Source organism: Mucilaginibacter sp. L3T2-6, from assembly GCF_030519355.1.
Lineage (GTDB): Bacteria > Bacteroidota > Bacteroidia > Sphingobacteriales > Sphingobacteriaceae > Mucilaginibacter.
On record NZ_JAUMKC010000024.1, the window covers coordinates 1 to 100967 of the forward strand.

The window sequence follows — 100967 nt, forward strand, 5'->3', positions numbered from 1 at the left end:
AGAGTTCTTCATCCTTTGACTGTTTAAAGTTAAGACTTTTCGTCCTTTACACAGTCCGGTTTTTAGGAGGGGTTACACGACCATCTTTATATTTCCGTAAATACCAGATAATAGCCGTTAAGAAGTTAATAGGTGATTCGACGAAAAAATCACCTTGTTTCTTTATCCAGTCGCGGTTTAAGCCCAGCATAATCGTCCTTGCTGCTTCTGTCGCATCGGTAATATCATCCATACTATAGGGGTCAAGCGGGTTACAGCGGTGCGTCCGGCTCAGATCATCAAAATTAATGACATAGAATTTGGGTGTTATTTTGTAACCGTTCCTGTTCTTTAACAGCGTATTGTAGGCGATCCTGGTAAGGTCATCGTATTTAAAATCATAAAGGAACAGGGTAAAGCCTTTTTTGATATGTTGCGTAATAATGTGCCTGATTACAAAATAAGATTTGCCCGCACCCGGTGTGCCAATAACCAATAGCCCCCTAAACGGATTGATAAAGTTGATCCAGCTACCCCGTATTTTATCTTTCAGGTTATACTTAGCCGGCAGGTTAATGGAGAATTCGTTTTCTAACAAGCGCTCCTCCTGCGGGAAGGTTTCATTTTCGGTGTTGAAGATATCGTTGTTCAGGCTGATTCTGATCAGCCTTGATAAAAGCCCGCCGCCTGTTAAGATTAGTAAATAACCAGTGGCCGTCAACCCCATATAGGTTATAGCGATAAAATCAGCAAAAGCATTCAAGTAGAAACACAAGACGCTGATAAAATAGATGAGCAAGCCTGATAAAAGATAGGCGACAATGGCATTCTTCTGTATCTTTTCATCCTTGCGACCTTTCACACCCAATAACGAAATGACCAGGCAAAGCAACGCGGCCAGTTTGGGCTTGAGGCTATTGTTAAATAAACCTGTTTTGGCGATATTGGTAATAATGCGCGTCGTGATATTCGCTGTCCAGCCCCAGTGCTGGAAAACCAGGTAACAGCTGATATAAAAATGTATCGCTAAAATAAAGATGCTGATGAGTCGTGTAAATTCGGTGATCTTCCGTAATCCCTGTATGTCTTCTCCTGTTTGCATAATTTTTTTGTGGTTTATAAATGCTGTCCTTGTTCCTGCTTTTTCCTTTTCTTGCGGCGAGGTGTGATTGGTGCACTGTCCCCTGTGGTTTTCTCCATCAAATTTTGAAGTAGTTTATCTACACCCGAATCAAACTGCTGTGTGGCAGGTTCAATGGTTTTCAGGTAGGTCGTTTGCGCATCCCGTTTCAGGTACGTTTGTTTTGGCTGCCCCGTTTTTAACCAGGTCTTTGTCGTTGGTTTGACTGGCTGATCCACACGTCCAAACCTCTCGGTTAATGCTTTTGAACCGTAACCTTTGCCTAAGTCGCTGCCTTTAAATACGGCCATATTGGTATTATCAATAAAGGTTACGCCGTAAGTCAATCCTTGTTCATTCTGCCTGAATAAGGTTTGTATATTCTCTTTTTGCAATTCTGCTATAAAGGTGGTTTTAGTAAGCTGATGATATTTTTTAAATACCCTTTCGATCTCACCCTTCAGGTCGTCCCGGTATGCCGCGCGCCTTACCGTGTTTTGGGCGAATTTTTTTTCAAGGTTAAATAAGGTTGGCTTACTGTAAAAGGCACTGGCCTTGATAGGAATGCCGATCGAACTGCCGTTCTTATCGAGCAGGGAATAAATTAATCCTTCCTTTTGGTACATCATGGTACCCTCTCCGCCACGATCCGCTTGCACATTGAATTGCCTTAACACCGCATTGAATTCAGCTAAAGAGGTGAATTTGTATTGGCTCATTACAGCACCCACGACGTTACTGATGGCACGCTTGGTTGGGATATGCCCGTACTGGGCTTTTGTGATATCTGCAGGTTTGATAGCCGCTTGCTGCTTGAACGTCTTGCTTTGGGCCCTGACCAGGTTGAACTCCTGTTCGATCTGCTTGCGGGCAGGCTCTGATTTCAGCATCCCAATTCGGTGTATATCTATCCGTTCACCGCTGGCCTGCATAGTGGTGGTTACAATGTGTACATGGCTGTGTGCCGCGTCCGTATGGCGGTAAACTAAAAATGGCTGGTCGCCAAAACCGATCTTGTCCATATAGTTGGCAGCGATAGCCTGCATCTTCGCATTGTTCAGTTTTTCACTGGCGTCAAAATTCAGGGAGATATGCAGGGCGTTGGTTTTTACTTTATCACTGAGCATGGTTAATTTTTCAAAGCGCTTTATTTTACTATCAAAATTCATCTGGTCGATCTCGCCTGCAAAGCCGCTGGCCATTATGAGCTGTGCCTGTCCCTGGGCAACTTTATTTTCATTGTAATGCAGGATGCCCTTTATCCTTTTACCGCTTATTATTTTTGCAACCATATTGCCGCCAGTTGGGAAACGATCAACAGCAATTCATCAACCCGCTCCTCCACAGGTTTGAATAGTTCGATTACTTTGATGGCATAAAAGGCTTTCCCTTTTTCTTCCCAGGTACTATTATAGCGTTTGGTGATCTGGTTGATATTGACGCCGATAGCTTTGAGCTCTTTCCGGATTAATGCCAGTTGTTCCATAGTTTGATCCAGTGAAGCATCAACATGAAAAATTTTAATTTCATGGCTGGACAATATCTTCCGGGCCACCTCGCCGATGCTGTGGCAATCACTTTTCCCGATCATTTTTTCAAGTCGCTGGAATGTGGCAGCAGTCACCCTCGTCCGTATAGAACACGTGAACAGTTTTTCTGGATTTGCTGATTTTCTACGCGCCATAATCTGCACTTTAGAGGGGTGAGTTCCGAACCCCGGTAAGCCCCGCGCAGGCGGCAAAGATATTTTTGGGGACAAAAATCCATCTTTGCTGAACGCTGGCGCGTGGAACGGCCACCTGACGGGGCCGTTATGGAAACCTCCGGGTGATTGTTTTAATTACTGCTTTGAATTTTTCGTTTCGGTGGTTTTGCGAAATGTTTCCAGCGGCTCGAATGAGCGTAGGAGTTGCCTGATGGGATGGCGGGGTTGTGGTCTTATCCGCTTGATGTTTGGTGTTAGCTTTGAAACTGCGGTTTCTTTATTAGCGGTGTTATTTGTCATGGCTTATAGAATTTAAGCTAAAGGTGGGGGGATAGTTTTGTAAGGTTTGGGAGTCCAATAATTTGGCGAAAGATTTTAATTCCTGATGGCCGTTCGCAGAATATTTACCTTGAATGTTCCTGGCAAGATACTTCACCACTTTTTAAAACTGCCTGTTTCATTAAAAAACCATAAATAAATTTGCTGGTCAAAGGGGATGAACCATGCTACCGGAACAGATCAACAAACAGGATTTGCAAATTGATGAATTGCTTGCGCAAATCGAGCAGGGAGAGATACCGCTCAAATTAATTGTAGGCAGGTTGGTGGAGGTCATTATCAAACTCGATGAAAAGGAGCGACAGTTGGATGGCCTGATCCAGTCACTTCCAATGCTCGCCGATATTACAAAAAAGATCACCGAAATACATACACTACACTTCCCCGCAAAGCATTTAAAAAAGAAGTCCCAAAAGGAAAAGTTTATGGCCGAAATCCTTTTGGGACCGGTGAAAAAACGGAAATAGCTTTATATCGCTGGTATGAGCTTATCGGTTTGTACAAACTTTAATAAATCCTTCAGATAGGTTTCCGTTTCTACCAGACTGCTGTGACGGTTGGCTGAGCATATTTCAGCTATCGTCCAGCCCGCTTTAAACTTCTTCACGTTGGAAAAGTGCTTAAATGAATAAAGGGTATACTTTTTATTCCGGAGTTTAACCATTTTCAAGCATTTGACAAAGCGATCATATGGGGTATTCTCACCGATTCTATCGGCAGAAATAAATGTCACCGTTGATCCCAGCAAATAATAATCTCCGGGAGAGTTGGCGATATCTAGCTTATCCAGTTCTATCCTCAAACTAGGGTCAATATGGACAGGTAACGATTTTTTGTTTTTAGCGATAGACGCCGGGATGGTGATCGTGTTGTTTTCCAAATTAATGTATTTCACTTTTAAATATCGCAGTTCTTTTGGCCGGATACACGTATAGTAAATCATCCTGACGAATAGAAGTGTATACGGGTCATTGGCTTGGAGCCAATCCATGATGGTTTTAAAATCGGCATCCGAAAAGACTTGGTGCGATTCCGTGGCGATCTTCGTCCTGGTTTCGGTATCCGTTACTGGGTTGACCTCAATGTATTTGTTCTTTTTAAGGTATTTGAAATAGTTGTTAAGGGCAATTCTCGAATTGTTGTAGGTAACGCCCAACCACTTTTCAGTTTGTTCCTGGTGATTTAAGAAATGGGTAATCTCATAATCGGTGATCTCGTTTACTCTTTTGTGCGCACCATAGAAATCAATAAAGGGGTTGACCTTTGACAAGTAAGACTGGATGGATTTTTTTCGCGTGCCTTTCGCTTTGTGGTAGGCTTCAAAAAACTCTTTGGCTTTGTCGAGTGTAAGCGATACGACTTCCCGTTTGAGTTTCTCGTTGGATTTTTCGTCAATAGGGCTCCAGCCGCCGTCCAAAGCATCTTTGTAGGTGTCTAAGAGTTCAGTAAAAAGACTAAGTTTTTCCTTCGGCTCCTTGATCCTGTTCAGGTTCTTGCTGAACCTAAACCTCTCCATTTCCCCGAGACCTGGATTATAAAAAAAGAACTCTACATACCAGCTCTGCTTCGCTTCCTCTTTAGCTTTAGTGCTGCCTTTAGGAACGAGATCAATGGTCTTTCCCTTGAATAAACGGGGTGTTGTGTAGGGGATTTCTGCGCTTTCCATGCCGCCGAAATTGGCGGGCTGTGGCAGAGTTTTGGCAGAGTTAGTACCTGGTGTGTTGCTAAATAGCTGAACACCAGGTACATTAAGTGTCTGAGTGGAGAATATCGGAGTCGAACCGATGACCTCTTGCATGCCATGCAAGCGCTCTAGCCAGCTGAGCTAATCCCCCTTTTTGCGGATGGCAAATATATAATTTAATAGTTACAAATCAGCAGCTATTGTTATTTTTTCTCTGGATCGGGTATCCCCCTTAGCGGGTGATAGAAAATAATGGATGAAATGTTAACTTGGTTGAACAATTTCATTTTTAGCCTCTGATCAAATTAAAGAATGACAAAGCAACTTCTCGTGGTCGCGCTTTTAGCAATAAAAGCTGCCAGTGTTCTGGCACAAGCCACTTACCCGGATAACAATTTGCCAGGTAATGCCCCGCAGCTTTTTGCAAAAGATAAATTAACAGATGGACTTAGCAACCGTGATTTTACTATGTCACCCAAAGGCGACGAGATATATTTTACTATTCAGCATTTACGTTTTGCAAGTTTTATTGTCAGGGTGGTAAAGCAAAACGGGGTTTGGGGCAAACCTGAGATGGCGCCATTTTCGGGTATTAACCGGGATTTAGAAGCTTCCTTCTCGCCGGACGGAAACACCCTGTTTTTCGCTTCAGACAGGCCGCTAACGGCCGGGGGCCGACCTAAAGATTTTGACATCTGGAAAGTGACCCGCAATGCCGGTGGCCAGTGGGGACAACCAGTTAACCTGGGGCCAATAGTAAACAGCAACAAAAATGAATATTACCCCAGCGTTGCTAAAAACGGCAATTTGTATTTTACCGTAGAGGCGGCTTACGGTAAAGGGGGCGAGGATATTGTAATGTGCAGGCCAACGGCTAACGGTTATACTGCCCCTGAAAGCCTGCCAGAAGCAATTAATACGAAGGCCGGGGAGTTTAATGCGTTTATAGATCCGGACGAAAAGTTTATTATCTTCTCATCCGAAGGCCGCGCCGACAGTAAGGGGTCGGGTGATTTATACATAGGCAAAAAAGACAAAACAGGTAATTGGATGCCGGCCCGGCAGTTACCTTCACCCGTAAATTCGAGCGGGCTTGATTATTGCCCATATGTTACCGCTGATAAACAATACCTTATTTTTACCAGCAACCGCCTGCGGCAGGAGTGGTACGCCGATAAGGCAATTAGCTACAACACAATGAAAGACCTGGTAGCCGGGCCGGGCAACGGGCTGGATGATATTTACTGGGTGAAATTTAACCCCGGTTGGTAAGCGATCAATTGCTAACGATTACGACAGACCACATTTCCTTATGGTAAGCCTGCAGCTGCTTTAATACCGGGTTAATCTTTGTAGATTTGCCGATGCTTGTTTCAGAATCTGGTCTCCGCAAATTTACACAAACAGTTTTTTCGGCTATGGGCTGCAGCAATGAACATGCTGCCCTCGCTGCCGACGTATTGCTACAAGCAGATTTACGCGGGATAGATTCCCACGGCGTTGCCCGCCTGATCGGCTATGTACGGCTGTGGGAAAACAAGCGGATAAATACCCGTCCCAATATTAGCATCGTTCATGAAACCGCTACTACAGCTACAGTAGACGGTGATGCAGGGCTTGGTCTGGTAGTTGCTCCTTTCGCCATGCGCCTGGCTATTCAGAAAGCCGAAACCTATGGCTCCGGCTGGGTGTCGGTAAGAAACTCCAACCACTTTGGTATAGCCGGCTACCACGCCCTGATGGCCGTCGAAAAAGACATGGTTGGTTTTGCAATGACGAATGCCAGTCCGCTGGTAGCGCCAACTAATTCAAATGAGCGGCTATTGGGTACTAACCCCATGTGCTATGCTTTTCCGGCCGGAAAATATCCTCCCGTTGTTGTGGACATGGCGACCTCTGCGGCAGCAAACGGCAAGCTGGAAATAGCACAACGAGCCGGTAAACCCGTCCCCGAAGGATGGATCCAGGATGCTGCCGGCAATTATACTACTGATCCTTACGCTTTAAAGGCAGGCGGCTCGCTTTTGCCGCTGGGTAGCGATAAAGAACATGGCAGCCACAAAGGTTTTGGGCTAAGCGCAACGGTTGATATTCTTTCAGCAGTGCTTTCGGGTGCTAATTACGGGCCATGGGTGCCACCATTCGTGGCTTTCTTAAATCCCCCTGCCGACCCAGTCGGGCTTGGCATCGGCCATTTTGTCGGCGCTATGCGAATCGATGGCTTTCGGCCGATTGAGGAATTTAAGTTGCACATGGATAATTGGGTCGCACGTTTTAAATCGGCATCAACCATCCATCCTGAACAAAAAGTAGTTATCCCAGGGGAGCCGGAGTTTGAGGCGGAAGCAGACAGAAAAGCAAACGGCATCCCGTTGGTAGATGCCGTTGTTAATGATTTAAATGGGTTATCGGAGAAGTTTGGGTTGTCTCGCCTGTAATTAATAGGAATGTATCCCATTAAACAATCGTCCCCAGCGTATTTTATGAAAAAATGATGCATTTTCATCCCAGCTCATCCATATAAATAGCGCCTTGCCTACGATGTGGTCTTCGGGTACAAACCCCCAAAAGCGCGAGTCGTCAGAGTCGTGGCGGTTATCGCCCATCATCCAGTAATAATTCATTTTAAAGGTGTAGCTGTCCGTTTTTTTTCCATTGATATAAATGTCGCTCCCTTTAACCTCCAGTTTGTTGTTCTCATAAACCGCTATGCAACGCTCATAAATGGGGTAAGTAAGACTATCCAGTTTAACCGTCCACCCCTTTTTGGGGATGATAATCGGGCCATAGTTGTCAACGTTCCACTTGTAATCAGGCTGCTTGCCATTGAGCATCAGACTTGGCGGCCCAACCGGGTGTTGAGGGTTTGTCGGATAAACCGGCGCATCCGGATTGGTTATTCCCTTAAGGGCAATCCGCGGAGTGACTGATTTAACGCCGGATATATTTTTCAATTTATCAGCTGATTCCTTCGTCATAAACAAATGGCTGGATTCATATGTAGAAGCGTTCAATTCTGCTAATGCGTCCGGATTTATAGGGTTACCGTCGGCAGTAGTATAATCATAATCTAACTCAGATTGCGGCGGATTTGGAGCCGCCTTTCCGTTTACAAAAACCTGGGCATTAACTACGCTTAAAGTGTCGCCACCCACACCCTGGCAGCGCTTAATAAAATTCTCACGTTTATCCACCGGCCGGTACAGCGGTGAGTCAGCGTCCATAGGGTAGTTAAATACCACCACATCGCCTTTCTTTACCTCGCTTAAGCCTGGCAGGCGATAATACGGAAGCTTTACCCCATCCCAATAGGCTTTAGTGCCTATCAGCGGCATGGTATGGTGTGCAAAAGGGAACGCAATAGGCGTCATAGGCGTACGCGCACCATAGTTTACCTTACTTACAAACAAAAAGTCGCCAACCAGGAGCGAGCGCTCCATTGAAGGCGTTGGTATTACATAAGCTTCTATAAAAAAAGTACGTATCAGGGTTGCCGCTATTACAGCAAAAACAATAGCGTCAGTCCATTCGCGCAGCGCGCTTTTTTTCTTTTTAGGGGTAGTCCTTTTCTTTTTACTCCAGAATTTCCAGTTCATGGTTACAATATTGGGAATTTTGTTTTAGAATCAAGAATCAGGAGCCAGGAATCAATACAAATAGGCCTGAAGATCGCTCCCGCATCTAAACTCTTTATATTTATATTTTTCTTGATTTTTTGACTCGTGGTTCCTGGTTCTCCCATTTTTCTATTTAAAGTCAAACATCGCATCAACCGAATAAAACCCTTGCTTGCCCTGTATCCATTCGGCGGCCAAAACTGCTCCCAGGGCGAAACCGTTGCGATTATGTGCTGTATGTTTAAACTCGATAGAGTCAACCTCAGAATCATAAATGACAGTATGGGTGCCGGGTACGTTTTCTACGCGGTGCGATTCTATCAGCAATTGGTCGGCTGTTATGGTCGCTTCATCGCTTTCGGCGCCATCAGCGTTAAGCGAATTAACCCATTCTTTTTTTGTGCCGATGTTGTCGATAATGCCTTCGGCTATGGTTATAGCAGTACCGCTCGGCGAATCCAGTTTTTGTGTGTGATGTATCTCCTCAACCTGTACTTCGTAGTAGGGATAATTGCTCATCAGTTTCGCGAGTATTTTATTGACATGGAAAAAGATGTTTACGCCGACGCTGAAGTTAGTAGCATAAAGCATAGCGGTATTACTTTGCTCATATCTTTGTTTTAGAGCAGGCAGACTGCTATACCAACCGGTAGTACCAACGATAACAGGAGTGCCGGCATTTAAGCACTGTTCAATATTGTTTAAAACAGTCCCCGGTGTGCTGAACTCGATAGCCACATCTGCTAATTGCAGGTTTTCGGCGGTCAGGTCTTGCTGGTTATCCTGGTCAATCTTCAATACTATTTCGTGTTTACGGTCATGGGCTATCTTTTCTATTATTTTGCCCATTTTCCCGTAGCCTAACAAAGCAATTTTCATGTTGGGATTTTAAAAGGCACTAAGTTCATGAATTAAAGCGAACTTTTTACTAAATCACACGAATTCTATCGAATTTCACGAACTATTCCTGCTGAAAACCGGGTTTAGCGGAAACAGCAATGGCCCCGCGTCTTATGTAGCTTATAGCGTCATTGTTAGTTTTATACCGGGGATATACGACCTGAGCGCACTTTGCGCATAAAGGGGCTGTTCCATCATAGCAGGCGTAATACGCATCGAAAAGTTATTATCCAGCGTGTAACTGTGAATAAATTTAGCGTCGATATATGCATCGATAGCGTTTACGCCCCAAAACAATAAGGTTCCCAGGATGCAAAGGTCACGGTCACGACGGTAGCCATCTTTAGCGTCGTAAATTTGCTGGTCACCGGCCTTGCTGTATAAATTATATTCGTCATAATAAGGATCAGTTGATTTGGGTACAATCAGACGGTTCCGGTATTTGGATAGGGCCAAAAAAAGCTTATAATTTTGTGAATTAAAAACTATTCCCGCACCTAATGAGCCGAGCACCCCGTAAATGATAGGCACTTTCCAGATGCGGTGGTTGTAAATTTGCCCCCAGCCCGGTATAATAAGCGACCTTATCACCGCCTTATGGGGGCTATGCGTTGTATCGATATGATAAACCTTTTCTTTATGAACTTTTTTGCGCCTAAAGCTTACAAAGTCTGTATCAGCTTTTGTAGCCTTTAGCGTATCCATTTTGCTCTTTAAGATCTCCTTCGACGTAGTATCAGGATTTTGCCCCCTGGCGGTAAAGGCAAAAGCGGCCAGCAGGCATGTAAAAAGCAAATATTTATACATTCTTTATTTTTGGTTACCACTCCATGATCTCGAGGATGCGGGTCAGGTCGCTTTCCGATAAAAATGGAATCTCGATGGTACCCTTGCCCTGGCCGGCTATTTTCAGCTTAACCCTTGTACTGAACTTAGATGCCAGGTCGTCCTGTATTTTTTGAAGCTGGAACGAAATCGGTTCAGGCTGTTTACCCTCTTTTTTTACAGGCGCCCTCTGTATCTCGCGTGCCAGTTCTTCCGTCTTACGAACGGATAAACCATCCCTTATAATATGCTGGTGTAAAAAAATTTGTTTAGTTGAGTCTTCAATGCTAATCAAGGCCTTGGCATGGCCCATTGTGATCTCGTTATCACGAAGCGATTTTTGAATGGCCGGTGGCAGTCTCAGCAACCTCAGGTAGTTGGTAACGGTCGAGCGGTTTTTGCTAACACGCTCGCCAAGCTCGTCCTGTTTTAAATTACATTCTTCAATCATGCGCTGAAAGCTCAGGGCAACTTCGATAGCGTTCAGGTTTTCGCGCTGAATGTTTTCTATCAGGGCCATTTCCAGCATTTGCTGGTCGTTTGCCGAGCGGATATAAGCCGGAACCGTTGTCAAACCGGCAAGCTTCGATGCACGAAAACGGCGTTCACCCGAAATCAACTGGTAACTGTGAGCATTTAAGCGGCGTACGGTAATAGGCTGAATAAGCCCCTGAAGTTTAATTGAGTCGGCTAATTCGGCGAGCGCTTCCTGGTCAAAATCAGTCCGGGGCTGAAAGGGGTTAACCTCAATTTCCGATAGTTTTATCTCGTTTACCGAACCCAGGCTATTCACTTCGGTTTCTGCCGCTGCAGCTGCTTTATTGGTTGCCGTATGCTGACCGTGGTTTACACTTTCAGTGTCTTTTAATAATGCACTTAATCCTCTTCCTAAAGCGTTTCTTTTTTCTGCGCTCATCTTTTATACTATAGCTGAATCTGTAGAAGCCTCTTCTCTAACCAACCCGTTTTTGCGTAATATTTCGCGGGCAAGGTTTAAATAATTTATTGCACCCTTGCTGGTTGCGTCGTGCATAATTACCGATATGCCAAAGCTCGGGGCCTCGCTCAGCCTGGTGTTACGCTGAATGATGGTATCAAAAACCATGTCTTCAAAATGGCTTCTTACCTCCTCAACTACCTGGTTGCTCAAGCGCAGCCTTACATCGTACATGGTCAGCAATATACCTTCAATCTCCAGCGATGGATTTAACCTCGATTGAACGATCTTGATCGTATTTAACAGCTTGCCCAAGCCTTCTAATGCAAAGTATTCGCACTGTACCGGGATGATCACCGAATCGGCGGCAGTTAAAGCATTGATGGTAATTAAACCTAAAGAGGGCGAGCAATCAATTATAATAAAATCATAATCGTCCTTTACCGCGTTCAGCACCGCCTTCATTTTATATTCGCGGTCTGCAAGGTTTATCATTTCAATTTCGGCGCCCACCAGGTCGATGTGTGCCGGCAGAAGGTCGAGATTAGGTGTTTCCGTTTTCTGGATAGCCTCACGCGGGTCTACCTGGTTAATGATACACTCGTAAATACTGTTTTTAATATTACGCGGGTCAAACCCAATACCCGATGTTGAGTTGGCCTGTGGGTCGGCGTCAACCAGTAACGTTTTAAACTCCAGTACGGCTAAACTTGCGGCCAGGTTTATGGATGATGTGGTTTTACCAACACCGCCTTTTTGATTGGCCAAAGCAATAATTTTACTCATCTTATATGCTGAAAAAATTCATAAATGGGTTTTCGCGGCAGCAAAATCCTGAAATTGCAAGTTATGCACTTCCTAAAATTTTTAGCGCGGGTAAAGATACGTAATTTAAACAATTACAAATTCCACAGTTTTTAGCCACTTACAAACAGTCAGGAAGCATTAAGCCGGGAATCTTAAGCCGAAAGTCTTGGCTCTGATCTGTATCCTGCTCAGCGATTACGACTTAAGACTTCTGACTCAATATACTTACCGCATTATAATAATCCCCGGTGTGGTTTTCGCCGGGCCCACTTTGGTTATCTTATAAATCAATTTAGCGTAAAAGTAGCGGCCGAGGGTATTGGTCTGGTCATTTTGAATTACACCGGTGGTGGTAATGTTTCGCTGGATGCCGGAAGCCTGGTTCAGCAGATCATATGCGTTGATGGAAAAGGTAAGGTTTTGTTTTTTAAGAAAGGTGCGCTCCAATCCCGCGTTCCAAATATAAAATGACGTATTAGCGCTGGAAGGCGTTCCCCTGAACAATCTTTGCGTTACATCACTGAAGATGCGCCAATCCTTCATAGGTTTTACGCTTACATTCATATCGTTGTTAAACGTGTAATATGTTTGGTCCGCAAGCGACTGGAACGAATTTTTGGCATTGTTATAAGTGCCATATCCGCTTAGCGATAACTGTAGTTTTTCCGTATCATAACTTCCGCGTAAGCTTAGCCCCGGCGAAAAACGGCGCACAGCATTTTGGTTACCATTAATAATGTTTACAAACCTGCTTATGTTGCCATTCAGGCCGGTGGAAAATCTCAGGCCTTTTATTTTGGTTGGTTTGCCATAGTTAAAGCCGAAGTTACTGCTGTAATTACCATCGGTGTTTATCGGTTTCGAAGTAGTTATACCGTTTTCATCCACCGTGCTTTCTGTAGAAAACCCGTTCCAGGTAGGTGTAAAGTTACCATACAGATTGATGAACGAGTTATTCTTCATGTCGAACAGGTTATAATTCCCGCTGATATTGAGCGAGCGCGACATCACCAGGTTAGGGTTGCCCTGCCGAATGTATAATGGATCGGTATTGTTAAACACTGGCTGCAGGTCGGTGGCCGACGGCAGGCTTACATCGGTACCGATATTCAGATACAGGTTGGGCCCGTTCTTTTTGCGAAGCGATAACGACGCATTCGGAACAAAGGCAAAAGCATCTCTTTTAACGGTGCTGAATTGGTTGTTGGTGGTGAAATCTCCCTGCAGGCCAAGGTCGGCAACGGCCAAGTTCAAGTTAAGGGTAAACGAGTCGTTTGATTTGTTTAAGCCGGCGGTAGTGGTGTAACGCCAATTCCGGTTGTTGAAATTGCCGGTTGTTAGCGGGTCTGTAATTTCATATTTGCCGGTTACGCCATTGTAATCGAGCGTAAGCTGATCGGCAATTTGTTTGCGGTAATCAAAGCTTTGGCTAAGGGTTAAGTCTATTTTATGTTTAGCACTCAACTGCCGCACGTACGACACTGTACTGTTTAAGTAAGTGGCATTGTTATCCTGGTTGGCCTGCTGATTAATATCAGAGTTGGGGACATTGCCCGCAAAATATCTCGAAGCGGAAATATTGGTATAATTATAGTCGGACTTTGAATAGTTCCCGTTCACAAAAAAGTTCAATGATCCTTTACCTCCGCGAAGTTTATGATTTGCCGAAAACAAGCCGCCGAAAGCAGGACTCGTCCGCCGTCCGTCCAAAAATTGGTTTATATTATTAACGCTGTCCATTGCGCCATTAAGGGTGTTTGATAGCAGCGACGAGTTGTTTTTGTTCAGCGTGGTGCTGAAGCTTGGCTTAAATTTAAAGCTGGTTAAACTATCCAATTTATAATCGAAGCTAAAATTCAGCCTGTAGCTATTACTGGTGTTGTTGCCATGCGAGTTCTGTTTTGTAAACAGGTTGTTCGGGTTATCCTGTAAATCCGATAGTTTTATCAATGTATTAGATGATATAGTCGTAATAAAATTTACGTTAAACTTCAGCTGCTCCTTTTTGCCAAAAATATCTGAATAGTTTATTCCACCGCTGTGATTGGTTATTAAGCCATCGTTCACGCCGGAAAAGGCTCCATTTACATTGGCCCTGCCATTGCCGCCAATACTAATGGAAATGTTACCTCCGGGCGAGGCAAAGGCGCCAAATACATCGCCGCCGGTGAAGTTATTTAAGTCCTCGAAGCTAAAACCCGATTCATTTACATTATTACTCAAGGCCAGAAATGACAGCTGCTTTTTGTTATCAAAATGATTGGCATTAAACTGGCCCAGGTAGCGGTCTTTTGTCCCGCCGGAGGCTGTGGCATTGCCAAACCAGCCTTTCTTTTTATCTTCTTTTAAAGTAAGGTTAAGTACCTTATCGCGCTGTCCATCATCTATTCCGGTATTTTTTGCTTTATCTGTTTTATCATCAATTACCTGCACTTTATCGATAGCGTCGGCCGGCAGGTTCTTGGTAGCAGCTTTCGGGTCGTTTCCGAAAAACTCGCGCCCGTCAACCATCACTTTTTTTACGTCTTTACCATTTGCCTTCAGTTTTCCATTCTCGTCAACGTCCATACCGGGTATTTTTTTTAACAACTGTTCCACGTTATCATTGGCCTGGGTTTTAAACGAACCCGCGTTAAACTCAACGGTATCCTTTTTTACTGTTACGGGGGCCTTTATGCCATTTACCGCCACCTCTTTTAGCCCGCGCACTTCTTTCGCCATCGCCAGTGTTCCAAAATCTACGGAGGGTTTGGCGGCGGTAATGCTAAAGGCTTTCACAAAGGTTTTAAGGCCTAACTGTGCTACAATTAATTTATAACTGCCATTTTTTAAATCATTTATTTCGAAGCCGCCGTTTTTGTCAGACACAGTGCTCTTTTCAAGGATGGAGTCTGCAGCGTTGATAATCGATACAGTGGCGTAGTCAACAGGTTTGTTTCCTTCATCGGCAAGCCTGCCTTTTATTTGGCGTTTGGCGGGCTGGGCAATCGCCGTTAAAGCCAGCAATATAAATGTCAGGAAAGAGAGTGTAATGCGTAAGCTTTGTTTCATAATTCAATAGTAGGCAGACTATATATCAAAGCGCTTTGTTGCAGCTGCGCGAAAATTTAGCCTGCTGTGAGCTGTTTGGTTGATTATGAAGCCAAATTACGATTGTTTCGTATATTTACGAATATTTCGTAATAAAATATTGTAGATTTAACAATTTTTAACAAAACGCAGGCGTGAAGAGTGTGCTGGCTAAATAGAGGTTCATTTCAAAACCATATCAGCTTTTACCGGGTAATGGTCCGACAATTTTTTGGTTATGATTTGATAATTGCTGATATCAAATTGCGGACTGGCCATAATGTAATCGATCTGGTAATTCGGGAAATCACCGTTATAGGTACGCCCAAAACCCGTACCATCTTCGCGAAAGGCGTTTTTTAGGCCTTTTGCCATTTGATTAACTGCGTATGACGCGGGAGTGTCGTTAAAATCGCCGGCGATAATATACGGATACGGGCATTGTGCGGCATGCGCTTTAACCTTGGCTACCTGGTCTGCACGTTTAATAAAGGCTGCTTTTAGCTTGCTGCCCAGGCGCCGTGCTGATGAACCTTCGCCTCCTTTTCCATCGTGTTTGGCTATGCCATTCAGATATTTATAATCTTCAGGGTCGAAACGGATAGATTGCAGGTGCACATTGTAAACTCTGAACTGCTTTTCGCCGTTTTTTACGTCGATAAACAAACATGAGTTTTCATTCATTTTATCGGTGAACGGAACAATTCCATGGGCTGTTATCGGGAACCTGGAAAAAATTGCCAGCCCGATGGCTTCCTGGCTGTTGGAAGATACCGGCTCAAAATAGTACCAGTTTGTGCCCATGATTTTCAATATAGAGTCACGCGTATTGTACTGCCCGGAATTACGGGTATAAAATTCCTGGAAGTTGACGATATCAGGCGGGTTATCCGCAATCAGCTGCAATATTTCATGCTTGGTGGATATGTCGTTTTTAGCGCCGTAACGTTTAAAATTATGGACGTTATAGGTCATCATGTGTGCTACCTTAACGTTCGACCCGTAGGAGCCGGACGAAGGGGCATGCAGCTCGAAATTATTAAGTAATACGTTATAGCCGATGAGGATGGTTACTAAGGGCAGGAAAAAATAACGGCTGCGCCGGATAGCCCAAAAAACCAGGAATATCAGTGCGGCTATTAATAAAAATGGATAAGCGAGGCCAAAAAAAGCAATTATCCAAAACGTTTTAGGATTTACAACAGGGGCAAGGTAGCTTAACAAAAGCGCCAAACAAAGCAGGCCGTTCAGCCAAAGGATTATCTTATCGATAAGTGAGAGCTTGTTCAGCTTTTTTTTAGCCTTCATTACTGCTTGCGCGGAATAATACTTCTTTTTCCTGTTTGCTCAGGCTGTCATAGCCCGACTGCGAAATTTTGTCTAATATAAGGTCAATTTCCTCTTGTCGTGGCTTACCGGCAGATTTTCCATAAGAATTTTTCGAGACCACCTTCAATTTTGGTTTTGCCCTAAAAATACCGCTTATCCGGGCAACCCAGTCGTTGCCTTTTTGCAGCTGTTTGATATAGACAAAGCCAATTAATGCACCGCCCAGGTGCGCAATTTCACCGCCGGAATTTGGGCCGATGATCCCCAAAAAGTCTATCAGCACAAAAAATAACGCTATCCATTTAAGTTTTACCGGGCCTATTAAAAATAAGGATAAGGAGTAATCGGGCAGCAAAGTGGCCGTTGCAATAATTATAGCCATAACACCTGCGGAGGCGCCAACAAGCGAGGTATCCTGGTGGGCAAAAATTGGCAGGGTGTTATAGCATAAAAGGAAGAAAAATGCTCCGCACAGCCCTCCCATTAAATACAGGCCCACGGTACGGTTTTTCCCGAGATACTCCTCGAATATCTGGCCGAACCAATACAGCCACAACATATTGAAAAGGATATGCAGCCACCCGGCATGCATAAACATATAGGTAACCGGGGTCCAGAAATGTTTAAGCAAAACAGACAGGTTTGAAGGCAGCTGCAGGTATTCGTTGCTGTAATAACCAATTACGCCTGTGCGAAATAGGAATTGCGCTAAAGTATCGGGAACATTAATCAGTAAAAAAACAATGATGTTGATACCGATAAGCAGGTTAACCTTACTTCCCGAATGCAGCATTTTGTATTGTAAATTTTGCCAGGCTGTCATAAAAAACGCAATATCAATACACTAATTTAACCGCTAAATCTCAAAAATGTTGCAAGCTATTTTCTATTTTACAATAGGCTAACAGTGGCTATAAATCACTGTTTCTATTAATAGCTGCCCGGTCCTCGTAACCGCCATATTCTTACCATTAAAAAGCCCAATAACGCCCCGCCGATATGGGCAAAGTGCGCCACCGAATCCGTTGGATTCTGTCTGAAGCCCAGGTAAATTTCGAGCAAAACATAAAATCCTACCAGGTACTTTGCTTTTATGGGGAAAGGTATAAACAACATCATCAAATCCATATTGGGATATAACATACCGAAAGCAACCAATATGCCGAATATAGCCCCGGAAGCACCAACAAGCGGCGCATGATAAATACCATAAAGCTTAGCTGCGGCATCCTGCGTAAGCTGTAGTGAATCAGGTATAAGGAGTTGGTCGAGCGTATGTTTATCAGCTGCTGTTAAAGTGAAAGACCCGATCAGGCTGTGAACTTCCATCGCCTGAACAAACATTTGCAGTATACCGGCGCCTATGCCGCAGATAAAATAAAAGTTCAAAAATCTTTTTGACCCGATAGAATACTCAAGTATCGGTCCGAAAGAAAATAAGGCGAACATATTAAAAAAGATATGCTCGAACCCGCCATGCATAAACATGTAGGTAATAAATTGCCAGGGCCTGAAGGAGGAAGAATCGAAATAATATTCTCCGAACAGCGTGGTGACAGGGCCGCGCGGTGAGCCGTGGTCCAGCAGCATATAAGCCAGGAAAAATATAACATTTATGATCAGCAGGTTTTTTACAACCGGGGTCAAGTTGGCGAAAGGAGATTGCCTGTATGCGCTCATAGTTTATTTAAGTAGGCCGCTTGCTGCGGTTATTTGTCAAATCGTTCTAAAATTTCGTTCAGGGTAAAAGTAGTAATTACCTGCTTACCATTCAAAGCCACATTTGGCATCTGGCAGGCAAAAAGCTGATCGATTAAAATATTCATCTCTTCCAATGACATTTTAACCCCTGCTTTTGTTGCAGCATTGCGGGCTAAACTGCGCGCCAGGCTATCGCGTTTATCCAGCTTTAACCCCGACTGGTTATTTTTAAAACCCTCCAGCAACTGTTCCAATATCTCCAATTCCGAAGTATTGTTCAAGTCGGCAGGAATTCCATCCACAACCACCGTGTTTTTGCCAAACTCGCGGACATCAAAACCCAGGGCACGGATATCGGGCAAAAGTTCTTTTAACAATTCAAAATCGCCGGCACTTAATGTAACCGTTTGGGGGAACAGGCTCTGCTGGCTTATTCCGGAATGTGTTTCCAGTTGCTGCAGAAAACGTTCGTATAAGATGCGCTCATGTGCTGCCTGCTGGTTGATCAGCATAAAACCCGATTTTATCTGCGACAGTATAAAACGGTTATGCAGTTGAAAAAGCTGGCGCTCGCTGGTTTTGTTCAGTTCCTGCTCATCAACCGATATACTTTTTTCTTCGTGAATACGGTGTTGTGTGCTTTCTTCCCGCCGGGCTATTTCATACAAAGTATCCCAGTTTTTGGGTATCGGCGAATTGCGGTAGTCCGGGCTGCTGCGTGATGTCTCACGGGCGGCAGGCTTGTCGTTATCAGTATCGAAAGGGTTATAGTTAGGATTAAAACTGATAGTTGGCGGCACTATCTCTTCAAACGGCTTCGGGGTAACCAAATGTTCGATACTGTTTTCCTGGTCGAAATCAAGACTGGGGGTGATGTTATACCGGCCCAATGAGCGTTTTACCGCCGAGCGAATGATGGCGTAAATGGTTTGTTCGTCCTGGTATTTTATTTCAGTTTTTGTAGGATGAACGTTGATGTCGATTTTGGCAGGGTCGATGTCGATAAACAGCACGTAAAGCGGAAAGGTATCCTCCGGCAACAGCTCCTTAAAAGCCATCAGCACAGCGTGATTTAAGTAAGCATCCTTTATAAAGCGGTTGTTTACGAAGAAGAACTGTTCGCCGCGGGTACGTTTGGCAAATTCGGGTTTACCCACAAACCCGCGCAGTTTTATTACGATGGTATCTTCCTCAACCGGCACCAGGCGTTCGTTATAGCTGCTTCCCAGCAAATGAATAATGCGCTGTTTCAGGTTGGTGGCAGGCAGATGATAAACTTCCTGGCCATTATGGTGGAGCGTGAAAAATATTTCCGGGTGTGCTAAAGCTACGCGCTGCAGCTCGTCGATAATGTAACGCATTTCCACCGGATTGCTCTTTAAAAAATTACGGCGGGCAGGGGTATTGTAAAAAAGATTTTTAACGCAGATGGAAGTTCCGGGGTTGGCGGAACAGGCCTCCTGGCTAATGACTTCAGAGCCTTCGATAATAATACAAGTGCCCAGTTCATCCTCATGGCGACGGGTTTTCAGTTCAACCTGGGCAATAGCGGCTATAGATGCCATGGCCTCGCCGCGAAAACCCATCGTACGGATAGCGAACAGGTCGTCGGCTTTACGTATCTTGGAAGTGGCGTGGCGCTCAAAGCACATGCGCGCATCAGTAACGCTCATACCACAGCCATTATCTATTACTTGTATCAATGCTTTGCCGGCATCTTTAATAATTAGCTGTATCTTATCGGCTCCCGCATCAATGGCATTCTCTATAAGTTCTTTTACCGCCGAAGCCGGCCTTTGTACCACCTCGCCGGCGGCGATCTGGTTGGCAACGGAATCGGGTAAAAGCTGTATGATGTCTGACATTTTGGTATAATTCCCTTCGCTTCGTTTTCGAGGATGCTAAATTACGCAATTACGGCTATAGTGTAACGCGGTGTGGGAAAGTATGACCCAGGAATATCAAATCGTACCGCGAGTACTAACAATTGATTGTGGGAATATTGGATAAGGGCGTATAGCATACGCCGTAAGCAATTAAGCAGGTTCTGCCGGCATTTTCATATATCCCCCGGCCAGGGTGTGTGCTATACGCCCTGCGATTAAAATGTCTGGGATGTCTCCGCCGCAAGCTTTATCACCTTGTTTCGCTTTTGCAGCAACCGCTCCATATACTTCCCTAAAAAAAGAATATTGGCCATCCTGCCCAACCATCCTAACGGCGATTCAAACATAAAGATATCCTTCATTACCGTTTGATCGTTAATAGCAAAGAACAAATGCTCATGCCTGAAGCTTTTGAAGGCCCCGTTTACCATCTCGTCGGTAAAATAGTCGGGGGATTTGAATTCAGTAATTTTTGAGGTGAGATTTTGCCATACGCCGAAATGTTTTGCGCGCCACGTCACAGTTTCGCCTAATTCTATTAACCCGCTGGTACGGCCTGCAATCGCCTTTTCACCAGTATGCCTGGTCGATTCCATGTGCAGGTCGATACTGCGCGATAAATCAAAACAAACCTCAACCGGCGCATTAATCATGGTCGACAGCTCAATGATCATTTCATTCGTCTTCATTGATTTTGAGATGATTTCGATGATTTTATAAGTTATGCGCCTGATCCGCATATACCGTGCTTTGATTGACATTGAGGATTATTGCAAATTAAGCTGATTCTTTAATTCCGTTTCAGGCAGACGCCACCCCATCACACCCATCACTCTTAAAAACTCATTTTGTAAAGCCGCTTTAATATGAACGGGCATGCCAGTGACCGGGTGATTAAACGACAGTCCGGATGCGTGCAAAAGCATCGTTTCCATTTCCCAGCGTTCTTTAAACAACTTGTTTTGCTTATTGCAGCCATGTGTCCGGTCGCCAATAATGGGATGAAATATATGGGCAAAATGTTTACGCAGCTGGTGCATACGGCCGGTTTCGGGGTTAGCTTCGACCAATGAATACCGCGAGGTTGCATGTGCGCCCAAAGATACATCAAGTTCCGCCCGGGCCAGGGTTTTGTAGCGGGTAAAAGCTTCCTGCAAAGTCCCGTTTTCTTTTCGCAGCGGGTAATCTATCTCCTCCGCATCAGGCGTATAGCCGCGAACGATGGCGAGGTACTTTTTATTTACCTTACCTTCATAAAATTGCTGTTGCATCAGCTTTTCGGTATCCTTATTGAGTGCGAAGAGTAATACACCTGCAGTCTTGCGGTCGAGCCGGTGGACGGGGTAAACATGCCTGCCCAATTGATCCCGCAATAACTGCAGCGCAAATTCTTCCGCATCAGCCGCAATGGGTGAGCGGTGCACCAGCAAACCATGGGGCTTGTTAATAGCTACCAGGTCATCATCCCGGAATATAATATCGAGCAAGGGCATACGCCGCGAAGGTACTTATTCTGACCGAATGCAGCCATCATTCAAAGTCTTTACCGAAAATGGTAACCAAATTATAATTTTTAAAACTCTTAACGCGCTAAATCGGTTGCTTTATAAAGATCAAACCATGGCGAAAAGTGTGGCAGACCAGTTGGTTGAAATGCTGGTTAATGCAGGAATAAAAAGAATATACGCCGTAACCGGCGACAGTTTGAATAACGTGAACGATGCCGTTAGACGGGAAGGCAGCATTGAGTGGATACATGTACGCCACGAAGAGGCGGGCGCCTATGCGGCAGGCGCGGAGGCACAGCTGAACGGCATAGCTTGTTGCGCCGGAAGCAGCGGCCCCGGACATGTGCACCTGATAAACGGTCTTTATGATGCCAACCGCTCCGAAGCTCCGGTTATAGCGATCGCCTCAACTGTTGCAAGCTTTGAGTTTGGCACTGAATATTTCCAGGAAACCAATACCTTTAAGCTTTTTGACGATTGCAGCGTATATAACCAGATAGCCACAACGCCAAAACAGATGCCGCGCATGCTGCAATCGGCTATACAGTCGGCCATACATAAAAAGGGCGTTGCAGTGTTGGGTTTACCCGGTGATTTAACCGGACAGGACGCTGAAGAAATAGCAACCGCCACACAAGTTTTTAAATCTACTGCAGTTGTTACCCCTTCTCCTGACGACTTGCATCAACTGGCCGGCATCCTGGCCAAATACAATAAAATAACTATTTTTTGTGGTATAGGCGCCGCCGACGCACACGATGAAGTTGTTGAACTTTCCAAAAGAATAAACGCCACGGTGGGTTATTCTTTCCGCGCCAAAATGGATATCCAGTACGATAACCCGAACGAGGTAGGCATGACCGGCCTGCTGGGTTTACCCGCTGCTTTTCACAGCATGAACGAAAGCGATCTGCTGCTGCTGCTCGGTACGGACTTTCCCTACACTATGTTTATGCCGCCGGATTGTAAAATCGTGCAGGTGGATACCAAACCCGAGCGTATAGGCCGCCGCGCGAAAGTAGACTGGGGGTTGCATGGCTCGATAAAGGATACTCTCCAAGCGCTACTGCCGCTGGTAAAACAGAAAAAGGATGATACTTTTTTAAAGGCTCAGCTAAAAGTATATGATGAGGTGAAGAAAAAAATGCAGACCTACGTTGATGACCCCGGAAAAAAAGAATTGATACATCCGGAATTTGTGACCAGTATAATTGACGAACTGGCCAAAGATGATGCCATATTTACGGTAGATACCGGCATGTCGTGTGTGTGGGGCGCGCGTTACATTCAGGCCACAGGCAAACGCAAAATGCTCGGCTCATTCAATCACGGTTCTATGGCGAATGCCATGCCGCAGGCTATAGGCGCCGCACTTGCTTGCCCGGGCAGACAGGTGATAGCGTTATGTGGCGATGGCGGCCTTTCTATGCTTTTGGGCGATTTGGCTACCATTACTCAATACAAGTTGCCGGTTAAGATTGTAGTTTTTAATAACCGCTCGCTGGGCATGGTAAAGCTGGAAATGGAAGTGGCCGGCTTGCCCGACTGGCAAACTGATATGCATAACCCGGACTTTGCCATGGTAGCCCAGGCCATGGGCATCAAAGGCTTTACGGTAACAGACCCCGATAATGTAAAGCAAGCCTTGCAGGAGGCATTTATGTATAAAGGCCCGGCGCTGGTAAATATCATGACCGACCCTAATGCACTGGCCATGCCGCCGAAAGTTGAATTTGAACAGGTTAAAGGAATGGCGCTATCCATGACCAAACTCGTCCTGAACGGCCGTATGGATGAAGTACTGGATACAGTGAAAGCAAATTATAAGCACTTGTTGTAGCCGTTTGCAGCAGGCAGTTTACAGTTTGCAAAAAAATACTGCCCACTGCCAACTAAAAACTGTCAAACTGATTAATACTCCAGCCACTTATTCAGTTTCAGGTTGATTTTATCTCCCTCATTGAATTTGCCGAATTGGTCGTTTAACACGCGCATGGTTACGCCATTGTAAACCATAATGAGGTCTTCGTAGCAACCTTTAAAGAGAACCTGCTGAACTTCCCAATCGTTGCTCGTCCATGTTTTGACAGTTTCAATCCACTCGGGATAGATAACTACGTGGTCCGACTTTGTTTTTAACCCACAGACACGGGCTTCATCGCTGGTGAGCACAGTGCAGTTGGTAAGCAATTGTGCAGTGTAAAGGTATTTCGGGTTTTGATAAAGTTCTTTCGGGCTCCCTGATTCCAGAACTTCGCCGTCTTTCAACACAATAAGCTCATCCGCCATCGACAATACTTCGGCTGGGTCATGTGAGACGATGATCACAGTAAGGCCTGTCTCTTTTACTATCTGCCTGATATCCCGCTGAAGGCCTTCGCGGAAAGAAGTATCTACCTGGTTAAATGGCTCATCCAACAGCAATACCTCCGGGCCCGTTACCAGCGCTCTTGCTATGGCCACGCGCTGCTTTTCCCCGCCGCTCAATTCTGCAACTTTCTTTTCGGCGATACGCTTCATTTTCAGCTGCGTGAGCATTTGCTCCGTCTTTAGCTGTTTGGCTTTAAGGTCGGTGCTGGGCAGCATGATGGAGATGTTTTCCTGCACTTTGGCAAACAGGTTGAGATCGTCCGTTTGCTGGGTCACCATCTTCATGGCATCGTGGCCGGGTATCAGCTTTTCTTCCGGCCCCCAGATGCGGTCTCCTTTAAAAGATACCTTACCGCTATCTGGCGATAACAATCCATACAGCAACTTTAGCAGCGTGCTTTTCCCGCTGCCGCTTTCGCCTATTATGGCGGTTATTTTGCCGGGTACAATGCTTAAATCTATTTTCTTTACCCCCGACGCCTGCATGCCCGGATAAACTTTGCTGACTGAATCCGCCTGCAAAAAAGGTGTATTTGCCATTGGAGCAAAGATAGTAGTTTAGTTAGAAAGGTTGTAAACGGCCAACGGTCGCCAGGAGTATTTGGTGTAACATTTGATTAAGTAATGCGTCAGACCGATTCTTAAATACTAGCACATTAATTGAAGAAAATATACTTTATTCTGATCTTTTGCTTACGCTGCATCGGCTTCCTGATGTTTAACCTGTTGACTGGGCCGATATTATAATAGGCAGTACTGATAAGCTTACATAATTGGTGCTAAATCAACCGAAAAACAGCACATTTGTGTTATGCCTTACGGAACGCTTTATTTAATCCCTGTGCCATTGGCCGAACAAGCTGCCGCTAAATCGTTCACACCGTATTTGGTCGCCACCATCAACAGTATAAAAGAGTACATTGTTGAGAATGAAAAAACTGCGCGTAAATTCCTGAAAGAAGCCGGACTAAAAACGCCGCAAAGTGAATTAATTATCCACGATTACGGCAAGCATAACCGTAAAGAAGACACCGCGGAATTTTTTAAAGGTCTGCAGGCAGGAAATAATGTCGGCCTGATGAGCGAGGCGGGTTGCCCCGGCGTTGCCGATCCCGGCGCACAACTGGTTGAGAAAGCCCACCGCATGGGCATAAAAGTTGTTCCCCTGGTTGGGCCAAGCTCCATTTTACTGGCGCTGATGGCCTCCGGCTTTAGCGGACAAAGCTTTGCATTTCATGGTTATCTGCCTATTGATAAAATACAGCGCAGCAAAAAGATAAAGGAGCTGGAAAATCTGTCGGAACGGAACGACCAGACCCAGTTGTTTATAGAAACGCCGTTTCGTAATAACTCCATATTGGAAGAGATTTTAAAAACAGGCAAGCCCGCCACCCGTTTGTGCATTGCCTGCGATCTAACCGCCGAAACGGAATTTATTCAGACCAAAACCATCGCCGAATGGCAAAAGAAGGTGCCTGACTTGCATAAACGCCCTGCAATTTTTTTAATATATCATCGATAAATGTTACCTAGTCAAAACCATACACAAGTATTGATTGTCGGCGCCGGTCCGTCGGGACTGATGATGGCCGCTCAATTGCTGCGAAATGGCGTTCAGCCGCTGATCATCGATATTAAACAAGGCCCTACCGATGAGTCGAAGGCCCTCGCGGTACAGGCGCGCTCATTGGAAATCTACCGGCAGCTGGGCGTGGTTAACCACGCGGTTGAAAACGGCAAACCTGCGGAGGGGGTGATATTTAACGATAATGGAAAGCAGGCAGCTTCGCTGGCCATGCAGAATGTTGGCGAGGGCCTTACCCCATTTCCATATATCCTGCTTTATCAGCAAAGCAAAAACGAGCGCCTCTTGCTTGATTATCTCACCAGGAACGCCTGCCCGGTTTACTGGGAAACAACGCTTACATCGCTTAAACAAACGCCACACCAGGCAGAAGTACAATTGCAGAATGCCGGAGGAACTACCACCATTACCTGCGATTATGTGGTTGGTGCAGATGGCGCACACAGCGCAGTAAGAAAACTTTCTGGCGGGCATTTTAACGGCGAGACCTATGCACATAACTTCTACCTCGCCGATATGGAAGTCGCCAATACAGAAATAAACAGCGACTACGTAAATCTTTTCCTGGCGCGGGGCGGGTTTTCGGCATTTTTCCCTATGGCCGAAGCCGGCCGCTTCCGGGCGCTGGGCAACCTGCCTGTAGAGCTGGAAAATAAGGAGGACCTGGCCATTGAGGACATTCTGCCCGGGCTGGAAAAAACCAGCGGGCTTAATATACATATTAAACATACCTACTGGTTTACCAAATATCGCCTGCATCATCGTATGGCCGATAACTTCCGGATGCAGCGCTGCTTTTTAATTGGCGATGCCGCACATATCCATTCTCCGGTTGGCGGGCAGGGCATGAACACCGGTCTGCAGGATGCTTATAACCTGGCCTGGAAACTGGCCGGCGTGGTAAAGGGCGAAATAAATACAAGGATACTGGAAAGCTACGCTATGGAGCGCATGCCGGTAGCGAAAGCCCTGCTGCGTACCACCGACCGGATGTTTAACCTCATCACCTCCGCCAGCTGGTTCAATACTATTTTTAAGCGCTGGCTAATGCCCTTACTGCTTAAGCTGGCCTGGGGCAGCAAAACCCTGCGCACGGCTTTTTTTAAGCAGGTGTCGCAGATTGCTATCAACTATCGCGACAGCAGGATCAACCTTCACATCAGTCAGTCTTCCAGGATAAAAGCCGGCGACAGGCTGCCGTATCTGGCACTGTACGACGAGAAGCGGCAGGAAGAAACCGACCTGCACGAATGGTGCGCCAAGCCCGGCTTTACGCTGATCACCCTGGGTAAAATGGCGGAAACCGAGCTTTTTGTGCTGGCCAAATGGATTAACAGCAAATACCCCGGCAAGCTCAATTTTTTTCATCTGCCTAAATCAGAAAGGAACCAGCATATCTTCGATGCCTTTGAAGTAAACGAAAAACAAGGCATGTCCGTCATCGTGCGGCCGGATATGTACATCGGCTTTTTAAACGATAAGATAGATACGGTGCTGATGGATAACTATTTGAGGAAGGTGGTGGGGATAGGGGAAGACCACAGTTCATAGTCCATGGACGATGGCGAAAAACGGGAATACATTAGTTCAGCCTGTTTTTTGGGTTTACGGAAGGTTTACAGTTTTTTCAAGGTTGCAGGCAGTAAGTGTTTGTTTTTCAATATTTTATAGTGAAACAGAATGGTTGCACCTGTAACCATAAAAAGTGTTCCGTTTGTCTGCACACGGAACACCCCGAACGTTACGTAACTTGTTGATTATTAATGTTTTTTGTTTTGTCGTAATTGTAAATTGCTAAAAATCAGTTATTTAGTGTTTGGTGTCACAGCGCACGGTACTTAATGTCAGCTATGGCGTCGATTGTTTTGGTTAACTTCACGTCTATCAGCCATACGTTAGTCCGGACTTATAATATTTATAATCCCGGACTACAATAATGAGGATTTGTAATCCCGGTCCGTTACAAATCAACCAAAATTTGATCGAGGATTGCAAATCCCGACCAACGGGAAAAGGCATTACAAACGCATAAGCAGCACTTATTAGCGCTTGTTCTTCCCTTATATCAAATATAGTCAATTGCGAGCGAAGAATAGATCACTTGCTGAAAACGAAAAACTTTGTGCATTAAAAATCTTAAATTTCCATTTCCAAAATATGCTGATTGCAAACGACGAAACAGCATTGTCAGTATAATCAGGATTTAATAGTAGACACAGTCTACGGACAGCCGGTCAGAATACTGCAATTCTATCGATTTTTATAATATATAGATGTTAAAATTAAAATAATTGCAAAAGAATCTCTAAATATCCACCAATATTGCGGCTGGCTAGAACTCAGAAAATCAAAATATATCATAACAACCAAGAATAAACCGCTAGTAATAACCAAAAATAAATTCGCTTTTGTCACTTTCATTTTGTTTAACTTGAAATTTCATTTTTCCCGTTGCGGGGCGGCTTGGTATTCCGTTTGGTTTGCTTTTTTCTTTGTCAGCTATTTCAATAGTATAACTTTTGACGAAGCATCTACATTACCACAATAAGACCTGCACTTACCCAACGATTTATCGGGCGCAAAATCAATTACTAGCTTCGTACTATCCTGCTTTGACAAGCTACAGATAAGATACTTGTCCAAGTAAGTCAAGTTCTTCTTTTTGCCTTTACTTAAATATGTAATTCTAAAACTGCTTTGACTTTTAAAGTCCAAGGCCGTTTTAATTAAGCTCAAACCATCTATAAAATACGCGTAATTATTCATAATTAATGGATTGCATGTGTTTTTAAGCTGTCTTGCGAAAGCTTTAACCGAGTTGTTACTTAAGTTCAGTATATATCCGTTACCTTCATTATTACCATCCTCATCAACATATGTAAAAATTGAAAACAGTAGGTAATTTTTATCAAAAAAGACTTTACTTATTCCTTTAATATGTTTTTTCGACAATATCATTTTACCTTTTATCGTAACCAAATAAGGTATAAGAGTCTTCCGATTCCTCTTTTACAATTAGCTTTATTCCTTTAGAGGTTATATTCAATGTATTATTATCATCGAAGTCAAGTACTTTAATTCCACTGAAATTTGTAAGGTTAAAGGTCGAAGTATCTTTACCATTAGGAAAACCAAGTGCACTTAAAGAACACATCGGGAATTTTTAATTATAAACCTATTCTTTAACGAATTGCCTTGGGCTATTACACTATAAAGCACCAATACCCCCAATGCAATTCCTAATTTTTTACTACTCATCATCCTTTCTCTTTTTATCCTGTATCATTTAAGATAATCTCTTATTGCTTGAACTTCGCTGTCGGACAATCTGGTCCCATGAACTGTAACATCCGTTCCATTAACATTAACTGTTAACGTTACGTCTGTTTCTTTATTGGGGTCATATATTGGTAAACCATTAACTCCCTCCGTTAGTCCGGATTTATAATCCCCGGACTGCAATAACGGGGATTTGTAATCCCGGTACGCAATGTATTTAAAATCTCGCTGATTACAAATCAACCAAAATTTGATCTGGGATTGCAAATCCCAGCCAACGGGAGGTTTTGTCGGTTTATTTAACCTTGTTTTTTCTTCGTTTTTACAGTTGCCTTTTTAGTTTTTATACTATCGGCAAAAGCGTAGGGGTTGATCTGTCGCGATTAGAAAACTATTTTTTTTAATGAAGTATACTTTCTATATGCTTTTTTATGTGCTTAATTAATGTAGCGGTACTTTGATAACCAACGTCAAAAGAAGATACTATTTTAATATTCTTTATCAATTGCATAAATGTTTCTTCACCTAAATATCCTGTTAACGCAATATCAATAGCTGTATTAATAGTATCATTGTCACCATCAACGGCATCAATCATAATATCCATATCAAAAGTTTCATCCTGAAATTCATATAAGATATATTTCCAATTATTACTATCCACTAAAATCTCTTTTCCCATTTCATTCCTCATTTTCCATATTCCTTGCCAATCACTTTTTGGTGGCTTCGAAGGCAGAAAATGCCAACCAGCGCATTTAGGCGCATTTTTAACAAACTCACGGGTAAATTCTAACTTAGCAGTATCCAAGTTTGGAGAAATTGTGAAATAATATGTCTCCTCTTTCCATGGGCCTATTTCCCAATCAAAGCGGCCAAACTTATTTATACGACTATCTATTTGATATATCAAATCACTCCTTGTCGGGTCGACTAATAAATCTTTTGAGACCGATTTAAACCAGTCCCAAAACTTAATTAAACTATCTGAATCTATTTTTTCCAAAGTATTTTTATTTAGCTTAATTAACTATAAACTTGTTTTACCGGTCTTTGCATCTTGCTCTAATGTAAAGTATTTCGCTTCCTCTCTATCTAAATCTATACTAGCTATTGGACTATTACTTGCAAACTGATATGGGGTTAGTTCAGGATACTTGACTGTTAGCTGATCTACGCTTAAAAACCTCCCTACTCTCGCATCATATATCCTCGCCCCATAATCATATTGGCCGAACTCCCCGGGTTCGTCCGATAATAAACCTTACTTCCCGCTCGTAGTTATATCACCAATTATCGACATTGGGAATTTGATACCGCCGGGAATTTTGGGCGAATCCTTAATGTCAGCTATGCCGTCGATTGTTTTGGTTATCTTTACCTCTATCAGCCAGCACGTGTTTTTGTCGAGTTTAAGATCGGTTGTTGATTTACCTTTTATATCGATAAAACGCATCTCCATCCCGTTTGCCGATCGGTAACCCGGGTTGGCCGAAACCGCGCCCACTGTGGCATCGCCATGTATAACATAAGCATCGTTAGTTACTGCGTTGAGTGCGTAGGTCGTGTTAACCTTTGCCGCCATGCCCGACGACTCTAAAACGGTGGACGCCGTCCATGTGTCATTTAAACCAACCTTTTTTACCGGAAACATAGCAAAGGCATCCTGGAAAGCCCCTTTAAGAGATTTTTCGCCGAACGATTGCGCCATTTGTGTTTTAAATTGCGCCTTTTGTGCATCGGTAGCCTCGGGGACATTTGCAGTCATATTCTCGTATAGTTTCTCCATGCCGGTTACCGAGAGCACTTTCCCGGTCCGCGTAATCGACATATAGAAAGGCACATTTATTACACTTGCCATTAGCTTATCCAGCAGGCTGTTTCCACCGCCACCTGCTGAGTTCATATTTACATGCATGGCCCCAACTTTCATACTTACAGAAAGACTGGCATATTTTACTTCCATATCATAAACAGAATCTTTAATCGCTGTTACCTTGTGGGCGATCCGGCCACCCATTATCATTTCGATGGTTTGCTTTTGGCCGGTTATATCCTGTATTATAGTAAGGCTGCTGCTGCTGTTGAGGTAATAGGTGCTGTCTTTCTGGAGGTTAAGCGCCAGTTTAAATTTTTGTGCGAAAGTGCTAACGCTGATCAGCAGCAACGCCGGGAGTATAAGGTTTTTCATTTAAGGATGAAGATGGGGAAAATTTTGGCAGCGGGCGTATAATTTTATTGAAAAACTTTTTCCCTTTTGCGCGGGTATGAAGGGCCGCCCGGGCGCAATGGCTTATCGTGACACCCAAGGCACTATGGTGTACCTTGCTTACGGCTCTGTCGATTTCCCTAAAACACAGTAGCCCGCTTGTTTTGTAAGCGCGCTACGGGTTTTGTTCTCCTGCATTTTCTCTAACTGTCCTGCGTAGCTCGGGTAGCTTTGCGCTTTGGCCAGCCCGACATAACGCGCGCTTGAATGAGAGTTACCATGGGTATGGCGCTTTCCGCAGCAGAGCTCCGGTTGTTCCAGTCCGCCACAATAAGACGCTTAATCTTGTTATCCCGATAAAATAACGTAATCCCCCTCGTTAGCCGAAGACAAATAGTGTTCATACGATTCCATCGCCCGAGACACTTGAATAACATCTTTTTTAATAATTATGTCATATTCCTTTAAATTTTCGGTATTGCAAAATGGACAGACCGCCTCTTCTGCTAAACCATAAACTTTGACTAAAGGCAGATTGGGTATGCCCTTGTCATTTCCTCCCCATCTAATGGTATCGCCGATTTTATATCGGAATAACCAAGTGTCCCCAAAGCTAAATTGTATACTGATTTTAATTCGTTTATTGCAATTTACGCAAACAATGGCTTCCTGTAAAATATTATACATTCCCATATTAAAATGCTGATTGGTCCTCCGGACTGCAAAATAGGGATTTGTAATTTCCCATCCTGATTCAAATTGAGCAACGTGTAACTTAGACCTAAATTCACCAAGCGTCCTGCTTGCGACGCACGATTGACTTGGTTATGCTATCAAAATGTCGTTCAATTAGTTTCGGGATTATGCGACAGGTGCTGCAATTTGGGCCACGGTAATGTTTTAGATAGCTAAATTGGAAGCTAAATATTGGGGGGGCTGATTAATAATGTTAAACCTGGCCGGAAAAGAGGAGAGCCCGGCCCCGGCGCAAAGCCGGTCTTCCTAATCTAACAAATATTTACGCTTTCTCTTTTAGCTTTTCCAGCACTTCCAGGTAATAATTCTCGTACACCGGGAGAATGTTCGCCAAATCAAACTTTTTCGCGCGTGCCAGGGCGTTTTCCTTAAAAGTTTTCAGGCGTTCGTCGTCCTCCAGGATGTAGATAGCTTTTTCAGCCATGCCGTTAACATCCCCCACGTTTTTTAAGAACCCGGTCTCGCCATCTGCATTCAGTTCAGGCAAACCTCCCGCGTTGGAACTGATAACAGGCACTTTACAGGCCATTGCCTCAAGTGCGGCCAGGCCGAAGCTCTCCGACTCCGAGGGCATAAGGAATAGATCCGATACGGATAGTATTTCTTCAATGGCATCCTGCTTACCTAAAAAGCGTACCTCGTCGCAAACATTCAGGTCGCGGGCCAGCTGTTCGCATTGCGACCGCTCCACGCCGTCGCCAACCATCAGCAGTTTAGCCGGTATTTTCTCAACTATTTTAGCAAATATCCTGATGACATCGGCAGTGCGCTTTACCTTGCGGAAGTTAGACGTATGGATGATGATCTTTTCGCCATTCGGCGCAATGGCTTTCTTGAAATGGTCTTTGGGCTTCAGGTTAAAGCGGTTAAGGTCGATAAAGTTGGGGATCACCCGGATATCATTCTCTATCTCAAAAAAGTCAAAAGTATCGTTGCGCAAATGTTCAGATACGGCCGTAACCCCGTCTGATTTATTAATGGAAAAGGTAACTACCGGCTTAAAAGTGCGGTCTTTGCCAACCAGCGTTATATCGGTGCCGTGCAGGGTGGTAACTACAGGTATATAAATACCATAGGTCATCAGTATTTGCTTAGCCATAAAAGCAGCCGAAGCGTGCGGAATAGCGTAATGTACATGCAGCAGGTCTAATTTTTCAAACCGTACAACATCAACCAGCCGGCTTGCCAGCGCAAGTTCATAAGGCGGAAAGTCGAACAAAGGATAGTTGGAAACAGATACTTCGTGATAAAAAAGGTTTTCCGAAAACAGGTCGAGCCGGGCGGGCTGGTTATAAGTAACAAAGTGTACCTGGTGACCGCGATCGGCAAGCGCCTTGCCCAGCTCGGTGGCTACAACCCCGCTTCCGCCAAAGGTTGGATAGCAAACTATTCCAATTTTCATTAAAGTTATTTAAGTGATAACGAACCGGCTTTAAGCGAATGTTTTGCCCAGGCTGATTTTTTATACAAGTTTAACAGCAATTTATTGGAATAGTGTTATGCGGATGTAAAATGATTGGAGCGGAGTGCAAAGTACTTCACATCATTTCGCTTCTAAGTTTGCTGCCTATCCGGATAAAAAAATTAAATTTCATTTAATTTTCATCTTGATAAAATATTATATTTATAACATCGTTTAGTATCTGTATAAACCTAAAAAAAGAAGACCGCTTATGGATGAAACTTTTACAACGACTTTAAATTTACTGACTGACAAAGCCATGGTGAACGAGGAATTACAGGAGAACCTGGAAGGCGACGACTTGATGTTCTATCACTCATTACGGGCTGATCTGGACCTTCTCAAGAAGAACCCAAGGGTTCAAACTATCCACCACATTCTCGATTATTCAAAGAGCTTAAAGTAACAGTATCTGCCACTTCACTGGTTCACGGGTCACAGCTGTTTCTAAAGGGAGGGTCTGCGGCTTGTGAACCTTTCTATTTTCCGGTAATTTGAGGGTGTTTAGCACCCTTAGCCGGTTAGCGCACATTTAGGGCAAATCCTTTTTCTGTATTTGTTATATATTGATGATTATTGCAAAATCTATCGTTGGCGTAAATAACCAATGACTGATGACTAATGACCAGTGACCAATGACCAATGACAAAGCAGGAACGCTATAAACATTTCGTAGAATATTTTTCAAAACACCAGCCCAACGCCGAAACCGAGCTGCATTACGGTAACCCGTTCCAGTTGCTCATAGCGGTTATTCTTTCGGCGCAATGTACCGATAAGCGCATTAACCAGGTTACTCCTGCTCTTTTTGAGCGGTACCCAACCCCTGAATCCCTGGCTAATTCAACGCCCGAAGAAGTTTTTACTTATATCCGCAGTGTAAGCTATCCCAACAATAAGGCGAAACATTTGGTAGGTATGGCCAAAATTTTGGTTGATGTTTTTAAGGGCGAGGTACCTTCAGCGGTAGAAGATCTGCAGAAGATGCCCGGAGTTGGCCGCAAGACAGCCAATGTAATTTCGTCGGTAGTTTTTGCTGCGCCGGCTATCGCCGTCGATACGCATGTGTTCCGCGTTTCCGGCCGCATTGGCCTTACTACAAAAGCCCGTACCCCTTTAGCTGTTGAAAAGCAGCTGATGGAGTTCCTGCCGAAAGAAACCCTTGGCGTCGCTCATCACTGGCTGATATTGCATGGCCGCTATATCTGTGTGGCCCGTAATCCTAAATGCGAAATATGCCCCATCAGCTGGTTTTGCCGGTATTATGCCCGTACGCACACAGAAGCTTATTTATTAAAGGCGGAGACCGCGAGAATTAAAAAAGCGGAACAACAAAAAAAGCTGGCTAAATTAAACAAGATAGCCAAGGAGTTGAAGAAAAGAAGTGTTGATAACAATGGTTGATTGAGTTGAATAAGTTTGCTAAGTTTATTTGTTGGAAAATGCGATCAATCGGCTAATCAAAACCTCATCACCACAACAACCAAACAAATTAAAATATTACTAAAAAAATTAGCATTTATCAAAAACAGTATTTATATTTGCCTATAGAATTTTTAAAATGAGCAGTTCAGATAAATTAAAAGCATTACAGCTAACCTTAGATAAGCTGGAAAAATCATACGGCAAAGGCACCATTATGAAGCTGGGTGATTCCGTTATTGAAAACACCGAAGTTATATCGACCGGCTCTTTAGGCCTTGATATTGCCCTGGGTGTAGGCGGTTTACCAAAGGGCCGTATTATCGAAATATACGGACCAGAGTCGTCAGGTAAAACTACACTGGCTATCCATGCCATTGCCGAATCTCAGCGTAACGGTGGCATAGCTGCTTTTATTGACGCAGAACATGCTTTCGATCGTTTTTATGCGAAAAAATTGGGAGTGGACGTAGAGAACCTGCTGATCTCTCAACCCGATAACGGCGAACAGGCGCTCGAAATTGCTGACAACCTGATCCGTTCCGGCGCTATCGACATTTTGGTAATCGACTCGGTTGCTGCCCTGGTTCCTAAAGCCGAAATAGAAGGTGAGATGGGCGACTCGAAAATGGGTTTGCATGCCCGCCTGATGTCTCAGGCTTTGCGAAAGCTAACCGGTACCATCAGTAAAACCGGATGCTGCTGTATTTTTATTAACCAGTTGCGCGATAAAATCGGCGTAATGTTTGGCAATCCTGAAACAACTACCGGTGGTAATGCGCTTAAGTTTTATGCTTCGGTGCGTTTGGATGTGCGCCGTATTTCGCAGATAAAAGATACAGATGAAGTATCAGGCAACCGCGTAAAAGTAAAAATTGTAAAAAATAAAGTGGCCCCTCCGTTCCGCGTTGCCGAGTTTGATATTATGTTTGGCGAGGGCATTTCCAAAGCAGGCGAAATTATCGACCTGGGCGTTGATCATAATATCATCAAAAAAGCAGGCTCATGGTTCAGCTACGGCGAAACCCGCCTTGGCCAGGGCCGCGATGCTGTTAAACAGCTGATACTGGATAACCCGGAACTGATGGAAGAACTGGAAACTAAGATAAAAGAAACGGTAACCGGTGACCAGCTGGTAGAAGAATAACGTCGATTTTACCGATTTAAAAAAAGTGATTAAAGCAAAGCCCTGGCATTGCAAAATTTGCCGGGGCTTTTTATTGAATAAGTTGTGAGTTGCACTATTCAATACAGTTATCCTTCCTGCGTGTATCCACGATGTAAATAATTTTCCAGCCTGATGCGGTTTTCATCAATGAGAATACGTCCACGCCGCAATGGCTGAATTTGTCGCCCACGTAAAACTTGTATGGCGCCCATACACTGGCTAAGTCGCCATCAATTTTAATATCATTAAAAGTAATGCGCTCGTCGTAAACCGCATTATGCGGTGTGCCTATGGCCCTGGCAAAATCATCTGCGCTGTCCACCGAAATAACCGTTTTTCCGGCCTTATCACTCGAAACACTTTGCAATACCATTTCCTTCGCAAAAACGGTCCTGATCAAAGCGCTGTCGCCTTTGCGCATGCCGTCGAATAAGGTGTTGATGGCCTGTTTAACGCCATCGGTGGCGGACTGCTGGGCAAATGCACCGCAGCTTATAAATGCAGCTACCGCTAGTGTAAGTAAAATCTTCTTCATAATGTTCAATTTTTTGTGTTGGCAATTCCGTCTATTTCTATCATTACATCTTTGTTAAAAAGCGCCTTTACGCCAATTAAGGTAGATACCGGTGGCTTATCAGTTACAAAATCCTTCAGATACTTTCTAAGCACCGCCAGCTTATCTGGATTTAAATCTACTACATAAATGCTGATTTTCACCAAATCGGCTGTCGTGGCATCTGCAGCGGCAAGTACAGTCCTGAAATTGTCCAGGGTTCTTTTCACCTGCGCATCAAAATCACCTTTGCCTACAATTTCCTTTTTGTCGTTAACTGCGGTTTGCCCGGCAATGTAGATGGTATGGCCGCCCGTTACTTTAATTGCTTGTGAGTAGCCATTTGAAAGCGGCGGCAAGGCCCCGGGGTTGATGAATTGTTTTTGCTGGGCATAACAACATAAGGCAGTCAATATCATAGTCGATATTAAGGTCAGTATCTTTCTCATAAACTGGGATTATAGTGAACAGATAAAGTTAGCTATTTGCTGGGGTTCGCATAAGTAAGCCGGTCAATTATAATGGAAACTAAAAAACTACATGCAATTGCCAGGATTGAAATCTTCGTTAGCAGTTTCATAGGCGTTAAAAAACGATCTGTCAAATTTTTTCGCGTTTCCCCGGCAACTATTTTCTTTATTTTTCCTGAAACAAATTGATTGTTAACAAAATAAAAGGTTATAAAAGCGTGCAATAGAAGTATTAAAACAATCAGGGCGCGGCCATGAAGCTGCGACTGGCGTAAGGGACCGGAATTAAATCCACGATGCGTGTACACATGATCCGCTATAGTGCCCCATGCTACATACAGGAAATATGCCATCGTAAAAACGGCAGGTATCAAAGCGTTTAATTGAAAAAAGCCCGGCTTGATATTGGAAACATTGATAAAGCCGCTCACCAGATACGTTTGGTAACATATAACCAGGGCCATGCCAAATGTTGTTAACAAGTTTGCTATTGCGAAGTCAATGCGTTGATCAGCTCCGCCGGAATAAGAGAGCCTCATAAAAAGTTCGCCGGCGGCAAAAGGCAAAAAAAGCAAGATGGTTTGCCAAAGGTTTAGTTTAGCAGGCATTTCAAGAGTAATTTTCACTAATGTAGCGTTTGAAATGGTGGTATGCAAAAAAGCCCTGCACAAAAAAAGTACAGGGCCTCAAATCATTATTATAAGATCAGTTAGGACATTTTAAGCTTCTTCTGAATATCGGCTACGTAGCCTTTGAATTTTTTATCGGTATCAATCAAATCTTCTACGGTCTGGCAGGCATAGATAACCGTAGAGTGGTCGCGGCCGCCAAAGAAATGACCGATAGATTTAAGCGAGCTTTTGGTGTGTGCCTTCGCCAGGTACATAGAGATCTGTCGGGCCTGTACAATCTCGCGTTTGCGGGTTTGCGATTTTACCATTTCGATAGGTACCTCGAAGTACTCGCAAACCAGGTTCTGGATGTACTCCATCGAGATCTCCTTCGAAGAGTTCTTCACAAAGTTTTTCAACATTTGTTTAGCCAGGTTCAGATCGATCTCCTTGCGGTTCAGGGTTGACTGGGCCAGTAAGGAAACCATTGCGCCTTCCAGTTCACGCACATTATTATCGATGTTATGTGCAACGTATTCTATCACATCGTTTGACAATTCGATGCCATCCTGGTAAGTCTTATTTTTAAGGATGGCCATGCGGGTTTCCAGGTCAGGGACTTGTAAGTCGGCCGAAAGCCCCCATTTAAATCGGGATAGTAAACGCTCTTCCAGGCCAGCGAGGTCTTTGGGTGCTTTATCCGATGTTATAATAACCTGTTTGCCTGATTGGTGCAGGTGATTAAAGATGTGGAAGAAGAAATCCTGGGTCTTTTCTTTACCGGCAAAGTTATGCACATCGTCCATGATCAGCACATCAATAGCCTGGTAAAAGTTCACAAAGTCGTTAATGTTATTATGCTTCAGTGCATCAACAAACTGCTGGGTGAATTTCTCGCACGATACATATAATACCAACTTATCAGGCAGCGAATTTTTAATTTCGTTACCGATAGCCTGGGCAAGGTGTGTTTTACCTAAGCCTACACCGCCATATATCATCAGCGGGTTGAATGAGGTTCCGCCCGGCTTTGCAGCCACGGCATAGCCGGCCGAACGGGCGAGCCTGTTACAATCGCCCTCTACAAAGTTAGCAAAGGTGTAATTACGGTTAAGCTGCGGGTCTACATTCAGCTTTTTTAATCCGGGGATTACGAAAGGATTTTTGATGTCCTTATTTATTGAAATCGGTATCGGCATCGACTGATTTTTTGCTTCAGCGCCATTCCCGTTTGAGGGTAAATTTGTGGTGTATGGCTTGCTGGATGATGACTGTTCTACTACTATATTATACTCCAAACGCCCATCGTCGCCTAATTGTTTTTTAATCGTCTTGCGCAATAGCCCAACATAATGTTCTTCTAACCATTCGTAAAAAAATAAACTTGGCACCTGAATGGTAAGTACGCTTCCTTCCATCCTTAAAGCTTTAATTGGTTCGAACCAGGTTTTAAAGCTTTGTGCCGGTATGTTGTCTTTTATGATTTGAAGGCAGCTATTCCAAACAGAAGTACAAGTTTTTTCCATATGTAAAATTTTAAAATATTGATTTCCAACCCCCAGCGAAACACAATTTGGAACTGCTACGGAACATCGAATATTCTAAAAAAAAGTGGATAAAAAAATTAATTTTCAACATTTTTAGTAAATAAATTTCTCAAATAACAGGGCGTTTTTTAGGGGAATTTGAAGATAAAATATTATACTTCGCGCCAGCAATATCTCGTTGATTATCTATTTAACTAAACCAATATTTTTTTAATTATTTATCGCATTCCGAAGCCCGAATGTGCTTTCCTATCTGGGTTTAAAGGTCAATAAGTTGACAGTTTTTAAGCTATAATAACCAACGGGATCAGGGATGGTTTAACTTTTTTGCAATAAATGTTACTGCTTTTTAAAGACACGGCATAGCCCTGAATACAAACCGGTTAATAAAATATTTTGTCCCTAATATTCGCCAAAAATACTCCGTAACACGTCGGATATTTCTCCGAGGGTAGCGTAAGCCTCAACGGACCTTAAGATGTAAGGCATCAGGTTTTCGCTGCCTTCGGCAGCTCTGCCAAGTTCATGCAGACAGTCAGCAACGGCTTTGGCATTTCTGGTGCTTTTCAGCCTTTCAATTTTTTCCGATTGGGTCTTCCGTATAGCGTCATCAACCCTGAAAACACTAACGTGGCTTTCTTCAGCTTCTGTGAATTTGTTAACTCCTACTAACACTTTTTCACCACTTTCAATATCCTGTTGATATTCGTATGCCGACCGCGCAATTTCCTGCTGGATGTAATCCTGCTCAATTGCTTTTACCGAACCGCCCATGGCGTCTATCTTATCTATATATACCTGCGCCCCCTGTTCCAGCTCATTGGTAAGGGCCTCTATAAAATAAGAACCGGCGAGAGGATCGACGGTGTCTGTCACCCCGCTTTCAAATGCGATAATCTGCTGGGTACGCAGCGCTATTTTTGCTGCCGCCTCTGTTGGTAATGAAATGGCTTCGTCGTATCCGTTGGTATGTAATGATTGCGTTCCGCCTAAAACCGCTGCCAGTGCCTGGTTACTAACCCGAACAATATTGTTCATGGGCTGCTGTGCCGTTAGAGTTGAGCCCCCGGTTTGGGTATGAAAGCGGAGCTTTTGGGCGCCCGGGTCGGTAGCGCCAAGCGCTTTGGTGATATGTGCCCACATGCGGCGGGCTGCCCTGAACTTGGCTATTTCTTCAAAAAAATTGTTATGGCAATTAAAGAAGAACGAAAGCCTTTTAGCAAACACGTTTATATCAAGTCCTTTCTGCAGCGCAGCCTTTAAATAAGCCTTTCCGTTTGCCAGCGTAAATGCCAGTTCCTGCACGGCAGTAGAACCTGCCTCACGGATATGGTAGCCGGATATAGATATGGTATTCCATTTAGGTACCTCTTTGCTGCAATATTCAAATACATCTGTAATTAAGCGCATGGAAGCCTCGGGCGGATATATATAGGTACCGCGCGCGGCATACTCTTTTAGTATATCGTTTTGTATGGTGCCTGAGATTTGTTTGATATCTGCACCCTGCTTTTTAGCCAATGCGATATACATACATAATAATATAGGTGCGGTAGCATTGATCGTCATTGAGGTAGTGATGTTCTGCAGCTGAATACCGTCAAAAAGAATCTCCATATCCTGCAGCGAATCGATAGCCACCCCAACTTTGCCTACTTCGCCTTCCGCGAGTTCATGGTCAGAATCATAACCAATCTGTGTCGGCAGATCAAAGGCGACGGAAAGACCCATTGTTCCCTGGCTAAGCAGGTAGTGATATCTTTTGTTTGATTCTTCCGCAGTTGAAAATCCCGCATACTGCCGCATGGTCCAGGGCTTACCCCGGTACATATCTTTCTGAATACCCCTTGTAAATGGAAATTCACCCGGCCGCTCATTCATTGCAGACGGTGTGCAATAAACTTCCTTTATTTCAATACCGGATGTGGTGGTAAATTTCTTATCGCTCATATATGCATTCAACTAATCGCTGATAGCGGCCCCCGATTAACTCATTTAAAATATTTCTTCCAAGTCCCTTCTTAGCAACCCTGCGCCCGCTTCGTACGGATTATCCTCCAACTGACTTAAGCTCGCCAGTAAAATTTTACTGAATTCAAGTCCGCTGGCGCCATCCGGCATGCCTTTGGCAGCATTATTAATTATGCCCACGGTATCGTCCTTTATACTTCTGACTACCCCCCAGGCCCTGCTGCTTACATATATCTGCTGGGTTACGTTATGCTGGTATTCGTTGCGTATTTCTTCAAGCAGCAGGCTGTATAACTCGTGTGCCGAATATGCAGGCGCATTTAAACGGATAAGCATATTGGCCGGGTTAACGCGTTCAATAAAAAGTACTAAACGCTCATAGGCCTGCAGGCGCAGCGGCAGGGTTTGATTGCTCAACGTTTTTTTAAATTCCAGTAATTGTATCTTTTCGTCCCTGTCAAGATAAGGCCTTATTAAATAAAAGGCTATCAGGATAAGCCCGATGCCGGCTATGGTAAACTTTAATATGTCCAAAAGGAAGGGCAACAGATTCATGCTGATGAATGTTAAATGCGGGTCATAAATAAATTGGTCCGTGCAAAAATCCGCATTTTACCTTATATTTGTTTAGTTAATTGAAAATAAGATGAGTACTGCTGTTGAAACTTCAACCGGTCCGGTTAGCTTTACGCCGGGTGCGGTAAAGGAATTAAATAAGTTACGGGACCAGCAAGAAATAGGCGATGATTTTGGTCTGCGTGTTGGTGTTGAAGGCGGCGGCTGTTCGGGTATGAACTATGTTTTAGGCTTCGACCAGAAAAAAGACGGCGACCAGGAATATGTTATCGACGGGATAAAAGTTTTTATGCACAAGGCTCACGGTCTTTATTTAGCAGGCATGCAGATCGATTTCCAGGACGGCTTGAATGCCCGCGGTTTTACTTTTAACAACCCTAACGCGGCCAGTACGTGCGGATGCGGCAGTTCGTTCTCGGTATAAGAAATTTAAATATATAATTCAAATGGCGAAAGGTATCAACTGCTTTTCGCCTTCTTATTTTTGTTCTGCAGCTTATTTCGCCAGTTCCTCCGCAATTAGTTTGCTAAAGTCATCTAGCATACCCGGCCCGTACCCCATGCTGTGTTTTTTAATATCTCCATCTTTTCCAACTATAACATTTGTCGGATAGCCCTTAACCTGGTACATAGCTGCGATTTTTCTGCCATCAGCAATATGATGATATTGAAAAGGCGTTGTCTTTAAAAACTCCTCGATTTTGTCTTTCTCATCAGTAGATACCCCAATAAACACTACATCAGGATTATTCGCATAGGCTGTTGCTATTTTGTTAAGTTCAGGCATCTCGGCCCGGCAAGGCGCGCAGCCAATAAACCAAAAGTTTATAATTACGACCTTGCCGGCCAGCTTATCCGGAAGCACCTCGTATCCATCAATTGCTTTGGCTCTAACAAAATTGAATTTAGCCCCTGTTCTGATCACACCGCTTTCATCGGGGTTCATTTTAGAACGCATTGCCTTGATTCGGGCCAGGTCCGCATCACTCAATTTAACGAGCATGTAGTTATCCGAGCTATCGTCGGGCGCGCTATTTTTCCGTAGCATATAGCGGCCCGACAAAACCTTGTCATGCCACTCCTTATAAGCATACCGCCTGCCCATTGAATCTTTTACTAGTGTGGTCGAATCCATTACGTGCGTCCGGCTAAAGCTTTTGGTTGTAATTCCGGCAGCAGTTGTTCGTGTTATCGTTCCGGTTTCGGTTTTTGTAGCCGTTTGGCCCCAGGCTATATGGCCCAGCAATACCATACATAATAGAAGTACACGTTTCATAGAGATAAGTGAGGTTGATTTTTGCACATACATAATTACAGATAAGTATGCGGCAGGCACAGCAAAAGATAGGTAAAAGCAACCACCGAAAGTACCGCGATAGAATAGGGTATCAGGTCGGGGTACTCAAACTCCTTAAATAACCTGCGTTTGGTTGGATGAGTGATGATTGTGTCCATTTTTGTCTTTATTATCAGCGTATTAGCCCGGCCTTAACCAAAGTTAAGCAAAAAATATCCAATACAATATTGTCTTTATGACTGTTTCCCTTTCAGACAGCATAACTTTACGGTAAATTTTCATCAGAAAGTTATACCAATATTGGCGTGTAACAAACCAGTGGGTACCATAGTCTTACTGTCAAGCACTTTTTAACCAGATATGGCCGTAAAAACCACCTACAGAGAAAATATATCTATCGCCCTGCAGTCTATAGGCGGCAACAGGCTGCGTACATCGCTCACTGCGTTGATCATCGCTATTGGTATTATGGCCCTGGTAGGCATTTTAACTGCTATTGAAGGGGTAAAGCAATTTACCAATGATGCTTTTTCCGGGCTTGGCGCCAACTCATTTACATTGCAAAATAGGGGTCAGGGGCTTGGCTTTGGTAATGGCGGTCACCGTAAGGTTTACCCTGCCATCAGGTATGACCAGGCCAGGGCATTTAAAGAAAAATTTGCCCTGCCAGCAGTCATCGCTATTAACCTGCAGCTTTCGGGCACTGCAGTAGCTAAGTATGGCAATCAAAAAACCAACCCCAATATTTCGGTAAATGGTTCTAACGAGAACTACCTGGCAACCAACGGACAGAAGCTGGCTTTCGGCCGTAACTTTTCTGCCTCGGAAATGGAGCACGGCAGCAATGTGGTGATGATCGGCAACGAAATAAAAAAGAAACTGTTCAAAGACGCAGACCCCATAAATAAGATGATTTATGTAGGCAACAACGAATATAAGGTGATAGGCGTTTTTGCGTCAAAAGGCTCCAGCGCCGGCTTTGGGGGAGATAAATTTTGTGTGATACCTGTTACCAAAGCTAACCAGCTTAAAGATTCATTGCATACCTCATTTACCATCACCGTAAAAGTAAGCAATCCGGCGGCCCTTGATGCCAGCATCGGCGAAGCCACCTCGTTATTCAGAAATATCCGCGGCCTGCGCGTTGGTAAAGAGGATAATTTTGAAATTGAAAGGAGCGATTCTATACAACAGGAGTTGTCCGGTCAGTTAGCCTACATGACGATTGGCGGCGCCACCATAGGAATTATTACTCTTGTGGGAGCAGCAATCGGTTTGATGAATATTATGCTGGTGTCCGTTACTGAACGCACACGCGAGATCGGCCTGCGTAAATCACTGGGAGCGACACCGTCCATCATACGCAAACAGTTTTTAATAGAAGCTATCGTAATATGCCTTATCGGCGGTGTTGGCGGTATTATTCTTGGGATGGCAATCGGCAATCTCATTGCCGTAAATATCAGCGGGTCATTCGTAACACCCTGGAAATGGTTGTTCGGAGCTATTGCGCTTTGTACCGGTATCGGCCTTGTTTCGGGTTTCTATCCTGCAAAAAAAGCGGCCCGGCTCGATCCGGTCGAAGCCCTGAGGTATGAGTAAGATGTGCGAATAAGTCAATCAGACGTGCCGGTTTGGGTGGTTAAGAAAACCTTAAATAACAAGGTCATCAAATTTCTCATCCGCACATCTTAACAACCGCGTGTTACTTCAGCAGCGTGTTTTTCAGCGGGTAGTCAAAAAGCAGTTTTTCAAGATAGGGCATCCTCAGCGCCTTCTTGAATGCCTCGGCATGCCTGGGATGGTGCATATCGCTGGATATAAAATTGATCAACTGGTTATCTATTAACTGCTCGGCAATTTTCTTTGCCCCCAGGCCGTAGTAACCGGTTAACGATATAGTATTCATTTGAAAGTCTACCCCCCAGTCGTGAAGGTTCCTGAATTGCTCCAGGTCCATGTAGGGATACCGTTCAGGATGGGCCAGGATCGGTTTATAGCCTTTGTCCTTTAGTTTTTCAACTACAGGAATAGTATTAACGGGCTGATTGATGAATGAGAATTCAAAAAGCACATAATTGTCGCCCATTATCATCAATTCACCGGCATCTATCCTCTTTTCAAAAGTCTCATCGAAATAGTGTTCCGCAGCGGCCTGCACTTCTACATCAATGCTTTCCTTTTCCAGCTCGGCCTTAAGAATAGTAAGGGCGTTAGTTATAGTTTCAGCGTTGTTTCGGTAATAATCAACCATGATGTGTGGGGTGGCAATAAATTTCTTTATACCTACCTCCATCATTTGTTTGATCAGGAATATTGATTCCTGCGGATTTTGTGCACCGTCATCAATGCCCGGCAGGATATGCGAGTGCATGTCGACGCCTATCGAACTATAATCAAAAGTAATTTCCCGCTTCGCCTCTTTCTTTTTAAATAACCCAAACATCTTACCGGTTGTTGTATTGCTCGTTGTAGTATTGCTGATAGTGGCCCGAAGTAACGTCATTCAGCCAATCCTCATTTGCCAGGTACCAGTCAACGGTCTTTTCAAGGCCTTCCTCAAAAGTTATGGATGGCACCCATCCCAATTCGTTTTTTAGCTTCGACGCGTCAATCGCATACCTTAAATCATGGCCTGCCCTGTCGGTAACAAAAGTTATCAGTTTTTCCGACTCACCGGCCTGCCTGCCTAACTTTTTATCCATTATCCGGCAAAGCAGTTTAATCAGGTCAATATTTTTCCACTCATTATGGCCGCCGATGTTATAAGTAGAACCGGCTTTGGCCTTATGGAATATTACGTCGATAGCCCGGGCATGATCTTCAACCCATAGCCAGTCGCGCACGTTCTCGCCTTTACCATAAACAGGCACCGGCTTCATCTGTTTGATGTTATTTATAGCCAGCGGTATCAATTTTTCAGGGAAATGAAACGAACCGTAATTATTTGAGCAGTTCGAAATTACGGTACCCAGTCCATAAGTATCATAATAGGCACGCACAAAGTGATCGGAACTTGCTTTGGAGGCTGAATATGGCGAATGCGGGTCGTAGCCGGTTTCTTCGGTAAACATCCCGTCTTCGCCCAAGGTACCGTAAACCTCGTCGGTGGATACATGATAGAACCGGGTCGCGTCATATTTTCCCTGCCATGCGTGGCGGGCAGCATTCAATAAGTTCACCGTACCTACCACATTGGTGATAACAAAATCAAGCGGGTTGGTAATAGAGCGATCTACATGCGACTCCGCCGCCAGATGTATTACTGCATCGGGTTGCTCGTCAGCGAAAAGTTTTTGGATAAAGTCTTTATCAACAATATCGCCCTTTACAAATTTATAATTTGGCTCATGCTCAATATCGCGCAGGTTTGCCAGGTTGCCTGCATAGGTCAGCTTGTCAAGATTAATAATGGTGTAATCCGGGTAATTTTTTACAAACCGGCGCACCACGTGCGAACCTATAAAACCTGCGCCACCGGTAATGATTATTTTTTTCATTAAAATAATGCTTTCGTTTTACGAGTAATCAATTGTATTCAGAAACCTTTTCAACCAATAGCGGTTTGATTACAATTATACCCGCTTAGTTACAATTATCAAATCGGTTTTTGTTAAAAGAGGTTAAATATTAAATAACTCAAGCCGCCGGTTTACAATCGCACTATGAGGGGTTTTGCGATAAGTATTTTTCCCATTCCCAGGCCGACGCCATCATAACATCAATGCCCAGCTTTGCTGTCCACTTTAATACGTTGGCCGATTTGGTTACATCGCCCCAAACTTTTTCAACGTCTCCTTCGCGGCGGGGCCCAATTTCATAATTTAATTTTACGCCTGTCGTGTTCTCAAACGCCGCGATTATTTCAAGCACCGTATTCCCGTTGCCCGTGCCCAGGTTAAATACGTCATAACCTTTAAAATCGTTATTTGCCATCAATTTTAAAGCAGCCACGTGCGCTTTAGCTAAATCCACCACGTGAATATAATCGCGTATGCAACTGCCGTCTTTGGTGTTGTAATCGTTTCCAAATACGGTTATTTTCTCACGTTTGCCAATAGCTGTTTGCGTAATAAAGGGTACCAGGTTTTGCGGTACGCCATTTGGCAGCTCGCCAATCAAAGCACTTTCATGCGCCCCTACCGGGTTAAAGTAACGGAGGGCAATAACTTTCTTAACGTCGCCCGAAACTACCGCATCCTTTAGTATCTCTTCTGCAATTTGCTTGGTGTTTCCGTATGGCGATTGCGCGGGTTTTACAGGCGCATCTTCAGTTACCGGCAAGATGTCGGGCTGCCCGTATACCGTACAGCTTGATGAAAAAACAAAATCGGCTGGTTTATCCTTATATACTTTCAGTAAGTTAACCAGGGAGGCAATGTTGGTGTGATAGTATTTTAACGGATTCTTTACGGATTCGCCTACAGCTTTAAAAGCAGCAAAATGAATTATTCCTTCAATCCCGGGTTCGGCTGCCACAAATTTTTCCAGCTTTTCCATATCACAAAGGTCAAATTGGTGAAAGGCCGGTTTAAACCCGATGATTTTACTAAGCTGGTCTAATATCTTAATATTGGAGTTAGATAAATCGTCTACGATCACAGGCTCGTATCCTGCTGCAACCAGTTCAACCACGGTATGCGAACCGATGTAGCCCAGGCCGCCTGTTACTAAAATTTTAGCCATTAGTTTTTGTTATAATAGGTAAAGTCTTTATGCTGTATCTCCTTTTTGGGCAGCGATTTAAAGTATTCGTAAGTGATTTTCAGGCCTTCGCTTCGGGAAACTTTCGGCTCCCAGCCCAAAATGCTTTTAGCTTTGGTAATATCAGGCCTGCGTTGCTTTGGGTCGTCCGTTGGCAAAGGAAGGCTGATCAGCTTTTGGTCAGTTCCTGTAAGTTTAATGATTTCTTCGCCAAACTCACGTATCGTTATTTCATCCGGATTGCCTATGTTCATTGGCTGCGCATAGTCGCTGAACAACAGCCGGTAGATGCCTTCAATCAGGTCATCCACATAGCAAAAAGAGCGTGTTTGAGATCCATCCCCAAACATTGTTAATGGTTCGCCGCGCAGGGCCTGGCCAATAAATGCCGGCAATACGCGCCCGTCATTCAAACGCATACGCGGGCCGTAGGTATTAAATATACGTACGATACGGGTTTCCAAACCGTGGAAGGTATGGTATGCCATAGTGATCGCTTCCTGGAAACGTTTGGCTTCGTCATAAACGCCGCGCGGCCCGACAGGGTTAACATTACCCCAATATTCCTCCGGCTGCGGGTTTACATTCGGGTCGCCGTAAACTTCGGATGTCGAAGCTATCAGCATGCGCGCTTTTTTTGAGCGCGCCAGTCCCAGCAGGTTATGCGTCCCCAGCGAACCAACCTTTAATGTTTGTATAGGGATCTTTAAATAATCAATAGGGCTTGCCGGCGAGGCAAAGTGCAGGATATAATGCAGGTCGCCCGGAACATATACAAACTTGGAAACATCATGGTTATAAAACTCAAAGTTTTCCAGTTTAAATAAATGTTCAATATTACGCAGGTCGCCGGTTATCAGGTTATCCATGCCGATAACGTGGTAATCTTCAGCAATAAACCTGTCGCACAGGTGCGAGCCCAGGAAACCCGCCGCGCCGGTTATCAGTATTCTTTTACGGTCTGCCATTATTTAACTGTTTTACGCCCGATGCTGCTGTAGTAGAAACCGTACTCCTTCATCCTGTCCAGGTCGTAAAGGTTACGCCCGTCAAAGATAACAGGAGCTTTTAGTTTTTCCTTCATAAATTCGAAATCAGGTGTCCTGAACACGGGCCATTCGGTTACAATCAGTAAAGCATCGGCGCTTTCAAGTGCATCGTACCTGTTTGCCGCATAGTTTATTTTATCGCCCAGCAGCCTTTTTACGTTTGGCATGCCTTCCGGGTCGTAGGCAATAATTTTAGCGCCTTCCTTTAACAGCTCGTCAATAATGTATAAGGCGGGGGCTTCGCGTATGTCGTCAGTTTCCGGCTTAAACGCCAGGCCCCAAAGCGCAAAAGTTTTACCTCTAAGGCCGTCTTTGCCATAGTACTCACGCATTTTAACAACCAGACGTTTTTTCTGCGTTTCGTTAACCTCCATTACCGAGTTCAGAATCTTAAACTCATATTTATTCTCCTCTGCCGATTTAGCCAGTGCCTGTACGTCCTTAGGGAAACAGCTGCCGCCGTAACCAACGCCAGGGAACAGGAAGCGCTTCCCGATACGCGCATCGGCGCCTACGCCTTTGCGCACCATGTCCACATCGGCGCCCACAAGTTCACACATATTAGCTATCTCGTTCATGAAGGTAATCTTGGTTGCCAGGAACGAGTTAGCGGCATATTTGGTAAGCTCAGACGAGCGTTCATCCATGTATAATATCGGGTTGCCCTGCCGGACATACGGTGCATATAAGTCGCCCATTATCTGGCGTGCTTTTTCGTCCATGGTACCAATTACCACACGGTCGGGTTTCATAAAATCTTCAACCGCCACGCCCTCACGTAAAAACTCGGGGTTTGATACTACGGCAAATGGAGTTTCTGTGTTTTCCATCATTACCGCCTTCACCTTATCAGCCGTGCCCACCGGAACGGTTGATTTGGTAACAATCACCTTATATTCAGTAATTATTTTTGCAATGTCCTTCGCGGCGCCCAGCACATAGCTCAGGTCAGCGGCGCCATCGGCGCCCGGAGGGGTTGGCAGTGCTAAAAATATTACTTTAGCGGGCGCAATAGCTTCGGCAAGATTGGTGGTAAATGTTAATCGTTCCTGTTTGATGTTTCTGTGAAACAGTAAATCCAGACCGGGTTCATAAATCGGCATTTCGCCCGCCCGCATCTTGTTTACTTTTTCTTCAACAATGTCTACGCAAACAACCTCATTACCGGTTTCGGCTAAACAAGTTCCGGTAACAAGGCCTACATAGCCGGTTCCGATAACAGCAATTTTCATATAATAATATGTTTTATGTGATTACATTTATCCCCGCGAAGTTAATAATTCATAATAATTAAAATGCTCTTACTATATAATTCCGGGGTTAGATTATATTTCGTCGCAGTTTATATAGCTTCATTCTTTAACAGGAAGGCCAGGCTATGGATAGCCGGGCGCAAAAATCAGGCTCTTATACGGTTAGAGCAGAGCATTTGGTTTCACTTTGCCTCACTTGGTGAGTTTGAACAGGGAAGGCCGGTGTTAGAATACTTCCGTACCACATTTCCCCGAAAGAAAATCGTGATTACTTTCTTCTCGCCCTCGGGATATGAGATACGGAAAAACACCCTTCTTGCAGACCATGTATACTACCTGCCGCTTGATACAGCAGCCAATGCACGGAAATTTATAGATGCCATTCAGCCGGAACTCGCTGTGTTTACCAAGTACGAATATTGGTACCACTTTTTCAACGAATCTCATCAGCGCAATATCCCCCTTTATATTATTTCGGGAATATTCAGGCCGGGGCAAGTGTTTTTTAAATGGTACGGCGCGCTGCACCGCAGGATGCTGGGTTATGTATCGCATTTTTTTGTGCAGGATGAAACATCAAAGGAACTGTTGTCTGCCATTCATATTGCTAACGTTACCATAAGCGGCGATACCCGCTTCGACCGGGTTTGGGCAAACGCGCAGCATCCGAAAATTATCCCGGTAGTGAAAGAATTTACCGCCGGGCATAAGGTATTCATTGCCGGCAGCACCTGGCCGCCCGACGAAGAACTGATTGCAACTTTGGCAACCCAATATCCTGGTTGGAAATTCGTCATCGCCCCGCACGAGATCGGTGAGGACAAGATTCAAAAGCTGATTTCACTATTACCTCCCGGTTCTTCGGTCCGCTATTCAGAAATTGCAAATACAACGGATGTCTCACATCTCGCATCTCGCGTCTCCCATCTTATCATAGACAATATCGGCATGCTTTCGTCACTTTATCAATACGGTGATATAGCTTATATAGGGGGCGGCTTTGGCGTCGGCATACATAACACGCTGGAGGCCGCGGCTTTCGGTCTCCCGGTAATTTTCGGGCCAGAATATTCAAAGTTTAAAGAGGCAAAAGACTTGATAGCGCTACAGGCAGGTTTTAGCATCAGTAATGAAGCGGAATTGCAAAACGTAACAAATAACCTCATTAATAATCAAACCTTTTATAAGGATGCCGGGCGAAAAATCAGAAGGTATGTAGAGGAACATACCGGCGCAACGGCTATCATTGTCGGGCACATTAAAGATGGTATACCCCAGGAAAAATAAGCTCATTTATTGGTGCATGCATCAATACGTAAAGTTTCTTGTGCGTACTAAATTTCAGCAGCTTATTTTTAATACCATCGATATTCATGAAAATAAATCTATTCTTTTACTGGCAAATCATTTCAGCTTTTGGGATGGCCTGATATTACATTGCGTTAATGATAAGCTGTTTAAAAAGAATTTCTATTTCATGGTTAATGAAGACACCGCCTATAAGCTCCATTACCTGCAATATGGTGGTGCATTTTCCATCAACAAAAGCTCCCGGAAAATGATTGAATCGCTCGATTATGCCGCGAAACTTCTAAATCAACCCGGTAATCTTGTGCTGTTATTCCCACAGGGTAAGCTCTTTTCGAATTTTGTGGAGGATGTACGTTTTGAAAAAGGTGTATTAAGAGTGATGAAAAAGGCGGCGGGTAAATTTCAGTTGGTATTTGCCGCAACCTTTATCCAGTTTTACAAGCACAGGAAACAAAGCATCAACGTATATTTAAAAAGTGAATCGGCGGATTATCATGATAAAAGCATAGCAGAATTAAAAGAAGCATACCAACGGCATTACGATGCCGCTAAAAAATCACAAACGGAAGTAGAACTCTAAAATCACGACAAGATGAGAATATCGCTTCTATTAACACTTTCCTTTATCTGGCTAAATGCAACCGGGCAAAAGCATACATTTAAGTCCGTTAAATCAATAACAACTGATATTAACGAGGACGGTAAAATCGACACAATTATTTTAAGTTCATCTTTACAGGGATATGTAAACTACAACAGAATTTCAGTTAGTATTTCTGGTCTCCCGAAAAAGACATTTCGCGCTAAAGGCGAATGGACAGAGGTAGATGATGAGTTTCTCAAATCGAATAAGAATTCAATTGATTCTAAATGGCTGTTCTTAAAAAAAACAGATAAGCATAGCGCTATCTTACTATTTGGCGTTCAGGACGGTGCTGGCTACAGAAGCGAATTCTCCATACTTAATATTGAGAATGGTGATGTTAAAATGGTTATTGATGATACCGGTAAGTTAAATATTGAAAGCCCGATTGCATTAACCGACCTCAACGATGACCATCGTTTAGATTTTGTTTACAGGATAACGTTTCAGTGCGACCAGGTATTATCGAATGGAAAAGTGTGCGCATACAGTCCGTATTTTGTATATACTGTTGCCGATAACTGCAATCTTAATAAGCCGTTAATGAAAGCTTACAACCAAAAATACTATGTTTTTGATGGATATGAATACAGTGAAGAGATTGCTATCTTTTATCCCGACGATGGCAGCAAGCCACGTATTTGGCGTAAGCCTAAAGCCAAAAGATAATAGCTTTAAAACTTGAAGGGTTACTTTTTAATACGACCTAAAAGTAAGAGCGCAAAGACAATTTATTACCTTTATCAGGTGTTAATCGCAATATCAATTACCCTTTTATTTATCGTTCTGCGTTTTACGGTAACGGTATTTAATTTTGTTTCCAATCCCAAGCTCACCAGGGTAAACCGCCATTATGATGAACGGGTATCTATCCTGGTTCCCGCCAGAAACGAACAAGGTGCTATACTGCCGTTGCTTCAGTCAATCATTAAGCAGGATTATAAAAATTATGAAGTGATTATTTATGATGATCAGTCGACTGACAATACCTACGGGATATGTGAGAAGTTCGCCCGAACCCATTCAGCAGTAAGTATAATTAAAGGCGATGAACTCCCGCAGGGCTGGCTGGGTAAAAATTATGCCTGTCATCAACTCGCCAGGAAAGCTAAAGGCAAATACCTGCTGTTTTTGGATGCTGACACAACTATTTGCAATGGGTTGATCAATAGTGCAATACACCGAATGCACATTAATAAGCTTGGCTTGTTGAGCCTTTTCCCTAACCAGCAAATGCATACATTTGGCGAAAAAGTAACAGTGCCGCTGCTCAATTTTTTGCTACTAAATACCTTCCCCGTGCGCCTGGCGTTTTTAACAAAAAGCCCTTCGGCAGCTACCGCGTGCGGGCAATTTATGTTGTTTGAGTCCGAATCGTACCACGGGCACGAATGGCACCGGGCCGCTAAGGATAAAGTGGTTGAAGATGCCGAAATAATGCAGCTTGTAAAATCGGCATCATATAGCGGCGAAGTATTGCTGGCCAACGGCATGATGTTTTGCAGGATGTACCGGGGTTACCGCGAAGCGTTGAACGGGTTCAGTAAAAACGCTTTAGCCGCCTTTAACTACAGCATCATAGGGCTGTTAATTTATATCCTGTTGTTGTTTGGCGGGCCCATGATTATATTAATGACGTTAAACTTTAACCTGATACTTTTTACGGCCGGTCTGATCATCCTGTCACGTATTATGATATCGCTGGCATCGGGCCAAAACGCTTTGTATAACATCATTCTGCATCCTGTTCAGATGGTAAATATGGTGATCATTGCCTTTCTATCCATTCAAAAACATCTCACCAAGACAAATATCTGGAAAGGGAGGAGGGTTTGATTTTGATGTGAAGGAAAAGACAATGGCTTGATTGAACCATTGAACTTTATTACTTAATTTTGCACAGTAATGGGAGATTACGGTTTACAGGTTACTATCGATCAGGATTCCGGCTTTTGCTTCGGGGTTGTTTATGCTATTGATATGGCAGAAGAAATACTTGGCGAAGACGGGTACCTGTATTGCCTGGGCGATATTGTTCATAATGACGAAGAGGTGGAACGCCTTAAAGCCAAGGGTTTGCGCATTATTGATCACGCCGGCCTCGCCAATCTACGAAACGAGAAAGTATTGATCCGCGCACATGGCGAAGCGCCGGAAACTTACCGCATAGCGCTTGAAAATAACATAACACTTATCGATGCCTCCTGCCCCGTAGTGCTTAAACTACAGAACCGGATAAAAACGTCATACGATTCCAATGAAAAGATAATCATTTTCGGCAAACACGGGCACGCCGAAGTAATAGGACTACAGGGCCAAACCAATAACGAAGCTGTTGTTTTCCAGGACATTGCTGAGCTGGATGATGTGGACCTGCCTGAAAATATCACGCTGTACAGCCAAACTACCAAGAGTATGGAAAAGTTCTACAGTATTAAAGATCAGCTGTTGCAACGCGGTTATAATCTGAAAGCCAACGACACCATTTGCCGGCAGGTGTCTAACCGCGACATGGATTTGCCCAAGTTCGTCAGTAAATTTGACAAAATTGTTTTTGTGTCGGGCCGCAAATCATCAAATGGTAAGGTGCTGTTCGAAGTTTGCCGCAAACACAACCCCAATACTTATTTTATTTCATCGGCGGCCGAGCTGCAAAAGGAATTATTTTCGCCTGGTGATAAAGTGGGCATAGCGGGAGCTACTTCCACGCCTATGTGGCTGATGCAGGAAGTAAAAGCGGAACTGGAGACGTTTTGAGTTAGTAGTGAGCAATTTGCGGTTAACAGTTGTAATTAGTCATTTCTGCATCATATCTTACACACTTTAGGACTATTAATGATTTTTAAACCAGTTCATTTTTAGCTAAGCTCTAATCTCTGACCGCTAATCACTATTTTTACAACCCGAAATTATGGCTAAAAAAGGAATATTACTGGTTAACCTGGGTACACCCGACAGTCCCGAAACCAGCGATGTAAGAAAATATCTCAACGAGTTTTTGATGGACCCGCGGGTTATCGATATTAACCCTATCTCCCGCGCCTTGTTGGTTAAGGGAATCATCTCGCCATTCAGGGCGCCGAAGTCCGGTAAGTTATACAAGTATATCTGGAATGACGAGACAGGCTCGCCGCTTTTGCATTACAGTAAACTGCAGCACCAGGCCCTGCAGCAGCGTCTCGGCGACGAATACCAGGTTGAGCTGGCCATGCGCTATCAAAGTCCGTCAATTGAATCGGCACTTGAAAGACTGAAGGCCGGCCTTGTGGAAAGCATACAGGTTATTGCTTTATTCCCGCAATATGCTTCGGCCAGTACAGGGTCGGTTTACGAAAAGGTAATGGAGATCATAGGTAATTGGCAAACCATCCCTTCGCTGTCTTTCGTTAACTCATTTCACGATAATGAGCTAATGATCGAAACATTCGCCAATAACGGCCGCAAGTATCAGCCTGAAACATTCGACCATATCTTATTCAGTTTTCATGGCCTGCCGCAGCGCCAGCTCATGAAATGTGATCATACCGGCAATTACTGCCTTAAATCATCCGGCTGCTGCGATTCACTTAACGACGTAAATAAATATTGCTACTCAGCCCAATCGTATGATACGGCGCGTTTGATCGCAGAAAAGCTCAATCTTCCAAAAGAGAAATACACCGTTTGCTTCCAGTCGCGCCTTGGCAGCGACCCCTGGGTACAACCGTATACCAGTCAGGTTATTGCCCAATTGGCAAAAGAAGGTAAAAAAAGGCTGCTGGTATTTTGCCCTGCTTTTGTGGCTGATTGCCTTGAGACTGTTTACGAGGTGACCGAGGAATATGGCGCAGAGTTTAAAGCCCTCGGCGGCGAGCATGTGCAACTGGTGGAAAGCCTTAATGACGCCCCCACCTGGATTGATGCGCTGGAAGAAATGGTTGCAGGCAAGAAGTAAACTTGCGGAATAGCCGGATATCAATGCCGGTGGTTAATAAAAAGCCCGTTAATCACCTGGAATGATTAACGGGCTTTGTAATTATAGCCGGGCTATAATTTATATTGTTATTTACTGCCAGATACCTGCATCGGGTTTACGCCAACCGATTGCCCGCGGGCGGCAGCAGCGTTAACTTTTTGCTTAAATATCTGGAATTTGGAAGGCGATGGCAATTTGCCCCAATAGTTATTGCTTTCATCAATATCAGCAGTTTCGCGCATCGGGTCGAGCTTGATAGAGGCCACTTCTTTATCCTGTACATAGAATTTTGAACAGTTTTTCTCATTCAGTCTCCAGATCTGCGCAGGGATACGATCGACTGACTTGGTGCCGTCAGCATAGGTAAATTCGACAATAATCGGCATAACCAAGCCACCCTTGTTACTGAAGTTAAGCTGGTAGAAATACTTACCTGCATATTTGGCTTTATCCTCATCGGTAATGGCTTCGTCCTCGGCGCTGCGTTGAGGCGGCGTCAATTCCTTGGTCATGTTATTGAACTTGGTAGTATCAACAGCGGCCAGTCCGCGATCGTATTTATAGTAAAAGTCGCGGACAGAAGTATCCTTATCTACATAAAATTTAATGTTTTTGTCTTCGCGGTTACGGATCTTAGAGATATCCTCGAAGGCATTAACTGCCGGCGCATCAACCTTGCGGGCTCCGCCCCTGCGGTTAAACTGGGGGGCCTTGCCGGTTAAATCAGCTTTGGCAACCTTAACTGAATCCAGCGAAATATCGCATGGCTCGGTATTATAGAACCAGCCTCTCCAGAACCAATCCAGGTTTTCGCCACTGGCATCGCTCATGGTGCGGAAGAAGTCTGCCGGTGTTGGGTGCTTAAATTCCCAGCGTCTTGCGTATTCTTTAAACGCATAATCAAACAGCTTGCGGCCCATAATGGTCTCGCGCAAAATGTTCAGTGCGGTAGCAGGCTTGGTGTAAGCATTAGGCCCAAAGCGAACAATGTTTTCCGAGTTGCTCATTACCGGCTCCAGTTCATTTTTAGGCAGCTTCATGTAGTCAACAATGGTGTAAGCCGCACCTTTCTTGCTTGGATATTTGTTATCCCAAAGTTCTTCGGTCAGGTACTCCACAAATGAGTTCAAACCTTCATCCATCCATGTCCACTGGCGCTCATCGCTGTTTACTATCATCGGGAAAAAGTTATGGCCAACTTCGTGAATAACCACACCTATCATACCATTTTTGGTGCTCTCGCTGTATGTTCCATCTTTTTCGGTGCGGCCATAGTTAAAGCAGATCATGGGGTATTCCATGCCGTTTGCTGCTTCAACACTTTGCGCTACGGGGTAAGGGAACGGAAAAGTGAAGCTTGAGTAAGTTTTTACAGTATGTGCAACCAGTTTTGTAGATAGCTTACGGTACAAGTTGTAAGCCTCTTTACCATAATAACTCATACACATTACTGTTTTGCCTTCAACCTTCTGGCCCATGCCATCCCATATAAATTTACGTGATGATCCCCAGGCAAAGTCGCGCACGTTGTTGGCCTGGAAAATCCAGGTCTTCTTTGCGCTGCTTGGAGATTTTTCTTTCTTTTTAGCCTCGTCAAGGGTCACAATCTCAACAGGTTCAGATGCACTCCTTGCTTTGGTGTAGCGGGCCATTTCGGTTGGCGATAGTACGGATGCATAGTTGATACATTCGCCTGTTGCGCCAATAATATGGTCAGCCGGAACCGTCATGGCCACCTTGAAGTTACCGAACGTAAGAGCAAATTCACCCCTGCCTGTAAACTGGTGGTTCTGCCATCCCTGGAAGTCGCTGTACACGCAAAGGCGCGGGTACCATTGGGTCATGGTGAAGAGATAATTCCCGTCTTCAGGAAAATATTCATAACCACCACGGCCGCCAAGGCTCATCCTGTCGGATATTTTATAGGACCATTTAACGGTGAATACCATCTTAGCGCCGGGCTTCAAAGGAGTAGCCAGGTCAATACGCATCATGGTTTTGTTAATGGTATATGGCAATTTCTTACCAAGTGCATCGGTAATGCTGGCTATTTTATCGCCGTAACCGTTGTCAGCGTCCGATTTTTCAATCCTGTCTAACTGTAAGGTACCTGCGCCGCGCGGCATAACCGTGCTTTGCTGGTAATTAGCGTTATCCTTATTGTTGTGCTGGTTCTCATCCAGTTGCATCCAGATGTAATCCAGCGGGTCGGGCGAGTTGTTGTAATAGGTAATGGTTTCGGATCCGGTAAGTTTCAGGTTCTTTTCATCCAGGTCGCATTTGATGTCGTAATCCGCGCGCTGCTGCCAGTACTTATTTCCCGGCGCACCGCTGGCTGTGCGTTGTTCATTGGGCGTGCTGAGTATGGTGCCCAATTGCTCAAACTTATTGCCGTGGTTGCTGGTGGGATTATTCTGAATATCCTGCGCACCCGCAAAACCGGCAATTGCAAAGCTGAAAAAGAGTGAGGTAAAAACTTTTTTCATCGTTTGTAAATTATTATTTATAAGATCAGTTACTTTTTGTTAAGTCCGGAAAGCCGGAAAAGTCCGTAAAATGTATTTGGCGCCTTTTCAATTCAAATTCCTAAATCGCAAACCGGAAATCAAAAAGGCAATCTTTCCAAAGCCATTTTTAACGATAGCGCAAACACACCTGCCGAAAGAAAAAACACCCAATCGCGGCGCTTTACTTTGACAATATTCAGGAATAATATTCCCACTATCAATATAATTGCCACCACTAAAATTTGTCCTGCTTCCAGCCCGATATTAAAACCAAACAGGCCCCAGCCTATGGTTTGGTCTTTGGCCAGCATAATACGGATCGCATTAGCGAAACCCATGCCGTGTATCAAGCCAAAACACAGTGCAAGATAATAATTTATCCGTGCGCTTGTATCTCTTCTGTCTATCTGAAAAATATTCTTCAGTGCGGTTATAAATATAGTGCAGGGTATCAGAAATTCAACCCATTTGCTGGAAAACCTGATCACATCGTACACGCTTAAAGCCAGTGTTAATGAATGCCCTATGGTAAAAGCTGTTACCAATATCAGCACCCGCTTAATATCCCGTATAGAATACACGCAGGCCAGGGCCAGTATAAACAGCTGGTGGTCAAGCGCATCGGTGCTGATGATATGGCGCCAGCCCATCACAAAATAAAAACTAAAGTCGGACATTGTGAAACTAACCCTTGAAAGCTTTAAATTTAAGCCGTTTTTTTTACTATTAAAATCAGGGTACGCTATGTGGGCTTTTATTTACCAACCGTTACTATATTGTTACATTGCCTTGGGCATGATGGCGCCGGCGAAACATACTTCTTTCGCTTTTCATCCCATTCATGTAAGTACGACTAACGTTGAATACAACAAGCAGGACAACAAGTTGGAGGTTATCTGCACCATTTTTACCGACGACTTTGAAGTTGCCCTTGCCAAACAATTTCGTACTAAAACCGACCTTACCCGCGCCGACATGCATAAAGCCATGGATGAGCTGGTAAAAAAATACATTAGCGCCAATCTGCAAATTAAAACCGACGGCGCACCAGCAAATCTGAGCTACCTGGGCTTTGAGATAAATAAGGAAGCAACCGACGTCTATCTCGAATCGGCCAAAATACCTGCTGTTAAAAAAGTGGGGGTGAATGTGAGCCTGCTGCATAACCAGTTTGACGACCAGATAAATATCGTGCACATTATTGTTGGCGGCGTAAGAAAAAGCGAAAAACTTGATTACCCCGATAAAAAAGTGGAACAGGTATTTTGATTTTCATTTCTACGCGCTGAAATATTTTCCTGCGGCTGTAACCAATCCCGTTTTTTGCCCGTAATTGACAATACACGCACACCCTAACCATTATATTGATTGTGCGATTTGATTATTTTTGATTTTAAGCTTCAGTCATTCTATGAGAAAAATAAATCTACTGCTTTCGGCTGCAATTGTATTGGCTGCGGCCGGTTCATGTTCAAAAAAAAGCAATCCTGCGCCACCCACTGACCCCGGAGCGGGGTTTACTAAAATAAGCTATCTGGGCAGTATTGATATGACAGTAGCACGAAGCGGTCTGGCGGCTGCAGGGCTTGCAGGCAGTGTGTTTTTTGCAGGCGGCACTACAGATAATGGCGCAACGCTTTCAAAAACTGTAGACGTATATGATGCCCTGCAAAACGTATGGTACACCGGCAGCTTGAGCGAAGCCCGGTATATGCTGGCTGGGGCGGCAGCTGGTGGAAAGATAATATTTGGGGGTGGTAAGAACGCCACATCTTTTTCAAATGTTGCCGATATTTACGACCTTACTAAAAACATCTGGATAACCGCACAATTGAGTGAAGCCAGGGCCGGCCTTGCTGCGGCAGCTTTAGGTAATACTATTATTTTTGCAGGGGGCAGGGGCGCATCGGGCGTTTCAAAAACAGTTGACATTTATAACACCAACACCAATACCTGGACAACCGCTCAACTTAGCGTAGCGCGCACAGGGCTGGTAGCTGCGGCAGCAGGCACAAAAATTGTTTTCGCTGGCGGCGATGACAATGCCGGCATACCCTTAAACACCGTTGATATTTATGATATAAATACGCATGCCTGGTCTACAGCAACGCTTAGCAGCGCAAAAGATCATTTTGCCGGAGCAGGTGCGGGTGATAAAATTGTATTTGCAGGCGGACAAACTACTGCTGCCGGACTGGTAAAAACAGCCGACATTTATGATGTATCAACCAATACATGGTCGACCAGTGAAATTTCGCAGGCAAGGGAAGATCTGGCAGCCGCAGGGAGCCCCAATAAAATTGTTTTTGCGGGCGGTTATATCGGTACCGGTTCATCAACGGCCGCCGATGTTTACGATATCAAAAGCGGAACATGGTCTGTGCTTACGATAGGTACAGCCCGTAATTTGCTGGCCGGAGCAAGTACCGATTTTACCATTATGTTCGGCGGCGGAGTAGCGCAAAACGGGGTTTCTAAATCTGCCGATGTGTTCCGTTTAAGTAATGATTGATGCCACAATGCCGAAAGATAGCCGATTGGGGTTTATATTTTTTTAGCCGTATCGTAATATGAGCGGCTGATCTTTGTTCAAGTTATTTTTTTAGCTCTCCCCGTCTTGTCCAAAAATAAATTGCGGTAATTACTGCTACCACAGCCAGCACAGCGCCGAATTCATCTATATAGTACTTCGTTTTTTCATTGCTGAGGGTAAGCGGGGTAAAAATACTTTGAATAAACAAATTGTGACTGGCATGAAGGATGGCGGCCGTCCATAAACTTCCGGACTTTAACCGAAACCATGTAAAAATAAAGCTGATACTGATTACCATTACCGCGAACCAGCTTAGGCCATACCATGCCGGTGTTCCGCTGTTATAATCGGCAAAAACTAAAATTGGCACATGCCATAGCGCCCAGATTGCGCCCACTATCAGCGAAGTGGTAGTATAGCCGGTTATCTTGTACATTTCGGGCACCAAAAATCCCCGCCAGCCGATTTCCTCGCCAAGGCCGGTCGCCAGGCTGCCGGCCATGCCGATTGTGCCCGTAAAAATAAAGTATAAAAAAATAACGACGCCGTCCGGTAAACCGCTCCATCCAAACGATGACGATACCTGCTTTACGAAAGCTGTGTTATAAAAACTGCCCCATCCGGCAACCCAAAGAATAATGTAGGCTATTAATGAATAAAGAAGAGGAACCAGGTAAGCCCAAAGCATATATTTCGGCTTATTCCAGCTCCAGCCTAAATCAGAAATTTTCCGGTTCAATATACGGCACGTGGCGAACGCAGAAAGTGCCGGCGCCCACATTATCCCGGTAACGTACAAGCCGAAGCCGCTGCCCAGCTTGCCGGTATGGATAACCAGGAAATAATATATACTGCTGATAGCAAAGGTAATAAGCAGAAAAATTGCGATGGCTTTACGGCTTTGGCTGGGGGTTGTATCCATAACGAGGGGGTGGTTTGACTTGATTGTCAGGTAAATATAGCAAACTTGTATCGCAAAGCATATATTTAATCATCCTGTAATTACTCCCCAACCGCCTCATTCACCAGGGTCATCAGGTCCATATATCTTTCATTACGGCCGGTATTTTTAATGTAGAAGGTCATTAAAAATCCGCAATATTTTTTCTCATTATTTACCCAGGGGAAACTGCCGAAAAGCCCTGGACTGCTCACCCCATTGCTGCCCATCGTCCATTCTCCAAAACCATAGCCCAGGCCTTTGGCTTCGGCTGGAGAATAGGCAATTTTTACATCAGATGTTACTCGATTTACTTGCATCTGGGCAACACTGCTTTCACTCAGTATCCGCTTACCATTATAAACGCCCTTGTTCATTATCATCACCAAAAAATTCAGGTAATCTTCGGGCGTACTGTATGCACCCCCGGCGGGCAGGGCAACCTTGCCTTTGCCAAAATCTGTGTTTCTCATACCAACGGGTTGGGCTATCCGTTCGGCAAACAGGGTTTCAAAACTTTTGCCGCTGATCTTTTCCACTATCGCCCCGGCGATCTGTAAACCTACGTTGCTGTAATGGAAAACCTTACCGGGTTGTCCTTCCATCGGCATTTTGGCTATCTCGGCAATTGCGTCGTCCATACTGTTGGCATTGCGCATTTCCTCCAGATTTTCCTTTAATTCAGGTGCTTTAATGCCGGTAAGGTGCGAAAGGCACTGGCTGATGGTTATTTTACCCTTGCCGTTTGCCGACAAAACCGGCAGGTATTTCCCTACTGTATCAGTTAGCTTTAATTTGCCATCATCAATAAAAGTCATCACCAGGGCCGCGCTCAGCCATTTGCTGCAACTGGCGATGCGCAGGCGGGTGGTGAGTGTATAATCGCTCATATCGGCCGTATTGCCTTGCCGGCGGGCAACATACCTCACCGCCATTTTTTGGCGCAGGTTCATTTCACTTTCGGAGTGGTTATAAATGATCTTGCCATCCTTATAAAGCACTAAAATGCTGCGGCCGCCCATTTCGCGGGTGTTACCGGCCATCCAGTTGTCCAGTTTTTTAAAGTTATTTTGTGCAGATGCATTCTTTAAAAGTGACAGCGCCACTAATATCGAAAGGAAAAATTTGTATTTGTTTATCATAAGGTTAATGTACTAAATATCTAAATAACAGGCATGAACAAGTTGATATTTGCATTCGTTTGACCAGATGACGGGTAAATAGTTTAAATTCGGTTATGCAAAAAGCCGTGGCTCCGTCCAAAACCAAAATCGCTTATATCGACCGCCTGAAAGTCCTCATGACCATACTGGTTATCCTTCATCATACATTTATTACTTATGGCGCGCCAGGTGGCTGGTATTTTTACCAAAAAACAACTAATGAGATAGCTAAAATACCGATGACGCTGTTTGTCGCGGTGAATCAATCATTTTTTATGGGATTTTTCTTTTTTCTGTCGGCGTATTTTATGCCGTCGTCTTTAAAGAAAAAAGGTCCTGAAAAGTTTATTGCCGACCGTATCATACGGTTAGGAATACCATTAGTTTTTTATTCATTTGTGCTTGGTCCGCTCATGAATTACATGATATATTACTGGGGCTATGGCAAGCATATTACCCTTTTGCAATACATCAGCGGGTATGATAACTGGATAGACTTCGGCGTACTGTGGTTTGTAGCGGCGCTGCTTTTATTTACGTTGATTTATGTTGGCTGGAATACACTCACTCCCCCAAATGATGACCGGCCGCAAAAAATCAAGTTTAGGCATATCGTGCTTTTTGCAGCTGGAATCGGCATAGTTTCTTTTCTGGTGAGATTAATTTTCCCGTTGGGCTGGGTGCTGAAGCCGGTTGGCTTTCAGCTGGCATACTTCCCGCAATATATCGCTTTATTTGCTGCAGGCATTTTGGCGTCAAAACGTAAATGGCCCGACAGTATTGCAGATAAACAAGGCCGAAGTGGTTTAACCCTGGCTTTGCTGATGGTCTTTGTTGTATTCCCTATACTATTTATCGGTGTTAAAGTTTTAAAATTCCCGTTCGATTGGTTTAACGGCGGCTGGCACTGGCCGGCGTTTGTGCTTGCACTTTGGGAACAGCTGACAGGCTTTGGTATAATCGTCGCCCTTACAGCCAAGGGCAAACGATCGTGGAATAACAGTTCGCCGTTTTGGGACAGCTTATCGCGCCGGGCGTTTGCGGTATATATTTTTCATCCGCTGCTGGTTATTTCGCTTACGCTGGTATTTTTTAAATGGAGTATCGAACCTGCACTGAAGTTATTGGTAGTTGCCCCGCTTGCTGTTGCCGGCAGTTTCCTGCTGGCATCGGTGCTGGTGTTAATTCCGGGCGTAAAGAGGATTGTTTGAATGCCACAAAGCACGTCAGACATTTTCCCTAACTTTGCATCATCCGGGATAAAAACCCGGCAACAGCATGGTAAAGGAAACTGAAATAGTTTGTCCGCCAGGACAGCATGAAGATGACGCTGCATTAAAAAGAATTGCAGCAGCAACGCTGAGGACATCTCCTCAAAAAATATCCGGTATAAAAATACTGAAGCGATCTATTGATGCCCGGGGGCGTAAGGTGGTCTACCGTATGCAGGTACAGGTATTCATCGATGAGACCTGCGCCCCGGAAATATTTACTGTAAAGTATCCGGATGTAAAATCCGCTAAGCCAGTTGTCATTATCGGCGCAGGGCCCGCCGGGCTGTTTGCAGCTTTGCAGTGCATTGAGTTGGGTTTAAAGCCTATAATTGTAGAGCGCGGCAAAGACGTAAAGCAGCGCCGCCGCGATTTAGCCAATATCAACAAACAGGGCGTAGTAAACCCCGAATCGAACTATTGCTTTGGCGAGGGCGGGGCAGGCACTTATTCGGATGGCAAGCTGTACACCCGCTCAACCAAGCGTGGCGATGTAAATGCGGTATTGAAAACATTTGTCGCCCATGGTGCGCCCCGGGATATTTTAATTGACGCCCGCCCGCATATAGGCACCAATAAACTGCCGCAGATAATCACCGCAATAAAAGAAAGCATTTTAAATGCCGGAGGTGAAGTGCATTTTGATGCTAAAGTGACCAGCCTGCTGGTTGAGCCTGGAAAGGTGAAAGGGGTGGAGCTTATTGGCGGCGATAAAATAGCAGCCAATGCGGTGATACTGGCAACCGGTCATTCCGCCCGCGATATTTTTGAGATGCTGCACCGGCAAAACATATTAATTGAGGCCAAACCATTTGCCCTCGGGGTGCGCATTGAACACCCGCAGGAAATCATCGACCAGGCGCAGTACCATTGTGAACACCGCGGGCCGTATCTGCCGCCATCCTATTACAGTTTGGTGGAGCAAGTGGATAACCGGGGGGTATTTTCCTTCTGTATGTGTCCCGGAGGTATAATAGCACCCTGTGCAACGGAAGAAAATGAAATAGTGGTGAACGGCTGGAGTCCCTCCAAACGGAATAATCCCTTTGCAAATTCGGGCACAGTGGTGCAGGTAAATTTAGAAGACGTTAAAGGAGATGAAAAAGACCCGCTGCGCATGCTGCGCTTTCAGCAGCAGGTTGAAAAAGCGGCGTTTATTGCGGGTGGCGGCAAATTGGTAGCCCCCGGCCAGCGAATGGTTGATTTTGCGGAGAACCGGTTGTCGACAGATTTACCTGTAAACTCGTACCTGCCCGGCACTAAATCTATTGAGCTGAAAGAAGTGCTGCCTCGCTGGATAAATGAGCGGCTACGTAAAGCACTTCCTGTTTTCGGAAAAAAGATGAAGGGATATTATACCAACGAGGCTATTTTAGTAGGCGTTGAATCGCGTACCTCGTCACCCGTAAAGGTGCCAAGGGATAAGGAAACCCTGCAGCATCCGCAGGTAGCCGGTTTATTTCCATGCGGCGAAGGCGCAGGTTATGCAGGTGGCATAATTTCTGCGGCTATTGATGGTATTAACTGCGCCGTTGCGGCATCAAAAATCATTTAGTATGAGCATCTCTGAAACTCTAAGTAACGAGCTGGAACAAGCACTATCAGGCGATGCCTGGTATGGCGATCCGGTGTACAAAATATTGGGAAAGGTAAACTTCGAAACCGCCTACGAAAAACCTGCCGGCTCGGTGCACACCATTGCCGGCATTTTGCTGCACATGCTGGCATGGACAGAAGAAGTAATGGACAGGCTGAATGGTATGACAGCCGGCCTGCCCTCCAGCGGCGACTGGCCCGACCCAGGTGCGCCCGACGAACAAAAATGGCAGCAGTTTGTTAATGATTTTAAGCTCGTGAATGTAAACCTTGTGCATCTTATCCGGACTTTCCCCGAAGAACAATGGAGCGAGCCGATACTCGACGAGCGTAATCGCGAACAAGGCACAGGTGTAAGTCACGAAGCTTTGGTACGCGGATTGATTCAGCACCATATATACCATTCGGGGCAAATCGCCCTGCTGGTAAGGATAATTAATGGCTAACAAATTGAATAGTCTGCCTAACGTAAAACAATCAATACATAATCATTAACTGTAAGGGAAGTCGTTATTAAATCAAAAGCTAAATCGGTGAAATCCCATGAATAAAAAAACGCTTATACTGGGCGCTACGCCAAATGAAGGCCGGTATGCCAACCTCGCGGCCAATAGATTGGTACGTGCCGGGCACACTATTGTAAATGTGGGGTTAAAAGACGGTGAAGTCGCCGGTGTGCCGATAGAAAAGCCCGAAACCATTCACGACGACATTGATACCATAACCCTTTACGTAGGCCCGTCTCATCAGTCCGGACTGTATGATTATATCCTGGCCACCAATCCCAACCGTATCATCTTTAACCCGGGTACCGAAAATTCAGAACTACGCCGGTTGGCTAATGAGCGGGGCATTAAAACCGATTATGCCTGTACACTTGTGTTATTGTCAATCGGCCAATATTGAGCAGGGGGGAAATCCCAAAATAAATTAATCCTAAAAATCTTAGTTATTTTTTGCTAAAATTGTTATTATTATGGATATGTACATATTAGCAGCTGCAATATTGGTATTGGTTGTTGCCGTAATTTTATTCCTGAAAAAGCCGGTTTCGCCAAACGGCATTGCTTTGGACGACTTCAATCGCCTGAAGAACGAAAACCAATCGTTACAAATAGAACTCGCCAAAGCCGGACAATACGCTGCCGGACTTATCGCTGAAAAAGAAAGCATTACAATACTGTTGCAGGCCGAAAAGGCCCGCCTGCTGGATGAGTTGGCTTATGAGCGCTCACAACTGGCAACCGCTAATCAAACACTTGAAAATGCACGCGCCTATTATAAATCGCAGCAGGAGAAAATACAGGAGCAAAAAATTGAAGTGGAGCAGATCCGTAAGGACTTCCAACTCGAGTTCCAAAACATTGCAGGCAAGCTGCTCGACGAAAAATCGCAGAAGTTTGTAGAGACCAACCGCACCAGCCTCGACATTTTACTGAACCCGCTAAAAGAAAACATCAGGGCCTTTGAAGAAAAGGTTGAGAAGGTTTACAACATGGAGGCCGCCGAGCGCAATACGCTGAAAGGCGTTATCACACAACTGATGGATCTAAACAAGCTCATCAGCAGCGAGGCGCAGAACCTTACCCGCGCCCTGAAAGGCGATAATAAAAAGCAGGGCAACTGGGGCGAGGTAATCCTGGAAAAGGTGCTGGAACGTTCGGGCCTGGTGAAAGACCGCGAATACCGCCTGCAGGCCAGTATAACCGGTCCGGACGGCATACGTATGCAACCCGATGCCGTTATCGATTTACCGGACGACAAACACTTGATCGTTGACTCCAAAGTTTCGCTCGTAGCCTACGACCGACTGGTAAATTGCGAAACTGACGAGGAGCGCAAGTTATTCTCCAAAGCGCATGTGGAATCGATACGCGGACATGTAAACGGCCTTTCGGCAAAAAATTACCACGATCTATACCAGATCAACTCGCCTGATTTTGTATTGCTATTTATTCCTATTGAATCGTCATTCAGCATTGCGGTACAGATCGATGCCGAATTGTTTAACGATGCCTGGGATAAGCGGGTGGTGATAGTAAGTCCTTCAACTTTGCTGGCAACGCTGCGTACCATCGCCAGTATGTGGAAACAGGAGCGCCAGAACCGCAATGTGCTGGAAATTGCCCGCCTGAGCGGGGCGATGTACGATAAGTTTGTAGGCTTTGTAGGTGATATGGAAGGCATCGGCAAAAACCTGCGCCAAAGCCAAACCGCTTATGACAGTGCTCTGAATAAGCTAAGCGATGGCTCCGGCAACCTCATTAAAACCGCCGAAAAAATTAAAGGACTGGGTGCCAGGGCTAATAAACAGCTGGAGCAAAAGTATTTAGGGGAAGATTAAACCCCAGCATACGGTTTAATATTTTTTAACAGGCCCCTCCAGGATATCAACGACAAGCGGGTGGACGCTATAGTCAAACCATTCGTTAAATAATTTCCAGTCGCGCTTTGTGGGCCAGTCTTCTTCGACTGTACTTTGCCCGTTCAGCTCGTTTTCGAAGATTTTTTTGTAATTCTTTTTGAGCCATGTCTCCACGGCTTTATTGTCATCCATCATTTTTACCAGATAAATTATCCCAAGGCTTTCTGTTTGCGGAAAATCAGGAGTTAATGCATTGGTCCAGTCAAGAAATGGCTGTTTCGGCTTTATGGCGACAGCGCTGCGGTCTACTTCATCGTAAAAGACGGGAATGGGTTCCATAGAGAGCTTTTTTTGACAAAGGTAGGAATTGTTGTAATGGCTTCATTTTTCGGTGCTGACCTTTCATATATGAAATGAGATAAACCCACCGCCGCTGGCGCACGCGTGTCGCGTGTGGCTATGCCAACATATATAATTGGTCGCACGCAAGACTGTCTGACTAAAGCACACGCGGCACGCGTGCGCCAGCGTCCGGGGCACGCGTGTGGCGTGTGGCTATGCCAACATATATAATCGGTCACACGCAATACTGTCTGACTAAGTGACACAACAACTACAGTTTTTAAAATATTTGATCTAATATTAAACCGGACGTAGAATAAAGCGATTCATCTTTCTCTTGTAATTCATATCCTTCAGCAACGCATTCAAAGGTTTTTTCGTGAAAAGTTATGATATAATGTTTGTACGTCTCATACTTCTCGTTATTAAAATACGGATGGACAGCTTCAATATGCTTTAGTTCATCAATCAGGTCAGAATTTAATAATTCATAAACAGCATAAGAGGCTAAGCCAAGTCCGTAATAACGATGCCCCGATATAGTTTCGTCGCTTGGTAAACCAAAGCTAAATTGTAAACAATTATTAAATTTCACTACGAGGATTTTATTTTTTTTTTGCACGTTTTCCTCTGTTACGCATGATCGAGATGTCATTTTATTATACGTAACATACAGATTATTGTCATTGGCAATAATGGTAGGAGACGGTGCACCGGTATCCATCTGTGGCACATTTGCGAGTTCAATTAACTTCATTGTCGACTTATAAAAATTCAAATTCTTTTAAATGTGATTTATTTGTTTGTAACTATAACGCCTGTTACCTTTGAAAATATTCTATCAAAACCGCTTTCCCCGCCGCCCCCGCCTCCCCGCCTCCCCGCCGCCCGCCGCCCGCCGCCGCCTCCCCGCCGCCGCTGGCGCACGCGTGCCGCGTGTGCCTATGCCAACATATATATATCGGTTATATGCAAGACTGTCTGACTAAGGCACACGCGACACGTTTGCGCCAGCACGAATAAAAATTATAAAAGGCAAATATCAACTAAGCCCTTTACACCTGTGTAGTAATCAACAGCGCTGGAATAACGCCAATACCAGGGTTCTGCAACAAAACCTGCTACAACGGGATTATAATGTAAATAATCTGCCTTTTGCTCAATTACATTAGCACTCCAAATTTGTATCGGTTTATTATTGTGTTGCCAAAACTGGTGGTTACTTACATTACTGCTTTTTGCTGCCGCTCTTTTAAACATCCACAAGAGCCATTCACGCCGCGACTCCTGCATATTAGCGGTGATTGCCTTTATCAGTGCTTTGGACGTATGTTCTTTAAAACGCCCTAATATTATTTCCGGGTTATTATCGCGGGCACTATAAATCAAATGCAAGTGGCTGGGCATTATGCACCAGCAATAAAGTTCCATACCCAGGTTCTTAACGCAGTAGTTCAAGCTGTCAGTGATTATTTCGCAGTAATCCGGCCTTACAAATACATCTATCCAATTTACTGTAGCGAAGCTTACGAAGTACAGCCCGTCCTTTTCTAAAAACTTATATTTTCTGCTCACGGCAATTCTTAAAAACATAAAGCTATACAGATTTATGAAAAATACGATCAAGTTTAATGCTGGTTGCCGCTAACGCGCTGGCGCACGCATGCGGCGTGTGCTCATCCCGCTAACCCCGTTTCTACCAAACTTACAACCTGTCAATCAACTAAAGCACACGCGGCACGCGTGCGCCAGCAATGAAAAATACAATCAAGTTTAATGCTGGTTGCCGATAACGCGCTGGCGCACACAAGCGGCGCGTGCTCATCCCGCTAACCCCGTTTCTACCAAACTCACAACCTGTCAATCAACTAAAGCACACATGCGGCGTGTGCTCATCCCGCTAACCTAACTAAGGCACACGCGACACGCGTGCGCCAGCGTAAGGGCTACCCAACCCACAATTATCCCTCAAGCCCTCCCTATTTAAATTAAAATTCCCTAAATTTGCAGCCTCTAAAATTTGAGGTGGAATTTACTGATGTACAAGGAATATAAAGCTTTAAACTTATCGCAAACAGGCAAGGATGTACTGGAGTTTTGGCAGCAGAACAACATCTTTGAAAAGAGCATCAGCAGTCGCCCGGCCGGTAATCCGTACACGTTTTACGAGGGGCCGCCGTCTGCCAATGGCATGCCCGGCATTCACCACGTAATGGCGCGCGCCATAAAAGATATTTTTTGTCGCTACAAAACTTTGAAGGGCTACCAGGTAAAGCGCAAGGGCGGCTGGGACACGCACGGCCTGCCTATCGAGCTGGCGGTTGAAAAGGCTTTAGGCATCACCAAGGACGACATCGGCAAAAAGATCTCGGTAAAAGATTACAACGACGCCTGCCGCAAGGAGGTAATGCGCTACACCGACATCTGGAACGACCTCACCGAAAAGATGGGTTACTGGGTTGATTTGGAGAACCCTTATGTTACCTATAAAAATGAATACATCGAGTCGCTTTGGTGGATACTGAAGCAGTTTCATGATAAAGGGCTTTTGTATAAAGGCTACACCGTACAGCCATATTCGCCCAAATCGGGCACCGGATTAAGCTCGCACGAGCTGAACCAGCCGGGCACCTACAAGATGGTGAAGGACACCAGCATCACCGCGCAGTTTAAGGTGAAAAGGGATAAGGATTCGGAGTTTTTATTTGAAAACATCACCGGCGACCTTTTCATTTTAGCCTGGACGACCACCCCGTGGACGCTTCCTGCAAACTGCGCCCTGGCCGTTGGCGAGAAGATTGACTACGTAAAAATAACCACCTTTAACCCATACACCTATTTGCCGATAACAGTAATACTGGCTAAGGATCTGGTGGGAAAGCACTTTAAAGCCGAAGGCGAAAACGCATCGTTTGCCGATTATAAAGGCGGCGACAAGGTTATCCCGTGGGAAGTTAAAGGCGCCTACAAAGGTTCGGATCTGGTTGGCTTGCATTACTACCAGCTGCTGCCCTACGTCATCAACGAAGACCTGGAGAAAAACGCCTTCCGCGTTATCCCTGCCGACTTCGTAACCACCGAAGACGGCACCGGCATCGTTCACACTGCCTCTGTTTTTGGTGCGGACGACTTCAGGGCCTGTAAAGAAAACAACGTACCGTCGGTAATGGTGAAGGACGAGTTTGGCAAAGATGTGCCGCTGGTAAACAAGCAGGGCAAATTTGTGGACGAGGTTACCGATTTTGCCGGCCGTTACGTTAAGGAAGAATATTATACCAAAGAAGAACGCGAAGCCGAAGGTTTTAAGCCGACCGATGTTTTGATATCTATCAAGCTGAAGACCGAGAACAAGGCTTTCGACGTAAAGAAATACGAGCACAGCTACCCGCACTCCTGGCGCAGCGACGAGCCGATATTATACTATCCGCTCGACAGCTGGTTTATCCGTACCACCGCCGTTAAGGATAAAATGGTGGAGCTGAACAAAACCATCAACTGGAAACCGGAATCAACCGGTGCTGGACGTTTCGGCAACTGGCTGGAAAACCTGGTGGACTGGAATTTGTCGCGCTCGCGTTATTGGGGCACACCGCTTCCAATATGGAGGAGCGATGCTAAATACATCCCACAACCGGAAATTTGTATTGGCAGTATCGAGCAAATAAAGAAGGACGGAATATATTTTTACTTTGAAAAAGCCAAAGAATATTTTCTTCAGCACACGGAAGCCGAAATAATGGAGTTTCTGTCAATTCCGAATGACGAAGACGGTGAAGAAGATTATGCCGCTATTCAGCAGCTTCGGATTGACATTCAGAAAGGCGTTGTGGAGTTAAGGAATCTCATTGATTTCTGCCCTAACAGGGACATACTTGTTCAAAAATTCTCATCGTCGGTTGAAGATTTTTTTGTAAATGAAAACATTCCTATGGATCTCCATAGGCCATATGTAGACAACATTATTTTTTCAAGATTTTATAATGGTCAGGCTTACTACTATTATAGAGAATCTGACCTGATCGACGTTTGGTTTGACAGCGGCGCCATGCCTTATGCTCAATGGCATTTCCCGTTCGAAAATAAAGAAGAATTTAAAAACGCCTACCCGGCTGATTTCATTGCCGAAGGTGTAGACCAAACCCGCGGCTGGTTCTTTACCCTGCATGCCATAGCGGTAATGCTGAGCGAAACCAGCGACGAGATAAAAGCCATTAATACCGAAGTGGGTAACAAGGGTGTGGCGTTTAAAAACGTGATATCGAACGGTTTGGTGCTGGATAAGAACGGCAACAAAATGTCGAAGCGTTTAGGCAACGGCGTTGACCCGTTTGAAACCATAGAGAAATTTGGCGCCGATGCGCCCCGCTGGTACATGATCAGCAATGCAGCCCCCTGGGATAACCTGAAGTTTAACCCGGAAGGTATCGACGAGGTGAGGCGCAAATTCTTCGGAACGCTGTATAATACCTACTCGTTCTTTGTAATGTATGCCAACATCGATAAGTTTAACTACAGCGAAGCCGAGATAGCGATAAGTGACAGGCCGGAGATAGACCAATGGATCATAAGCCTGTTGAATACCCTGAGTAAGGAAGTTGACGGCTTTTATGCCGATTTTGAGCCTACCAAAGCTGCACGCGCGATACAGGATTTTGTAGATGCGCACCTCAGCAACTGGTATGTGCGCCTGAGCCGCCGCCGTTTCTGGAAATCGGACAACTCGGACGATAAGCTATCGGCCTACCAAACATTATACACCTGCCTGGTTACCATCGCAAAATTAATGTCGCCAATTGCGCCATTCTTTGCTGACAGGTTGTACAACGATTTAAACAGCGTTACTCAAAAAGAAGATTTTGAGTCGGTGCACCTGGCTTACTTCCCTGAATATCATGAAGATTTGGTAAACGGGGCGCTGGAAGAGCGTATGCAGATGGCGCAGGATATATCGTCGCTGGTGCTGTCGCTCCGTAAAAAAGTGAGCATCAACGTTCGTCAGCCGCTGAGCAAAATATTGCTGCCGATACTGGATAAAAACTTTAAGAAGCAGGTGGAGCAGGTGAAGGATTTGATACTTTCTGAAACCAACATCAAAGCTATCGAGTACATTACCGATACTGCCGGTTTCATTAAAAAGAAGATCAAACCAAACTTCAAGGCCCTCGGCGCCAAGGTAGGCAAGGACATGAAAGTAGTGGCCGAAGCTATTACCGCCATGAGCCAAGAAGATATCTCGATGCTGGAGGACAAAGGCGACTTTTTGTTACCGACACAGCATTTGATCAACCTTACCGATGTGGAGATTATCGCGGAGGATGTACCGGGCTGGCAGGTTGCAAATTTAGGCAAACTAACCGTGGCTTTGGATGTTACCATAACCGACGAACTTAAACAGGAGGGAATCTCGCGCGAGCTGATCAACCGCATACAGAACCTGCGCAAGAGTAAAGAATTTGAAGTTACCGATAAGATAAACGTAAGGCTCAGCAACCATCCATTTATCAGCGGAGCCGTAAATAATAATTTATCCTATATTTGCGCCGAAATTTTGGCGGATAGCATTGTGCTTGATAATGAGCTTAATGAGGGTGACTTAGTCGAGATAGACGGGAATGAAATTTTGATTGTTATTAGTAAAATTTAAATGAAACAAGAAACCGAAAAAACCAGGTACTCTGAATCGGACCTGCAGGAATTTAAAGGCATTATCCTGGAAAAACTGCGTAGTGCCAAAGAAGAACTGAATGCGCTTGCAACGTCGCTTAGCTCGCCTAACGCTAACGGCACTGACGATACCGCCGGTACCTATAAAACGCTGGAAGACGGCTCGGCTACTTTAGAGAAAGAGCAGATAAACCAGCTGGCTGCACGCCAGAAAAAGTTCATTGAGCAGCTGGAAGCTGCCCTGGTGCGCATTGAGAACAAAACCTACGGTGTTTGCCGCGAAACCGGTAAGCTTATACCTAAGGAACGCCTGCGTGCCGTGCCGCATACTACCCTGAGCATGGAAGCCAAACTGAAGCAGTAAATGAAGGCAGCTTATTACAAACCTTTTATTGTTGCTGCAATAATTGTGCTTGCAGACCAGTTGATAAAAACCTGGGTACGCACGCACATGGATTTTACTTCGGAAATACACTTTTTAGGCAACCATGGCATGCTGCGCTATACCGAAAATAACGGTATGGCCTTTGGCTGGGAGCTGGGCGGCAAGATCGGGAAGCTGGTTTTAACCATTTTTCGCATTGTAGCCGTTGCGGGCATAGGCTATGGCCTGGTTTACCTGATTAAACACAAATACCACCGCGGATTGATTATGTGCGTAGCGCTGATATTTGCCGGCGCGCTGGGCAATATCATCGATTCTACCTTTTATGGACTGATATACCAGAACGGCCATATTTTTGAGGGCCGTGTGGTAGATATGTTCTATTTTCCGTTGTTTAAGGGCACTTATCCGGGCTGGGTACCTTTTTGGGGCGGGCAGCCATTCGAGTTTTTTGAGCCGATATTTAACCTTGCCGATGCATCCATATCGGTGGGCGTAATTGCCATATTATTATTCCAGAAACGCTACTTTAAACGCGAAACACCTGAGGTGTCCACACCGAATAGCGAAGTGGAGGAGGTGTAAAGAAAATAATATCGAATAACGAATTTTGAATATCGAACACTGAAGTAAACTTCATTATTCGATATTGGATATTCGGTGTTCGATATTTCTTTTTAGGCCTTTATTGGATATTTAACCTCCCACTCATATAATCCTGCTATCTTTAGATAAATGCTGATTTTAACATTCTTCATCGGGTTAATAGCAAATGCCATCGGTTATATCCCGCCGGGGAACATTAATTTGACGGTGGTGCAGCTTACTATCAACCGGGGAATGAAACAGGCGCTGATGTTTATCACCGCTTTTTCGTCCGTCGAATTCTTTTTTACTTACTTTATTATGCATGCCGCCCGCTGGCTGAGCGCCGAAGTGCGGCTGGACATGGTCATCGATTGGATAATGGTGGTATTATTCGGCGTATTGGGCGTCATTACCTGGATCCGCCGCAACAGGCCGCCCCAATCCAATTATTCTGATAAAGAAAGTATACGGTATGGTATACTTCTTGGCTTTGTTAACCCCATGCAGGTTCCGTTTTGGATGATAACAGGCACTTATCTTATCACCCACCAATGGATTGAAGACGGCAGGGTAGCCCTGGTAATTTTCAGTATCGGCGCAGCTGCCGGAGCTTTTTTAGCGCTGTTTATGTATGCCCATTTTGCACGCTATATCCAGAAAAAATTTGCTTTAAGTACACGGCTGGTAAATACCGGTATTGCAGTATTGTTTTTTGGTTTTGCCGTGTATCATATTGTAAAGCAGATATATTTGATATCTGTTCATAAGGGGTAATGCGATAGGTGCAGTAGCTTTGAACTATGAGCTCTCAACCATGGGCACTTCTGAAATTCCAGATCTTCTCCGCTTTCCTTCCTATCAGCCAGAAGGAAGCACCGAGAATTGCAAAGAATAAAGCTTTGTTAGTATGTTCCCAAAAGTACTCGAAGTATTTGGTGTAGATGAATATCAGCAGGAATGTTATGCCGAACTCGCGGGCTATAACGTCTTTTGTTTTCAAACCAAGCAATAGAAAGCCACCGGCCACCACAGCAGTGATGATCCCCCAATAAAACAGGCTGATTTGTTTGATATGCCACCAGCTATCGATGTTGCCGAGGTTGCCAAAAATGCTCAGCAGCCACAGCGATACAAACAGGTACAGTAAGCCGACTATATAGGTGATCTCCCAGAACAAGGCAAACCATTTGCGGTTTTTAAGCAGGTAAATTGCCGCTAAACAGACCAACCCGAACAGCACAAAGCGCAGCGGGTAGTTCATTCCCAAAAAGTAATCGGCCCAGTGGGTTTGGTAGCCGGATTCTGTACCAAACCAGCTGCCCAGCGATACCAGTGCAAACAGCCAGATCAGCCGCGACTCCATTCGATAAGCCAGCACGCCATATACAAATACCGACAATAAAAATAACAGCGAATAGTGCCCTGAACCGTTATCAAAGGTTTTGCCCAGGTAGGCTATGCAGCACGCTGTTGACAATACGCCGCTGAAAATTATAGCTTCGTTGCTGAAAACTTTTTCAGGATATTTTTTCTCCCAGCGCCTGCCGAAATAAAACAGTGCAACTGCAAGGATGCCTGCTAATATGGCGATAACGACATCTGGAGTATAATATAAGCGTTTAAGCCAGCGGATAACAGAATCGTCGATAATAAGGGAGCCAACTGCAATAAATCCGCACACGAGTGCTATCCAGAATGAATATTTAGCCAGCCGCATCCAGTCAAAGCCCTTTACCTCGTATGAGGAGCGCAATTTTTCAGCGGTATCTGCGTCCACCAGGTTGTTATCCTGCCAGTGCTTAATAGCGCGGTTTAAAAATTCGCTTTCCTGTTTATCCAGATTGAGCATCAGTAGTCCATAGTCTATGGTTCATAGACCATAGTTTAACAATTTGTTAAATATAGAAAATGTTAGTTAAAAAAATATATTATTGATGTTTAGCTATGGCCTATCGGCTATGGGCCATGGACTTATATACCTCCCAGCAGCGCTTCCACATCCAGCTTATCCTTGCGTATTTGCTCCTTAAGGGCATCAAGCGAGTCGAACTTCATATCGTCGCGCACAAAGTTGTAAAACTCCATGCGGATTTCCTGGTTATAGATCTCACGGTCGAAATTAAAAATATTCACCTCGATATTACGCCGCACGCCGTTAATGGTTGGCCGTGTGCCGATGTAGGCCATGCCCCCATAACTCTCGCCATCTATTTTAACCTTTACGGCAAAAATGCCATCAACAGGGATAAGCTTATACTTTTCGCTGATAACGATATTGGCCGTAGGGTAGCCTATGGTACGGCCGATCTGGTCTCCGCGCACTACCCGGCCCGTAATAAAAAACGGATAGCTTAAAAAGGTATTAGCAAGTTCAATAGCACCATTCAGCAGCGCCTCACGAATGCGGGTTGAGCTAACGGCAACTTCATAAATATCTTGTTCGGGTATCTCTATCACATCAAAGCCAAACGCAGGGCCAAGTCGCTGCAAATCGCTCAGGCCGCCCTGGCGGTCTTTACCAAAGCGATGGTCATAGCCGATCACTATTTTTTTGGTGCCGATCTTATTCACCAGCACATCGCGGATATATTCCTCGGCACTCTGGTTGGAAAAGTCGCGCGAGAAAGGCGTAATGATCAAATGGTCAATGCCCAGTTCTTCCAGCATTTCCGCCTTTTCGCCAATGGTATTGATCATCTTAATGCTCTCATCTTCCGGGTGCAGTATCATTCGCGGGTGCGGAAAAAAGGTAAGCAATACCGTTTCGCCGTTAGTTTCGGCTGCAAGCTGTTTTAAATCAGCAATGATTTTACGGTGGCCGGTATGTACGCCGTCGAAAGTGCCAATGGTAACAACGGCATTATCTAACCGGGTAAATTCATCAATATGATGGTAGATGCGCATAGGCAGCAAATATAACGTCTGAACCCGAATTTTTGGAATTGAAGAACTTATCGGATTTCAATTTTAAAATTCCAGGCATTCGTAAAATCAATAAATTCGGATTCAGGCAGTTTCTTTCAAACTTCTTATTGTATTCACCAGCTCCATTACTTCCCAGGCATCATCAACTTTGTAATCTCCGCTGCGTGTTCTTCTTAATCTGGAAAGGTATGCGCCATTATTAAGCGCTTTGCCAAAATCATGTACCAGCGAACGGATATAAGTTCCTTTGCTGCATACCACCCTGAAATTGATTTCGGGCAGGGCAACATGGGTTATCTCAAATTCGGTGATGGTAACGGTACGCAGCTTAAGCTCTACGTCTTCGCCGCGGCGTGCTTTTTCATATAAACGCTCGCCATCAACTTTAATGGCAGAATGCGCAGGGGGGTATTGGCCAATTTCGCCAATAAATTGTGCGCAGTTTGTCTTTATCTGTTCTTCTGTGATCTGACTGATATCAAATTGCCGGTCGGCTTCGGTTTCCATGTCGTATGATGGCGTAGTCGCGCCCAGGATCATCGTGCCCGTATATTCCTTTTCCTGCGCCTGGAAGGTATCGATCTGTTTAGTCATTTTGCCGGTACAAATAATGAGCAGGCCGGTAGCCAGCGGGTCAAGCGTGCCGGCATGACCTACCTTTAATTTTAGCGGCTTAAAGGCATTGCGTATTTTACCGACAACGTCAAAGCTGGTCCATTTATAGGGTTTGTTAACAAGCAGAAGCTGGCCTTCCGCAAATTCCTGTATGTTAGTATAAGTTTGTTTCATTGATTATGCCCCGGTAAGGAACAGTTCATTTTTAATAGCGGGGATGATGCCGTTTTTTAGCGCAGTATCAAAAAGCAGTTTAATGGCTTTCTTACCTTCGGCGCCCAAATCTACGGAATATTGGTTTACATACAGCCCGATATGCTTGTACATAACTTCCTCGCTCATCTCCTGTGCATGGGAGCGAATAAATTCAAGCCCGGACTTCGGATTCTCAAAGGCAAATTCAACCGAACGGCGTATTACACGGTTAATTTTATGCTGAATATCTGATGGCAGCTCCCTGTTGGCCACTATGCCGCCTAAGGGGATCGCGCAGCCGGTTTGTTTTTCCCAATAGTCGCCAAGGTCGAGGATCTTTTTGAGGCCTTTATCCTGGTAGGTGAACCTGTTTTCATGAATGATCAGGCCGATATCTATGCGGCCGTCCAAAACAGCGTCTTCTATCTCAGAAAATACCAGCTCAATCTTGTTTTCGGCATTCGGGAAAGCAGTACCTAATAAAAAGTTAGCGGTGGTGTACTTACCGGGGATACCGATTATGAGTGGTGAATGGCTGGTGCTGAGCTGTTTATAAAGTTCGCCCGGGTCGCCTTTACAAATCAACAATGGCCCTACACCGAAACCCAGAGCACTCCCCGCATCCAGCAAAACATATTTATCGGTAACATAAGCAAAGGCATGGTAGCTTAGCTTGGTAATATCCAGCTCGCCACGCATGGCTTTTTGGTTAAGGGTTTCCACATCATCATAAAATACTTCGAAGTCAAGGCCTTCGGTGTCAATTTTATGATGGATCATCGCATCAAATATAAAGGTATCATTTGGGCAGGGCGAAAAGCCGAGGGTTAGTTTCATGTTTGGTTGATTTATAAAATTTTGTCATTGCGAGCGGGGAACGAGCGTGGCAATCCTCGTCGTTATACTTTTAAACTATGCATGAGAGGTACAGGCAAAGCGACGGGATTGCTTCGTTCCCCGCAATGACAAAATGCGTTACGCATACAGCTTCAAAAATTCAATGGCAAAGGTATTCAGATTTTTAATGGCGAGTCCTATGTTCCAGTTATCGCGGTTACGTTTTTCAACATAATTTGACACGGCCCTGATTTGCAGGCATGGTACATTAATTTGTTTGCAGGCATAAAAGAAGGCGGCGCCTTCCATACTTTCTACCTGGGGGTGTAAACGTTCTGTTATTTTTTGGATAGAAGTTTCATTGCCATGCACGGTATTCACTGTAATAGCTGTAGTTTGTTTCAGATTGAAGGTATTGAAGAGGTTATACAAGTCTGCCAGTTTTGTCGAGGGATTGAACGTCGCTTCCCCAAAGCCCATCCCGGTTATCGGCAAAAAGTTGGTATCATCTTCTGCGCCAAGCTCGGCAAAGGTGTCTTCTGTTATTTCAACTATTTCGCCTAAGGCAATCTCGCGGTCAAAGCTGCCTGCGATACCGAAATTGACAACAAGATCATACTTATTTGATGAGAGATGTCTGCCGAGAGCAAAGGCCGTCGCTACCATGCCAACCCCGGTTACAAGTAGCTGGCAGTTGGCGGTTTGCAGTTTGCAGTCGAAAGGCGGCGCAGAATCATTTACATTTCCGCCTTCGCCCGGTTCCAAAACCGAAATTCCGAATTCCGAAATCAACGGAGCAACTTCCTCCTTCGTAGCTACTACCACCAATATCCGCATATTATTGCTTTTTTTTGACGGCTAAGTTAAAACTTAAGGCCTGATTTTGTTTTGTATATTTGCACCATTATTTGTTATGATGATATATATAACGCGCAAAGAACATTTTAACGCAGCGCACCGCATGTACCGCGAAGAGTGGAGTGAAGAAAAGAATGCCGAAGTGTTCGGCAAATGCGCAAATCCCAACTGGCACGGCCACAATTACAACCTGTTTGTTACGGTAAAGGGCGAGGTTACCCATGCCACCGGTTACCTGATGGACCTTAAAGAGCTGAAGGTAATTATAAACGAATACGTAATTGAAAAGCTCGACCACAAAAATATCAACAAGGATGTTCCGTTTATGGCCGGTAAAATGGCATCGACAGAACTGCTTTGCATTGAAATATTTAACCAGCTGAAAGCACCGATTGAAGCTTATGAGGGTGTTTTTTTACATTCAGTTAAGCTTTACGAAACCGAAAACAACAGTGCCGAGTATTTTGGCGACTAATTTAAAATGAGCGACCTCCACAACATTCCCGACAGAGACGAAGATATTGACGGCTATGTAAAGATAGACCGTTACAATCCCGACCTGATACAAAGCCTTTCGGGCCATTACTACGAAGTACTTAAACAAATCGGCGAAAAGCCGGAACGTGAGGGTTTATTAAAAACCCCCGAGCGTGTAGCCAAAGCCATGTTATATCTCACCCAGGGTTACGACCTTGATGCCAAAGATATATTGAATTCGGCCATGTTTAAGGAAGAATACAGCCAGATGGTAATTGTTAAGGATATAGAAGTGTATTCGATGTGCGAGCACCATATGCTGCCATTTTTTGGTAAGGCACATGTGGCTTATATACCCAACGGTTATGTGGTTGGCTTAAGCAAAATTCCCCGCATAGTAGACGTGTTTGCCAGAAGGCTGCAGGTGCAGGAACGCTTAACCAACGAGATCCGCGACTGTATACAGGACACATTAAACCCATGGGGCGTTGGCGTAGTGATTGAATGCCGCCACCTGTGCATGAGCATGCGCGGCGTGCAAAAACAAAACTCGGTTACTACCACATCGGCATTTACCGGTGAATTTTTAAAGGAAAAAACAAGAACGGAATTTTTAAACCTAATCTCAGCGAAGCTGGGATAGTGATTAGAGGTTAGTTAATTAGAGATTAGGTCTTTGTTGCATATTTACTAATCTCCAACCAACTAACCAACAATTAACTAAACACAACTAATCACCATTAATTAACACAACTGATCGCTGATTAACTAACCACTAATCTCTAATATGAAAGCATACATCTTCCCCGGGCAAGGCGCCCAGTTTGTCGGTATGGGTAAAGACCTTTACGAAAAATCGGAAAAGGCCCGTGAAATGTTTGAAAAGGCTAACGAAATACTTGGCTTCCGCATTACTGATTTGATGTTTGAAGGTACCGAAGAAGATCTTAAACAAACCAAAGTAACCCAGCCTGCTATTTTTTTACACTCTGTAATATTAGCCAGTGTTTTAGGTGACGGCTTTAAGCCCGATATGGCCGCGGGTCATTCACTGGGTGAGTTTTCAGCGTTGGTTGCTTGCGGCTCGCTATCGTTTGAAGATGGCTTGCGCCTGGTTGCAGCCCGTGCAAATGCTATGCAGAAAGCCTGCGAAATACAACCATCGACCATGGCTGCAATTTTAGGGCTGGATGATTTTACTGTGGAAGATATCTGTCAGCGTATGACCGATGTAGTTGTGCCGGCTAATTATAACTGCCCGGGCCAATTAGTTATATCCGGCACCATTGCGGGTGTTGATAAAGCCTGCGAGGAGTTGACTGCTGCGGGCGCAAAACGCGCGCTGAAGCTTAACGTGGGCGGCGCTTTTCACTCACCTTTAATGGAGGCTGCAAAAATTGAACTGGAGCATGCCATTGTGCATACCGAAATTAAAGCTCCGGTTTGCCCCATCTATCAAAACATCGACGCAAAACCGTATACCGACCCCGAAAAAATCAAACATAATTTAATAGCGCAGTTGACCGGCCCCGTGCGCTGGACGCAAACCGTTAAGCACATGATGGAAGATGGCGCAACTTCATTCACCGAGGTGGGGCCCGGCAGCGTATTACAGGGCCTGGTTAAAAAGGTTGACCGCCACATGCCGACAGAAAGCGCAGTTGTGGAATAAGCCCCGGATCCGGAGCCGAGAGACATTCGCCGGACTATCTTTTAAATAAGCCGAAAAAGCCCCGGGCAGCAGATTAATTTAGACTAAAGACTTAAGACTAAAAACTAAGGAGTGATATTTTGGTTACATTTGGGTCATTACAGAGATAAATTAATTGGCTACCTCGGGGAAAATACGTTTAATGCTGGCCTTACTATGCGCCAGTCTGCTGTTAACGGCAGTTATTATCCGCATTACTTATACCCCGGTAAGCAACCTCGATCAAACTGCTAAGGTCCTCGAAAACAATCTTCAAAAAAAAGAGCGTTTTGTTTACTCGTTCATCAACGATAAAAAGTCCTACGAGAGCCTGAAACAATTGCCGCACAATTCAAACGCTGCGATTGATTTGATTAGGCGATTTACCACTGATAGAAATATCTGGTTTGTAACGCTGACGAATAATCAGCTCGACTTTTGGAGTGGGATAAAGGTGATCCCAGACTACCCTGCTACCATAAAAGAAGGCCCAAACTTCAGGCGCGAATCAAATGGCATGTATGAAGCCATACGGAAGAGCGAAGGTAACTTTTCTGTAATTTTTTTTATACCGGTAAAGTTTAATTACCGTTTCCAGAACGAATACCTGCAAAATACATTTGCTACAGACCTACTGAAGGACGACAATATTGAAATTGCGGATTTTACCGATAAGGCTGTTTATGATGTCCATAGTATTGATAATAATAAGTACCTGTTCTCAGTAAAGCTGAAGCCAGGCGAGATTAACCATACCTTTTTTTATTACGAAATAACCATCTGGCTGCTCACGCTGTTGTGCTTTTGCATACTCATACATAATGTGTGCAATTATGTGGCATCTAAGGGATATTTTGTGGTAGCGTTGATTCTGCTGGCGGGTTTCATTTTATTAACACGGTGGATAAACCTTTACTACGGCTGGCCTGAATTTACGGTTAAGCTTGACATTTTCAGCCCGCAACTGTATGCCTCAAGCGTTATTTATCCCTCTCTTGGCGACTTATGCATCAACATAATTTTTATTTGCTGGTTCGTAAGCTTTTTGTACAGCCGGCGGCGTAACCTGTTAAAAAATATGCCAGGTACAACCGGCAGCTATGTAATTTTTACTGTGAGCCTGGTTTTGCTTCTGTTTTTAGCGACTATGCTGCTGGATATTTTCAGGGGGCTGGTAACAAATTCCAGGATAAGCTTCGACGTAAGTAACGTACTTAACCTTTCGCTTTTTAGCCTTTTAGGTGTACTTGTACTATGCTTTACTTTCCTGGTATATTACCTGCTGATCGATATTTTTTTAACTATAGCGGGCCGGCTGCCCATCCCTAATTTAAATAAATCGCTTATTATAGTTGGCTGCGCAGTATTGGCCACGGCTATTGCCGCTATTTACCAGGGCTTCACTTTATTTTACCTTTTAAGCGCGGTGTTGATATTTGCACGGGCTTACGCCTACCGTTACCAGGGCGGCAAGCTGAATGCAATCTCATTATCGTTTATAATTTTAATATGTGCTTTAATATCTGCTATAAAGCTCAATCATTTTGAAGGGGTAAAAGAACGGGATACCAGGAAGGCATTGATAGAAAAGCTTGAAGCGCCTGTAGATGCTACCGCCGATTATACCTTTAAAACCGTTGAGTATAGCATTATTAAAGACCCTGTAATTATTCAATACTTTAAGGATACTACACACAATGCCAGTTTTGTTAAAAACCGTCTTCAAAAATTATATTTTAACGGCAGTTTGCCAACGTACTATTTTAACGTTCGTGAATTTGACAGTGAAGACAGGCCACTTTCGCCTGATAAGACTTATGCATTACAGGTATACAAAGATCTGGTGAGATACAGTTCGCAAAAGGTATCCGATTTCTTTTACAAAGTAAATGAGTCATTTGGCGTTCAGAATTATTTCGCCATACTTCCGATTTTCGAAAACGGCAAAAAGCTGGGAACAGTAGTTGCCGATCTGAAATCTAAACCCCTGCAAACGTTCGCCTCGTTTCCAGACCTGCTGGTTGACGGAAGAATAAATAAAGATGATGAATTTAAAGATTACTCATACGCATACTACAGCGATAATAAACTGGTCACCCAAAGCGGTAATTATGTTTACGACCTGGAGAACACGGATTTGCGCGGGGTATTGAAACACTACATTGTTAGGACTACTAAAGGCCCGAGCCTGCATTGGTACCAGCAATTTACCAGCTACAGCCACCTTATCTATCAGCCCAGCGAGCGCAATATAATTGTGGTAAGCAAAGAGCAAAACCTGCTTTTTATAGCGATCACCTCCGTTACCTTCTTTTTTGTGGTTTTTCTGCTATTCAGCGTTATGGTGTTGTTAATGGGCTGGCTATGGATAAGGATCAAGATATTTAATATTAAAAATAACCGCATCAGGTGGAGCTTTAAGATGAATTTTGACCTGGTGCTGTACAAAACACGTATTCAGCTGTCCATGATCCTGGCCGTAGTTGCTACCTTACTGGCAGTTGGCTTTATCACTTTTTTCTCGATTAGCAGCCAGTATCAAACGCAGCAGGATAAAACCATCCGCGAAAAAATTAACCGTATAGCCAGTGCATTTGAAAATAACCCTTACAACAAATATTTATCGAACATAAACGAGGAAAGCCAGGTAGACTTTAATGCTTTTGCAAACACTTATGCGGCCGACCTTACCCTTTATAACAGCAAGGGCATGGAACTGATAAATACGCAGCCTAAAATTTACGACTTTGGCCTTCAGGCCAGGCGCATGAATGCCCGGGCTTTTATCAACCTCAGCAAATTACAGAAATCGGAATTTGTGAATGACGAGGTAATAGGCAGACTGAATTATAAGGCGGCTTATGTACCCATCAGAAATGCCGATAACCGCACAATTGCTTATCTGCAATACCCTTATTTCAGCAACCAGGTGGAATATAAAGAAAGGATAGGCTCGCTGCTGAATATAATGATAAATGTGTACGCCCTTATTTTTGTGGGTATAGGCTTATTTGCCGTTATTATTGCCAGGCAGATAACGGCTCCGCTTAACTTTATCCAGTTTAGCCTTAGCAAAACCACGTATGGCAAAAAAAACGAACCCATACGCTGGGATCGTAACGACGAAATTGGCGCATTGGTAAAAGAATACAATAAAATGATTGCCGCACTTGAGCAAAGCGCTCAAAAACTGGCCCAGAGCGAGCGCGAAACGGCCTGGCGGGAGATGGCAAAACAGGTTGCGCACGAAATCAAAAATCCGCTTACCCCGCTCAAACTGGGCCTGCAGTTACTGGATAAATCGTGGAAGGATAAAGACCCTAAATTCGATCAGAAATTCGAGCGTTTCAGTAAATCGTTTGTAGAGCAGATAGAAAGTTTATCTAACATTGCTTCGGAGTTCTCCGCCTTTGCAAAAATGCCGGATACGCGTTTAGAACGGTTAAACATTTTTGACGTGCTGACGCAGGCCGTTACCATTTTTAAGCAGATGGATAATGTGCAGATTGAGTATGCAGCGCCCGAAGCCCCGTTTTTTATCAATGCCGACCGCGATCAGCTTTTGCGCTGCTTTAATAATCTTTTGAAAAATGCGATTGAAGCCGCCCCGGGGGACAGGATCAGTGTGATTGCCATTAATCACATGATTACACACAAGAATATTTTGCTGACGATAAAAGACAACGGAAATGGTATACCGGAAAGTCTGCGCGAAAAGATATTTGAGCCAAACTTTACTACTAAAAGTTCAGGAACTGGGCTGGGTCTTGCCTTTGTGAAAAATTCTATTGAAAACGCAGGCGGCAAAGTTTGGTTTGAGACTACTGAAGGCCAGGGGACAACATTTTATTTTAGCTTGCCTGCTACCGGGTAAGGCGAACCCAACAAAGATGGACCATATGAATACCGGGGATTGGCCCGTCTGTTATTTATTTGGGCCAGGTTCTTTTAACCGCGCTTTACTTCAATTGTTATCAACCTCCGTCTTTTTTTTATAAGCTACCCAAATATAAAACGGCAGCCCGGCCATCAGGCATAAAAAACCGTAAAATACGGTGTCTTTTCCCGAGCCGGCAATAGCCCAGATAGCGTAGGCAAACGCCAGCGCCCCCACTATCAGGCCAACAAATAAACTGCTTTTGTAAAGCTGTTTGGTTTGCAGGCGAACGATCATATACGAAGCTGCGCAAAAAAGATAAGGCACTAGTGTGTTGAAGGTAGATAAGAGGATAAGTATTTTAAATTGCTCTACCAGGCCCTTTGTGTAGTTCATCATCATAAATAATGAAACAAATGTGCTGCTGATTACAATGCCGAAAAAAGGCGCGCCTTTTTTATTCTGCCGCCCAAAAATGGCAGGGAAAAGCTTGTCGCGGGCAATAGCGAAGGGCAGCTTGCCTTGTATCAGCGTCCAGCCGTTCAATGCGCCAAAGGCTGCTATGGCCATGCCTGCACTTGCCCAATACCGAGCATTATTGCCGAACATAATGGCAGCGGCGTCGGCATACGGCGTAGGAGATTTTGCCAGCACCTTAGCAGGAATAATACCCATAATACTGATGCTGCCCAGCAAGTAAACAACGGTACAAATCACCAGGCCAAGCATGGTGGCCCTGGCGATGGTCTTGCCGGGATTTTCAACATTATCGGCCGGTATAGTTGCGCATTCGATCCCGACAAATGAAAACAGGGCAATTGCTGCCGAAGTATTAATAGCGTCATAAACGGAACCGCCGCTGCCGTTAAAAGGATGAAAATTTTCCGGACGGATAAAGAACAATCCTCCGATAGAAATGATGATCAGCGGCGCGAGCTTCAGAATGGTGGTTACCAGCTGCACTTTGCCTGACGACGCCACGCCGCGCATGTTTACCCAGGCCAGCAGCCAGATAGCTGCAAGGCCGGTTGATACCGCTGCCAGTGAATTTTTAGCGAGTACCGGAAAGAACGTGCTCATTGCGCTCACAAACGAAATGCTTATGGCCGCGTTTGCGGTAATTATCGAAATATAATAGCCCCAGGCTATCATAAAGCCCGCAAAATCGCCAAAACCGTAGCGGGTATAGGCGTAAGGCCCGCCGACGCCCGCCGGAACCATTTCGCTAAGCCTGCTGAATACCCGCGCAATAAAAAATGCCCCCACTGCCGAAAATAGCCATCCCAATAAACTTACACTGCCAAATGAGGCCATTGCAGCCGGCACCAGGAAAACGCCGGAACCAATCATGCTGCCGACAACCAGCGAAGTGCTCGTCCAGATGCCTAATTTGTTTTTGGATGCTTGCGCCATTAACAGGAGTGATTTTTTAAGGTTGTATCAGCAGTCTAATATATTGTTTTTGGTTGATAAGACTAACGGCTAAGCTTAGTTTTTGAAACTAAAGGTAACTCTGGCGATATTTATTCACGTCAAAACACAACAAAATGTAACTGCATGCCGTTTAAAGGCTTATTCCAACCCATTCCAGTCGCGTTTGCTTTTATAGAAAATTATGTACCTTTACATAATTAATTTAAACTTGGGACAAAAGATTAAATGAGAATTACCTTCCTGATAATTTGCTGTGTATTCAGCCTTTCTGCATCTGCACAGTGGTATCGCGTAGATCTTTTATTTAAAAAGCATGAACGTTTCCCGTTAATTGAACAATACAGTCCTTGCGCTAACGCCATTTCTAAAATCCATATCCAGCCATCGTTTTCAGTTTATAAAATCAATAAGGCAGAACTCGACCGCAGTGAGTATAGTTTTCAGGCGGCTGAAAATATAGTGATGCGCAGTGCCCAGCATAACATGCGTTTCAGGGTGTACAGTGATGCCAGCTACAACTTCAGCGCACTGGCTAAGCTTTACATACAGCAAAACCGCTATTCTGAAGCTAAATGGTACCTGCTGCAAAGCAATATTTTATCGCGCCAGCAAAATGATGATAAACATACCATTGCCAACCTGATGGATCTGGCCCTGATTAAATCAGACTTGGGCGACTATTCACAGGCCCGGCAGGATCTGAACGAGGCAACGGATATTGCCCGTGCGCATGGTTTTAATGATGATCTGGCAGCTATCGGGAAAAAGATGGCCTATATTCAACAAAACCGGAACAACGCCCCCAAAACAGATGTGCGCTACGCCGAGCTTCCGGCTACTGCCAAAGGAGAATAACATATTACATACGCCGGTTCTTCACAGCACATCAAACCGGAACAAAGTGATTTTCACTTATCTTTGTATGCACAGTGTAATTATTTTTAGAAACTGCGTTTTGGTTTGCGCGCTCACAATAAATTCGTAACATTACCGTAAAATGTAAGTGTGTTATTGAAAACAATCCAAACATTATTGTAATATTGTTATTCATTAATTAGACGGCAAACGGGCTGTCTTTTTTTTTAGGTTTGAAGGAAAATTTAGGCACAAGTATTGATGTTTTATATAACCCCCGATTTAAAGCAAGTAAAAGATATGTTTAAGAAATTTTATCTGGTGCTGGTTGTTGCTGCCACCCTGGCATGCAGCGCTAAGCCCGCCGCAATTATAAAGGTAGATGGCTCAAAAAATATACAGCCTGATGAGCAGCAGGCGGTGGTTTGTAAAACCATTGCGGCAATGATATCTAAGTATAACTATAAAAAGGTTGACCTGAACGATTCTATCTCTGCTGTGATTTACAACCGGTATATCAAGCTGATGGACGAAAGCCATAACTATTTCCTGGCTTCGGATATTGCCGACTTTGATAAGTACAAGACTGTGCTGGATGATGATGCAAAAAACGGGAACCTGAACGATGCATTTTATATTTTCAACGTTTATCAGAAAAGATATATCGATCGTATTAAATATTCGATAACTCAGCTCGATAACGACTTTGATTACACTAAAAACGACCAGTTTACCTACGACCGCGATAACCTGCCATGGGTAAAAACGGAAGCCGAAATGAATAAGCTTTGGACAGAGCGTGTAAAATACGATATGCTTAACCTGAAGCTGGCCGGTAACGACGTTGCTAAAAATAAGGAAACCTTGAAAAAACGTTATGAAAACCTGCTGTCTCAAGCCAATAAGCTGAACAACCAGGACGTTTTCCAACTATTCATGGATGCCTTCACCAACGCTATCGACCCGCATACCAACTACTTTAACCCCGCAAACGCAGCTAATTTCAATATAGACATGTCACGTCAGCTGGAAGGTATCGGTGCGGGATTGAACATTGAGAATGAGTTTGTGATCATCAAATCGTTAACACCCGGCGGACCTGCCGAAAAAAGCAAGCAGGTAAGCGTTGACGACCGCATCATCGGGGTTGCACAAGGCCCCGCAGGTGAGTTTCAGAACGTAGTGGGCTGGCGTATAGAGAACGCCATCGCGCTTATACGCGGCAAAAAAGGCACTATTGTAAGGCTGGAGCTGTTGCCAAAGGGTATGAGCGTAGGCAGCAAACCAAAGATTGTAGAGCTGGTACGCGAAAAGATCATTCTGAAGGATGAATCAGCCAAAAAAGAGATTAGAACCTATAACGAAAATGGCAAAACCTTTAAAATAGGGGTGATTTCGGTACCTGCGTTTTATATCGACTTTAATGATTATAAGTCGGGTAACCCTAACTATAAGAGCACCACGCACGACGTAAAACTTCTGATCGACTCGTTGAAACAACAGGGCGTTGAGGGTATTGTGATGGATATGAGGCAAAACGGCGGCGGCTCGCTGCTGGAGGCGGTTGACCTTACCGGCTTATTTATTAAAACCGGTCCGGTAGTACAGGTGCGTAATTCAAACGATGAAGTTGAGGTAGACAAAGATGAAGACCCTTCAATCGCATGGAACGGACCGCTGGCAATTTTAGTCGATCGGTTCAGCGCTTCGGCAACAGAAATTTTCTCAGGTGCAATACAGGACTATGGCCGTGGTATTATCCTTGGAACTCAAACCTATGGAAAAGGCTCGGTACAAAATGCTATTGATCTGGATAAAGTTATCCCGCCATCAATGCTGGAACGCGCAGCAGCGCTTGTGGGTAAAGACAAAAAGAGCTTAAAGGTATCAACCGGCAGCCAGAGCGTATTTGGCCAGCTTAACCTTACCATAGCCAAGTTTTACCGCATTACCGGTAACTCTACGCAGCATAAGGGTGTTACGCCCGATATTGCCTTCCCGTCAGTGATCCCCATGGATAAATATGGCGAGGACACCGAGCCATCGGCCATGCCTTTCGATATTATAGCGAAAACCAATTACACTAAAGTAGGCGATTTTACCACCGTATTACCGCAGCTAAAAAAAATGCACGATCAGCGTATGGCTACAAGCCCTAATTACAAATACATGCTGGAGGATATTGCTGAAATTAAAAAACACGAAGCTGAAAAAAGTGTAACGCTTAACGAGCAAAAATTAAAAGCGCAACGCGACGCCGACGACAAAAAACAATTCGAGGAAAACAATCAGCGCCGCATAGCAATGGGCTTGCCTGCCTTGAAAAAGGGTGAGACTAAAAAACGCGGCGACGATCTTGACTTCCTGAAACGCGAAGCAGGCCAGATATTGACCGACTATATCAGTCTGGACAATAAATATTCCAGCACAACTGCTCCGGGAACGCCGGTTCAGCAATAACCGGAATTGCCGATAAAACAACAAATCCTGGCTCTGGCCGGGATTTGTTGTTTATTATTCGTTAATAAATTATTCTCGCCTCCAACTTTATCTCTTCGATTTTGTATATAGTTTTGTAGATTACCGCTTTTTAAATAGTGAAACCCTATGAAGAAATTTTTGCCGCTGCTTGTGGTTCTTTTCTGTGCCTGTAAACAAAAAGAATATAATGCCGATTTGCTGGTTAAGGATGCACAGGTTTACACGGTTGACAGTTTGTTTACCACTGCTGATGCATTTGTAGTGAGCGCAGGCAAGATAATAGCCGTAGGCAAAGCCGATACCCTGGAAGAAAAATATAACGCAAAGCAGGTTATTGACGCCGGTGGCAAACCGGTCTATCCTGGCTTTATTGATGCGCATGCCCACTTTTACGAATACGGCCTCGGCCTGCAGGAGGCCGACCTGACTGCCACAAAGAGCTGGCAGGAGGTGGTTGACTCTGTTAAATCATTTGCAGCACGAAACCCGGATGGCTGGATTGTTGGCCGTGGCTGGGACCAAAACAAATGGAAGGTAAAGGAGTTCCCTAACAAAGCAAAACTCGATTCGCTGTTCCCCGCGCGGCCTGTAATATTAAGCCGCATTGATGGCCATGCCGTAATGGTTAACCAGGCGGCGTTGAACCTGGCCGGCGTTAAACCAGGGCAAACTATTATCGGAGGCAAGATAGAGACGATAAACGGCAAGCTTACAGGTGTAATGATCGATAATGCACAAGGCATTATTACACGCAAGATTCCGCCACCTACCGATGCCATAACGCAGGCGGCATTACTGGACGCTCAAAAGAATTGCTTTGCCGCAGGCTTAACCACAATTGACGATTGCGGCCTGCCTTATACCATGGTGAACACCATTGCAGAACTGCAGCATAAAGGAGCGCTGAAAATGCGCTTGTATGTGATGCTTGCTGATCAGCCTGATAATTACGATTACCTGTTTAAACGCGGCGCTTATAAAACTCCCACGCTTAATGTGCGCGCGTTTAAGGTATACGCGGATGGTGCGCTTGGCTCACGCGGCGCCTGCCTGCTGAAACCTTATGCCGACCAAAAGGGCTGGAGCGGCTTCCTGCTGAGCCAGCAGAAGCATTTCCAGGAAGTTGCGGAAAAAATTGCTGCCCATGGCTTTCAGATGTGTACACATGCTATTGGCGACTCGGCCAACCGGGTAATGTTGAAAATATATGCATCGGTTCTTAAAGGGAAAAACGATAAACGCTGGCGTATCGAGCATTCGCAGATTGTAGCGCCGGAAGATGTTAAGCTGTTCGGCGAGTATAGTATTGTACCGTCTGTTCAGCCAACCCATGCTACTTCTGATATGTACTGGGCCGGAACACGTTTGGGCAAGGCGCGGCTTAAAACCGCTTATGCATATAAGGATTTATTGGCACAAAATGGCTGGATGCCCCTTGGCACCGACTTCCCGGTAGAAGACATCAACCCCATGTATACATTTTACGCGGCTGTTGTACGCAAAGACCGCAAAGGTTATCCTGAAGACGGCTTTCAAATGGAGAATGCCATAAGCCGTAAACAAGCATTGCAGGGTTTGACCATATGGGCTGCGAAAGCAAATTTCGAAGAAAAGGAAAAGGGCAGTATTGAGCCGGGCAAGTATGCCGATTTTGTTATTTTGGATAACGATATTATGAAAGTTGACGGCAAAGTATTGCCGAATGTTAAAGTTTTAAAAACGTTTGTGAACGGAGAACAGGTATATGAGAAAAAATAAGTGGCGATTAATACCATCAATTGTTTTAACCGGATTTATATTATTTAACTCAGCCTGTGCACAAAACCCGCCATTTACAGGGATGGCTTATGTAAACGAAGAAAGGCTGGCCGAAAAAGCCACCTATCTGCTCAATAATGCTAACTATATAATTCCCCTGCAAAACCTGGAGCAGGCAAAAGTTGCAAGTGTACATTTTTCAAACATGTATGCCCGGGAGTTTGACAGCCTTGCCAATAAATACACCAAAGTTGATCCCTTTAACGGAAATATATACACCGGCGTAAAAAGCCTCGACGATTTGTCGGCAGACCTTAAGTTCTACAATACCATTATTGTTCAGCTGAACGATGCTGACATGAACAACCCGCTGATAACCGGCTTTATCAACACCAATCAAAAACTTAAAAACGTAATTATAGCTTTATTTGGCAGCCCGGCTTCGCTGGCACGGCTCCAAAATACTGCTGTGCCCATTGTCTGGTGTCAGCGTATTTCGCCGGTAACGGCCTTTTACAGCGCGCAGGCCATATTCGGGGGAGTAGCGGTAACGCAAAAGTTGGGCGTCAATATTTCAACGCTTTACAAAAAGGGTATGGGCTTTGTTACCACTAAAACCCGTTTGCAATATACGGTGCCTGAGGAGGTGGGAATCAGGACAGTTAATCTTGATGGCATTGACAGAATTGCGCATGAAGCCATGCAGGAGCGTGCAACGCCCGGATGCGTGGTGTTGGTAGCAAAGGACGGCAAAGTGATATTTAATAAGGCTTATGGATACCACACTTATAACAATGATATACCTGATAAGCTGACCGACATCTTTGACGTGGCCTCGATGACCAAAATATCAGCCACTACCATGGAGGCCATGCAGCTTACCGACCAGGGCAAATTGAACGTGGATTCAACACTTGGTACCTATCTGCCGCAAACACGTAAAACCAATAAAAACGACTTGACTATCCGCGAGGTGCTGGAACACCAGGCGGGGCTGATACCTGATATACCTACATTCGATAAGATCAAACCTACCGACCACAGTACCGATTCGTCGGCTATGTTCCCTACCAAGGTTAACGAGAATTACTTTCTTCGAAAAGACTATTTTAAGGAGGTGATGTGGCCTGATATGCTGAATTCGCCGGTGCGCACAAGGGGGCAATATGTTTACAGCGATTTGAGTATGTGCTTTATGCAGCAGGTGGAGGAAACCATTACAGCCATGCCCGAAAATGTGTATGTTCAGCAGCAGTTTTATGCGCCCCTGGGTATGCAGACTGCCGGTTTTTTACCGCTCTACCGTTTTACGCCCGACCGGATCATCCCCACAGAGGACGATAAAAAAGACAGGCATGCATTGCTTGACGGCTATGTGCATGATCCAACTGCTGCCTTGATGGGAGGAGTTGCCGGACATGCAGGTTTGTTTGCCAGCGCAAATGACCTGGCTATTTTATACCAGATGATGCTGAACCGCGGCACTTACGGCGGCGCATTGTATATTAAACCCGAAACCGTTGATAAATTCACTGCTAAGCAATCGCCTGTTAGTCGTCGCGGCCTTGGTTTTGACCGCTGGGACCCGATGCTTGACCATCACTACCCCTCTAAGCTGGCATCCGACCAAAGCTATGGACACACGGGTTTTACAGGAACCTGCGTATGGGTGGACCCTAAATATAACCTGGTTTATATCTTTCTTTCAAACCGTGTAAACCCCAGCGTAAGCAGTAAGCTATCAAGCCTGAATATACGCCCAAGGATACAGGACGTGGTTTATGAGGCGATTCAGAAGGGAATGTAAGGGATTTTCGGTTGGGAATTTACGGTTTGCCATTGCGAACAAAGTTGCCTCGGTTCTTACAGCGATGACAAAGCTGCCATGTGACTATTCATAAGGAATATTTGATTAACTTCGGATAAGTCAAATTCCATAACTGTCAATCCGGATTCCGCAATGAAGTACTATACCATACAGCCGCCGGTAGCATTGCAACCATATGTACGGTGTTTCTGGGTGCTTGAGCATGAGTTTGCGCCGGGTGAAGAGTCATATATCTATCGGTCGGTGGCAGATGGCTGCGTAGAGATGGTTTTTCATTACCAAAGCGCTTTTAACGAATTGGTTTTTGAGGGAACGGCCCAATCCTGGTTGTCGGGCATGCATTTCCAATCGCAGAAATATAGAAGATTTGAAACCAGGCAGAGCTTTGGCATTTTCGGGGCATATATTTATCCTTTTGCAGTTCCAATTCTTTTTAATGTGGCCTCCGATGCAACAAGCAACGAAATGCTTAGCCTGGATATTTTTCTTGGCCCGGAGGGGAGCGAGCTGGAAGAAAAGATGATGCTGGCCGGTTGCAATCACAAACGGGCGGAAATACTATCTGAATGGCTGCAGAAACGATTGGTGACTATCAAAAATAAAGACGTAACCATCGCCGCAGCCATAAAGCATGTAATACACTCTGCGGAGATTCGCACTGTTGAACAACTGGCTTCGTGCTTTAATCTGTCCGAACGGCAATTCAACCGCAAGTTTAAGGAATACGCAGGGTTTAGTCCAAAAATGTATATGCGGCTTACACGTTTAAACAAAGCTATAAAGCAGCAAGTTGCCAGTAAGCCGCTGGGCCAGGTAGCTTATGAATGCGGATATTACGATCAGTCGCATTTTATACATGAGGTTAAAGAGTTTACCGGTTATCATCCTTCGTTTTATTTCTCGGGCAAAGCCGAAGGCACGGAGTGGCTTTATATTTAAGATGTCCGATATTTACAATTAAGTTCAATACGGCGGCTTTACTTTTGTTTAAAAGAAACTGTTATGAAAAATGTAAATATTCCTGAAGGATATCAGCAGCTGATGCCTTACCTGATTGTAGAAAACGCCTCAAAATTTATTGATTTCACCCGTAACGTTTTTGGCGCGACTGAAAAATTTAAGACCATGCGCGATGAGCGAACTATTATGCATGCCGAAGTAAGCATTGGCGATAGTGTAATTATGTTTGCGGATGCTACAGAACAATATCTCCCGCAAAATGCCGGCATGTTTTTATACGTGGATGATTGCGATGAAATATTTAATAAGGCAATCGATAACGGCGCCACAGAAATAATGCCTCCTGCCGACCAAAGTTACGGCCGAAGCGCCGGCATCAAAGATCCGTTTGGCAATGCCTGGTGGATAACAAGTGTGTAGTTGCCTGAACCAAATTAAAGAATTAGCAGAATTTCGTCATCGTCACACTCATATCAAAGGCCATTGGGCGGTATCTTACGGGTACCCGATGTTTTATAAAAAACGCGAATCAGCTATTAAACAGTTGATTCGCGTTATGTTTTCTGCTTGAATTCTTTCTTTTCGGAGTTTACTGACTTTCCCGGCTTTTCGGACTCCCCTCTTAATTCTTCAGGCTCAATTCTTTACTCTGCATCATTTTGCGGAGGTTATTAAGCGCGTAACGCATACGGCCAAGAGCGGTATTAATGCTTACATCCGTAATATCGGCAATCTCCTTAAAGCTCATATCGCCGAAATGGCGCATAATCAAAACTTCCTTCTGTTCGGCAGGTAAGAGATGAATCAGGGTCTTCAGGTCGCGATAGGTTTGCTCGCGTACCATTTTGTCTTCGGTACTTTCATCATAGTGCCCCAGCACTTCGAAAATATCAAAGTCGTCGCCGTTGCTTACCATCGGAGCCCGTTTTTCGCGGCGAAAATGGTCGATCACCAAATTATGGGCTATGCGGGTAACCCATGGCAAAAACTTACCTTCCTCGTTATACTTTCCGGCCTTTAATGTATTTATCACCTTGATAAAGGTATCCTGGAAGATATCTTCCGCAAGATATTCGTCCTTAACAAGCAAATAAATAGAAGTGTATATTTTTGATTGATAGCGGCGGATTAATTCTACCAGCCCCCCTTCATCGCCCGCAACGTAAAGATGGATTAAATCCTGGTCACTCTTCAATTGAACATCCATAGAAAAACTACTAACTTAGTTAATTTTAAAATCTGTTGAAGTAGAGTTTTATCTATAGCCTTATTTTTTAGGGATTAACAAAATTGTTATCCCAAATAAAGCAAATTATCGCGGGAAAAACAAATATTATTTCCCTCACAAATGTTACAAACTAATATTTAACATTTTTTAACATTTCCGGATACAATAAATAAGCAATGTGCGATGTTGCAAAAACGCTATTGTCAGCCTTATGCAATCCATTCAATAAATTGCAAACTAAGCATATACATTTCTTAAACACATTTGGATGCTGCTAATTTTTTTAGGATTTTTGCATTCTCAAAAGAAGACCGTAGGTCAAGGCCATAGATTATAGTCCACAAACCATATTAAGGAAGGCAAATGGATCGAGGCTATGGACCATAGACTATGGACTATGGATTACAATGAAGGAAGCAGAAAAAGACCCTCAACATCATATTATTATAAAAGGCGCCCGGGTGCACAACCTGAAAAATATGGACGTTGCTATACCAAAAAATAAGTTGGTGGTAGTTACGGGCATGTCTGGTTCGGGTAAGTCGTCGCTGGCGTTTGATACGCTGTATGCCGAAGGGCAGCGGCGTTACGTGGAGAGCCTTTCGGCTTATGCACGGCAGTTTTTGGGCCGGATGAATAAGCCCGACGTTGATTATATAAAGGGCATCGCGCCGGCTATCGCTATCGAGCAGAAAGTAATTACATCCAACCCGCGTTCAACAGTAGGAACATCAACCGAAATTTATGACTATCTGAAGTTATTGTTTTCGCGTATCGGTAAAACTATTTCTCCGGTATCCGGTGAAGTAGTGAAGAAAGACTCGGTTACCGATGTTATCAATTTTATCATGACCCTGCCTGATGATACGCAGGTGACCATATTGTGCCCGCTGCACCCGCACAATAACCGCAGCCTGAAGGAAGAACTGGCAGTGCTGATGCAAAAAGGCTTTGTGCGTGTAGAATATAGGGGTAAGCTGGCAAGAATTGAAGATCTGCTGGAGGACATGAGCATTGTAGACGATGGCAGCTGGCTTCAGGAGGAGGTGAAAGGTGAAAGCGGAAAGGCGAAAGGCGGAAAGAAAGGTGAAAGCAAAAAACAGAAAACCGGGAGTGATGGGGTTGACTCTCAAATCTCGTCTTCGGTTCGTATCGTTATCGACCGTGTAACAAAGAATACCGAGGATGAAACTGTGAGCCGCCTGGGCGATTCCATCCAGACTGGCTTTTTTGAGGGCAAAGGCGATTGTTTTGTACGATACAGGCAGCCTGATGCCGATGAGGAAACCGAGCGGTTTTTTTGCGATAGATTTGAATTGGACGGAATAAAATTTGAAGAGCCGACGCCAAACTTCTTTAGCTTTAATAATCCGTATGGCGCCTGCAAGCGCTGCGAAGGTTATGGCAAGGTTATCGGCATTGATGCTGACCTCGTTATTCCCGACAAAAGTAAAAGTATTTACGAGGGCGCCATCGCCCCCTGGCGCGGAGAGAAGATGCGCGAATGGAACGACCGGCTGGTTAAAAGCGCCCTGAAGTTCGATTTTCCAATTCATAGGCAATATAATTTACTCACTCCCGAGCAACAGGAATTGTTGTGGACAGGTAACCAGTATTTCCAGGGGTTGAACGCCTTCTTTAAAGAAATGGAGGAACAGACCTATAAGATTCAGTATAGGGTGTTGCTATCGCGATACAGGGGAAAGACTACCTGCCCGGAGTGCAAAGGAAGCAGGCTGCGGCAGGATGCGGCTTATGTAAAGATAAATGGCAAGTCGATAACCGATATTGTTTTAATGCCATTGAATAAGGCTCTGGAGTTCTTTAACACTATTGAACTGAACGAGACCGAAGTTAAAATTGGTAAGCGCCTGCTGATGGAGATAACTAATCGCCTGTCGTTTTTAAATGATGTGGGATTAAGTTATTTAACACTTAACCGTTTATCCAACACCCTTTCAGGTGGTGAATCACAGCGTATCAACCTGGCAACCTCGCTGGGTAGTAGTCTGGTCGGCTCTGTTTATGTGCTGGACGAGCCCAGTATCGGGCTGCACCCGAGGGACACGCAGCGACTGGTAGGTGTTTTAAAATCCCTGCGCGATGTGGGTAACACCGTATTAGTAGTGGAACACGAGGAGGAGATCATGAAGGCCGCCGACCATATTTTGGACATCGGCCCGGAAGCAGGCACCCACGGCGGTAACCTGGTTTTTACCGGTACTTATGATGAAATTATAAAAGATAATGATAGCCTCACCGGTCGTTATTTAAGTGGCAGGGAGGAAATTGCCATTCCCAAGAACCGCCGCAAGTGGAATGATTATGTAGAGATAAAAGGCGCCCGTGAAAATAACCTGAAACATGTTACCGCTAAGTTCCCGCTGGGCGTGTTAACCGTAGTTACCGGCGTTTCCGGCTCGGGTAAAACCAGCCTGGTAAAGCGTATACTGGCCCCCGCGCTGCAGAAAACGCTGGGAAATTATAATGCGGAACAAACAGGCGCCTATGACGGTATTGACGGCGATTACCAGAAAATTGAACAGGTAGAACTGGTAGACCAAAACCCTATCGGCCGTTCTTCGCGTTCAAATCCCGTAACGTATGTTAAGGCCTGGGACGAGATACGCAACCTGTATGCGGCGCAGCCTGCAGCGAAAGCAGCCGGTTTAAAACCATCAGCATTTTCGTTTAATGTTGAAGGCGGCCGTTGCGATGTTTGCCAGGGTGAGGGCGAGGTAAAGATAGAAATGCAGTTTATGGCCGATATCTTTCTTACTTGTGAAACCTGCGGCGGTAAGCGCTTTAAACAACATATCCTTGACGTTACTTACAACGATAAGAATGTGTCGGACGTGTTGGGTATGACCATTGAGGAAGGCCTGGAGTTTTTCGCGAAGGAGCCAAAGATCATCGCCAAAATAAAACCTTTGATGGATGTGGGTTTGGGGTACGTGCAGCTGGGGCAATCATCGAACACCCTCTCGGGCGGTGAGGCGCAGCGTATCAAGCTGGCATCGTTCCTGGTGAAAGGCAACAATACGCATAAAACCCTGTTCATTTTTGATGAGCCAACTACAGGACTGCATTTTGCCGACATTAAAAAGCTGCTCAAATCGTTCGATGCCTTGCTCGACCAGGGTAACACCATCATCGTTATAGAGCACAACATGGACGTCATCAAATGCGCCGATTGGATTATCGACATCGGCCCTGAAGGCGGCGACAACGGCGGGCAGGTAGTTTTTGAAGGCGTGCCGGAGGATTTAATTAAGAAAGATGGCAGCTATACGGGGGAGTTTTTGAGGGAACGCTTTATTTAAGGAATTTCAATGATTATGGAGGGATTACGCCGATTCTGTTTTACAAAATCGGTGTAATGCCGAAATATTATTCCTTCGTAATGTCCTGGATCATCGATTGCAGCTCGGCACTGTGGCTATTTATAATTTGCTGATCAAACATCATACATTTTTGCGTTAGCTCAGGCATCACTACCGTGATTTTTTTCCCAAGTGGCGAATTATAAAAAGCGGTTAGCTGATTTAGTTCGCTTTCCGTAAATGTTTCTGCATATATTCGTGCCATATCTTCCCTAAAACCGTCGAGGGGAAGGTACTTGTCAAAGAACTCACTTAATTTCGCAACAAACTTTTCCCGGTACTTTTCTTCGATATTTGCGCTAAAAATTTTAATGCTGCTATTCCGCATCACAGTAAAACGCACGTCTGTCATCCCTGTTGCTGAAATTAGTTGCCGTGCCGCCGATAAATGCGATGGCGTAAGTTTGGTGGGGCCGCTTTGGGCTTTCAGCTGATAACAATTAGAAAATAAGAGCCCGGCTATTGCGATTAGGATCAGTTTAAGGCGCATGATTTAGTTTAAATTTCTTCTAAAATAGCTAATTCTGCGAACTCCGAAAACGATTACATCAATTAATAAAGATTATAGAAAAGTTTTGTCATTGCGAGGAGGAACGACGAAGCAACCTCGTCGTT

At 44.6% G+C, this 100967-nt stretch carries 87 protein-coding genes, 1 tRNA gene and 2 pseudogenes; 39 read left to right on the plus strand and 51 right to left on the minus strand.

The features are described 5' to 3' along the window. Positions 1-76: 76 nt before the first annotated feature. The 3 genes and pseudogenes from Q3W13_RS21135 to mobC form a co-directional block, all read right to left on the minus strand. Positions 77-1081: pseudogene (locus Q3W13_RS21135) on the minus strand (YWFCY domain-containing protein); the annotation flags it as partial. Positions 1082-1095: 14 nt separating this feature from the next. Continuing rightward, positions 1096-2391, minus strand: coding sequence for a relaxase/mobilization nuclease domain-containing protein (locus Q3W13_RS21140; RefSeq protein WP_302867326.1), 1296 nt, complete (start codon positions 2389-2391; stop codon positions 1096-1098). After that, positions 2376-2783, minus strand: a complete 408-nt coding sequence (gene mobC, locus Q3W13_RS21145; RefSeq protein WP_302867327.1) for a plasmid mobilization relaxosome protein MobC — start codon at positions 2781-2783, stop codon at positions 2376-2378. Before mobC ends, Q3W13_RS21140 begins: the two co-directional genes overlap by 16 nt. Positions 2784-3307: 524 nt before the next feature. Here mobC and Q3W13_RS21150 point away from each other — a divergent pair. Then, positions 3308-3610, plus strand: coding sequence for a hypothetical protein (locus Q3W13_RS21150; protein ID WP_302867329.1), 303 nt, complete (start codon positions 3308-3310; stop codon positions 3608-3610). 2 nt (positions 3611-3612) lie between these two features. On the opposite strand, the gene Q3W13_RS21155 is transcribed toward Q3W13_RS21150, so the two are convergent. Both Q3W13_RS21155 and Q3W13_RS21160 read right to left on the minus strand, forming a co-directional pair. After that, a complete protein-coding gene (locus Q3W13_RS21155; protein WP_302867331.1) occupies positions 3613-4809 on the minus strand; it encodes a site-specific integrase in 1197 nt (398 codons plus the stop codon). A 95-nt stretch (positions 4810-4904) separates the two neighbouring features. Next, positions 4905-4978: transfer RNA gene (locus Q3W13_RS21160), tRNA-Ala, on the minus strand. Positions 4979-5139: 161 nt separating this feature from the next. Between Q3W13_RS21160 and Q3W13_RS21165 the strand changes: the two genes are divergently transcribed. Both Q3W13_RS21165 and Q3W13_RS21170 read left to right on the plus strand, forming a co-directional pair. Next, entirely contained in the window at positions 5140-6099 is a 960-nt protein-coding gene (locus tag Q3W13_RS21165) for a hypothetical protein (protein ID WP_302867333.1), read from the plus strand. Between the two features lie 92 nt (positions 6100-6191). Then, positions 6192-7265: an Ldh family oxidoreductase gene (locus Q3W13_RS21170; protein WP_302867335.1), complete on the plus strand. Its 1074-nt coding sequence runs from the start codon at positions 6192-6194 to the stop codon at positions 7263-7265. Here the strand turns inward: Q3W13_RS21170 and lepB are convergent, their stop codons facing one another. From lepB to Q3W13_RS21230, 12 genes are all read right to left on the minus strand, one after another. Then, the gene (gene lepB, locus Q3W13_RS21175; protein WP_302867336.1) at positions 7266-8423 is read right to left on the minus strand and encodes a signal peptidase I; all 1158 of its coding nucleotides are present in this window, start codon (positions 8421-8423) and stop codon (positions 7266-7268) included. Positions 8424-8573: 150 nt separating this feature from the next. Further along, on the minus strand, positions 8574-9323 hold the full coding sequence (gene dapB / locus Q3W13_RS21180) for a 4-hydroxy-tetrahydrodipicolinate reductase (protein ID WP_302867337.1): 750 nt from the start codon (positions 9321-9323) through the stop codon (positions 8574-8576). A gap of 141 nt (positions 9324-9464) precedes the next feature. Further along, the gene (locus tag Q3W13_RS21185) at positions 9465-10151 is read right to left on the minus strand and encodes a DUF5683 domain-containing protein (protein WP_302867338.1); all 687 of its coding nucleotides are present in this window, start codon (positions 10149-10151) and stop codon (positions 9465-9467) included. Between the two features lie 13 nt (positions 10152-10164). Continuing rightward, entirely contained in the window at positions 10165-11085 is a 921-nt protein-coding gene (locus Q3W13_RS21190; protein ID WP_302867341.1) for a ParB/RepB/Spo0J family partition protein, read from the minus strand. Positions 11086-11088: 3 nt separating this feature from the next. Next, positions 11089-11892 carry a ParA family protein gene (locus tag Q3W13_RS21195; protein WP_302867343.1) on the minus strand — a complete coding sequence of 268 codons (804 nt, stop codon included), beginning with the start codon at positions 11890-11892 and terminating at the stop codon, positions 11089-11091. 246 nt (positions 11893-12138) lie between these two features. Then, a complete protein-coding gene (locus tag Q3W13_RS21200; RefSeq protein ID WP_302867345.1) occupies positions 12139-14964 on the minus strand; it encodes a TonB-dependent receptor in 2826 nt (941 codons plus the stop codon). Positions 14965-15165: 201 nt separating this feature from the next. Continuing rightward, positions 15166-16290: an endonuclease/exonuclease/phosphatase family protein gene (locus Q3W13_RS21205; RefSeq protein WP_302867347.1), complete on the minus strand. Its 1125-nt coding sequence runs from the start codon at positions 16288-16290 to the stop codon at positions 15166-15168. Then, the gene (locus Q3W13_RS21210; protein ID WP_302867349.1) at positions 16280-17104 is read right to left on the minus strand and encodes a rhomboid family intramembrane serine protease; all 825 of its coding nucleotides are present in this window, start codon (positions 17102-17104) and stop codon (positions 16280-16282) included. Before Q3W13_RS21210 ends, Q3W13_RS21205 begins: the two co-directional genes overlap by 11 nt. A gap of 137 nt (positions 17105-17241) precedes the next feature. Beyond that, the gene (locus Q3W13_RS21215; protein WP_302867350.1) at positions 17242-17991 is read right to left on the minus strand and encodes a rhomboid family intramembrane serine protease; all 750 of its coding nucleotides are present in this window, start codon (positions 17989-17991) and stop codon (positions 17242-17244) included. A 29-nt stretch (positions 17992-18020) separates the two neighbouring features. Beyond that, the gene (gene mutL / locus Q3W13_RS21220) at positions 18021-19877 is read right to left on the minus strand and encodes a DNA mismatch repair endonuclease MutL (RefSeq protein WP_302867351.1); all 1857 of its coding nucleotides are present in this window, start codon (positions 19875-19877) and stop codon (positions 18021-18023) included. Positions 19878-20113: 236 nt separating this feature from the next. Further along, entirely contained in the window at positions 20114-20659 is a 546-nt protein-coding gene (locus tag Q3W13_RS21225; protein ID WP_317567204.1) for an SRPBCC family protein, read from the minus strand. A gap of 6 nt (positions 20660-20665) precedes the next feature. Then, complete coding sequence (locus Q3W13_RS21230; RefSeq protein ID WP_302867470.1) at positions 20666-21385, minus strand: pseudouridine synthase; 720 nt, start codon at positions 21383-21385, stop codon at positions 20666-20668. A gap of 133 nt (positions 21386-21518) precedes the next feature. Here Q3W13_RS21230 and Q3W13_RS21235 point away from each other — a divergent pair, with 133 nt between their 5' ends. Next, a complete protein-coding gene (locus Q3W13_RS21235) occupies positions 21519-23246 on the plus strand; it encodes a thiamine pyrophosphate-dependent enzyme (RefSeq protein WP_302867353.1) in 1728 nt (575 codons plus the stop codon). Positions 23247-23317: 71 nt separating this feature from the next. Here Q3W13_RS21235 and Q3W13_RS21240 read toward each other — a convergent pair whose 3' ends face one another. Continuing rightward, the gene (locus Q3W13_RS21240) at positions 23318-24316 is read right to left on the minus strand and encodes an ABC transporter ATP-binding protein (protein WP_302867354.1); all 999 of its coding nucleotides are present in this window, start codon (positions 24314-24316) and stop codon (positions 23318-23320) included. 271 nt (positions 24317-24587) lie between these two features. Here Q3W13_RS21240 and Q3W13_RS21245 point away from each other — a divergent pair, with 271 nt between their 5' ends. Beyond that, entirely contained in the window at positions 24588-25298 is a 711-nt protein-coding gene (locus Q3W13_RS21245; RefSeq protein ID WP_302867356.1) for an SAM-dependent methyltransferase, read from the plus strand. Further along, entirely contained in the window at positions 25299-26912 is a 1614-nt protein-coding gene (locus Q3W13_RS21250; protein WP_302867358.1) for an FAD-dependent monooxygenase, read from the plus strand. A gap of 2128 nt (positions 26913-29040) precedes the next feature. Here the strand turns inward: Q3W13_RS21250 and Q3W13_RS21255 are convergent. The 5 genes and pseudogenes from Q3W13_RS21255 to bshA form a co-directional block, all read right to left on the minus strand. Further along, entirely contained in the window at positions 29041-29646 is a 606-nt protein-coding gene (locus tag Q3W13_RS21255) for a hypothetical protein (protein ID WP_302867360.1), read from the minus strand. A gap of 24 nt (positions 29647-29670) precedes the next feature. Then, positions 29671-29868 (minus strand): annotated as a pseudogene (locus tag Q3W13_RS25250) (RHS repeat-associated core domain-containing protein); the annotation flags it as partial. 36 nt (positions 29869-29904) lie between these two features. Further along, positions 29905-30831, minus strand: a complete 927-nt coding sequence (locus Q3W13_RS21260; RefSeq protein WP_302867363.1) for a DUF6263 family protein — start codon at positions 30829-30831, stop codon at positions 29905-29907. Positions 30832-31197: 366 nt separating this feature from the next. After that, positions 31198-31542 (minus strand): hypothetical protein, encoded by a 345-nt coding sequence (locus tag Q3W13_RS21265; RefSeq protein WP_302867364.1) that lies wholly within the window; start codon positions 31540-31542, stop codon positions 31198-31200. A gap of 325 nt (positions 31543-31867) precedes the next feature. Beyond that, positions 31868-33007: an N-acetyl-alpha-D-glucosaminyl L-malate synthase BshA gene (bshA, locus tag Q3W13_RS21270; protein ID WP_302867366.1), complete on the minus strand. Its 1140-nt coding sequence runs from the start codon at positions 33005-33007 to the stop codon at positions 31868-31870. A 271-nt stretch (positions 33008-33278) separates the two neighbouring features. Here bshA and Q3W13_RS21275 point away from each other — a divergent pair, with 271 nt between their 5' ends. The 3 genes from Q3W13_RS21275 (at position 33279) to recA (ending at position 35636) form a co-directional block, all read left to right on the plus strand. Next, the gene (locus Q3W13_RS21275; protein WP_302867369.1) at positions 33279-33473 is read left to right on the plus strand and encodes a hypothetical protein; all 195 of its coding nucleotides are present in this window, start codon (positions 33279-33281) and stop codon (positions 33471-33473) included. 236 nt (positions 33474-33709) lie between these two features. After that, on the plus strand, positions 33710-34471 hold the full coding sequence (gene nth, locus Q3W13_RS21280) for an endonuclease III (protein ID WP_302867371.1): 762 nt from the start codon (positions 33710-33712) through the stop codon (positions 34469-34471). A gap of 157 nt (positions 34472-34628) precedes the next feature. Then, the gene (recA, locus tag Q3W13_RS21285; protein ID WP_302867372.1) at positions 34629-35636 is read left to right on the plus strand and encodes a recombinase RecA; all 1008 of its coding nucleotides are present in this window, start codon (positions 34629-34631) and stop codon (positions 35634-35636) included. A gap of 94 nt (positions 35637-35730) precedes the next feature. On the opposite strand, the gene Q3W13_RS21290 is transcribed toward recA, so the two are convergent. From Q3W13_RS21290 to Q3W13_RS21315, 6 genes are all read right to left on the minus strand, one after another. Beyond that, the gene (locus Q3W13_RS21290; protein ID WP_302867374.1) at positions 35731-36192 is read right to left on the minus strand and encodes a nuclear transport factor 2 family protein; all 462 of its coding nucleotides are present in this window, start codon (positions 36190-36192) and stop codon (positions 35731-35733) included. Between the two features lie 5 nt (positions 36193-36197). Then, positions 36198-36659: a RidA family protein gene (locus tag Q3W13_RS21295; protein WP_302867376.1), complete on the minus strand. Its 462-nt coding sequence runs from the start codon at positions 36657-36659 to the stop codon at positions 36198-36200. Between the two features lie 32 nt (positions 36660-36691). Further along, entirely contained in the window at positions 36692-37306 is a 615-nt protein-coding gene (locus Q3W13_RS21300; protein ID WP_302867378.1) for a hypothetical protein, read from the minus strand. Positions 37307-37389: 83 nt separating this feature from the next. After that, positions 37390-38817, minus strand: a complete 1428-nt coding sequence (gene dnaA / locus Q3W13_RS21305; protein ID WP_302867379.1) for a chromosomal replication initiator protein DnaA — start codon at positions 38815-38817, stop codon at positions 37390-37392. Positions 38818-39240: 423 nt separating this feature from the next. After that, a complete protein-coding gene (locus tag Q3W13_RS21310; RefSeq protein ID WP_302867381.1) occupies positions 39241-40788 on the minus strand; it encodes a methylmalonyl-CoA mutase in 1548 nt (515 codons plus the stop codon). Positions 40789-40833: 45 nt separating this feature from the next. After that, positions 40834-41364, minus strand: a complete 531-nt coding sequence (locus tag Q3W13_RS21315) for a hypothetical protein (protein ID WP_302867382.1) — start codon at positions 41362-41364, stop codon at positions 40834-40836. 91 nt (positions 41365-41455) lie between these two features. Between Q3W13_RS21315 and Q3W13_RS21320 the strand changes: the two genes are divergently transcribed. Next, a complete protein-coding gene (locus Q3W13_RS21320; RefSeq protein ID WP_302867383.1) occupies positions 41456-41809 on the plus strand; it encodes an iron-sulfur cluster assembly accessory protein in 354 nt (117 codons plus the stop codon). A gap of 72 nt (positions 41810-41881) precedes the next feature. On the opposite strand, the gene Q3W13_RS21325 is transcribed toward Q3W13_RS21320, so the two are convergent. Continuing rightward, positions 41882-42661, minus strand: coding sequence for a TlpA disulfide reductase family protein (locus Q3W13_RS21325; protein WP_302867385.1), 780 nt, complete (start codon positions 42659-42661; stop codon positions 41882-41884). Positions 42662-42696: 35 nt separating this feature from the next. Further along, on the minus strand, positions 42697-42840 hold the full coding sequence (locus Q3W13_RS21330; RefSeq protein WP_302867386.1) for a hypothetical protein: 144 nt from the start codon (positions 42838-42840) through the stop codon (positions 42697-42699). A 202-nt stretch (positions 42841-43042) separates the two neighbouring features. On the opposite strand from Q3W13_RS21330, the gene Q3W13_RS21335 reads away from it, so the two are divergent. After that, a complete protein-coding gene (locus Q3W13_RS21335) occupies positions 43043-44284 on the plus strand; it encodes an ABC transporter permease (protein WP_302867389.1) in 1242 nt (413 codons plus the stop codon). A gap of 103 nt (positions 44285-44387) precedes the next feature. Here the strand turns inward: Q3W13_RS21335 and Q3W13_RS21340 are convergent, their stop codons facing one another. From Q3W13_RS21340 to Q3W13_RS21360, 5 genes are all read right to left on the minus strand, one after another. Then, positions 44388-45188 carry a tyrosine-protein phosphatase gene (locus Q3W13_RS21340; protein ID WP_302867392.1) on the minus strand — a complete coding sequence of 267 codons (801 nt, stop codon included), beginning with the start codon at positions 45186-45188 and terminating at the stop codon, positions 44388-44390. Beyond that, positions 45130-46182 carry a dTDP-glucose 4,6-dehydratase gene (gene rfbB, locus Q3W13_RS21345; protein ID WP_302867393.1) on the minus strand — a complete coding sequence of 351 codons (1053 nt, stop codon included), beginning with the start codon at positions 46180-46182 and terminating at the stop codon, positions 45130-45132. Before rfbB ends, Q3W13_RS21340 begins: the two co-directional genes overlap by 59 nt. 163 nt (positions 46183-46345) lie before the next feature. Next, positions 46346-47368, minus strand: coding sequence for a UDP-glucose 4-epimerase GalE (gene galE / locus Q3W13_RS21350; RefSeq protein WP_302867395.1), 1023 nt, complete (start codon positions 47366-47368; stop codon positions 46346-46348). Beyond that, the gene (locus tag Q3W13_RS21355) at positions 47368-48354 is read right to left on the minus strand and encodes a UDP-glucuronic acid decarboxylase family protein (RefSeq protein ID WP_302867396.1); all 987 of its coding nucleotides are present in this window, start codon (positions 48352-48354) and stop codon (positions 47368-47370) included. The genes galE and Q3W13_RS21355 overlap by 1 nt, the downstream gene beginning before the upstream one ends. Further along, positions 48354-49667, minus strand: a complete 1314-nt coding sequence (locus tag Q3W13_RS21360) for a UDP-glucose/GDP-mannose dehydrogenase family protein (protein WP_302867398.1) — start codon at positions 49665-49667, stop codon at positions 48354-48356. The genes Q3W13_RS21355 and Q3W13_RS21360 overlap by 1 nt, the downstream gene beginning before the upstream one ends. Before the next feature lie 63 nt (positions 49668-49730). On the opposite strand from Q3W13_RS21360, the gene Q3W13_RS21365 reads away from it, so the two are divergent. The 6 genes from Q3W13_RS21365 to hemH all read left to right on the plus strand — a co-directional run bounded on the left by Q3W13_RS21365 (position 49731) and on the right by hemH (position 55576). After that, positions 49731-50975 carry a 3-deoxy-D-manno-octulosonic acid transferase gene (locus Q3W13_RS21365; protein WP_302867400.1) on the plus strand — a complete coding sequence of 415 codons (1245 nt, stop codon included), beginning with the start codon at positions 49731-49733 and terminating at the stop codon, positions 50973-50975. Between the two features lie 16 nt (positions 50976-50991). Continuing rightward, positions 50992-51579, plus strand: a complete 588-nt coding sequence (locus tag Q3W13_RS21370) for a 1-acyl-sn-glycerol-3-phosphate acyltransferase (protein WP_302867402.1) — start codon at positions 50992-50994, stop codon at positions 51577-51579. Positions 51580-51591: 12 nt separating this feature from the next. Continuing rightward, entirely contained in the window at positions 51592-52311 is a 720-nt protein-coding gene (locus Q3W13_RS21375) for a hypothetical protein (protein WP_302867404.1), read from the plus strand. Positions 52312-52389: 78 nt separating this feature from the next. Further along, the gene (locus Q3W13_RS21380; RefSeq protein ID WP_302867407.1) at positions 52390-53478 is read left to right on the plus strand and encodes a glycosyltransferase family 2 protein; all 1089 of its coding nucleotides are present in this window, start codon (positions 52390-52392) and stop codon (positions 53476-53478) included. Positions 53479-53547: 69 nt separating this feature from the next. Then, the gene (locus tag Q3W13_RS21385; RefSeq protein ID WP_302867409.1) at positions 53548-54399 is read left to right on the plus strand and encodes a 4-hydroxy-3-methylbut-2-enyl diphosphate reductase; all 852 of its coding nucleotides are present in this window, start codon (positions 53548-53550) and stop codon (positions 54397-54399) included. 154 nt (positions 54400-54553) lie between these two features. Next, complete coding sequence (gene hemH, locus Q3W13_RS21390) at positions 54554-55576, plus strand: ferrochelatase (protein WP_302867410.1); 1023 nt, start codon at positions 54554-54556, stop codon at positions 55574-55576. A gap of 107 nt (positions 55577-55683) precedes the next feature. Here hemH and Q3W13_RS21395 read toward each other — a convergent pair whose 3' ends face one another. Both Q3W13_RS21395 and Q3W13_RS21400 read right to left on the minus strand, forming a co-directional pair. After that, entirely contained in the window at positions 55684-58083 is a 2400-nt protein-coding gene (locus tag Q3W13_RS21395) for a M1 family metallopeptidase (RefSeq protein WP_302867412.1), read from the minus strand. A 119-nt stretch (positions 58084-58202) separates the two neighbouring features. Further along, the gene (locus tag Q3W13_RS21400) at positions 58203-58781 is read right to left on the minus strand and encodes a HupE/UreJ family protein (RefSeq protein WP_302867413.1); all 579 of its coding nucleotides are present in this window, start codon (positions 58779-58781) and stop codon (positions 58203-58205) included. Between the two features lies 1 nt (position 58782). On the opposite strand from Q3W13_RS21400, the gene Q3W13_RS21405 reads away from it, so the two are divergent. Beyond that, entirely contained in the window at positions 58783-59373 is a 591-nt protein-coding gene (locus tag Q3W13_RS21405; RefSeq protein WP_302867414.1) for a DUF6702 family protein, read from the plus strand. 142 nt (positions 59374-59515) lie between these two features. Then, complete coding sequence (locus Q3W13_RS21410) at positions 59516-60616, plus strand: kelch repeat-containing protein (RefSeq protein WP_302867415.1); 1101 nt, start codon at positions 59516-59518, stop codon at positions 60614-60616. Positions 60617-60698: 82 nt separating this feature from the next. On the opposite strand, the gene Q3W13_RS21415 is transcribed toward Q3W13_RS21410, so the two are convergent. Both Q3W13_RS21415 and Q3W13_RS21420 read right to left on the minus strand, forming a co-directional pair. Beyond that, complete coding sequence (locus Q3W13_RS21415) at positions 60699-61559, minus strand: CPBP family intramembrane glutamic endopeptidase (RefSeq protein ID WP_302867416.1); 861 nt, start codon at positions 61557-61559, stop codon at positions 60699-60701. 80 nt (positions 61560-61639) lie between these two features. After that, complete coding sequence (locus tag Q3W13_RS21420; RefSeq protein WP_302867419.1) at positions 61640-62719, minus strand: serine hydrolase; 1080 nt, start codon at positions 62717-62719, stop codon at positions 61640-61642. A 95-nt stretch (positions 62720-62814) separates the two neighbouring features. Here Q3W13_RS21420 and Q3W13_RS21425 point away from each other — a divergent pair, with 95 nt between their 5' ends. The 5 genes from Q3W13_RS21425 (at position 62815) to rmuC (ending at position 67951) form a co-directional block, all read left to right on the plus strand. After that, positions 62815-63951, plus strand: coding sequence for an acyltransferase (locus Q3W13_RS21425; RefSeq protein ID WP_302867420.1), 1137 nt, complete (start codon positions 62815-62817; stop codon positions 63949-63951). Positions 63952-64018: 67 nt separating this feature from the next. Then, positions 64019-65566, plus strand: a complete 1548-nt coding sequence (locus Q3W13_RS21430; RefSeq protein ID WP_302867421.1) for an NAD(P)/FAD-dependent oxidoreductase — start codon at positions 64019-64021, stop codon at positions 65564-65566. Position 65567: 1 nt separating this feature from the next. Continuing rightward, positions 65568-66053 carry a DinB family protein gene (locus Q3W13_RS21435; protein WP_302867423.1) on the plus strand — a complete coding sequence of 162 codons (486 nt, stop codon included), beginning with the start codon at positions 65568-65570 and terminating at the stop codon, positions 66051-66053. A gap of 97 nt (positions 66054-66150) precedes the next feature. Beyond that, positions 66151-66513: a CoA-binding protein gene (locus Q3W13_RS21440; RefSeq protein WP_302867426.1), complete on the plus strand. Its 363-nt coding sequence runs from the start codon at positions 66151-66153 to the stop codon at positions 66511-66513. Between the two features lie 70 nt (positions 66514-66583). Next, positions 66584-67951 (plus strand): DNA recombination protein RmuC, encoded by a 1368-nt coding sequence (rmuC, locus tag Q3W13_RS21445; RefSeq protein ID WP_302867428.1) that lies wholly within the window; start codon positions 66584-66586, stop codon positions 67949-67951. 15 nt (positions 67952-67966) lie between these two features. On the opposite strand, the gene Q3W13_RS21450 is transcribed toward rmuC, so the two are convergent. From Q3W13_RS21450 to Q3W13_RS21460, 3 genes are all read right to left on the minus strand, one after another. After that, positions 67967-68311, minus strand: coding sequence for a hypothetical protein (locus tag Q3W13_RS21450; RefSeq protein ID WP_302867429.1), 345 nt, complete (start codon positions 68309-68311; stop codon positions 67967-67969). Positions 68312-68594: 283 nt separating this feature from the next. Then, a complete protein-coding gene (locus Q3W13_RS21455) occupies positions 68595-69071 on the minus strand; it encodes a hypothetical protein (RefSeq protein WP_302867431.1) in 477 nt (158 codons plus the stop codon). Positions 69072-69340: 269 nt separating this feature from the next. Continuing rightward, positions 69341-69889, minus strand: coding sequence for a transposase (locus Q3W13_RS21460; protein WP_302867434.1), 549 nt, complete (start codon positions 69887-69889; stop codon positions 69341-69343). A 463-nt stretch (positions 69890-70352) separates the two neighbouring features. Here Q3W13_RS21460 and ileS point away from each other — a divergent pair, with 463 nt between their 5' ends. From ileS to Q3W13_RS21480, 4 genes are all read left to right on the plus strand, one after another. After that, the gene (gene ileS / locus Q3W13_RS21465) at positions 70353-73958 is read left to right on the plus strand and encodes an isoleucine--tRNA ligase (protein WP_302867472.1); all 3606 of its coding nucleotides are present in this window, start codon (positions 70353-70355) and stop codon (positions 73956-73958) included. Continuing rightward, positions 73959-74342 carry a TraR/DksA C4-type zinc finger protein gene (locus tag Q3W13_RS21470; protein WP_302867436.1) on the plus strand — a complete coding sequence of 128 codons (384 nt, stop codon included), beginning with the start codon at positions 73959-73961 and terminating at the stop codon, positions 74340-74342. Beyond that, positions 74343-74948 (plus strand): lipoprotein signal peptidase, encoded by a 606-nt coding sequence (locus tag Q3W13_RS21475; RefSeq protein ID WP_302867437.1) that lies wholly within the window; start codon positions 74343-74345, stop codon positions 74946-74948. Between the two features lie 150 nt (positions 74949-75098). After that, complete coding sequence (locus tag Q3W13_RS21480; protein WP_302867439.1) at positions 75099-75725, plus strand: LysE family transporter; 627 nt, start codon at positions 75099-75101, stop codon at positions 75723-75725. Positions 75726-75759: 34 nt separating this feature from the next. Here Q3W13_RS21480 and Q3W13_RS21485 read toward each other — a convergent pair whose 3' ends face one another. The 5 genes from Q3W13_RS21485 to mqnB all read right to left on the minus strand — a co-directional run bounded on the left by Q3W13_RS21485 (position 75760) and on the right by mqnB (position 80360). Beyond that, positions 75760-76800: a DUF2157 domain-containing protein gene (locus tag Q3W13_RS21485; protein ID WP_302867440.1), complete on the minus strand. Its 1041-nt coding sequence runs from the start codon at positions 76798-76800 to the stop codon at positions 75760-75762. Positions 76801-76922: 122 nt separating this feature from the next. Continuing rightward, positions 76923-77855 carry a bifunctional riboflavin kinase/FAD synthetase gene (locus tag Q3W13_RS21490; protein ID WP_302867442.1) on the minus strand — a complete coding sequence of 311 codons (933 nt, stop codon included), beginning with the start codon at positions 77853-77855 and terminating at the stop codon, positions 76923-76925. 102 nt (positions 77856-77957) lie between these two features. Beyond that, entirely contained in the window at positions 77958-78665 is a 708-nt protein-coding gene (gene truB, locus Q3W13_RS21495; RefSeq protein ID WP_302867443.1) for a tRNA pseudouridine(55) synthase TruB, read from the minus strand. Positions 78666-78668: 3 nt separating this feature from the next. Beyond that, complete coding sequence (locus tag Q3W13_RS21500) at positions 78669-79523, minus strand: menaquinone biosynthesis family protein (RefSeq protein WP_302867444.1); 855 nt, start codon at positions 79521-79523, stop codon at positions 78669-78671. A gap of 138 nt (positions 79524-79661) precedes the next feature. Beyond that, entirely contained in the window at positions 79662-80360 is a 699-nt protein-coding gene (mqnB, locus tag Q3W13_RS21505; RefSeq protein WP_302867446.1) for a futalosine hydrolase, read from the minus strand. Positions 80361-80439: 79 nt separating this feature from the next. Between mqnB and Q3W13_RS21510 the strand changes: the two genes are divergently transcribed. From Q3W13_RS21510 to Q3W13_RS21525, 4 genes are all read left to right on the plus strand, one after another. After that, positions 80440-80856 carry a 6-carboxytetrahydropterin synthase gene (locus tag Q3W13_RS21510; RefSeq protein ID WP_302867473.1) on the plus strand — a complete coding sequence of 139 codons (417 nt, stop codon included), beginning with the start codon at positions 80440-80442 and terminating at the stop codon, positions 80854-80856. 6 nt (positions 80857-80862) lie between these two features. Continuing rightward, the gene (gene folE / locus Q3W13_RS21515; RefSeq protein ID WP_302867448.1) at positions 80863-81501 is read left to right on the plus strand and encodes a GTP cyclohydrolase I FolE; all 639 of its coding nucleotides are present in this window, start codon (positions 80863-80865) and stop codon (positions 81499-81501) included. 144 nt (positions 81502-81645) lie between these two features. After that, positions 81646-82530 carry an ACP S-malonyltransferase gene (gene fabD / locus Q3W13_RS21520; RefSeq protein WP_302867450.1) on the plus strand — a complete coding sequence of 295 codons (885 nt, stop codon included), beginning with the start codon at positions 81646-81648 and terminating at the stop codon, positions 82528-82530. A gap of 154 nt (positions 82531-82684) precedes the next feature. Then, positions 82685-86422, plus strand: coding sequence for an ATP-binding protein (locus Q3W13_RS21525; protein WP_302867452.1), 3738 nt, complete (start codon positions 82685-82687; stop codon positions 86420-86422). Between the two features lie 90 nt (positions 86423-86512). On the opposite strand, the gene Q3W13_RS21530 is transcribed toward Q3W13_RS21525, so the two are convergent. Then, positions 86513-87838, minus strand: coding sequence for an amino acid permease (locus Q3W13_RS21530; protein ID WP_302867454.1), 1326 nt, complete (start codon positions 87836-87838; stop codon positions 86513-86515). Positions 87839-88084: 246 nt separating this feature from the next. Between Q3W13_RS21530 and Q3W13_RS21535 the strand changes: the two genes are divergently transcribed. From Q3W13_RS21535 to Q3W13_RS21560, 6 genes are all read left to right on the plus strand, one after another. Further along, entirely contained in the window at positions 88085-88714 is a 630-nt protein-coding gene (locus Q3W13_RS21535; protein WP_302867456.1) for a tetratricopeptide repeat protein, read from the plus strand. 300 nt (positions 88715-89014) lie between these two features. Next, positions 89015-91174, plus strand: coding sequence for a carboxy terminal-processing peptidase (locus Q3W13_RS21540; RefSeq protein ID WP_302867458.1), 2160 nt, complete (start codon positions 89015-89017; stop codon positions 91172-91174). A gap of 147 nt (positions 91175-91321) precedes the next feature. Continuing rightward, on the plus strand, positions 91322-92953 hold the full coding sequence (locus Q3W13_RS21545) for an amidohydrolase (RefSeq protein ID WP_302867460.1): 1632 nt from the start codon (positions 91322-91324) through the stop codon (positions 92951-92953). After that, positions 92940-94760, plus strand: a complete 1821-nt coding sequence (locus Q3W13_RS21550; RefSeq protein ID WP_302867462.1) for a serine hydrolase — start codon at positions 92940-92942, stop codon at positions 94758-94760. Before Q3W13_RS21545 ends, Q3W13_RS21550 begins: the two co-directional genes overlap by 14 nt. 153 nt (positions 94761-94913) lie before the next feature. Next, complete coding sequence (locus Q3W13_RS21555) at positions 94914-95720, plus strand: AraC family transcriptional regulator (RefSeq protein WP_302867463.1); 807 nt, start codon at positions 94914-94916, stop codon at positions 95718-95720. 63 nt (positions 95721-95783) lie between these two features. Next, positions 95784-96161, plus strand: coding sequence for a VOC family protein (locus Q3W13_RS21560; RefSeq protein WP_302867464.1), 378 nt, complete (start codon positions 95784-95786; stop codon positions 96159-96161). A gap of 202 nt (positions 96162-96363) precedes the next feature. On the opposite strand, the gene Q3W13_RS21565 is transcribed toward Q3W13_RS21560, so the two are convergent. After that, positions 96364-96948, minus strand: a complete 585-nt coding sequence (locus Q3W13_RS21565; protein WP_302867465.1) for an RNA polymerase sigma factor — start codon at positions 96946-96948, stop codon at positions 96364-96366. 428 nt (positions 96949-97376) lie between these two features. Between Q3W13_RS21565 and uvrA the strand changes: the two genes are divergently transcribed. Further along, complete coding sequence (gene uvrA, locus Q3W13_RS21570) at positions 97377-100292, plus strand: excinuclease ABC subunit UvrA (RefSeq protein WP_302867466.1); 2916 nt, start codon at positions 97377-97379, stop codon at positions 100290-100292. Positions 100293-100359: 67 nt separating this feature from the next. Here the strand turns inward: uvrA and Q3W13_RS21575 are convergent, their stop codons facing one another. Next, the gene (locus tag Q3W13_RS21575; protein WP_302867467.1) at positions 100360-100842 is read right to left on the minus strand and encodes a DUF2059 domain-containing protein; all 483 of its coding nucleotides are present in this window, start codon (positions 100840-100842) and stop codon (positions 100360-100362) included. Positions 100843-100967: the final 125 nt, after the last annotated feature.

Coding starts and splice junctions, on each gene's coding strand:
- Q3W13_RS21155 (WP_302867331.1), bottom strand. CDS start 4,809: ATGGAAAGCGCAGAAATCCCCTACACAACACCCCGTTTATTCAAGGGA.
- Q3W13_RS21225 (WP_317567204.1), bottom strand. CDS start 20,659: ATGTCAATCAAAGCACGGTATATGCGGATCAGGCGCATAACTTATAAA.
- recA (WP_302867372.1), top strand. CDS start 34,629: ATGAGCAGTTCAGATAAATTAAAAGCATTACAGCTAACCTTAGATAAG.
- nth (WP_302867371.1), top strand. CDS start 33,710: ATGACAAAGCAGGAACGCTATAAACATTTCGTAGAATATTTTTCAAAA.
- Q3W13_RS21430 (WP_302867421.1), top strand. CDS start 64,019: ATGGTAAAGGAAACTGAAATAGTTTGTCCGCCAGGACAGCATGAAGAT.
- Q3W13_RS21330 (WP_302867386.1), bottom strand. CDS start 42,840: ATGGACACAATCATCACTCATCCAACCAAACGCAGGTTATTTAAGGAG.
- Q3W13_RS21250 (WP_302867358.1), top strand. CDS start 25,299: ATGTTACCTAGTCAAAACCATACACAAGTATTGATTGTCGGCGCCGGT.
- Q3W13_RS21365 (WP_302867400.1), top strand. CDS start 49,731: ATGCTCTTACTATATAATTCCGGGGTTAGATTATATTTCGTCGCAGTT.
- Q3W13_RS21185 (WP_302867338.1), bottom strand. CDS start 10,151: ATGTATAAATATTTGCTTTTTACATGCCTGCTGGCCGCTTTTGCCTTT.
- Q3W13_RS21575 (WP_302867467.1), bottom strand. CDS start 100,842: ATGCGCCTTAAACTGATCCTAATCGCAATAGCCGGGCTCTTATTTTCT.
- Q3W13_RS21355 (WP_302867396.1), bottom strand. CDS start 48,354: ATGGCAGACCGTAAAAGAATACTGATAACCGGCGCGGCGGGTTTCCTG.
- Q3W13_RS21415 (WP_302867416.1), bottom strand. CDS start 61,559: ATGGATACAACCCCCAGCCAAAGCCGTAAAGCCATCGCAATTTTTCTG.
- Q3W13_RS21170 (WP_302867335.1), top strand. CDS start 6,192: ATGCTTGTTTCAGAATCTGGTCTCCGCAAATTTACACAAACAGTTTTT.
- Q3W13_RS21315 (WP_302867382.1), bottom strand. CDS start 41,364: ATGAATCTGTTGCCCTTCCTTTTGGACATATTAAAGTTTACCATAGCC.
- Q3W13_RS21310 (WP_302867381.1), bottom strand. CDS start 40,788: ATGAGCGATAAGAAATTTACCACCACATCCGGTATTGAAATAAAGGAA.
- Q3W13_RS21455 (WP_302867431.1), bottom strand. CDS start 69,071: ATGAAGTTAATTGAACTCGCAAATGTGCCACAGATGGATACCGGTGCA.
- Q3W13_RS21410 (WP_302867415.1), top strand. CDS start 59,516: ATGAGAAAAATAAATCTACTGCTTTCGGCTGCAATTGTATTGGCTGCG.
- Q3W13_RS21470 (WP_302867436.1), top strand. CDS start 73,959: ATGAAACAAGAAACCGAAAAAACCAGGTACTCTGAATCGGACCTGCAG.
- galE (WP_302867395.1), bottom strand. CDS start 47,368: ATGGCTAAAATTTTAGTAACAGGCGGCCTGGGCTACATCGGTTCGCAT.
- fabD (WP_302867450.1), top strand. CDS start 81,646: ATGAAAGCATACATCTTCCCCGGGCAAGGCGCCCAGTTTGTCGGTATG.
- Q3W13_RS21295 (WP_302867376.1), bottom strand. CDS start 36,659: ATGAGAAAGATACTGACCTTAATATCGACTATGATATTGACTGCCTTA.
- Q3W13_RS21485 (WP_302867440.1), bottom strand. CDS start 76,800: ATGCTCAATCTGGATAAACAGGAAAGCGAATTTTTAAACCGCGCTATT.
- Q3W13_RS21240 (WP_302867354.1), bottom strand. CDS start 24,316: ATGGCAAATACACCTTTTTTGCAGGCGGATTCAGTCAGCAAAGTTTAT.
- ileS (WP_302867472.1), top strand. CDS start 70,353: ATGTACAAGGAATATAAAGCTTTAAACTTATCGCAAACAGGCAAGGAT.
- Q3W13_RS21165 (WP_302867333.1), top strand. CDS start 5,140: ATGACAAAGCAACTTCTCGTGGTCGCGCTTTTAGCAATAAAAGCTGCC.
- Q3W13_RS21215 (WP_302867350.1), bottom strand. CDS start 17,991: ATGAGCGCATACAGGCAATCTCCTTTCGCCAACTTGACCCCGGTTGTA.
- Q3W13_RS21530 (WP_302867454.1), bottom strand. CDS start 87,838: ATGGCGCAAGCATCCAAAAACAAATTAGGCATCTGGACGAGCACTTCG.
- mutL (WP_302867351.1), bottom strand. CDS start 19,877: ATGTCAGACATCATACAGCTTTTACCCGATTCCGTTGCCAACCAGATC.
- hemH (WP_302867410.1), top strand. CDS start 54,554: ATGGCTAAAAAAGGAATATTACTGGTTAACCTGGGTACACCCGACAGT.
- Q3W13_RS21205 (WP_302867347.1), bottom strand. CDS start 16,290: ATGAAGGCTAAAAAAAAGCTGAACAAGCTCTCACTTATCGATAAGATA.
- Q3W13_RS21420 (WP_302867419.1), bottom strand. CDS start 62,719: ATGATAAACAAATACAAATTTTTCCTTTCGATATTAGTGGCGCTGTCA.
- Q3W13_RS21500 (WP_302867444.1), bottom strand. CDS start 79,523: ATGAAACTAACCCTCGGCTTTTCGCCCTGCCCAAATGATACCTTTATA.
- Q3W13_RS21335 (WP_302867389.1), top strand. CDS start 43,043: ATGGCCGTAAAAACCACCTACAGAGAAAATATATCTATCGCCCTGCAG.
- Q3W13_RS21290 (WP_302867374.1), bottom strand. CDS start 36,192: ATGAAGAAGATTTTACTTACACTAGCGGTAGCTGCATTTATAAGCTGC.
- Q3W13_RS21275 (WP_302867369.1), top strand. CDS start 33,279: ATGGATGAAACTTTTACAACGACTTTAAATTTACTGACTGACAAAGCC.
- Q3W13_RS21510 (WP_302867473.1), top strand. CDS start 80,440: ATGATATATATAACGCGCAAAGAACATTTTAACGCAGCGCACCGCATG.
- Q3W13_RS21140 (WP_302867326.1), bottom strand. CDS start 2,391: ATGGTTGCAAAAATAATAAGCGGTAAAAGGATAAAGGGCATCCTGCAT.
- Q3W13_RS21395 (WP_302867412.1), bottom strand. CDS start 58,083: ATGAAAAAAGTTTTTACCTCACTCTTTTTCAGCTTTGCAATTGCCGGT.
- Q3W13_RS21400 (WP_302867413.1), bottom strand. CDS start 58,781: ATGTCCGACTTTAGTTTTTATTTTGTGATGGGCTGGCGCCATATCATC.
- Q3W13_RS21370 (WP_302867402.1), top strand. CDS start 50,992: ATGCATCAATACGTAAAGTTTCTTGTGCGTACTAAATTTCAGCAGCTT.
- Q3W13_RS21550 (WP_302867462.1), top strand. CDS start 92,940: ATGAGAAAAAATAAGTGGCGATTAATACCATCAATTGTTTTAACCGGA.
- folE (WP_302867448.1), top strand. CDS start 80,863: ATGAGCGACCTCCACAACATTCCCGACAGAGACGAAGATATTGACGGC.
- mqnB (WP_302867446.1), bottom strand. CDS start 80,360: ATGCGGATATTGGTGGTAGTAGCTACGAAGGAGGAAGTTGCTCCGTTG.
- lepB (WP_302867336.1), bottom strand. CDS start 8,423: ATGAACTGGAAATTCTGGAGTAAAAAGAAAAGGACTACCCCTAAAAAG.
- Q3W13_RS21565 (WP_302867465.1), bottom strand. CDS start 96,948: ATGGATGTTCAATTGAAGAGTGACCAGGATTTAATCCATCTTTACGTT.
- Q3W13_RS21320 (WP_302867383.1), top strand. CDS start 41,456: ATGAGTACTGCTGTTGAAACTTCAACCGGTCCGGTTAGCTTTACGCCG.
- uvrA (WP_302867466.1), top strand. CDS start 97,377: ATGAAGGAAGCAGAAAAAGACCCTCAACATCATATTATTATAAAAGGC.
- mobC (WP_302867327.1), bottom strand. CDS start 2,783: ATGGCGCGTAGAAAATCAGCAAATCCAGAAAAACTGTTCACGTGTTCT.
- Q3W13_RS21150 (WP_302867329.1), top strand. CDS start 3,308: ATGCTACCGGAACAGATCAACAAACAGGATTTGCAAATTGATGAATTG.
- Q3W13_RS21450 (WP_302867429.1), bottom strand. CDS start 68,311: ATGGAACCCATTCCCGTCTTTTACGATGAAGTAGACCGCAGCGCTGTC.
- Q3W13_RS21190 (WP_302867341.1), bottom strand. CDS start 11,085: ATGAGCGCAGAAAAAAGAAACGCTTTAGGAAGAGGATTAAGTGCATTA.
- Q3W13_RS21200 (WP_302867345.1), bottom strand. CDS start 14,964: ATGAAACAAAGCTTACGCATTACACTCTCTTTCCTGACATTTATATTG.
- Q3W13_RS21535 (WP_302867456.1), top strand. CDS start 88,085: ATGAGAATTACCTTCCTGATAATTTGCTGTGTATTCAGCCTTTCTGCA.
- Q3W13_RS21560 (WP_302867464.1), top strand. CDS start 95,784: ATGAAAAATGTAAATATTCCTGAAGGATATCAGCAGCTGATGCCTTAC.
- Q3W13_RS21260 (WP_302867363.1), bottom strand. CDS start 30,831: ATGAAAAACCTTATACTCCCGGCGTTGCTGCTGATCAGCGTTAGCACT.
- Q3W13_RS21360 (WP_302867398.1), bottom strand. CDS start 49,667: ATGAAAATTGCTGTTATCGGAACCGGCTATGTAGGCCTTGTTACCGGA.
- bshA (WP_302867366.1), bottom strand. CDS start 33,007: ATGAAAATTGGAATAGTTTGCTATCCAACCTTTGGCGGAAGCGGGGTT.
- Q3W13_RS21325 (WP_302867385.1), bottom strand. CDS start 42,661: ATGAAACGTGTACTTCTATTATGTATGGTATTGCTGGGCCATATAGCC.
- Q3W13_RS21340 (WP_302867392.1), bottom strand. CDS start 45,188: ATGACGTTACTTCGGGCCACTATCAGCAATACTACAACGAGCAATACA.
- Q3W13_RS21195 (WP_302867343.1), bottom strand. CDS start 11,892: ATGAGTAAAATTATTGCTTTGGCCAATCAAAAAGGCGGTGTTGGTAAA.
- Q3W13_RS21490 (WP_302867442.1), bottom strand. CDS start 77,855: ATGCGCATCTACCATCATATTGATGAATTTACCCGGTTAGATAATGCC.
- Q3W13_RS21210 (WP_302867349.1), bottom strand. CDS start 17,104: ATGCTGCATTCGGGAAGTAAGGTTAACCTGCTTATCGGTATCAACATC.
- Q3W13_RS21425 (WP_302867420.1), top strand. CDS start 62,815: ATGCAAAAAGCCGTGGCTCCGTCCAAAACCAAAATCGCTTATATCGAC.
- Q3W13_RS21265 (WP_302867364.1), bottom strand. CDS start 31,542: ATGGGAATGTATAATATTTTACAGGAAGCCATTGTTTGCGTAAATTGC.
- Q3W13_RS21555 (WP_302867463.1), top strand. CDS start 94,914: ATGAAGTACTATACCATACAGCCGCCGGTAGCATTGCAACCATATGTA.
- Q3W13_RS21540 (WP_302867458.1), top strand. CDS start 89,015: ATGTTTAAGAAATTTTATCTGGTGCTGGTTGTTGCTGCCACCCTGGCA.
- Q3W13_RS21245 (WP_302867356.1), top strand. CDS start 24,588: ATGCCTTACGGAACGCTTTATTTAATCCCTGTGCCATTGGCCGAACAA.
- Q3W13_RS21475 (WP_302867437.1), top strand. CDS start 74,343: ATGAAGGCAGCTTATTACAAACCTTTTATTGTTGCTGCAATAATTGTG.
- Q3W13_RS21375 (WP_302867404.1), top strand. CDS start 51,592: ATGAGAATATCGCTTCTATTAACACTTTCCTTTATCTGGCTAAATGCA.
- dapB (WP_302867337.1), bottom strand. CDS start 9,323: ATGAAAATTGCTTTGTTAGGCTACGGGAAAATGGGCAAAATAATAGAA.
- Q3W13_RS21440 (WP_302867426.1), top strand. CDS start 66,151: ATGAATAAAAAAACGCTTATACTGGGCGCTACGCCAAATGAAGGCCGG.
- rmuC (WP_302867428.1), top strand. CDS start 66,584: ATGGATATGTACATATTAGCAGCTGCAATATTGGTATTGGTTGTTGCC.
- Q3W13_RS21480 (WP_302867439.1), top strand. CDS start 75,099: ATGCTGATTTTAACATTCTTCATCGGGTTAATAGCAAATGCCATCGGT.
- rfbB (WP_302867393.1), bottom strand. CDS start 46,182: ATGAAAAAAATAATCATTACCGGTGGCGCAGGTTTTATAGGTTCGCAC.
- Q3W13_RS21435 (WP_302867423.1), top strand. CDS start 65,568: ATGAGCATCTCTGAAACTCTAAGTAACGAGCTGGAACAAGCACTATCA.
- dnaA (WP_302867379.1), bottom strand. CDS start 38,817: ATGGAAAAAACTTGTACTTCTGTTTGGAATAGCTGCCTTCAAATCATA.
- Q3W13_RS21235 (WP_302867353.1), top strand. CDS start 21,519: ATGGCGAAAAGTGTGGCAGACCAGTTGGTTGAAATGCTGGTTAATGCA.
- truB (WP_302867443.1), bottom strand. CDS start 78,665: ATGAAACAAACTTATACTAACATACAGGAATTTGCGGAAGGCCAGCTT.
- Q3W13_RS21385 (WP_302867409.1), top strand. CDS start 53,548: ATGGGAGATTACGGTTTACAGGTTACTATCGATCAGGATTCCGGCTTT.
- Q3W13_RS21545 (WP_302867460.1), top strand. CDS start 91,322: ATGAAGAAATTTTTGCCGCTGCTTGTGGTTCTTTTCTGTGCCTGTAAA.